The following is a 115,343-nucleotide window of genomic DNA, read 5'->3' as shown; positions in this document are numbered from 1 at the left end:
CATCACGTCGCGGGGGAGGGCCGCGACGCAGTCCGTGTTCCACCTCCACCTGCACCTTCTGCCGCGCCGCGGGGGCGACGGGCTGGCGCTGCCGTGGTCGCCGGGGGCCCCGGGGAAAGATCACGAAGCCGTCACCTGACAGATTGTCGGGACATAGCTCACATTTGTTGATCAGATCGCGTTTGGTTCCTCGTCCCGGGGATAAGACGTGGATCAGACAGTCCGCAGATAGGCTGAATCCGGCCTCTGCGGCCTGATGAGGGAGCATGCAATGGCGCGTGGTTCAGTGACGTTCGGCGTGGAGTTACGTCGCCGCAGGGAGTTGGCCGGGGTGTCCCTCCGGGCCCTGGCTCGTCTGGTCAGCTTCTCCGCGAGCCACCTGAGCAAGGTGGAGCGAGGGCAGAAGAACGCCAGCGTCGCCCTGGCCCAGAGGTGCGACCACGAGTTGTCGGCAGACGGCGCCCTCCGCGATCTGGTCCGTACGGACGGCCCCGGGAAGCCTCCGGCGCGCGGCGGCCCCACGGGCCGGGGGCGCCGTGGAGCCCGCGCCCCCCGGTCGGCGGCATGCCGGGCTTCCCCGCTGCCGACCCGTGGGTGCTCGGCCAACCGGAGCACCCGCCGGGCGAGTTGACCTGGCGCATCACCTCCGGTCCGCTCGAGAGCGGCGAAGTGGCCCTCATCTTGGGAACCTACCGGCGTATCTACGACGAGTGCCGTTCGCTCGGCCAGGCGCTCGGGCCGATCGCCGTCAGGCACATGCTCACTTCCTCCATCGACGCCTTGCGAGGCATAGCCGGCTCGGCGCACCCGCCCGACCGGCCCGCCGCACTGCGGCTCGCGGCCAGGTTCGCGGAGTACGCGGGATGGATGGCCCAGGAAGCGGGCGACGAGTACGGCGCGCTGGGGTGGAACGGGCGGGCCGCGACCCTCGCCGATGCCGCCGACGACACGGACTTCGTCGCCTACACCCTGATCCGGCGTGCCGAGATGGCGCTCTACCGCGAGGACGCGCATGCCGTGCTCGCTCTGGCGCGCCGCGCCGACGCCCAGGCCCGTGGTGTACGTGTCCGGGGGCTGGCGGCGCAGCGGGAGGCCCAGGGCCATGCGCTCATGGGCGATGACGCCGCATGTCTGAACGCGCTGGGCCGTGCGACGGATCTGATGGCGGAGGAGAGGGCCGGTGAGACGGCCGTAACCGTCACCGCGGCAGCGGGCGACCCGGTGCCGGGCAGTGCGCATCTGGCCGGCCCGGCGGACTTCGTCTCCGGCTGGTGCATGCACGACCTGGGCCGACCCGCCGACGCGGTGGACGTGCTCGCGGGCGGTCTGGAGGCGATCCCGGCCGAGGCCGGGCGGGCGAGGGCGCGCTACGGTGCCCGCCTCATGCTGGCCCTGGCCGAGTCCGGGGAACTGGCGGAAGCCTGCGCCATGACCGAAGCCGTCACCTCGTCGGTGGTCCTGCTCGACTCGGCCACCATCCGAGCCGACCTCCGCCGCCTCAACCACGCGCTCAACAGGTGGCCCCGCCACTCCGACGCCCGGCAGGCGTCCCGCCATATCGCCGCCGCACTTCATACGGGGGCACACACCGGCGGCTACCCGGGGGAACACACTCCGCCGCCGCTCAACTGACCACTCCTCAGGAGAAGGTGAACCGCTCCTCGGCCCTGTCCGCGTACCCGCGTGGCCGGCCGCCCCTCCGCCGTACCCGGATGTCTGCCGGGTGCACCCGTACGCGTTGTGACGCAACGCCGTTGGCTTTCCCAGGTGTGTTCCGTGTTCCCGCACATGGGGCGCGGGCAACTCTTGACCGCGCCTGAACACACTGCCAGTCTCGCATTTCCCGGCTGTTCGCACGGCCGGCCGTCGCCATTCCCCCTGATGGCCCCCTCCCTGGACTCTCGCGGCCTCCCACGATTCTTCGCCGGTTCCCGAGAGTTTCCTCCGAGAAAGAAGGATTCTGATGGTGGGAATTTTCATCAACTACCGGACCGGTGACGGAGATCAAGCCGCAGTCGCCCTCGACGGCGAACTCCTCAAGGTCTTCGGGAAGAGCCGTGTCTTCCGTGACCGCCGCTCGATGAAAGCGGGCACGGACTTCCCGCCGGAGCTACGCAGGGAGCTGGAGAAGAGCACAGTGCTCCTCGTGCTGATCGGCTCCGAGTGGCTGCGCCTGAAGGACAAGAGGACCGAGAGGCGCCGGATCGACCTGGCCCACGACTATGTGCGGGAGGAGATCCGGACCTCCCTGGAACAGCGGAAGCTCGTCATCCCCGTGCTTCTGGACGTGGATTCCGTCCTGCCCGCAGCGGACGAGCTTCCCGAGGATATCGCCCGGCTGAGCCAACGCCAGGCTGCGCGGGTGAGGGTGCCGTATCTGCCTACCGACGTGAAGCCGCTGATCAAGGAACTTCGCCGGCACGTTCCGGCGAAGAAGAAGAGCCGGGGGTCCGGAAAGGGCGGGAAAGGCGGTGGTGGAACGTATATCGAGAAGGCTGAGCGATCGGTCATCGCGCACAGGGACGGTATCTATAACGAGAATGCCCAGGTGGCCCCGGCAGAGCCCGCCGGTCGCGTGAGGTTCGCCGAACCGGCCGATCCTGCGAAGCCCAAGTCCGCGAAATCCACCAAGTCCACCAAATCCACCAAATCCGCCAAGTCCGCCAAGTCCGCCAAGTCCGCCGAGAGGAAAGGTGCATCATGACCGAGTCACCGATTCCGGAAGGCGAGGCCCCTCCACCCTCCGCGGACCTGCCCGGACAGGAACCGCTCCTCGAACCGGCGAGCGGTGCCACCGCCGGTGGTGACGGCTTGGAGCCGGACGGGCAGCCGACCCCAGGGGCCTTCCTGTCGAACGGCACCGACAAGAACGAGGCGATGGCGGACGAGGACGCGCCCGACGGCGGTCAGGTCGACTTCGTCGAGCACCGGGCGGCCCGTGAGCACAGCCTGCTGAGGACCAGGCGGAGCGCGGTCAGCACCGGCGAACAGGGCACCGCCTTCTACGTGGAGAACTACCACGGCGAGTCCGCGTCGGCCTCCTCCGACGAGGTCTGGGCGCTTCCCTTCGAGGCGGACGCCTTCGTACGCGTCCACGAGAAGGTCGCCCGCCATACCGAGATGGCCCTGGGCCTCAAGGAACACCACCTCGTGGTCCTCGAGGGGCCGCCGGGCAGCGGCCGGTACGCGACGGCCGCCACGTTGTTCGCCAGGGTCTGCGCCCGGTACGCGCTGCGCACGCTGCACCGCGACGACGGTGACCTCCTTCAGGGCGTGTGCGAGCAGGCGGAGGCGCTGCTGGAGGGGGGCCGGGGGTACGTCGTGGACATCGGGGCGCAGCAGTACGGCGTCCGTACGCTGGAGACGCTCGCCCGCATCGCCGTACGTGCGGGGGTGTACGTCGTCGTTATCGGCGAGTCCGCCCCGTACGGGGCCGACCGGCCACAGCACCTGGTGTTCGAGCACGGGCGCCCCGATCTCTCCGCCGTACTCGAAGCGCACCTGCGGGACCTGCTGGCCACCCACCGCACCCGCTGCGCCGTCGGCCGGGAATGCGGCCCGGCCGACTCGGAGGCGTACATCGCGCGGCTGGCGGGCGAGGGGCCGATCGATCGCGCGCTGGGCATGGCGGCCTCCGTGGCGGAGGTCGTACGGCTCGCGCGCAAACTCGCCGAGTGCGTCCACTCCGACGAAGCCGACATCGCCGGAGCCATCGGGGAGTGGCGCGACCGACTCCCGCTGCTCGCGAGGAAGTTGCTCAGTCCGGATGGCGTGTCCGAAGCCGATCTGCTGCTGGACCCGCATCGGCAGGCGATCCGGATCGCGTACGCCTGTTTCCACGGCCATCCGCTGGCGGACGTCATCGAGACGGGCGATCTGCTGAGCGGCACGGTGCTGCCGCGTTTCGAGAGCCGGGACGCGGCACCCGTGAACCTCGTGTTCTCCAGGGACCTGGACCGCCTCGTTCCGCGCGAGATGCGCGCGCCCGGGACCTGGGCGACGACCACACGGGCCGACGGTCCGCGCCGTGCCGTGCTGGCGGACCGGGAGCTGCTGCCCGCCCTGTTGGAGGTCGCCTGGCACAGCTACGGCGACCTGCGGAAGCCGTTGCTGCGATGGCTGGAGGTGATCGTCTCCGGAGCCCCGGGAAGAGCTTCCGGAGACGTCCCGGGGAGAGCCTCCCGCAGCATCTCCCGAAAGGCCCGTGTGCCCGAGCGGATCAAGGTCCGCGTCGCCGAGATCGTCGGCATCCTCATGCGGTTCGACTTCGACTTCGTCTACCGCGAGACGGTGCACCCCTGGGCCGTGAGCCGTTCGTCGGTGCACCAGCAGTGTGCCGCCCTGGCGCTGGAGATGGCGTACGCGCAGGAGGCGCTGTCCCGGCGGGTGACCGCGCGCCTGAAGAACTGGGCGGGCGGCCACAACCGGGCGCTGCACCACAGCGCCGCCCGTACGTACGGCACCACCGTGGGGCTCCAGGACCTGCCGACCGCCCTGCGGGAGCTGCGCAGGCTGGGCACCAAACCCCAGCTGGCGTCCAGCAACGCGGTCGCCTTCTCCATGGCCTCGCTCTTCCTGGAGGGGCCGGTGGACCCGGTCGCCGACGAACTGGACGCCTGGATCACCTCGCGGGACGACCACCTGCCGCAGCACGCGGTCCGCTCGATGCTGGCGCTGGGCCGGTTCACCGTACGTACATCCCGGCGCGGCAGACCCGCGCTGGCGGAACTCGCCCTGGCGGACGAGCGGCGCAGGCACCTGCTGGTGGGACTGCTGCGCCGGGCCCTGACCACACAGGAGACATCGGCCCGCAGCTGGACGCTTCTGGAGCGGTGGCTGACGGGAGCGGAGGGTGACGACGCCCTCGAGCGTCTCTTCGAGGAGATCGTTCCCCGTGTCCTCCACGGGCCGCTGCGCGGACGGGCCCTGTTCCACCTGGGGCTCTGGCGTCTGCGGCGGCCTGAATCGGCGGTACTGCGACGCATCCAGCAGTCCATCGCGCTCGGCACCGCCGGGCCCGGAGAGAGGAAGTGACCCATGGCCGTACGCAAAGGATTCTTCGCCGGCATCCGTGACTGGTGGCGGGGGGACTCCGACGCCCCGGAGAGCGAGCGTCCCGCCCGGGCCGAGGCACGGCGGGCGTCGCCGCCCGAGGCCCTGACCGGCACGTCCGTGGAACCCGTACGGGCCGAGGCGATAGCCGAACTGCCCTTCCACGACGTACCGATGACGGTGGCGTCCCGGGACGACGTGTTCGAGTTCCACCTGACCCCGCACTTCCGCTGGCGCAGTACGGAGATGACGTTCGAGGACCTGCGGGAACGGGCGGCAGCCCTGGAGGAGACGGCCCGCCGCGAACTGGTCCGGCGGGCCTGGGGCATCGCCCGCGCCCACGACCCGGCCGACCCGGTCGCGGCGGAGGAGGCCATCAACCGCAGGCTCGGCGAGACGTGGTGCTACACCGACGACCAGGGCATGATCAGCTGCCGGGCCTCCGTCCGGGTGCGGAGCGACCCCGCGCTGCGGGACCACGTACGGCCGTTCCGGCTGACCGAGCTCCGGATGAGGGAGGAGCACCGGCTCGGCGAACTCAAGGCCCAGCACGCGGCGGCCCTCACGGAGATCTGGATCGACGTGGTCACCACGCTGGAGATGACCGAGAACCCGGGCGCGGTGGAACGGCAGTTCCTGGCCCCCTTCGTCGCCCCGCTCGCCGACCGCGACTTCGCCACCACGATGAAGGCGCTGCGGGAGACCCGGCGCAACGGCACCCAGGCGCTCGCCCAGGTGCTCGGCCAGGCGGTCAAGGACCATGACCAGCTGGGGCTCTACGAGTTCACCAACGCCTACGACAAGGCCCTCAGCAGCTTCTGCAAGCAGATGGGCGTCTCACCGTTCGCCTGGGTGATCTCCGAGACCGCGGGAACGGGAGCGGCGGACGCCGACCCACATGACGGTTCCGGGTCGGGCCCGGCCTCCGGCTCCGTCTCCGGCTCCGGTTCCACGGGGACGATCCGCGTGAGGGCCCCCGTGGTGGCCCGAGGGGTGGCGCCCGCTCTCGTGGCCGTCCTCCTGTCGGCGGGCATCACGTCCTGCGGCGACGGGGCCTCCGCCCCCGGAACGTGCGACTGGATGGAGAAGGCAGCCGAGGGCCGGGCCCATACGGTCGTCCTCGTGGACGCCTCGGCGTCCCTGCGCGGCTCGACCGGGGCCGACCGGGGCCGCGACCACACCGAGGCGGTCGTTTCGTACCTGGAGAAGGCCGTCAGGCACCGGAACACCGTCTCGGTGGGGGCTTTCGCCGGAGCGGGAGACATCGAGTGGTCGGCGCCGGGCCTGTCGACCGACTGGACCTGGAAGAACCCCAATCCGAACAACCGGGAGCAGCGCGAGAAGGACGCCACCGCCTGCCTGAAGAAGAACCTGGCCCAGGCACAGGAGACGGTGCCCACGAGCGGCGGTACCGACATCCTCGCTGCTGTCCGGTCGGCCGTCGCGGTCCTGGGCGAGAGCGCCGGCCGGGAGGACGGCCGCGAGGACCACGGAAACGGAGGTTCCGGAAACGGATCGGGGTCCGGCGAGCTGATCGTCCTCACCGACGGCCTGTCCACCACGGGCTGCGCCGATCTGCGCCCCGCGAGGTTCGCCGACGACGGGGAGATCGACGCCATCGCCGAGGTCTGCCGTGATGCCGCCGAGCTGCCGCAGGAGATACCGGCGGGCGTGCCGGTCACCTTCGTGGGCCTGGGCCGGACGGCGGGCGCCCAGCCGGCCCCCACCCCGGCCCAGACCGGCTGGCTCAACCGGCTCTGGCTGCGCCTGTGCGCGGAGACTCGGGCCGAACCGGCCCGGGCCGAGGACTGCCGTGCCGTCGACACCCCCGTACCCGGCTCGCTGCGCCGGGCGTCCGCCCCGAAACCACCCGCGGACCCGGTGGTCCGTTTCGGGGCGGGGCGCTCACAGCCGTACCCGCTGCCCGGGGCCGCACTGTTCGACCCGCGCTCCGCGGTGATCCGGGAGCCGGGCCTGCGCGAGCTCACCCGTATCGCGGTGGAGCTGCGGAGCAGCCCCGGGGCGGAGGTGCAGGTGCTCGGCTATGTCGATCCACGCGGCGGAGCCGGGAACAACCTGTCGCTCTCCCAGCAGCGGGCGGACGCCGTCGCGGAGGTGCTGACGGCCCACGGGGTGCGCGATGTGACGGCGTACGGACGCGGGCTGGCAGGAGCCTGCCCGAAGCCGGTCGCCACCGGGAGCGGTGACCGCGACGCGGATGAGGCACTTCAGTGCGACCGCCGGGTCGACATCGTGGTGACCAGGTAACAGGTGACGAACGGGAAGGCGGTGGCGGTTCATGGCCGTCAATGGGGAGACAGTGTCGAACGGCGCGCGCTATCAGGCGGCGAAGCCCTGCGGTCGTGAACTTCTCACACTGTCCGGCAGGGGAAACGGCGACCCGCCCAACGGGACCGGCGCCGTGTCCGCAGGTCCGGCCGGCCGGACGGTCGACCGTACGGACAGCAGGGAACGCGCGGTACTGATGCGGGCGTTCACCACCGCCAACACCCAACTGGCCTCCGCACAGGGGGAGCTCGGTGCGGGTACCGCGAAGGTGATCCGCTCCGCCGAGCGGGCGCGCGGCGGGATCGAGGCCGTGGAACGCCTCACCCTGGGCCGGTCACCGGCCCGGGCCCGCCGGAGCGCACGGCGGCTGGAGCTCGCCCACGCCACGGACGGCCCGGAGGACCTCCGCCGGTCGTCCACCGTGTGGCGCAAGGTGATCCTCCCCTTGTGCCTGGTGGTCGGCGCGGTGTTCGAGGCCGCTTTCATGGCGTCGATCGTGCAGGAGGTCATCGGCGTCGGAAAGGGCTCGTGGGAGTGGTGGCTGGCCTATCTGCCGGGCCTGGGGATCACCGTGTGCCTGCTGGCGGCGGGCACCCTGCTCGCGGAATCCGTGTTCCGGTTCAGGGCACGGGCGGACCGGAGACTGGAGCGACGGCGTACCGGCCTCCGCTCCGCCGTGGCCGGCCGGTGGAAGCGCGAGGGCCCGCCGACCGAGAAGCGGGCGCAAACGGATCTGCCCTGGCCGAACATGACGGCTCCGGTCCTGCTGACCGTCGGCATCCTGGGGATGGTGGCGGTGTGGGCCTACCTGCGGAGCGCCCGCGCCGCCGCTGAATTCCCCCACCTGGAGCAGTACCGACCGGCCGTGGTGGTGCTCCTGCTGATGCTCAGCGCCTCCGCGGTCCTGGCCAAGGTCCTGGCCCACAACCCGTACGCGGACCGGGCCGAGAGGGCCCGGAAGGCCACGGAGAAGACGGAGGACTCCGCGGTGAAGCTGTTGAAGGCCGCCCGGGAGGACCTGGCCCTGCACGCCACGTCCTGGTCCGCGCTGAGGTCGGCGACGGCGCTCGTGGAGAACCGGGCCCACCACACGCTCGACGACGCCTGTATCGCCCTGGTGGAGGAGCGGTCCAGGACGGGGGCGGCGGGCGGTTTCGACTTCCCGCTCGGCATGACGGTCTGGCCGTACCCGGCGGACGACGAGCGGACGGGCCTCGCCCCGGCCGACACCCTGCCGCGCCTCCGGCTGGAACAGCTCGACGAGATCCGGGAGGTGCTGGAGACCAACGCCCCGTCGAAGCTGCACGACCGCCTCGAGCGGGTGGCCGAGCGGCTGAACAGCCAGTGGGGGGAGGCCGATGACGACACTGCCGTACGGGAATCCGGCATCCAGGAGCCCGGCGCAGGGGAGCCTGAGGCAGGGGAGCCCGGCGCAGGGGAGCCTGAGGCAGGGGAGCCCGGCGCAGGGGAGGCTGAGGTAGGGGAGCCCGGCGCAGGGGACCCTGCCGTACGGGAATCCGGCGTACGGGACGAAGCGGACGAGCGACTCCCCGAGCAGCCGACCGGCCCGGTTGACGAGGAGAAGTCGGCCGGACGGGGTGACAAGGAGGAGTCGGCCGAAGGGCCGCACGCCCCCGGCCCCGGAACCGGGGACTCCGCATGAGCGCGGTCCTCGGCGATGAGCGGATCAAGCACCTGGAGTTCCTCCAGCACACCATCGCCCGGCTCGGGACCAACTCCTTCCTGATCAAGGGCTGGAGCATGGCGCTGAGCGGTGCGCTCGTCGCCGTTTCGAGCAGTCGGCCGACCTGGACGGTCGTGGTGGCCGCGCTGATGATGACCATGGGCTTCTGGCTGCTGGACAGCTTCCACCTGGGGCAGGAACGGCTCTTCCGCTCCCTCTACGAACGCGCGTCCGCCCCCACCGAGGACCTGACCTCGGACGCTGACCCCGCCGCCCCCGGCCCCGCTACGCCCGCACCTGTGCCCCTGTTCACCATGGACGCCGAGCGTTACGGGACCCCGGTGGCCTGGCGAGCGGTGGCGCTGTCCCGGACGATGCTGCTGTTCCACGGGCTTCTGGCCCTGATCGACCTGCTGGTGGCCGCCTCACTGGTGGGGGACTGGTAGGCCGGCGGCTAGTAGTGCTTCGTTGTACGGAAAAGCAGCAGTGATCAGTGAAGGGCTGTGAAGGGGAGTATGCACAGGTCAGATGGCATGTTGCGGTGTTGTGCCCCTTGGGCCCAAGGGGCACGACACCCCGCCCGTCAGATGTCCCGGAAGATCTCGATCTGGGCGCCCACCGAGTTGAGCCGCTCGGCCAGCTCCTCGTAACCGCGGTTGATCACATAGACGTTGCGGAGTACGGAGGTGCCCTCCGCCGCCATCATCGCCAGCAGCACCACCACGGCGGGCCGCAGGGCGGGCGGGCACATCATCTCGGCGGCGCGCCAGCGGGTCGGGCCCTCGACCAGGACCCGGTGCGGGTCGAGGAGTTGGAGGCGGCCGCCGAGGCGGTTGAGGTCGGTGAGGTAGATCGCGCGGTTGTCGTAGACCCAGTCGTGGATCAGGGTCTGGCCGTGCGCGGCTGCGGCGATCGCCGCGAAGAACGGGACGTTGTCGATGTTGAGGCCGGGGAACGGCATCGGGTGGATCTTGTCGATCGGGGCCTCCAGCTTGGAGGGCCGCACCGTCAGGTCCACCAGGCGGGTGCGCGCGTTGTCGGCGGCGTACTCCGGGGTGCGGTCGCAGTCGACGCCCATCTCCTCCAGGACCGCGAGCTCGATCTCCAGGAACTCGATCGGCACCCGGCGGATGGTGAGTTCGGACTCGGTCACCACCGCGGCGGCCAGCAGGCTCATCGCCTCGACCGGGTCCTCGGAGGGGGAGTAGTCCACGTCCACGTCGATCTGCGGGACCCCGTGCACGGTGAGCGTCGTCGTGCCGACGCCGTCGACCCGTACGCCCAGCGCCTCCAGGAAGAAGCACAGGTCCTGGACCATGTAGTTGGAGGAGGCGTTGCGGATGACGGTCGTGCCGTCGTGGCGGGCGGCCGCCAGCAGGGCGTTCTCAGTCACGGTGTCGCCGCGCTCGGTCAGCACGATGGGCCGGTCCGGGGAGACGGACCGGTCGACCTGCGCGTGGTACAGGCCCTCCGTGGCGGCGATCTCCAGGCCGAACCGGCGCAGCGCGATCATGTGCGGCTCGATCGTGCGCGTGCCGAGGTCGCAGCCGCCCGCGTACGGCAGGGTGAACTGCTCCGTCCGGTGCAGCAGCGGACCCAGGAACATGATGATCGAGCGGGTGCGGCGCGCGGCGTCGGCGTCGATCGCCTCCAGGTCCAGCTGCGCGGGCGGCACGATCTCCAGGTCCACGCCGTCGTTGACCCAGCGGGTGCGCACGCCGATGGAGTTCAGCACCTCCAGGAGCCGGAACACCTCCTCGATCCGGGCCACCCGGCGCAGGACTGTCCGCCCCTTGTTGAGCAGCGAGGCGCACAGCAGCGCGACACAGGCGTTCTTGCTGGTCTTGACGTCGATGGCCCCGGAGAGCCGGCGGCCGCCGACGACCCGCAGATGCATCGGGCCGGCATAACCGAGTGACACGATCTCGCTGTCGAGGGCTTCACCGATGCGGGCGATCATCTCAAGGCTGATGTTCTGGTTGCCGCGCTCGATGCGGTTGACGGCGCTCTGGCTGGTGGCGAGCGCCTCGGCCAGCTGCGTCTGTGTCCAGCCCCGGTGCTGACGGGCGTCACGGATGAGCTTGCCGATGCGTACGAGGTAGTCGTCTGACATGACGGCAGGTTATCTCAGATATGAGATGAGGTTGCTGTGGGGGTGTGCCGTTCGAGTGACGGGCGTGTACCGGCTCCGCGTAGGCGGCCTCCTCCCATGGTGGCCCGCGCCGGAGCGAAGGGCGCGGCCGACGCGTCCGTACGGGCCGCGTGGCCGACGCGCGTCGCCGCGCCCCCGCCACGCGCCTCGGCGTGCGGGGGTGCGGCGGTTCGCACCGTCGTTACGCCGACGGGGGGCCGGCCGGTTCCCTGGGGGCCGGGGCGTCGAGGACGGCGGCCACGGCTTCGATCTCGACGAGCTGGTCCGCGTAGCCGAGCACGGTGACGCCCATCAGGGTGCTGGGCACGTCGTGGTCGCCGAAGGCGTCCCGGACCACCTCCCAGGCGGCCACGAGATCCTCCTGCCGGGCCGACGCCACGAGGACCCGCGTGCTGATGACGTCCTCGATCGAAGCGCCCGCGTCGGCGAGCGCCGTACGCAGGTTCTCCACGGCCTTCGCCGCCTGGCCCGCGTAGTCGCCCACGGCCACGGTCTCGCCGTGCTCGTCGAGCGGACACGAACCGGCGAGGAAGATCAGCCGGGCCTCGGCGGGTGCGGTGGCCGCATAGGCGTACTCGGCCACGTCGGAGAGGGAACGGGAACGGATCAGTGAAACGGCGCTGGTGCGGGTCACGATGGGTGCGTCTCCTGGTGTTTCGGTCGGCCCTGGAGTGCGTCATCCTTTCAGCGTGCTCCGCGTTCCGCTTCCTCATTATTCGTCCCGGCCGAACGCGGGCCCCGCGCCGCCCACTTGGGCTGAGCGGGTGGCGACGGGCGTCAGCGGCTCGGCGATCCGTCGACGGCGACCCGTACCGCGACTCCCGCGGCGACGAAAACCGGAGGCTCGGCGAACGGCTCGCCGTTAGGGTGGCCCGATGGCTCCGATCAGGCAGGTACAGATCACCTTCGACTGCGCGTCGCCCTCGCGCGTCGCGTATTTCTGGTGCGAGGTGTTGGGGTACGTCGTTCCGCCGCCGCCGGAGGGGTTCGCCACGTGGGGCGATTACGACCTCTCGCTGCCGCCCGAGAAGCGGGACGCGGGTTTCGCCTGCCAGGACCCCTCGGGTGTGGGCCCTCGGCTGTACTTCCAGCGCGTTCCCGAGGGCAAGGTCGTCAAGAACCGGGTGCATCTCGACGTGCGGGTCGGCACCGGGCTGGTGGGGGAGGAGCGCCTCGCCGCGCTGGAGGCCGAGTGCGCGCGGCTGATCCCGCTCGGTGCGGTGCGCGGAGAACTGCTGCTCGCCGACGAGGAGAACGAGTCCTGCCTCAACATGCAGGACATCGAGGGCAACGAGTTCTGTCTCGACTGACAAACCCAGGCTCTGTGCGCGGGGCCCGGCCCGTCCGGCGGGCCCGCCGCACTACCGTGGCTCCGCATGACCGACTTCGCGATCGAGATCACGGCGGACCTGGTCCGCGGCCTGCTCCAGGAGCAGCATCCGGACCTCGCGCGGCTGGCCGTCCGCGAGGTCGAGGGCGGGTGGGACAACCAGCAGTGGCGCCTCGGGGACGAGCTGGCCGTCCGCATGCCGCGTACGGAACGCGCCCCGGAACTTCAGCTCAAGGAGCGCCGGTGGCTGCCGGTCCTGGCTCCTCGTCTGCCGCTGCCCGTCCCGAACCCCGTGCGGGCGGGCGAACCGTCCGTACGCTTCCCGAAGCCCTGGACGGTCATGACGTGGGTTCCCGGTGAGCCGCTGGACCGCACCTCGATCAGCCGCGGCGACCATGCGGCCGGTGCTCTGGCGGACTTCCTCCGGGCCCTTCACGTGGAGGCGCCCGCCGACGCGCCGGCCGGTTCGGACCGAGGCGGTCATCCCCGTGCGCACACGGAGGGATTCGACCACTTCTTCCACGCCGTCGTCCCCGACGGCATCGCCGACGAGGTCCGGGCCGTCTGGGACGACGCCGTCGCGGCCCCCGAGTGGGAGGGGCCGCCGGTATGGGTGCACGGCGATCTCCACCCGGCGAACGTCGTCGTGTCCGACGGGACGCTCTCGGGCGTGATCGACTTCGGTGACCTGTTCGCCGGCGACCCGGCGTGGGACCTCGCGGCCGCGTGGGTCGTCCTCCCCGCGGGTGCCGCTCCACGGTTCTTCGCCGCGTACGGGCGTGCGGACGAGGCGATGATCCGGCGCGCCCGCGGGCTGGCCGCCATGAAAAGCCTGGTCCTCATGCTCATGGGCCGGAACGGGGACCGGGGGCTTCCCGGAGGCAAGCCGACCTGGGGGCCCGCCGGCCGGACGGCACTCGACCGCGTTCTGCGGACGGCCGTGGCCTGAGTATCCCGATCCCGCGTACGGGCGTGGTCCGAGCACCCCGTCCCGCCGTACGGGCACGTCCGGCGGGACGGTGGGGGCACCTGGGCATGACCGAGCGGCGGCTATGTACTAGAGTTATCTCGACATCGAGATATCTGCCGAGGCGCACCATAGCCGCCGCCCGGTAAGGGTTACCTAACTAATCCTTACCTTAGCGGATGGTCGGGACGGTGTACGGCAAACGCGGCGCCGACTGCCAATGAGGCGCGGCGCGGAGATACGCGCACATTGAAGAAGGAGACTGTCGTGTCGGCGAACAGCTTCGACGCCCGCAGCACGCTGCGCGTGGGCGACGAGTCGTACGAGATCTTCAAGCTGGACAAGGTAGAGGGCTCCGCGCGCCTCCCGTACAGCCTGAAGGTCCTGCTGGAGAACCTGCTCCGTACCGAGGACGGCGCGAACATCACCGCCGATCACATCCGGGCCATCGGCGGCTGGGACTCGCAGGCGCAGCCCAGCCAGGAGATCCAGTTCACGCCGGCCCGCGTGATCATGCAGGACTTCACCGGCGTGCCGTGCGTCGTGGACCTGGCCACCATGCGTGAGGCCGTCAAGGAGCTCGGCGGGGACCCGGCGAAGATCAACCCGCTGGCCCCGGCCGAGCTGGTCATCGACCACTCCGTCATCGCCGACAAGTTCGGCACCAACGAGGCGTTCGCCCAGAACGTCGAGCTGGAGTACGGCCGCAACAAGGAGCGCTACCAGTTCCTGCGCTGGGGCCAGACCGCCTTCGACGAGTTCAAGGTCGTCCCCCCGGGCACCGGCATCGTCCACCAGGTGAACATCGAGCACCTGGCGCGTACGGTCATGGTCCGGGGCGGCCAGGCCTACCCCGACACCCTCGTCGGCACCGACTCGCACACCACCATGGTCAACGGCCTCGGCGTGCTGGGCTGGGGCGTCGGCGGCATCGAGGCCGAGGCCGCGATGCTCGGCCAGCCGGTCTCCATGCTCATCCCGCGTGTCGTCGGCTTCAAGCTGACCGGCGAGCTCCCGGCCGGCACCACCGCCACCGACCTCGTGCTGACCATCACCGAGATGCTCCGCAAGCACGGTGTCGTCGGCAAGTTCGTCGAGTTCTACGGTGAGGGCGTCGCCGCCACCTCGCTCGCCAACCGCGCCACCATCGGCAACATGTCGCCGGAGTTCGGCTCCACCGCCGCGATCTTCCCCGTGGACGACGAGACGCTGAAGTACCTCCGTCTGACCGGTCGCGACGAGCAGCAGGTCGCCCTCGTCGAGGCGTACGCCAAGGAGCAGGGCCTCTGGCTGGACCCGGCCGCCGAGCCGGACTTCTCCGAGAAGCTGGAGCTCGACCTCTCCACGGTCGTCCCCTCCATCGCCGGCCCGAAGCGCCCGCAGGACCGCATCGTCCTCGCGAACGCCTCCCAGCAGTTCGCCCAGGACGTGCGCAACTACGTCGCGGACGAGATGGAGGCGAGCAAGGAGTCCTTCCCGGCCTCCGACGCCCCGTCCACCACGCCGAACGGCGTCCCGTCCAAGCCGGTCACCGTCACGGCCCCCGACGGCTCGACGTACGAGATCGACCACGGCGCCGTCACCGTCGCCGCGATCACCTCGTGCACCAACACCTCGAACCCCTACGTCATGGTCGCCGCCGCGCTCGTGGCGAAGAAGGCGGTCGAGAAGGGCCTGACCCGCAAGCCGTGGGTCAAGACCACCCTCGCCCCGGGCTCGAAGGTCGTCACCGACTACTTCGACAAGGCGGGTCTGACCCCGTACCTCGACAAGGTCGGCTTCAACCTCGTCGGCTACGGCTGCACCACCTGCATCGGCAACTCCGGCCCGCTGCCGGACGAGGTCTCCAAGGCGGTCAACGAGAACGACCTCGCGGTCACCTCGGTGCTCTCCGGCAACCGTAACTTCGAGGGCCGGATCAACCCCGACGTCAAGATGAACTACCTGGCGTCCCCGCCGCTGGTCGTCGCGTACGCCATCGCCGGTTCGATGAAGGTCGACATCACCAAGGACGCCCTCGGCGTCGACCAGGACGGCAAGCCGGTCTACCTGAGCGACATCTGGCCCTCCGAGGCCGAGGTCAACGACGTCGTGGCGAACTCCATCGGCGAGGACATGTTCAACAAGTCCTACGCCGACGTCTTCGCGGGCGACGCCCAGTGGCAGGCGCTGTCGATCCCGACCGGCAACACCTTCGAGTGGGACTCCGAGTCCACCTACGTGCGCAAGCCCCCGTACTTCGAGGGCATGACGATGGAGACGACCCCGGTCGAGGACATCACCGGCGCCCGGGTGCTCGCCAAGCTCGGCGACTCGGTCACCACGGACCACATCTCCCCGGCCGGCGCCATCAAGGCCGACACCCCGGCCGGCAAGTACCTCACCGAGCACGGCATCGAGCGTCGTGACTTCAACTCCTACGGCTCGCGCCGTGGTAACCACGAGGTCATGATCCGCGGCACGTTCGCCAACATCCGCCTGCGCAACCAGATCGCGCCGGGCACCGAGGGCGGCTACACCCGCGACTTCACCCAGGGTGACGGCCCGGTGTCGTTCATCTACGACGCCTCGCAGAACTACCAGGCCGCCGGCACCCCCCTCGCGATCCTCGCGGGCAAGGAGTACGGCTCCGGCTCGTCCCGCGACTGGGCCGCCAAGGGCACCGCGCTCCTCGGCGTCAAGGCCGTCATCGCCGAGTCCTACGAGCGCATCCACCGCTCGAACCTCATCGGCATGGGCGTCCTCCCGCTCCAGTTCCCCGAGGGCCAGACCGCCGAGACCCTCGGCCTCACCGGCGAGGAGACCTTCTCCTTCACCGGCGTCACCGAGCTGAACAACGGCACGACCCCGCGTACGGTCAAGGTCACCACCGACACCGGTGTGGAGTTCGACGGCGTCGTGCGCATCGACACCCCCGGCGAGGCGGACTACTACCGCAACGGCGGCATCCTGCAGTACGTGCTCCGCAGCCTGATCCGCAAGTAGGCGGGCCGGACCGAGCAGTGAGGGCCGCATCCCGGGTCACCCCGGGGTGCGGCCCTCGCGCCGTTTCCGCGCCCGCTGCCCGAGGCCTCCCTCAGCCCTCCGTCGGCACCCGCATGAGGTCGACGAGTCGGCAGGTCGTACCGCGCGGCACCTCGCCGAGGCCGTTGACCTCTTCCACGACGCTCTTGTCCGGCCCGAGGTCGACCACTCCGGTGACGCCTTCTGCGACCTTCGTGCCGTCCTTGTCGAGGAACTCGACCCCTATGTGGTAGCTCGCCGTCGTGGACGAGCCGTTCACGACCTTCACCTTCGCCGACTGCCATCCGATCTGCGGATCGCGCGTGCACGCGGTGATCGTGACGTCCTCCTTCACGTCCGGCTCGGTCACGGTGGGCTCCGGCGCTGGTTCCACCGGCTCCTCGTACGGCGGCTCCCCGTCGTACGGTTCGGAGTAGGGTGCCTCCGACCGCTCGGGCCGCAGCGCGATGGAGTCCGAGACCGAGTCCATCAACGCGTAGACGGACGCCACCACCACCCCCGCCACGACCAGCCCGCCGCCCACGGCGAGCGTCACGATCAGCCCCGTACGCCGCTTGCCCGGCGGCGCCGCGGGGGCCGCCCACGGCGAAGGCGGCGCCGCACCCACCGGAGCCCGGTGCTCCGGCTGCGGCTGTTCGGGCGGCGGAGGCGGGAAGTAGTCGGACATGCGGTCCCCCCACGGGAAATGGATCAGGTGAGGGACTTACGGTACGGGGCCCCACCCGCACCACCGGCACCACCTGTACAGAAAGCGAACGGACCCCATGGGCGAGCTGATCCTCATCCGGCACGGCGAGACCGAGTGGTCCCGTTCCGGACAGCACACGAGCTACACCGACCTCCCGCTCACCGACGTCGGGGAACGCCAGGCCCGCGCGCTCGTCACGCTGCTGGCCGACCGGAACATCGGGCTCACCCTCGTCAGCCCCATGATCCGGGCCCGCCGCACCGCCGAGCTGGCCGAACTCCCCGATCCCCGGGTCACCCCCGAGCTGCGGGAGTGGGACTACGGCGGCTACGAGGGCATCACCACCCCGGCGATCCGCCGCACCCGGCCCTTCTGGAACCTGTGGACCGACGGCGTCGACCCCGGCTCCGACGAGCACCCCGGCGAGAGCCCCGAACAGATCGGACAGCGGGCCGACCAGGTCCTCGCGGGCGTCCGGTCCGCCGCCGACGGAATCGGGAGCGCGGACATCGCGCTCGTCGCGCACTCGCACTTCCTGCGCGTCCTCACCGCCCGCTACCTCGGCCTGACCCCGGCCGAGGGACGGCTCTTCCAACTCGCCACCGGCGCCCTCTCCCGGCTCGGCACCGAACACGGCCGGCCGGTCGTCGCCGCGCTCAACGTGGCCCTGCCGGAAAGCCTCCAGCCGCACTGAACCCGCCCGCCCCGGGAGCCTCCAGCCGCACTGAACCCCGCCCTGCCCGAACGACTCCCACAAGCATGAACGCCGACGGCCGGCACCCCGCCCTCGGGGTACCGGCCGCCGACGCCCGTCGCGTACGGGTCAGGAGAGCAGCTCCACCTCCGCGAGCGTCGCCGAACCCGTCAGCACCAGCCGGTACGCGGTGTACGAGCCCGGCTTGTCCACCGAGAACACCCGGGTCTGCTTGTCCCAGGCGAACGACTGCCCGGAGCGGCGGTCGATGTCCGTCCACTTCTCGCCGTCCGTCGACCCCTGGAGGGTCCAGCCCTTCGGGGCCTTGTCGGCCGCCGCCGAGGTCAGTGTGTACTGGACGCCCTTCGTCGCCGAGGACACCGGCAGCTCCACCCGCTCCACCGTCGCCGAGGTGGCGGAGGTGTCGTCGAAGAGCGCGCCGTCGCCCTTCAGCGCGTCGCCCTTGGGTGCCGGGACCTTGTCGTCCTTCTGGACGGAGACCGGGGCAGCGTCCTCGCCCGTGCCCCACGCCGACGGCTTCGGGCCCATGTCGAACTCCAGCGTGCCGCCCTTGGCCAGGACGTCGTGGGGGAGCGCAGTGGAGGTCCACTTCTTGCCGTTGACCTTCACGCCCTGCACGTAGATGTTCTTGGCGCTGTTCTTCGGGGCCTTGACGGTCAGCTTGCGGCCGTTGTCCATGCGGACGGTGACCTTTTTGAAGAGCGGCGAGCCGATCGCGTACTCCCCGCTGCCCATCACCAGCGGGTAGAAGCCGAGCGAGGAGAAGAGGAACCAGGCCGACTGCTCGCCGTTGTCCTCGTCGCCGTGGATGCCCTGCCCGATCTCGCTGCCGACGTACAGCCGGCCCAGCACCTCGCGGACCTTCTCCTGCGTCTTGTACGGCTGCGAGGCCGCGTTGTACATGTACGTGGCGTGGTGGGCGACCTGGTTGCTGTGCCCGTACTGGCCCATCCGCACGTCACGCGCCTCGGTCATCTCGTGGATGACGCCGCCGTAACTGCCGACGAACTCCGGGCCCGCCGTCTCCGGCGTGGAGAAGTACGTGTCGAGCTTCTTGCCGAGACCGTCGCGGCCGCCGTACAGGTTGGCCAGGCCCCGGCTGTCCTGCGGGGCGGTGAAGGCGTAGCCCCAGCCGTTGGTCTCGGTGTAGTCGTAACCCCAGACGCGGGGGTCGTAACTGCCGGAGGGCAGACGCCAGTCGCCGTTCGGCTTCTTGCCCTGGAAGAACCCGGCCTTGTCGTCGAAGAGCTTGACGTACTTCTGGGCCCGGTTCATGAAGTACTCGGACTCTTCCTTGTACCGCGCCTTCTTCGTCTTCTCGTACAGCTCCTGGCCCATGCGGGCGATGCCGTAGTCGTTGACGTAACCCTCCAGCGACCAGGACAGGCCCTCGTGGGTCTCGGTGTCCGCGTAGCCGGTGAAGACCGAGGTCTGAAGGCCCTTGCGGCCGACGCCCGAGGAGGGCGGGGCCACGGTGGCGTTCTTGAGCGCCGCGTCGTACGCCGCCTCGGCGTCGAACTTCACGCCCTTGACGTAGGCGTCGGCGAACGCCACGTCGGAGCTGGTGCCGGTCATCAGGTCAGCCGCGCCGGGGGAGGACCAGCGCGAGGTCCAGCCGCCGTCCTTGTAGTGCTGGACGAAGCCGTCCACCAGCTCGCCGGCCTTCTTCGGGGAGAAGAAGGAGTACGCGGGCCAGGTGGTGCGGTAGGTGTCCCAGAAGCCGTTGTTGACGTACACCTCGCCGTCGACGATCTTCGCGCCGGTCTCCGTCGGGGTGTTCTCGCCGACCGCCTTGGAGAAGGGGCTGGCGTACTGGGTCTTCCCCTTCACCTTCTCGTGGCCGGAGTTCGGGTACAGGTAGAGCCGGTAGAGGCTGGAGTAGAGGGTCGTGAGCTGGTCGGCGTTGGCGCCCTCGACCTCGACCGTCCGCAGGATGTCGTCCCAGGCGCCCCGCGCCTTGCGCTGCACCCGGTCGAAGGAGGTGGACTCCGGGATCTCCATGGCCAGGTTCTGCTTCGCCTGGTCGACCCCGATCAGCGAGGTGGCCAGCCGCAGGTTGACCGTGCGGTCCTTGCCGGCGTCGAAGCGGAAGAACCCGGTGACGTCGTCGCCCCCGCCGCCCTTCAGCTTGCCGCTGTCGGTGACCGGCGCGTCGAAGACGCCGTACACGAACATCCGGGTCGCCCCGGTGGACAGGCCGCTCTTGACGTCCGAGTAGCCGGAGAAGGAGCCGGTCTCGGGGTCGAGGGTGATGCCGCCGTCGTTCGTGACGTTGTCGAAGACCAGGCTCGCGTCCTTGCCGGGGTACGTGAACCGCATCCGGGCCGCGTGGTCGGTCGGCGTCATCTCGGCCTTGAGGCCGTTCTCGAACGTGACGCCGTAGTAGTGCGGCTTCGCCGTCTCGTTCTCGTGCCGGAACGGCAGCGCGCGGGCCGTCCGGGACGCGTCCGGAGTTCCGCTCGCGGCCGACGGCATCAGCTGGAAGGTCTGCCGGTCGCCCATCCAGGGGCTCGGCTCATGGCTGGCGGCGAAAGCCTGGAGCGTCGGGAGGTTGTCCGCGTTGTTGCCCCGGTGGTAGTCGTACAGCCAACTGGTGGTGCCCGCGTTGGTGACCGGCGTCCAGAAGTTGAAGCCGTGCGGGACGGCGGTGGCCGGAATGTTGTTGCCGCGCGAGAAGCCGCCGCTGGAGTTGGTGCCGCGGGTCGTCAGCGCGTAGTCCGACAGGTGCGCCTTGCGCTTCTCCGGCTTCTTCGGGGCGATCGTGATGTCGTCGATCCAGCCCTGGAACTTCGCCTTCCCCTTGGGGGAGTCGTACGCCACCAGGATCCGGTCGACGGTCTTGCCCGCGGCGACCGTGCCGAGGCGGGCGGCGACCTTGTTCCACTGGTTGACGTAGAGGCGCTTGGCGTCCGCCTGGCCCTGCGGGGTGAGCAGCCCGCCGTGGCTGTCGGTGGCCTTCAGCTCGCTCAGGTACGTGCCGTCGGTGAAGGCCAGGTCCACCGCGACGTGCGTGGCGGGATAGTTCAGGTCCGTCTCGCCCATCTGCGGGTAGACCAGGTAGGACAGCTCGGTGTCCTTGGTGACGGCCGTGTTCACGTCGAAGATCTTGTTGTACGAGTAGGCGCGTCCTTCGGGCGTGTGGGTCCCCGCGTAACGCAGGGCCTTCTTTCCGGTGAACCCCGCGCCGGACTTCGCGGTGGGGGATCCGGAGGGGCCGCGGTCGGGCTGGCTGCGCATCTCGTCGGGCACCGGCGCGGAGGTGTCACCGTTCGAGAACTGAACGTCGGCGAGCTGAAGCGCGTCCGCAGCGCCGTTGTTCGCGGTGATCTCCAGGCGGAAGTGCCGGTAGGCGGTGTCGCCCGCGAAGTCGTAACTCTTCGTCTCGTGCCGCTTGGCGAATTTCTCGCCGGTGCGGGTGTCGAGGTCGGTCCACTCCTTGCCGTCCACCGAGCCCTTGAGCGTCCAGTCCTCCGGGTCGCGCTCGGCGTGGTCGTTGGCCGAGGTGAGGGCGTACGTCATGACCTTGACGGGTTCGTCCAGGTCGAACTCGACCCAGCCGGTGGGCTTGAACGTCAGCCACTTGGAGCCCGGCTCGACGTCGACGAGGTTCTCCTTGACCTCCCCGCCGGCGGTGTTCTCGGCGCTCGCGCGAAGCTCCGTCACCCGGTCGGTGACATTGCCCGGTATGCCGGAGGAGAAGCCCCCGTCGACGCCCGAGGAGCGCTTCTCGCCGTCGGGGCCCTCCTCGACGGTGCCGCGCCAGTCCGGCTGCTTCTCGTCCGCCTCGAACGAGGTGCTGAAGGTGCGGTCGCCGGACGGCTTCCGGTCCGGCGAGGAGGGCTGGGCGGTGGCGACCGCGGGGGCGATCACCACCAGGGCGAGGGAGGCCGCCAGGGCGGCTGCTGTGGGGGTCCGTCTCCGGCGGTGAGCCGGGCGGGGGACCGCGTGAGGGGCCTTGTCTGATCCGTGATCGGTGCCGCGTGGTGGCTGCATGCCGAGCCGTTCCTCCCCGGGAAAATGCATGGACAACGTTGTCATAGCGGGATGCAAGGTCCAGTAGGGATCCAAGTGGAGGGACGTGTCAAGGGTGTTGGTGGGAGGCCCCTCGGCGAATCGGCCGGTATGGGGAAATAGTCGCCGCGGGAAGAGGGCGCGGGGTGCCGAGGTGTCCGTGAGGTCTCAACTCGGGAAAGACTGCCGCCCAAACCTGCGTTCGATCTTGCTCAGTCGGCGACAAGTGGACTATACCTGTCGGCACCTGCACGGCCGCTTTCACGCGGACGTGCGCGCGGGGGAAACAGGGACGGTTGCGAGGACGCCAGGGGTGTCCTCGCTGTACGGTCTCCCGACATCCCCACTGCACCGGCCCGTCCGGTACATCCGCACATCTGCATATCCGCATGACCCAAGCGCAACTGACCGCGGTGGCGGGGCCCTTCGCCTGAGGCGAATTCTCGACGGGTGACCGGTACACCGCCTGAGTCCTGGAGAAGGCGAGGACTTGAGCATGGGATCCACCTCCGCCCACAACAATGAGGGCCTTGGCCGTCGCGATCTGATCAAGCGTTCTGCCGCACTCGGCCTGATCGCTGTTCCGACGATGAGCTTCCTGTCCGCCTGCGCGAGCGGCGACAGCAGCAGCGACGACAAGGTCGAAAAGGGCGAAAAGACCGAGAAGAACCCGCTGGCCGTCAACGGCAGCGCGCCGCTGGAGATCGTCATCTTCGACGGTGGCTTCGGCACCAAGTACGCCGAGGACGCCAAAGCCGTCTACGAGAAGACCTATCCCGAGGCGAAGGTCAAGTTCTCCGCGACGCAGAAGATCCAGTCGGTTCTTCAGCCGCGGTTCAACGGTGGTACCCCGCCGGACCTGATCGACAACTCCGGCGCCCAGCAGATGGACATGGGCGTCCTGGTCGGCAAGAAGCAGCTCACCGACCTGACCCCGCTGCTCGACGCCCCCTCCATCGACGACCCCGCCAAGAAGGTCCGCGACACCCTGCGGCCGGGCATCATCGAGATGGGCCAGTTCGACGGCGACCCGGTCTGGATCATGTACTACGCGTACACGGTCTACGGCGTCTGGTACTCGCAGACCGCGCTGGAGAAGCTCGACTCCGCGTACCCGGAGACCTGGGACGAGATGCTCGCGCTCTGCAAGAAGGCGAAGAAGGAGGGCATCGCCGGCTGGACCTACCCCGGCAAGCACCCCTACTACATCCCCTTCTCGCTGTACCCCTTCATCGGCAAGATCGGCGGCGTCGAGGTCCTCGACGCGATCGACAACCTGGAGCCGAAGGCCTGGGAGCACCCCGCGGTCAAGGCGGCCTTCGAGGCGTACTACGAGCTCGTCGCCAACGACTACATCCTGGAGGGCACCCCCGGCCTGGACCACCGCGGCTCCCAGGGCGCGTGGGCCCGCGGCAAGGCGCTGTTCATCCCGAACGGCTCCTGGGTCGAGAACGAGGAAGCGGCGATCATCCCCAAGGACTTCAAGCTGTCCGTGGGCGCTCCCTCCAGCCTCGACTCCTCGGACAAGCTGCCCTTCGGCACCATCTGGGCGTCCGGCGGCGAGCCGTTCATCGTCCCGAGCAAGGCGAAGAACCCCGCGGGCGGCATGGAGCAGCTGCGCATCATGCTCAGCGAGGCCTCCTCCAAGTCCTTCACCACCAGCACCAAGTCGCTCTCCGCCTTCAACGGCGGCACGGACGGCATCGAGCTGTCCGACGGCCTGAAGTCCGGTGTCGCCGCGCTGGAGAAGGCCGGCACCAACGTGGTCAACCCGCGCCTGCAGGACTGGTACGTGAAGCTCCAGAAGGAGCAGATCGGCGTCGCCGCGATCGGCGAGATGATGGCCGGCCGCGCCAAGCCGGCCGAGACCATCAAGAAGATCCAGGCCTTCGCCGACGCGACCGCCAAGGACCAGTCCATCAAGCACTTCAAGCACCAGTGACCACGCGTCACCAGCGGCGGGCAGCACGGGAAGGTCGGAGTCGGTAACGATGCAACACGGTAAATACCGGTTCATAATCGGGTTCTTGGTGGTCCCGATGGCGTTGTACGTCATCTTCGTCATCTGGCCCTTCATCCAGTCCATCTACTACTCGTTCACGGACTGGACGGGGTTGAGCCCCGACTTCAAGATGGTCGGGTTCGACAACTACACCAAGATGCTCGATGACGACATCTTCTGGAAATCGCTGCAGCACAGCGTGCTGCTGGCCGTTCTGCTGCCGCTGGTGACGCTGGGTCTCGCGCTCTTCTTCGCCTTCATGCTCAACGTGGGCGGGCGGCGCCGCAAGGGCGCCGCCATCGCCGGCGTACGGGGCTCGGGCTTCTACAAGATCGCGTACTTCTTCCCGCAGGTGCTCTCGATCGCGATCGTGGCCATCCTGTTCCAGTTCGCCTTCGACCCGGCCCAGGGCATGATCAACGGCACGCTCAAGGCCGTCGGCTTCGACGACGTGCCGAACTGGCTGGGCGATCCGCAGCTGGCCCTGTGGGTCATCATGGCGGTCCTCGTCTGGTGCACGACCGGCTTCTTCGTGGTGCTGTTCTCCGCGGGCATGGCCTCCATCCCCAAGGACTTCTACGAAGCCGCCCTGCTGGACGGGGCGAGCCGCTTCACGACCTTCTTCCGGATCACGCTGCCCCTGCTGTGGGACACGGTCCAGTCCGGCTGGGTCTACATGGGCATCCTGGCGCTCGGCGCCGAGGGCTTCGCGATCGTCCACATCATGAGCGTCGGTCCCGGCGGGCCCGACTACTCGACCACCGTCCTGCCGCTGTACGTGTACCAGTCGGCGTTCCGTGACGGACAGGCGGGCTACGCGACCACGATCGGTGTCGCCCTGCTCCTCGTGACGCTGGCGTTCGCCGCCATCGTCATGCGGGTCGGCCGGCGCGAGCGGCTGGAGTTCTGATGAAGACCACTGACACCCCTCCCCCCGGGCCCTCCGGGTCCCCCTCCGACGCCGAAGCGGCGAAGGTTCCGGCCCAGCGCACCGGGCCGGTGGGCAAGGGCTCGTCGGCCCCCGCGAAGAAGAGCGAGGGCCAAGTCCTCAACGTCTTCTCGCACGGGATGCTGATCCTGTGGGCGATCATGGTCGTCCTGCCGCTGTTCTGGGCGGTGATGTCTTCGTTCAAGACCGACTCGGACATCTTCAACACCCCGTGGTCGCTGCCCAGTTCGCTGAACTTCGACAGCTGGGGCCGGGCCTGGAGCCAGGCCCACATGAGCGAGTACTTCCTGAACACCGTCCTGGTGGTGGGCGGGTCGCTCACGGGCACCCTGGTCCTCGGGTCCATGGCCGCCTATGTGCTCGCCCGCTTCGAGTTCCCGGGCAACCGGTTCATCTACTTCCTGTTCGTCGGCGGCATGAGCTTCCCGATCATGCTGGCGCTGGTCCCGCTGTTCTACGTCATGGACAACATGGGGCTGCTGAACACGATCCACGGCCTGATCCTCGTGTACATCGCGTACTCGCTGCCGTTCACCGTGTTCTTCCTGACCTCGTTCTTCCGTACGCTGCCGACCTCGGTGGCGGAGGCGTCGATCATCGACGGGGCCTCGCACACCCGCACGTTCTTCCAGGTCATGCTGCCGATGGCCAAGCCCGGCCTGATCAGCGTCGGCATCTTCAACTTCCTGGGGCAGTGGAACCAGTACATGCTGCCGACGGTGCTGAACACCGACCCGGAGAAGCGGGTGCTGGCCCAGGGCCTGGTGGAGCTGGCCTCCAGCCAGGGCTACAAGGGCGATTACTCCGGCCTCTTCGCCGGCCTGGTGATCGCGATGCTGCCCGTGCTGGCGGCGTACATCATCTTCCAGCGCCAGGTCGTCTCCGGCCTGACGGCGGGCGCCCTGAAGTAGCCCGCGACGCGCGTACGGCCCGGTGCCCCGGTGGAAACCCTCCGCCGGGGCACCGGGCCGTTGTGGGTGTGCCCGTGCTCAGGTCTTGACGGGAGGTACCCCCAAACGGTCAGCTTGGAGTTCACATGTTGGAGGAAGCCGGGGTCTCATCGCTGCGGCCCCGGCCGGGGCGGTCTTCAGGACCGCCCGCCAAGGGCAGGAGTGGATGAGTCGATGGAGACTCCCGGGTCGCAGACATCGCTGCACAGGGCCAATCTGGAGCGGGTCGTACGCGCCGTACGGATGGCAGGATCGCTCACCCAGGCGGAGATCGCCCGGAGCACCGGGCTCTCCGCGGCCACCGTCTCCAATATCGTCCGGGAGCTGAAGGACGGCGGAACGGTCGAGGTCACCCCCACCTCGGCGGGCGGTCGGCGGGCCCGCAGCGTCTCCCTCAGCGGTGACGCCGGCATCGTCATCGGCGTCGACTTCGGCCATACGCATCTGCGCGTCGCCGTCGGCAACCTCGCCCACCAGGTGCTCGCCGAGGAGTCCGAGCCGCTGGATGTGGACGCCTCGTCCGCCGAGGGCTTCGACCGGGCGGAAGTGCTGGTCAAGCGGTTGATCGCGGCCACGGGGATCGGCCCGGACAAGGTGATCGGCATCGGTCTCGGCGTGCCGGGCCCCATCGACGTCGAGTCCGGCACCCTGGGCTCCACCTCGATCCTGCCGGGCTGGACGGGCATCAACCCCAGCGAGGAGCTCTCCGGCCGCCTCGGCGTGCCCGTGTACGTCGACAACGACGCCAATCTCGGGGCGCTGGGCGAGCTGGTCTGGGGGAGCGGGCGGGGCGTCAAGGACCTGGCCTACATCAAGGTGGCCAGCGGTGTCGGCGCCGGTCTGGTGATCGACGGGACCATCTACCGGGGCCCCGGCGGCACGGCCGGCGAGATCGGGCACATCACGCTCGACGAGTCGGGCCCGGTGTGCCGCTGCGGCAACCGCGGCTGCCTGGAGACCTTCACGGCCGCCCGCTACGTCCTGCCGCTGCTCCAGCCCAGCCACGGCCCCGGGCTCACCATGGAACGGGTGGTCCAGCTGGCCCGGGAGGGCGATCCGGGATGCCGGCGGGTGATCGGCGACGTGGGCCGCCACATAGGCAGCGGCGTGGCCAACCTGTGCAATCTGCTCAACCCCAGCCGCGTCGTGCTCGGCGGCTCGCTGGCGGAGGCCGGGGAGCTGGTCCTCGGCCCCATACGGGACTCCGTGTCGCGCTACGCGATCCCCAGCGCCGCCCGGCAGCTCTCGGTGCTGCCCGGCGCGCTCGGCGGGCGCGCCGAGGTCCTGGGCGCACTCGCCCTGGTGCTCAGCGAGATGGGGGATTCAACCCTTTTGGAGAGCACCTTCCCCGCGGCGACTCCTGCCTTCACTTAGATAACGAATGGCACCGTTGTCATCTCGTTAAGGATTTACTCCTTGACGCTGGCGCTGGGGCCGAGTTGACTTCCAGCCACCTCGGCCGCAACGTCGCGGCCTCGTCAGGGAGGTTCGAGAATGAACACGCGTATGCGTCGTGCCGCCGTTGCCGTTGCCGCCACCACGATGGCGGTCTCGCTGGCCGCTTGCGGGAGTGCCAAGGAGTCCGGTGACAAGGCCGAACAGGGATCGGAGAAGAAGGGCGACGACCTGAAGATAGGTCTGCTCCTTCCCGAGAACCAGACGGCCCGTTACGAGAAGTTCGACCGGCCGATCATCGAGAAGAAGATCAGCGAGCTGACCGACGGCAAGGCCGAGGTCACCTACAACAACGCCAAGCAGGACGCGACCACCCAGTCGCAGCAGATCGACACGATGATCACCAACAAGGTCGACGCGCTCATCATCGGCGCGGTGGACGCCAAGGCGATCGAGAACAGCGTCAAGAAGGCCAAGGACGCGGGCATTCCGGTCGTCGCCTTCGACCGCCTCGCCGAGGGCCCCATCGACGCCTACACCTCCTTCGACAACGAGGAGGTCGGCCGCGTGCAGGGCACCGCCCTGCTGGAGGCCCTGGGCGACAAGGCCGACGGCGGCACGATCGTGATGATGAACGGCTCGATCACCGACCCGAACGCCGCCCTCTTCAAGTCGGGCGCCAAGTCGGTCCTCGACGGCAAGGTGAAGTACGGCAAGGAGTACGACACCAAGGAGTGGAAGCCGGAGAACGCCAACGCCAACATGGAAGCGGCGATCACCGCGCTCGGCAAGGGCAAGATCGACGGCGTCTACTCCGCCAACGACGGCATGGCGGGCGGCATCATCACCGCCCTCAAGGGCGCCGGTCTCTCGCCGCTCCCCCCGGTCACCGGCCAGGACGCCGAGCTGGCGGGCGTGCAGCGCATCGTCACCGGTGAGCAGTTCATGAGCGTCTACAAGTCCTACCCCGCCGAGGGCATCGTCGCCGCGGAGATGGCCGTCGCCCTCGCCAAGGGCGAGAAGCTCGACTCCATCGCCACCTCCAAGGTCGACAACGCCAGCCAGAAGGGCATCCCGACGGTCCTCGTCCCGGTCGTCTCGCTGACCAAGGACAACATCAAGGACACCGTCATCAAGGACGGCATCTGGACGCTGGACGAGATCTGCTCGGCCAAGTACAAGGCCGCCTGCGACGAGATCGGTCTGAAGTAGGCTCCCGGGACCCGGCCCGCCCCCGAGCCGCCGGGTCCCGCCCGCCGCGACGCCCGCCGCGACGCCCGCCGCGATCCCGCGAGGGCGCCGGCGGCCCCACCGCCCGCGCGCGTGCCCGCCGCACCCCGGCCCGTACGCGCGCCACGAAGCCTGTCCGGCGCCCCGCACATCAACCGTCCCGCTACCGGGCGGGGCGTCGGACGGAACGCTTCACCCTGTTTTCTCTCTGTGCTCGACACCGCCGCGCCTTCCCCCGGGCGCGGCATCCCCGCCGGTCAGGCGGCGAAGGAGATGGTTCATGTGTCCGCTACGCCCGTGTTGGCGTTGCGAGGGGTCTCCAAGCGCTTCGGTGCCGTCCAGGTACTCACCGATGTAGAGCTTGAGGTCCACGCCGGTGAGGTGGTCGCCCTGGTGGGCGACAACGGCGCCGGTAAATCAACGCTGGTCAAGACGATCGCCGGAGTGCACCCCATCGATGACGGCGTCATCGAGTGGGAGGGCAGGACCGTGCGGATCGACAAGCCGCACGACGCCCAGAACCTCGGCGTCGCGACCGTCTACCAAGACCTCGCGCTGTGCGACAACATCGATGTCGTCGGCAACCTCTACCTCGGCCGGGAGCTGCGCAGGTTCGGCATCCTGGACGAGGTGGAGATGGAGCGCCGCTCCCGCGAGCTGCTGTCCACGCTCTCCATCCGCATCCCGAGCGTCCGCATCCCGATCGCCTCGCTCTCCGGCGGCCAGCGCCAGACCGTGGCCATCGCCCGGTCGATGCTCGGCGAGCCCCGGCTCGTGATCCTCGACGAGCCGACCGCCGCCCTCGGCGTCGAGCAGACCGCCCAGGTCCTCGACCTCGTCGAGCGGCTGCGCGAGCGCGGCCACGCGGTCATCCTCATCAGCCACAACATGGCCGATGTGAAGGCCGTCGCCGACAAGGTCGCCGTGCTCCGGCTGGGCCGGAACAACGGTGTCTTCGATGTGAAGACCACCTCCCAGGAAGAGATCATCTCCGCCATCACCGGCGCCACGGAAAACGCCGTGACCCGACGTGCGGCGCGCAACGCGGAGGTTTCCAAGTGACCACCGACAAGTCCGCCACCTCGCTGGACAAGGCCGGCACCCCGGCCGACGCGCCGCCGGTCGGCAACCCGGACGCGGCCGAGGGCGCCGCCACGGTGATCGACCCCCGCCTGCTCATCCGCGAGCAGGGCCTCGGCGGCTACGTCACCGAGTTCAAGCGCAAGATCAGCGGTGGCGACCTGGGCTCGATCCCGGTGATCGTCGGCCTCGCGATCATCGCCATCGTCTTCCAGAGCATGAACTCCGAGTTCCTCTCCGCGAAGAACATCAGCGACATCGCCACCACGATGGTCGCCACCGGCATGATGGCCGTGGGCATCATCTTCGTCCTGCTGCTCGGCGAGATCGACCTCTCGGTCGGCTCCGTCTCCGGTGTCTCCGGCGCCCTCGTCGCGGTGCTCAGCGTCACCCAGGGCATGAACGAATGGCTGGCGATCCTCGTCGCCGTCGTCAGCGGCGCGGTGATGGGCGCGATCCACGGCTTCTTCTTCGCCCGGGTCGGCGCGCCCGCCTTCGCCGTCACCCTGGCGGGCCTGCTGTTCTGGCTCGGCTTCATGCTCCAGCTGCTCGGCGACTCGGGCACGATCAACCTGGACGGCGACGGGGTGGTCGGCAAGCTGACCACGTACTACTTCACCGACGTCGCCGCCGCCTACGGGCTCGCCGCCATCGCCGTGGTCGGCTACTTCGCCGCCGCCTTCCTGGACACCCGCCGCCGCGAGGCGGCCGGCATCCCGGCCCGCCCGCTCGCCGACATCCTCGTGCGCACCGCGGTCATCGCCGTGTTCGGCTTCGCCGCCGCGTACATGTTCAACCAGTACCGCGGCCTGCCGCTCGCGCTGGTCCTCTTCCTGATCGTCCTGGTCGGCACGGACTTCGTGCTGCGCCGTACGGCCTACGGGCGGAAGATCTTCGCGCTCGGCGGCAGCGTCGAGGCCTCCCGGCGCGCCGGCATCAACGTCACCGCGATCCGCGTCTCCGTCTTCTCCATCGCGGGGACCTTCGCGGCGATCGGCGGCCTGTTCTGGGCCTCCAAGATCGCGGCGGCCAACCAGGGCTCCGGCACCGGCGACCTCCTGATGAACGTCATCGCGGCGGCCGTCATCGGCGGCACCAGCCTTTTCGGCGGCCGGGGACGCACCTGGAACGCGCTGCTCGGCGTCATGGTGATCGTCTCCATCCAGTACGGCTTGTCGCTTGAGGGCATCGCCACCCCGATCCAGTACATGGTCACGGGAGCCGTGCTTCTCGCCACGGTCGTCATCGACTCCGTCACCCGTAGGACCCAGAAGACCGCGGGCCGCGCCTGACCGCACAACCGCGCAGGTGCCCGGTGCCCCCAGGGGTGCCGGGCACCTGCGCGTGTCCGGCGTTCCGTGTTCGAACAGGGCCGCCCGATGCCCGCCGTCGCGAGCGGAACATTAGACTCATCGGATCGGCACGCTCGATCAGCTCAAACGCAAGGAGGCACGGGTGGATCTGCTGACCCGCATCAAGGGACCGCGCGACCTGGACCGGCTCAGCCTCGGTGAGCTGGACCAGCTCGCGGAGGAGATCCGCACCTTCCTCGTGGACGCGGTCTCCAAGACCGGCGGACACCTCGGCCCCAACCTCGGCGTCGTCGAGCTCACCATCGCCCTGCACCGGGTCTTCGAATCGCCCCGGGACCGGGTGCTCTGGGACACCGGCCACCAGAGCTACGTGCACAAGCTGCTCACCGGCCGCCAGGACTTCTCCCGGCTCAAGAGCAAGGGCGGCCTCTCCGGCTACCCCTCCCGTGCCGAGTCCGACCACGACGTCATCGAGAACAGCCACGCCTCCGGGGTCCTCGGCTGGGCCGACGGCCTCGCCAAGGCCAACGAGGTCCTGAAGAAGGACGACCACGTCGTCGCGGTCATCGGCGACGGCGCGCTCACCGGCGGTATGGCCTGGGAGGCGCTGAACAACATCGCCGCCGCCAAGGACCGCCCCCTCGTCATCGTCGTCAACGACAACGAGCGCTCCTACGCCCCGACGATCGGCGGCCTGGCCAACCACCTCGCCACCCTCCGTACGACCGACGGCTACGAACGATTCCTGGCCCGCGGCAAGGACATCCTGGAGCGCACCCCCGTCGTCGGCCGTCCGCTGTACGAGACCCTGCACGGCGCCAAGAAGGGCCTCAAGGACTTCATCGCCCCGCAGGGCATGTTCGAGGACCTCGGCCTGAAGTACGTCGGCCCGATCGACGGCCACGACATCGAGGCCCTGGAATCCGCGCTCCAGCGCGCCAAGCGCTTCCGCGGCCCGGTCATCGTGCACTGCCTCACCGAGAAGGGCCGCGGCTACACCCCCGCCCTCCAGGACGAGGCCGACCGCTTCCACGCGGTGGGCAAGATCCACCCGGACACCGGGCTGCCGATCGCCACCTCCGGCCTCGACTGGACCTCCGTCTTCGGCGAGGAGATGGTCAAGCTCGGCGAGGAGCGCGAGGACATCGTCGCGATCACCGCGGCCATGCTCCAGCCCGTCGGCCTCGGCAAGTTCGAGGCCGCCTTCCCGGACCGGATCTACGACGTCGGCATCGCCGAGCAGCACGGCGCGGCCTCCGCCGCCGGCCTCGCCACCGGCGGACTCCACCCGGTCTTCGCGGTCTACGCCACCTTCCTCAACCGCGCCTTCGACCAGGTCCTGATGGACGTCGCCCTGCACAAGTGCGGTGTGACCTTCGTCCTGGACCGGGCCGGCATCACCGGCACGGACGGCGCCTCGCACAACGGCATGTGGGACATGTCGATCCTCCAGTGCGTGCCCACGCTCCGGATCGCCGCCCCGCGCGACGCCGACCAGGTCCGCGCCCAGCTGCGGGAGGCCGTCGCCGTCGACGACGCGCCGACCGTGGTCCGCTTCTCCAAGGGCGCGGTCGGCCCCGCCGTCAAGGCGGTCGGCAGGGTCGGCGGCATGGACGTCCTGCGGGAGCCGAAGGCCGCCCGCCCGGACGTCCTGATCGTCTCGGTCGGCGCGCTCGCCCCGATGTGCCTGGAGATCGCCGATCTGCTGGACGCCCAGGGCATCTCCAGCACCGTCGTCGACCCCCGCTGGGTCAAGCCCGTCGACGAGGCGCTCGCCCCCCTCGCCGAGCGTCACCGCGTCGTCGTCACGGTCGAGGACAACAGCCGCGCCGGAGGCGTCGGCTCCGCCGTCGCCCAGGCCCTGCGCGACGCCGGCGTCGACGTACCCCTGCGCGACTTCGGCATTCCGCCGGTCTTCCTCGACCACGCCTCGCGCGGCGAGGTCATGGCCGAGATCGGACTGACCGCGCCGGACATCGCCCGGCAGGTCACCGGCCTGGTCGCCAAGCTCGACGGCCGCTTCGAGAGCCGCGCGGTGGAGCCCGCGCGCGACTGACGCAGTCACCTTCGTACGGCCATGGGCCGGGAGAACCACCCCTGTACGGGTGGTTCTCCCGGCCCATTCGCATGAAACGGGCCAGATGGCGCGTTCGCGTCCGACAGGGTCCCCATCATGGCGTTCACAACGAATGCGTGGAGGTATCGCAGGTGAGCGCGCAGGTCACACCACCCCGCGGAAAAGGCATGTTCCGCACCAAGTCCGTCGAACAGTCGATCCTGGACACCGAGGAGCCGGAACACGCGCTCAAGAAGTCCCTCTCCGCCCTGGACCTCACGGTCTTCGGCGTCGGCGTCATCATCGGCACCGGCATCTTCGTCCTCACCGGACAGGTCGCCAAGGAGACGGCGGGCCCCGCCACCGCCATCGCGTTCGCCGCGGCGGGCGTCGTGTGCGCGCTGGCCGCGCTCTGCTACGCCGAGTTCGCCTCCACCGTCCCGGTGGCCGGCTCCGCCTACACCTTCGCCTACGCGGCGCTGGGCGAACTGGTGGCCTGGATCATCGGCTGGGACCTGGTGCTGGAGTTCGCGCTGGGCACCGCGGTGGTCGCCGTCGGCTGGTCCGGCTACGTCCGCTCACTGATGGACAACGTCGACTGGACGATGCCCGAAGTCCTCTCGGGGACGGACGTGGCGGAAGGATTCGGCTTCGACATCCTGGCCTTCGCCCTGGTGCTGGTCCTGACCGCCATCCTGGTCGTCGGCATGAAGCTGTCCGCCCGGGTCACCTCGGTCGTGGTGGCGATCAAGGTCGCGGTGGTCCTCATGGTGATCATCGCCGGAGCCTTCTTCATCAAGGCCGAGAACTACAAACCCTTCATCCCGCCCGCCGAGAAGCAGCCCGCCGGCTCCGGCTGGGACGCGCCGCTCGTGCAGCTGCTGTTCGGCTACGAACCCACGAACTTCGGCATCATGGGCATCTTCACCGCCGCCTCCATCGTCTTCTTCGCCTTCATCGGCTTCGACGTGGTGGCCACCGCGGCCGAGGAGACCAAGCTGCCCCAGCGCGACATGCCGCGCGGCATCCTCGGCTCGCTCATCATCTGCACGGTTCTCTACGTCGCGGTCTCGATCGTGGTCACCGGTATGCAGAACTACCGCGAACTCTCCGTCAGCGCCCCGCTCGCCGACGCCTTCAAGGCCACCGGGCACCCCTTCTACGCCGGGCTGATCAGCTTCGGCGCGGCGGTCGGTCTCACCACGGTCTGCATGATCCTGCTGCTCGGCCAGACCCGGGTCTTCTTCGCGATGAGCCGCGACGGCCTGCTCCCGCGCTTCTTCTCCAAGACGCACCCGCGCTTCCGCACCCCCTACCGCCCGACGATCCTGCTCGGCGTGCTGATCGCGATCATCGCCGGGTTCACGAGCATCGAGGAGCTGGCCACCCTGGTGAACATCGGCACGCTCTTCGCGTTCGTCATCGTCGCCCTCGGCGTCCTGGTCCTGCGCCGCACCCAGCCGAACCTGCCCCGCGCGTTCCGTACCCCGTGGGTGCCGGTGCTCCCGATCGCCTCGGTGGCCGCGTCGGTCTGGCTGATGCTCAACCTGCCGGTGGAGACCTGGGTCCGCTTCGGCGCCTGGATGGTCCTCGGCGTGATCATCTACTTCGTGTACGGGCGCTCCCACAGCCGCGCGGGGCAGACGGGAGTTTGACGACAGGGCCCAGGAGGGCCGCTGACGTCCGTGCCGGGCCGGGTCCTCACGGAGCGGCCCCGCCCGGCGCCGGCAGCCCCACCTGCCCGGCCAGGAACGCCAGGCACTCGGCCTCCAGCGCCACCACACGCGAGACGGCGCGGGCGCCGTGCCCGACGCCGCGTTCCAGGCGCAGCAGGACCGGCCCCGCTCCGGACGTGGCGTGTTGCAGAGCGGCGCACATCTTGCGGGCGTGGAGCGGATCGGTCCGGGTGTCGCCGTCCGAGGCGGCCAGCAGCACCGCCGGGTAGCTGACGCCGGGCGTGACGCGGTGGTACGGGGAGTAGCCCAGCAGCGTCCGCGCCTGCGCGGGGTCGCGCACACTGCCGTACTCGGGCACCCAGCTGGGCCCCAGCCCCGACCCCTCGAAGCGGACCATGTCCAGGAGCGGGACCCGGCACACCGCGGCGGCGTACTTCTCGGGCTCCTGGGTCAGGGCCGCGCCGACCAGCAGCCCGCCGTTGGAGGAGCCCATGACGGCGACCCGGCGCTCCTCGGCCCAGCCGGCCGCCAGCAGGTGGTCGGAGGCGGCGGCGAAGTCGTCGAAGGTGTTCTGCTTGTTGGTCCCGCTGCCGGCGAGGTGCCACTCCTCGCCCTCCTCGCCGCCGCCGCGCAGCCCCGCCCAGGCGAAGACGCCGCCCGCCCTGACCCAGGCGAGGATCTGCGGCCGGTACCGGGGCGACATGATCTGGCCGAAGCCGCCGTATCCGGTGAGCAGGGCCGGGCGCGGCACGTCCGGGCGGCCGGTGGGGGAGATCACGAACATCCGTACCGTCGTCCCGTCCCGGGACGGGAAGGCGACCTGCCGGGCGACCGCCCCCGCGGTCTCGGGCGCGTGCCGGGCACCGTGCTCCCAGCGCGTCGCGCGGCACGTCCGCCCGTCGAAGCGCAGGACGCGCGTCGGCGTCACGAAGTCGGTGTAGGTGAACCAGGCCTCGTGGCTGCCGGCCGGCCCGGCCGCGAAGCCGTCGACGGTGCCGCTGCCCGGCAGCGGTACCGACGCCACCTGCCTGCCGTCCGTCAGATCGTGCACGGTCACTTCCGCCACCGTGTGGCGGGTCCAGGCGGCCAGGCCGAGCGGGTGGTCGAGCTCGGGTCCCGAGACCACCGCGAAGTGGGTGAGGACCGCGTCGGGACGTCCCGCGACCACCTCCCGCCACGCCTCCGGGCCCCGGTGCAGCGCGTCCGGCGGGCACGCGACGACGTGGCCGCGAGCGGCGCCGTGGTCGGTGCGCAGCCACACCGGGTCCCGCGGGCCGGTGCCGGGCGCCACGTGCAGCCGGGTGGCGGCCGGGATGTTCTCCTGGACCGGCACCAGCAGCGGCCGCTCCAGCGGTCCCGCGGTCAGGTCGGCCAGGTAGAGGTCGGTGCGGCGGCCGGTGCCGAGCGTGGCCCTGATCGCGAGCCAGCGGCCGTCGGCGGACCCGGAGACACTGTAGAACTGGGTCCTGTCCCGGCCCTCGCCGAAGACCAGGGCGTCGGTGCCGGGCGGGGTCCCGACCCGGTGCAGCCAGACCCGGCGGTGGTACTGCTCCTCGCCGGGGTTCAGCCGCGGGTCCAGCCGCCGGACGTAGTAGAACGCCTCGCCGCCGGGCAACCAGGCGACGGATGACCTCCGCACCCGGTCCACGGGCCCGTCGACGACCTTCCCGGTCGCCACGTCGATCACCTGGAGCCGCGAGTCCTCGGTGCCGTCCCGGGAGACCTGGAAGGCCAGCAGATCGCCCTCCAGGGACGGCTGCCAGGCGTCGAGTGCGGTGCGTCCGGACGGATCGAGGACCTGGGGGTCCAGCAGCACCCGCCCGGTGTCAGCCCCGGTCTCCCCTCCCGTATCCGTCCCGGGCTCCGCCACCATGAGCACGGGATGCTCCTGGCCCGCGTCCTGCCGCAGCCAGAAGACCCTGCCGCCGCGGACCTTGGGCGGTGTCGCGCGATCGACGGCGGTGAGCGCCGCCACCTCCGCCTCCCACCGTTCCCGGCCGGGCCAGGTCGCCCGCGCCGCCGCGTAGAGGGCCTCCTGCTCGGCGTCCCAGCGGATCACCGCGTCCGCCTTCGCGTCCTCCAGCCAGCGGTACGGGTCGGGGACGGGCACCCCGTGCACCTCGTCCACGACGTCCTGCCGGGCCGTGCGGGGGTACTCGTGCGGTGCCGGTCGGGCGGCGGAGGTCACTCGGTGCTCCCTCGTCGTGGTGGGGCGGGAATGCGGACAGCGTCGGGCCGAGTGGTCGCCGCCTCGGCTCCTCCGGCGGGCTCACCGGGCGTTTCCTCTCCGCCCGGTCCTCCGCCGGGTCCGCCGTCCTCGGCGGTCTCGGGGTCGGGCAGGGCGCCGCGGGCGTAGAGGCCGGACAGCAGGATGCAGAGCCCGGCCACGGCGATGATCGTGTCGATGGGGCCGAACCGCAGGCCCGCCACCGAGCCGTCGAAGTCCCGCAGCAGAGTGCCGGCGAGCCAGCCGGACAGCGCCGCCGCGACCATCGCCGCCAGCTGCGTCATCGGCTGGAACACGGCGACCACCCGCCCGCGGTACTCGGCGGACGCCGCCGAGAGCAACAGCGGGGCCATCGCGGTGTTCAGCACGGTGAGGGGAATGGTGAACAGGACGAGCAGGGCGATGCCACCGACGAATCCGGTCTGCCGGGAGTAGGCGACCAGCAGGGCGCCGCTCACCAGCAGGCTGACCCACGTCGTCCGCCGCGCCCCGATCCACTGCACCACCCGGCCGGCGCACAGCGCGCCGACGATGCCGCCCACCCCGATGGCCATGCCGACGTAGCCGAAGAGTTTGGCCGACATGCCCAGGTTCTCGGTCGTGAAGAAGATGTTGAGCGTGTTCAGCGCACCGACCCCGAACTGGCCGATCACTGCGAAGACCAGCAGCGCGACCAGGAACTTGCTGCGCCCGAAGAAGCGGAGGCCTGCCACGAACTCCCGCAGCACGCCGGACCGGTGACCGGCGGCCTTTCCCGTGCCGCTCCCGTCGACCGGTGTCTTCTCGGCGGGGGCGGGGGCCACCCGGACCGAGGCGATGGCGACGTACGACACCAGGTAGGAGAGGGCGTTGAAGAGCATGGCCCACTGCACGCCCAGCGTGAAGAACAGTGGTGCGGCGAGCGGAGGGCCGACGATCAGCGCCGTCTGACTGGTCGCCTGCGTGATGCCGGCCGCCCTGGCGCGATCGGCGTCTCCGGTCACCAGGTCCGCGATGATCGTGAAGCGGGCCGGTGCGAAGAACCGGGCGGCCGCGTGCAGGAGCAGCACGGTGCCGTAGACGAGGGCGAGCCACACCCCGGCCGGCAGTGCGTCGGCCGGCAGGAAGGAGACGATGGCCAACAGGGCCACCAGCCCGCCCCGCAGCACTTCGGTGCCGAGCATCGTGCGGCGTTTGTCCCAGCGGTCGACGAAGACGCCCGCGATCGGACCGACCACGAGGACGGCGGTGCCGCCCGCCACCAGGACGCCGCTGACCGCCGCCGGGGCCCAGCTCTCGTCCTTCGCCAGTACGGTGGCCACCCACAGCATCAGGGTGGTGCTGAAGACCATGTCACCGATGGACGAGACGGCCTGCCCGAACCAGAGCCGCGTGAAGTCGGGGCTGATGAGAGTCAGTCGCGGTGCCATGACGGCCTCCCCGAGGAGAGGACCAGGGTCATGAGAGCGGTCACCAGCGTCGTGTGGTACGCCTTCCGGAAGAACTCCCCGGCCGGGGCCGACCGGGACGCCATGAGCGCGGCCGACCGCCCGGGGATCGCGCCGTCGGACCGCTGGGCCCGCACCAGGCACTCCACGGCCGCGGCCCCCGAGGGGGTGCGCAGCGGCTCGAGACCCAGGATGAACTGGGTGAGGACGAGTTCGGCGGCGAGGTCCCACCGGTCCTGCCCGACGCAGTGGTCCAGCATCCGGCGGACCAGCTCCCGCGCGTGTGCCAGGGCGTCCCCGTCCAGGCCGGTCGCGGTCCGCCCGTAGTCGCCGAGGAAGAAGGCGGCGTGGGTGAGGGAGTATCCCTCGGAGTCGGTGAGCGGTGCCGCGTCTCCCGTGACGACGTCCTCCTTCTCCGCGCTCCCCGGCGCCGCGGCGGTCAGGGTGACGAGCGGGCTCTGTCCCAGGAGTTCGGAGTACGGCTCGATGGTGTGGTCCGCACCCGCCTGGTCCGCGTAGAAGCGGATCTCCATGCGCTTGAGCGGCGACTTGCCGACCGGTGAGAGGAAGTCGGGAGCGAGCCGCGCGAGCGTGGCCCGGCACAGCGTGTCGTCGATCCCGTCGGGGGCGAGCGCGGCGTAGGCCAGTCCGTACGTGGGGGCGGAAGGGGGGTGGGCGTCGAAGAGCCGCGGGAACTCCGGGCGCTGCCAGAGCTTGCGCAGGAGAGCGGTCGCCCCGTCCAGCCGCTCGTCGTGGGATTCGCCGTGCCGGGGCGAGCAGTGGCACAGCAGCGCCAGTTCCAGCACGGCCTTCGTCTGCCGGTGCGTCGGCGTCCCCGCGTCGGCCGCGTACGGGTCGAAGTGGTCCAGGTTCGCTCCCAACCAGTCGAGCGTGCCGGCGGAGAGCTGGTCGAGAGATGACGGCATGGCTACAGGCGCTCCGTCTCGTCCAGGTAGTCGAGCAGGGTGGCGTCCACGTCGTCGCGGAACCGCGTGAGGACGCGGGTGTCCTCGTCGTAGCGGTAGAGGTCCTCGCAGGAGATCCAGCGGTCGCGGGTCGCCTCGGCGGGCTGGTACCCGTCGGCCACCGTGCCGACCTCCCAGTCGGGTTTGCCCGCGGTCTCCCAGCAGCTGGCCAGGGTCCCGTCCGCGCTGATCACCGCGCCGTAGCGCCCTTCGGTGTGGCCGCAGGTGAGGCAGGGCCGACGGGCGCCCGGACGACTCACCCGGAAGCCGAGTTCGAGCGCGCGACGCTGCCACCGGGTGAAGTGGGCGGAGAGCTCGCCCGTATGCAGCAGGTCGTTGGCGTATCCGATGCCCACGTCGCCGACCCGGGCGAAGTACAGCGCGCACCGGGAGGGGTCCAGCTGCGCCGCGAGCCGGTCGATGAGCGCGTCGACGCCGTCGAAGGTCTCCTGGGAGACGTTGACCCGCAGGGTCCACCGGATCGGCGTGACCTCGCCCGCCGCGACGATGTTGCGGACGATCTTGTCGAAAGTGCCTCCGGTGTCGGCCCGGTTGACCCGGATGCGGTCGTGGTCGGCGCGGTCGCCGTCGAAGGTGACCTGGACGGAGTCGAGACCGAGGGCGGAGAGCTGCCGTGCTAGCCGCGGGGAGAGCAGCGTGGCGTTGGAGATCATCCAGGCCGACGTCATCCCGATGCCTGCGGCGCGCTCCAGCAGCTCCAGGCAGCCGCGCGGGTTGAGCAGGGGCTCCCCTCCGAAGAGGAGGATCCGCAGTCTGTCCAGTTCGGCCGCGGCCATCTGCCGCTCGGTGAACCCGAGGATCGAGGTGATGGTCTCCGAGGTGAGTCGGGTCCGGGCGATCCTGGGCGGGCGGCTGCTGTCCGTGGCGTCCTGGGCGGTGTTCTGGAAGCAGTATCCGCAGCCCAGGTTGCAGTTGGTGCTGGTGAGGACGGTCAGCGCGTACGAGCGGACCGGCGGGGAGGCGAACATGCCGCGCTCGCGCAGCCGGTGCTCCGTGTCGGGCCGCAGGTCCCCCTCGGGGGTGACGTGCCGGCCGCCGAGGCGGACGACCCCGCCCCGGCCGAGGAACCACCAGTTGCGCCTGCCTTCGAGGAGGCGTGCTCCGTCCGGGAGTTGGACCTGTTGCAGGCTCATCGCGTCCTCCGAGCTGTGGGTGGTGCCGTGGTCGGAACGGGGTGGGGGCGGCGGCTGTTGGCGAGCAGCAGCGTCGTCAGCGCCGTGACGAGCGTCGGTTGATAGGCCCACCGGAAGTACTGCTGAGGAGGGGCGGACGCCGGGGCCCGTCCCCGGGCGGTCTTGCCGGGTAGGGAACCGTCCGGCGACCGGGCCCCCGCGAGCATCCCGAGGGCAGCCTGCCCCGAAGGCGTTCGGAGTGGGTCGAAGCCCAGACAGTGCTGGGCGAGCAGCAGCTTGGCCGCGTACTCCCAGGCGTCCTCGCGTACGCAGTGGTCGGTGAGCCGCTCCACCACGTGCGACGCCCGCTCCCGGGCCTCCGCGTCCAGGCCGGTGTCGCGGAAGCCGTAGTCGGAGAGGTAGAACACGGTGTCCGTCACCTGACAGACGTCCAGTTCGGCCACCCGCGCGCCGTCGGCGCGCGCCAGCATGCTGCACGCGTACAGCTCGTCGTACGAGGACAGTTCGTGCTGGAAGCCCGCGAGTTCGGCGTAGAACCTGGTGCCCAGGTGGAGGTAGGGCGACTTGCGGCGGGGCGTCAGGTAGCCGTCGGCGGCGAGCCGTTCGAACACGTCGCGTCGGGCGTCGGTGACGGCCCCGCGCGGTGCCAGGGCGGCCCACACCAGGCCGAACGGCCGCGCGCTGTCGGGGGAATGTGCGAGTAGGCGCGGGAACTCCGGTCGCCGCCAAGCGCGTTCCACGACCGCGAGCACGGGCTCCAGGGCGGTGTCGTCCGGCGTGACCTTGTGCCAGCAGCGGCGGAGCAGCCCGAGTTGCAGGAGGGCCTTCACCCTTGGTGTCACGGGCAGTGCGGCGCGGCCGGCCGGGGAGTCGAGACGGCCCGCGTGGAGCCCCAGCCACCGCCCCGTTTCCGCAGCCAGGGTCGCGACGGTCTCCTCGGCGGCGGCTGCCCCTCCGTCCGCGTCAGGGGCTGACGTTCGCGTAGTCATGGTCCTCCTTCGGGATCGCGGAGTGCTGGGCCACCCGCTCGACGACGTCGGCCGCACGGGCGGCGCCGTCCACTGCGGCCAGCCTCCGGCCGAGCGCCCGGGCGCGGCCTCGCAGGGCGTCGTCCCGCCACGCCGAGTCCAGCAGCGCCGGCCAGTCCGACAGTGCGTGCTTCGGCAGGTGAACGCCCACGCCGGCCCGCATGCAGGCACCGGTGAGCAGTGGCTGCTCGGAGCCGTTGGGCGAGGCCGCGAGGGGGCGGCCGCGCAGCAGGGCGGCCAGTACGGGGGCCGAGGTGCCGCTGGTCAGCACCAGGTCGGCCAGGTCGATCAGCGGGCCCATCCATGGCTTGCGCACCGTCAGGATGTCCGCTCCCGAGGCGGGTTCGGGGCTCGGCGAGCGGCCCTGCTCCACCACGGCCTGGAACCGCCCGCCGGTGAAGGCCTCGTTGAGATGGGGCCACCGGCTGCCGCCCTCGAACACGCGCCCGAGGTGGACATAGACCAGGGGCTTCCCGGACCGCGCGACCCGGTCCCTGACCGCTTCGACCTCGCCGGGCCCGGGCGTCGGTTCCCAGCGCAGCGGCCCCACGTGTACGACCCGGTCGGGCAGTTGGGTGCCCGGGTACTCCAGCTCCGGGTCGCCGCGCAGCAGCAGGGCGTCGCCCGGCAGCGGGTCGTCCCCCCACCGGGAGCCGCGCGCCGGCAGCCCGGCCTGTTCGCGCACGTCGGCGTACTGCTGACGCATCTCACGGGTCCGGTTCCGCCGGGGCCTGCCCAGCGGAGGCTCGTCGTCCCCACCCGCCCGGTAGTCCCACAGGTGGACCGAGAGCCCGACCACCACCACGGGAAGGCCGAGCACTTCGGCGGCGAGCAGGGTGCCGTGGCACAGCACGGAGGTGATCAGCAGGTCGGCCCGGTCCGCGCGGGCGGCGCGCACGGTCGCGCGGTACTGCGCCATGGCGGAGGCGCCCCACCAGGCGACGGAGAACGCGCGCCGTTCGCCGAAGTCCTCCGTCGCCGCGAACGGCAGCCCGGCGTCGGCCGCGACAGGCGCGACGCCGGACCTGCCCAGCAGGCTGACGTGATGGCCGCGCCGCCGGAGCTCACGACCGGCCGCGATGGTCGGGTAGAGGTAGCCGCCGTCGCTGAGCGGGCACAGCAGGATTCTCACGACGTCTCCCGGCCGGGACGGGCCGGCCGGATGCCGGACGGGGCGGCCGGATCCGGAAGTTCCCGCACCGCGAGCTGCGCGGCCCGGCGCGGGCGTCGGCGCTGTGCCGGTAGGGCGGCGGGGGTCACTCGGTGCTCCCTCGGGGCGTGGCGGGCGGTGGCGGTCCTGAACGGGCGGGAGGGCCGGCCAGGAGAAGGCCGCACGGCGGCCGGGCCTCCGTCGCTCGGAACGATCCGTCCGAGCGTCGGAGGCCCGCGCCGTGCACAGGACTCGACGGGGCGAGTTACTGCAGCATGTCGCTGTTGTTGGTGAGGCAGTTGCCCGCCTCGTCCTCGCCGTCCTCGCTGTGCGCGACGACCTCGAACTCCTCGGACTCCGTCGGCTCCTGGCTCTGGTTCTCAGGCATGTTCTTCTCCTCTGTCGACGGTGTCGGTTGCACCGGCTGAGAAGGAACGTACGGATGCCTGGTATGGGAACGCCTGATCGTCGACCCGACGGCGGTATACGGCCCGTGACGCGGGGGCGGACGGCATCGGAATCCGGTGCGGTGGGCCAAGGCGTCCTTCTCGGATCGTGCCGGGCTCGACGCACGCCGGTGCACGGTCAAAAGGCCGCGAGAAGAGGGTGGGCGCAGTGGGTTCGGACGGCCGCGCGGGACGAGGGCGGCCGCGCCCCCGCGCCGGAGGCAGCGGCCTCGGAAGGTACGGATCAGGGGGCCAGAAGGTGCGGGCAGGGGGAGCTGCCCCAGGAAGTACGGGCCGGGGCGGCGGCCCGAGGAGGCCCGGCGCCCGGGGGGACCGCTACGCCTCCGGCGACGGCCGTACCGTACGGGGGCCCACGCAGCGTGCCCCGTACGCCTCGACCCGCTGCCGCAGCCCCCGGTCGGCGGTGACGACGACGCAGTCCCGGCCCGGGGCGGCCCCGGCCGCCAGCTCGGCGATGAGGTCGTCGCCGCTGCCGGGGGCCGAGTCGACCCGCACCCCGGTCACGGAGGCGACGCCCCGGGCGGCCCCTTCCACGACGAGCACCAGCTCGACGGGGCCGGGCAGCCCCGGCAGCCCGGCCGTCGCGTACGGGACCAGGGAGTCACGCAGCCGGGTCGCCGCCCCGCGCCGGTCCCGCCACCACCCGTCGGGCACGGAACCGACCACGTTGGCGCCGTCCACGATCACCAGCACCGCATCGTCCTCGCTCATCCCGGCAGGGTGTCACGGGCGGCGCGGCACGACGGGCCGTCAGCCCCCGGTGGCGGGGGACTTCTTCGCGTCCTCGGGGATCGTGGTGTCCTCGCGGATCGCCTTCCACAGCTGACCCGCCTGCGGCTCGGCCGCGATCACCCGGGCCTTGTCGATCTTGTCGTACGCCACCGGCAGCATGATCGTCTCCATCGAGGCCGGGTCGACGCCGTTCATCGAGCGGGCGAACTCGGCCAGCGAGGTGAGCGACGCGAGCCCCGAGTCGGTCGTGAGCGACTTGGTGGCCGATTTGGCGATCTTGTACGAGTTAGCCGGGCTGCCCAGCAGATCCTGCGACTTGACCTCGCTCAGCAGGGCCATCATGAACTGCTGCTGGAGACCGATGCGGCCGAGGTCGCTGCCGTCGCCGATGCCGTGCCGGGTCCGGACGTACGCCAGGGACTCGGTGCCGTTCAGCTTCTGCGGGCCCGCGGTGAGGCTCAGCCCGGAGGCCTTGTCCTCGATGTCCTGCGGTACGTCCACGGTGACTCCGCCGATGGCGTCGACCAGGTCCTTGAACCCGGCGAAGTTGATCTCCAGGTAGTGGTCGATGCGGACCCCGGACATCTTCTCCACCGTCTTCACCACACAGGCCGGGCCGACCTGCGCGTAGACGGAGTTGAACATCACGCGTTCCTTGGCGGACACCGTGGATCCGTCGTCCCCGACGCACTCGGGCCGGGTCACCAGGGTGTCGCGCGGGATGGAGACGGCGACGGCCTTCGACCGGCCCTCGGGTATGTGCACCACCATCGCGGTGTCGGAGCGCGCGCCACTGACGCCCCCGCCGCCGCCCAGCTCCTCGTTCTCCGCCCCGGCACGCGAGTCCGAGCCCAGGACCAGCAGATTCTGCCCGCTGGTGGGCAGCTTCTCCGGGCGGTCCTCGCCGAGCGCCTTGTCGATGTCGACGCCCTTGATGTTCCCGTCGAGCTGGCTGTAGATCCAGTACACGGTTCCGCCGCCGGCGAGCAGCAGGACGAGCAGGACACCGAGCGTGATCTTGAGCCCGCGGCGGCGCTTGCGGGGCTTGGCCGCGCGTCGGGAGGCACGCGGGCCCGGGGGCATGACGTCGTTGCTCATCCTGTTTCGAGTCCCTAGGTCTCGCGGCCCCGTGGGGCTGTGGCGGGTGGACTCGGGTGGGGGGAGGGGCCGGTCCGTATGCGGTGGTGGATATGAACTATAGGTGGACGAGAACTATAGACAGTCGGTCGAGCACGCGTGCGAGAGATCGGTGGGTCGCGGGGGTGTGCGGGTGATGTGCCGCCCTCGGTGGAGCCCGCTGACGGGGTTTCGCGTGTCGGATCCGTGCCACCGGCGGGGTCTAAGATATGGCAGATTCGAAATCGTGCACGATATGTCATGGCGTGACGTAGCGGATGCCACTTCTGGAAAGGTGACGGCGGAACCATGCTCGGACGCGACGCCCGCGCGACTTCGGAGGTCGCCCCCACCGCTCAGGCACTGAACGGCATCTGGCTCACCCGAGGCAGGGACGACCGGCTCACGGTGTACGTCCACAGCGCCGACGGCCGTCTGCGCCGCTGGATCCAGGCGCGCCCCGGCGGCGGTCCCTGGACCGGTTCCGAGCTGGCGACGGGGGGTCGGCTCACCCACCTGACCGTCGTGCGGGACGCCAACGCCTACGTCCACTTCGTGGGCCGACGGGAGCGGGCATCCGGCTCCGCCGTCGCCGTCGACATCGTGTACGCCATCCAGTACCAGACCGGTCGGCCGGTCAGCGCGTGGCACTCGCTGGGCAATCCGCACAAGGACGCGCCGGGGGGTGACCGCATCGGCGCTCCCGCCGTCGCGGTGAGCGAGTCGGGCGAGGTCCACATAGGCCTGCGCAACGCGGGCGGCGGGCTGATGCTGCGTCGCGAGCGGCCCGACGGCAAGTGGCGCGGCTGGGAGGACCTCCGGGGCTCGCGCATCGACGGCGATCCCACGGCGGTCGCGCTCGCGTCCGGAGTGGTGGAGTTCTTCGCGGCGGTCGAGGGGGGCACGCTGCACTGGCAGCAGAAGGAGGCCGGTGGCGGCTGGCACGAGCCCCAGCCCTCGCGTCTGGCGGTGCGGGCGGGTACGTCCGCCGCGCTGGAGACCGCTCCGGGCAGGGCCACGTTCTACTGGACCGATCCGGCCGGCGGGGTCGTCGCCTTCCGTGCGGGGGCGTGGCCGATGGCTCTCGGGGGCGCTCCGGGGGAGGGGCCGCACGCGGCGATCCGGGTGACCCTGGACGGTTACGACTGCACGGTGCTGGCTCACCGGGGAGTCGAGGGCACGGCCGCGGTGGGCCTCGGCGTCACCGAGAACGAGGCCAACGGAGTCTGGTGGTCGGACACCGGGATCCGGTGTCTGGGCACGCCCGCGCTGGCGCACGACGCCTACGGCCGGCTGGTGGTGGCGGTGATCGGCGAGGACGGCGAGCCGCGACTGGCCCGGCAGACGGACGGCCCGGGTCTCACGCTCGACGACTGGCGATCCATCTGAAGCGGGGCGCCCGCGCGGATGGTTGTAGAGCGCGACCCATGACATACATCACGTACATCGGTCCAGGTCTAATACGAGATCATCACTTCATCTGCACATTGACATCCTTTAATGTTCACTTAAGATTTGCGTCTGGTGCTACAGCTTCGAGAGCTGAACGCGAGTGATCGAAGAGGACCGACTCTGGGCCAACGGGGGCTCGGGTGAGGGTGCTGAGCAGAGTTGGACCTTGGTGGTGGCCGTGCGCTCACCGCTGCCGTGAACTGGAGAGTGAAGCATGGCCCCTGGGCCGCGTCTGAGTGTCATCGTCCCCTTCCAGGACGTTGAGATCTACCTCGACGAGTGCCTGGAGTCCATCGCTCGACAGACCTTCCGCGACTTCGAGGTCGTCATGGTCGATGACGGCTCGACCGACCGGTCCACGGAAATCGCCGAGGGGTTCTGCGCCCGCGATCCGCGCTTCCGGCTGATACGCCAGGAGTCCCGGGGGCCGGGGCACGCCCGGAACACGGGGCTGAACGCCATGCACCCGGCGGGCGAATTCCTGGTGTTCGCCGACGGCGACGACGTCATTCCCGAGTACGCCTACGAACTGCTGATCCGCACCCTCTCGGAGTCCGGATCGGATTTCGTCTCCGGCAACGTCCAGATGATGAATTCCACCAAGAAGTGGCAGTCCCCCCTGCACAAGGGGCCGATGCAGAAGGACCGCCGCGGCACCCACATCACCCGGTACGAGGCGCTGATCTACGACCGGACCGTGTGGAACAAGGTATTCCGCCGCGCTTTCTGGGACCACCACTTCATCCGCTTCCCCGAGGGGGTCCTGTACGAGGACTCCTGGGTCAACATGTTCGCGCACTTCAAGGCGCGGAAGGTCGACGTCATCACCGACATCGTCTACTTCTGGCGCCGTCGCGAGGGCGGCGCGGCACCCTCCATCACCCAGCGGCACACCGAGATCGACAATCTGCGCGACCGGGTGGCCGCCGTCCAGTCCGTCAGCCGGTTCCTCGGGCAGCACCGGTCGCGCTCGTTCAAGGAGCACAAGCGCAAGTACGATCTGGCCTGCCTGAAGTCCGACCTCATGCTGCACCTCAAGGTGCTCCCCGACGCGGACGACGAGTACCGCGACGCCTTCATGTACGCGGCCCAGGAGTTCCTGGGCGAGGCGGACGACGACCTCATCGAGGAGCTGCCGGCCGACGCCCGGGTGAAGTGGCTCCTGGTCCATCAGGGGCGGTTGGGCGAGCTGCTGGACGTCATCGAGTTCGAGCGCAAGGGCGGCCCCCTGCCCGTACGCCGTCGGCTGCGCCGGTATCTGAACTACCCGCACCTGGAGAACCGCAAGACGGGCCTGTACAAGAGCGACTACCGCCTCGACAGGGAACTCTCGCCCGCCAGCTCGCTCACCGGGGCGCGTTGGGACGAGGAGTGGCTGACGCTGTCCGGCTCGGCCTATGTGCGCTTCATCAATGTGCACAAGAAGCACATGTCGACCAAGGCGCTGGCGCTGCGGAACAAGAAGTCCGGCAGCAAGATCATCAATCTGGCGAAGACCACCTACTACCCGCAGGCGACCGAGTACTCCAACCAGAACCGCTACTGCTACGACTGGGCCGGCTTCGAGAGCCGGTTCGACACCACCCGGCTCAAGAAGAAGGGTGAGTGGGTCGAGGGCACCTGGGACGTCGCCGCAGGTGTGTTCAGCCGCGGTCTCTTCCGGTACAAGAGCGTCGGGCGGGGCGGAGCGGGAGCCGCCGCCAACCCTCCGTACCGCTATGTCGACAAGAACACCCGCATCGTCCCCCTCTTCGTACAGGGCTCCCTGAAGCTCCGCGTCGAGATCGTCCGGTGCCGCATCACCCGCCACCGGATCGTGGGCGAACACCTCGAACTCGGCGGTGTCTACCTGAGCCCCGAGGTCCCCGAGTGGGGGAAGCTCCGGGTGGTCAGTATGAACGGCGCCGGCCGGCACGACTCCTGGCTGTCGTTCAAGCCCGGGGGAGAGGGCTGGTGCACCTTCACCACCCGGGTCCCGCTGCGCAACCTCGTCCCCGGCTCGCGGGCCGACGGCGACAACTCCGTGCCCCAGGCATGGACCATGGGCAGCAACGGCTGGAAGCTGACCGTGTACATGGAAGGCCGCAAGGCCCCGCTGTACCCGGTGATGGCCGAGGGCACCGCCGACGGCCACTACCGCATGCCCGAAAAGATCCAGACCGCGCAGGGCGACCGGGAGATCGCCGTCCACCGCAACGGCTCCGGCTACGTCGTCCTCTTCGAACGTGACGCGCTCCCGCTGGTCGGCGAGGTCCGCTGGCACGAGGACGGCTCGCTGGAACTCATCGGCAGCTACGCCTGCGTGGATCTGCTGCCCCCGGCCGAGTACGCCAGCGCCCATGTCGTGGTCAGGTCCCGGGCCCACGGCGCCGAGCGCGCGGTCCCGCTGGAGTGGGACGGACACCGCTTCCGCTGCGTGGTCACCCCCGCGGCCATGGGCACCCTGGCCGGAGCCATTCCGCTGGCCGCCGGCCGCTGGGACTTCTTCCTGCGCCGCCAGGACCCCTCGTCCGTGGCCCCGGCCGACCGCTCGCCCGACCTGATGCTCAAGATCGAGCAGGACCTGATACCCGGGTTCCCCCAGGAGGCCGAGCTGGGCGGGCGCGGCTACGACCTCCAGGCGGAGGGCTACGACCGGCTCTCCCTCCTCGTCCGTTCCGCGATGGCCGAGGACGCCCGGGGCCCCTACCGGCAGAAGCTGCTGCGCACCAAGACCTACGCGCAGGCCCGGCGCCAGGCGATCAGGCCCGCCGTGCTCTTCGACGCCTTCAAGGGCACGCAGTACTCGGACAGCCCGCGCGCCGTCCACGAGGAGATGGTCCGGCGCGGCGTCGACGTGGAGCAGCTCTGGGTCGTCCGCGACGACCAGATCGACCTGCCGCCCACGGCGCGGTCCGTACGGATGTGGTCCCAGGAGTGGTACGAGGCGCTCGCCACCTCCCATTACATCGTCGCCAACAACCACCTCCCCGACTGGTTCGAGAAGCGTCCGGAGCAGGTCGTCGTCCAGACCTGGCACGGCACCCCGCTCAAGAAGATCGGCCACGACATCGAGGCCGTCCACTTCGCCGACCAGCGCTACCTGGAGCGGGTCGCGAAGGAGGTCCAGAACTGGGACATGCTGGTCTCACCGAACAGCTTCTCCACGCCCATCCTCAAGCGGGCCTTCCAGTTCCCCGGCGAGATGGTCGAGTGCGGCTACCCGCGCAACGACCTGCTGCGCCGCCCCGGAACGGAAGGACGGGCCGCGGAGATCCGCCGACGCATCGGGCTTCCGCCCGGCAAGCGCATCATCATGTACGCCCCGACCTGGCGCGACGACCAGTTCTACGCCCCGGGGAAGTACAAGTTCGACTTCCGGATCGACCTCGACGACGCCCGCGCCCGGCTCGGCGCCGACCACGTCCTGATGGTCCGTCGCCACCCGAACGTGGTGGATCCGGTTCCGGGCGCCGGTGACGGGTTCGTCTTCGACGTGTCCGACTACCCGGACATGGCCGATCTCTCGCTCATCACGGACGTGATGATCACGGACTACTCGTCGCTGATGTTCGACTACGTCAACACCGGGCGGCCGATCCTCTTCTTCACCTACGACCTGGAGCACTACCGCGACACCCTGCGCGGGTTCTACTTCGAGTTCGCCGAGAGCGCCCCGGGCCCCCTGGTGTCCGATTCGGCCGAACTGATCTCGGCGGTCCGGAACATCGACCGCATCCAGGACGCGTACGCCGACCGCTACCGGTGGTTCCAGGACCAGTTCTGCGACCTGGACGACGGATACGCCGCGGCCCGGCTGACCGACCGCGTCCTGATCGCCGGGGGCGACCTCACCCCCGACCGGGCGAAGGCCCCGGCCGTCGGCACCGTACCGGTCCGCCAGAGCCCCCCGGCGCGCCGGATGCTGGAGCAGACACAGCCGATCCAGCAGTTCCAGGCGCCTCAGCAGTCGATCATCCGGCAGGAGCCGCAACGGCTGTTCCCCGCCGACGGACAACGGGCGATCGGGGACGCGACGCCACCGCAGCACCGGACGACCGCTTCCGGCGAGCGCGTCTACGAGGGAATGATCATGTGAACCCGCGGCGGTCCGGTGCGCGGCCCCGCGCCGCCACGGATCCAGCCCATCGCACGACATGAGCCGCCCGACCACGGAGACCGCCACCCATGAAGATCGCCTTTCTGCTGCACGACGCCTACGGGATCGGCGGTACGGTCAGCGCCACCCTCAACCTGGCGGGAGCGCTGGCCAAGCGTCATGAGGTCGAGATCGTCTCCGTCTTCCGTACGCGGGACACCCCGCAGGGCAATCTGGAGCCCGGCGTCCGGCTGACCCCGCTGGTCGACATCCGCGCCAACAGCGCGGACAAGGACCACCAGCTGTCCCGGCAGGCGTCGGTCGTGAGCCCGCGCAGCCCCTCGTTCTCACAGCTGTACAACGCGCTCACGGACCAGCGGATCGGCGGCTACCTGGACGGAACCACCGCCGACGTCGTCATCGCCACCCGGCCGGTGCTGCTCATGTACCTGGCGCACTTCGGCGAACGCGACTACCTCAGGATCGGGCAGGAGCACCTGACCCACGATTCGCAGATCCCCGAGCAGCGTGAGTGCCAGAACAGAATCGTCCCGGACATGGACGCCTTCGTGACCGTGTCCCACGCCGACGCCGAGATCTACCGGGGGGTCCTGCCGCACGCCGCCTCCCGCATCCTCTCCATCCCCAACCCGGTGACCCTGCCGAGTGTGATGCCCGCGCGCAGCGGTCAGCACATCGTCGTGGCCGCCGGACGCCTGGTGAAGGTCAAGCGCTACGACGTGCTCGTCCGCGCCTTCGAGATCGTGGTCCGCAGCCGGCCCGACTGGAGCCTGCGGATCTACGGCTCCGGCAAGGAGGAACAGGCCCTGCGCGACCTGGTGATGGAGCGCGGACTGTACAACCACGTCCGCCTGATGGGACCGCACGCGCCGATGGAGAGCGAGTGGGCCAAGGGCGACATCGCCGCCGTCACCTCCGACAACGAGTCCTTCGGCATGACGATCGTCGAGGCCATGCAGGCCGGCCTGCCGGTCGTCAGCACCGACTGCCCGCTGGGTCCCCGCGAGATCATCCAGCACGGGGTCGACGGGTTCCTGGCCGTTCCCGGAGACCCGGAGTCGGTGGCCCAGGGCCTGCTCGCGATCATCAACGACGACCAGTTGCGGCTGCGCATGAGCGAGGCGGCCCGCCAGAACGCCTACCGCTTCGCCCCTGACGTCATCGCCCAACGGTACGAGGAGCTGATCGACCACCTCCTCACCAACCGGGTACGCAATCCCGTGCGGCCGACCGCCCGCGTACTGGCCCAGGGGCGCCTGATCGCCGCCCCGGGCGGCGGCTTCCGGCTCCAGCTGAAGGTCACCGGCGAGGGCGCGACCGGTTACGCCGTGGGAATCAAGCTCCGCGACAGCCCGGAGCTCCGCACGGTCCCGCTGGAGGCGGGCACCCTCGTCAAGGACGCCCGCGGGCAGCTCTGGGCGGAGACGATGATCGACCCCCGGCTGCTGCGCCCGCACGAAGGAACCTGGGACCTGCGACTGCACGGGCCCGAGGGCCAGGACGAGCGGATGGTGGCCGAGGGGGTGGAGACCCAGTACCTCAGCGGGCAGGCGCCCTGGCTGGACGGGCAGGGGGTCTCGTCGGCCATTCCGTACCGGACGATGGACGACTTCATCGCCCTGCGTACGTGGTACCGCCCCGCCCACGCGGAGATCGGCCAGGTCGTCGTCGACGAGGGCCGGACCGGCTTCCACCTCAGCCTGCTGCTGCCCGCGCCCGTCCCGGCGGGGACGGCGGTCCACGCCGTGCTGCGCCACCGGAACGACCGGACGACCGAGTTCGCCGTCCCCGTCCAGGCGGCCGGCGGAACCTCCGTCACGTTCGCCGTTCCGCACCGGGAGTTCCTGGCCCGCCGGCTCGCCGCCACCGACATCTGGGACCTGTGGATACGGACCGGCGACGGCTCCGAGATGCGGGCCGGCCGGATCGGCGGGGACATCATCCGCCGCAAGCACACCGACCGCTTCCCCACGGCGGTGGACCGCTCCGACCTCGGTGTCGCACACCGGACCGTCGCCTACATCACCGACGACAACGACCTGTCCTTCTCCGTGAAGCACGCCTGACCTCCGGCGGCCGAGCTCCGGAAGACCCCGGACGCGTCGGTACGCCGCCCCTGCATGAGATGGGAAATCCCGCGCCGTGTCCAAAGCAGCCCCGGGCCGTCCGCTGCACACCGGTATCGACAACTCCGGGACCTTCCCGGTCGAGTACCGGTTCGCGCACGCGCGAAACGGCAACCGGCACCTGGTCGTCGTCTTCGCCAACTTCTCCGTGCCCGGCGACTACGGATGGTCCAACGGGGTGTTCGACACGCTCCGGTCCAACGTCCTGTGGATCCGTGACCGCTTCCACGGGAAGAACAGCTACTACCTGTGCAAGGGGATGGACTTCGGGCTGGAGCGGTCCGTCGCCTCCCTGATCTCCAACGTCCTGAACTCGCTGGGTCTCACGCCGGACCAGTGCACCATGTGGGGCGGCAGCAAGGGCGGCAGCGCGGCGCTCTACTTCGGACTGAAGTACGGCTTCCGGAACATCGTGTCGATGGTCCCGCAGTTCAGGATCGGCAGCTACGTCCTGCAGTACCCGTCCATCGCCGAGCACATGATGGGTGAGGTCACCGAGCAGAACACGCAGATCATCGACGACGCGATACCGGCCCTGGTCCGGGCCGGGGCGAACCGCAACGCCAACATCTACCTCCTCTCGTCGCCGCAGGACGAGCAGTTCAAGGAGCAGGTGGAGCCGTTCCTGCCGTTGTTCACCGGCTACGAGAACCTCAACTTCATCTTCAGCGACTCCCCCCACATCGTCGATCACGCGCACGTGACCGGCCGGAACCTCCCGGTCCTGATGGGGCTGGTCAACTTCCTGATCGACGGGATCGCGCCGCGGATCGGGTTCGTGCGCAGCGGGGGCGAGCAGCCGGACGTGGACACCTCGGCCATCGACTCGTACCTCAGGACCACCTCTCAGGTGCAGGAGGCGTTCGCCGCCCCGGTGGCCTACACCCCGGCGCCCGGAGGCACGGTGTACGGACGTTCGGTGATGTTCACCGGCGTGGCACCGGGCGCGGTACGGCTGAGCGTCTGGGAGCACGGCAAGTTCCTCGGTGCCCCCGAGGTCGCCCCCGACGGCTCCTGGAGCTGGGACCTCGGCCGCCCCTGGAGCGTGGGTGAGCACCCGGTGCGGATCCTCGGAGTGGACGCGGCCGGCTACCACTCCCAGCGGGCCGAGATCACGTTCACCGTCGCCGAAGCCCCCGAGGGCCCGCAGCCGGCGGGGCCGGTCGCGGCTCCCCGGCCGGCGGTGGGCGGCCCGCCTCCGGCACCGGTGGTCGCCGGGCCCGTCTCCGGTCAGCAGGTCCAGGGACCGCTGATCGCCATCGCGGGGTACGCCGAGGGCGCCGCCCGGGTCGAGTTCGTCGAGGACGGCATGCGGCTGGGCGTCGCCCCGGTCGCGCCGGACACCCGTTGGTCCTTCGAGCCGGGCTGGTCGTGGGCGGCGGGGGAGCACACCGTCGCGTGTCACGCGGTCGACCACTCCGGCCAGGAATCCCCGCGAACCGTCGTGCGGTTCGGCGTGGTGCACGCCTACCGGGGCTGAGCGACCGGAGCGGCGCACGGGGACGTCGGCGGCCCGGGCCTCAGCCCGCCTCGACCTCCATGATCAGGGCCAGATGGTCCGACGCGGACGTGTCACGCACCGAACAGCCGGTACGGGGCAGATCGGTGAACAGGTAGTCGATCTTGCCGCCGGTGACCAGAGTCGGGCGGCCGGTACGTGCGGAGGGCCATCGCTGGTCGCACTCCCGATAGCGACGGAAGGCCTGGTGCGGCCAGATCCAGCCGCGGTCGTTCGCGGCCGTGGGCGGCGCGGTGTTCAGGTCGCCGCCGAACACCGTACGGGCGCCCGCCGCGTCGACCATCGCCGCCAACTGGTCGTCGCGCAGCTCCCACCCCGGATGCGCCCGGTCGCTGCCGGGCAGGCTCAGGTGGGCGGAGCAGACCCGGAGCCCGGGCCCGGACACCGTCGCGCAGAGGATGCCGCGGTGCAGGCCGACCTCGGGCTCCTGGGCGTTCACCGTCGTGACCCGGGTCAGCGGCGAGGAGGCCAGCACCGCGATACCGGCCCGGCCGCGGCCGGCCACGCAGTCGACCGGGGTGAACCGCCCGTCGGGCGCCCGATGGGCATAGCCACGGAAAGCCGCGTCCCAGTCACGCCCCAACGCGCGGCGGGCGGCGGCCAGATCCTCCGTGCAGACCTCCTGCAACAGAATCGCGTCCGCGCCCTCGGCGCCGGCCAGATCCCTGAGCGCCCGAACCTTGACCTCACCGCTGCCGGTGCCGTCGCAGTTCCACTGCTCCACACCGCACATGTTCCAGGTGGCGACTCGTAGGCGTTCATCGGCCGTCGGCAGCGCCGGGACCGGGACCGGGGCCGACAGGAGCCCGGACAGGAGCACGGCCACCGCCGTGATCAGCCGGACCGGCGCAGGGCGTGCCCACCCCGGAGCCCCCGGATCCCGTCCCCCGGCATCGCGCCGCATCTCTCGTCGCCCCTCCGCCCGTGCCGGGCCGTGCATGCCGACGGGCCGTACGGGAGATCATCCCGTACGGCCCGTCCGTCGTGAAATCGAGCGTTACGCCGGCACGCTCGCCACGCCGCGCGCCAGGAACGGCTTGCCGTTCACCCGCTGGGAGACGCCCTCACGGTCCAGGTACGGCGTGATGCCGCCCAGGTGGAAGGGCCAGCCCGCGCCGGTGATCAGGCACAGGTCGATGTCCTGGGCCTCGGCTACGACGCCCTCGTCCAGCATGAGGCCGATCTCCTGCGCCACCGCGTCGAGCACCCGGTCGCGGGTCTGCTCCTCCGTGAGGACGGTGTCGCCCTGCTCGAGGAGCGCCGCGACCTCGGGGTCGAGGACCGGAGCGCCGGAGTCGTAGACGTAGAAGCCGCGCTTGCCGGCCTTCACGACCGCCGCGAGGTTCCGCGAGACCGTGAAGCGCTCCGGGAAGGCGCGGTTCAGGGTCTCGGAGACGTGCAGGCCGATGGCCGGGCCGACCAGCTCCAGGAGCACCAGCGGGGACATCGGCAGGCCGAGCGGCTCGACGGCCTTCTCCGCGACCTCGACCGGGGTTCCCTCGTCGATGACGTTCTGGATCTCGCCCATGAAGCGGGTGAGGATGCGGTTGACGACGAACGCCGGGGCGTCCTTCACCAGGACCGCGGTCTTCTTCAGCTTGCGGGCCACACCGAACGCCGTCGCCAGCGAGGCGTCGTCCGTCTGCTCGCCGCGGACGATCTCCAGCAGCGGGAGGATCGCGACCGGGTTGAAGAAGTGGAAGCCGACGACCCGCTCCGGGTTCTTCAGCTTCGACGCCATCTCGGTCACCGACAGCGAGGAGGTGTTGGTGGCGAGGATCGCGTGCGCCGGGGCGACCGCCTCGACCTCCGCGAACACCTGCTGCTTGACGCCGATCTCCTCGAAGACGGCCTCGATGATGAAGTCCGCGTCCGCGAAGCCCTCGGCCTTGTCGAGGACACCCGAGACCAGGCCCTTGAGGCGGTTGGCCTTGTCCTGGTTGATGCGGCCCTTGCCGAGCAGCTTCTCGATCTCGGCGTGGACGTAGCCCACGCCCTTGTCGACGCGCTCCTGGTCGATGTCCGTGAGGACGACCGGGACCTCCAGGCGGCGCAGGAACAGCAGCGCCAGCTGCGAGGCCATCAGACCCGCGCCGACGACGCCGACCTTGGTGACCGGGCGGGCCAGGCTCTTGTCCGGGGCGCCGGCCGGGCGCTTGGCGCGCTTCTGGACCAGGTTGAAGGCGTAGATGCCGCTGCGCAGCTCGCCGCCCATGATCAGGTCCGCCAGCGCCTGGTCCTCGGCGTCGAAGCCGGCGGACAGGTCGCCGTCCTTCGCCGCCGCGATGATGTCCAGCGCGCGGTACGCCGCCGGGGCCGCGCCGTGCACCTTGGAGTCCGCGATGGCCCGGCCGCGGGCCACGGCCGCGTCCCAGCCCTCGCCGCGGTCGATCGCGGGCCGCTCGACGGCGAGCTCGCCCTTGAGGACGGCCGCGGTCCAGATCAGCGACTGCTCCAGGAAGTCCGCGCCCTCGAAGATCGCGTCGGCGATCCCGAGCTCGTAGACCTGCTTGCCCTTGAGCTGACGGTTCTGGTTGAGCGAGTTCTCGATGATCACCGAGACCGCGCGGTCCGCGCCGATCAGGTTCGGCAGGAGCGCGCAGCCGCCCCAGCCGGGGACCAGGCCGAGGAAGACCTCGGGCAGCGAGAACGCCGGGATGGCGGTGGAGACGGTGCGGTAGGCGCAGTGCAGACCGACCTCGACACCGCCGCCCATCGCCGCGCCGTTGTAGTACGCGAAGGTCGGGACCGCGAGGCCGGCCAGGCGGCGGAAGACGTCGTGGCCGCCCTTGCCGATGGCCAGCGCGTCCTCGTGACGGCCGAGCAGCTCGACGCCCTTGAGGTCGGCGCCGACGGCGAAGATGAACGGCTTGCCGGTGATGCCGACGCCCGTGATGACGCCCTCGGACGCCTCCTTCTCGACCTGGTCGATCGCGGCGTCCAGGTTCGCCAGCGACTGCGGTCCGAAGGTGGTCGGCTTGGTGTGGTCCAGGCCGTTGTCCAGCGTGATGAGCGCGAACCGCCCGGCACCGGACGGCAGGTCAAGGTGGCGTACGTGCGCCTGGGTGACGACCTCGCCGGGGAACAGCTCGGCCGCACCCTTCAGAAGCTCAGTGGTGGAACTCACTTGTTGCCTCCGTCGGCGTTGAAGTGCGGGTTCTCCCAGACGACCGTGGCGCCCATGCCGAAGCCGACGCACATGGTCGTCAGGCCGTAGCGGACCTCGGGCTGCTCCTCGAACTGCCGGGCCAGCTGCGTCATGAGCCGGACACCGGAGGAGGCCAGCGGGTGGCCGTAGGCGATCGCGCCGCCGTACTGGTTGACGCGGGCGTCGTCGTCGGCGATGCCGTAGTGCTCCAGGAAGGCGAGCACCTGCACGGCGAACGCCTCGTTGATCTCGAAGAGACCGATGTCCTCGATGGAGAGACCGGCCTGGGCGAGTGCCTTCTCGGTCGCCGGGATCGGGCCGTAGCCCATGACCTCCGGCTCGACGCCCGCGAAGGCGTAGGAGACGAGGCGCATCCTGACCGGGAGACCCATCTCGCGGGCGACGTCCTCGGCGGCGAGCAGGGAGGCGGTGGCGCCGTCGTTGAGCCCCGCGGCGTTACCGGCCGTCACGCGGCCGTGGGCGCGGAACGGGGTCTTCAGACCGGCCAGCGACTCCATGGTGGTGCCCGGGCGCATCGGCTCGTCGGCGGTGACCAGGCCCCAGCCCGTCTCCCCGACATCCGCGTTCGTGCGGCGCACCGAGACCGGCACCAGGTCCTGCTGGATCTTGCCGCCCGCGTACGCCTTGGCGGCCTTCTCCTGCGAACGCACCGCGTACGCGTCGGCGCGGTCCTTGGTGATCGTGGGGTAGCGGTCGTGCAGGTTCTCCGCCGTCATGCCCATGAACAGGGCGGACTCGTCGACCAGCTTCTCCGACACGAAGCGCGGGTTCGGGTCGACGCCCTCGCCCATCGGGTGGCGGCCCATGTGCTCGACGCCACCGGCCACGACGACGTCGTACGCGCCGAAGGCGATGGAACCGGCCGTCGAGGTGACGGCGGTCAGCGCGCCCGCGCACATGCGGTCGATCGAGTAGCCCGGGACGGACTGCGGCAGACCGGCCAGGATGCCGGCCGTACGGCCCAGCGTGAGGCCCTGGTCGCCGATCTGCGTGGTCGCGGCGATGGCGACCTCGTCGATCTTCTTGGGGTCCAGGTCCGGGTTGCGGCGCAGCAGCTCCCGGATGGCCTTCACGACGAGGTCGTCGGCGCGGGTCTCGTGGTAGATGCCCTTGGGGCCCGCTTTGCCGAACGGGGTGCGGACGCCGTCGACGAAGACGACGTCCCGGATGGTACGAGGCACGGTGGCTCTCCTCCAGGGTGCGGGATGGCACTGCTGCGGGGCACGCCACGGGGGCGCGCCGCCTGCCCTCATGCTACTTGCGGGTAACCAGACTGCCCACCCCTCACGGCCGGAGCGTCGAAGGTCACACCGTCCCGGTGCCCGGTACGGGCCGTCCCGGCGGCCGCGCGGCGGCAGGAAGGGTCCTGAACCTGGCGCGATTTCGACCATCGGTTCGGTCCGCGGACAGGGCCCGGGAAGCGGAACACCCCCGGTCGGTGACCGGGGGTGTTCGCTGTGTCACGGGAACGGCGGTGTGTCAGGAGGCGTCCAGCGCCCGCACCAGGAGCGGGGCGACCTGCTGGATCTGCCAGTTCCGTGCCCCGTATCCGGCGAGGGTGTCCTCGACGGCGCCCGGCGTCGGGTTCTTCGGCGGCTCCCAGCAGACCCGGCGCACGGTGTCCGGGGTGATCAGGTTCTCCTGGGGCATGTGGAGGCGCTCGGCCAGTTCGGAGACGGCGGTGCGGGCGGCCGAGAGCCGGGCGGCGGCGGCCGGGTCCTTGTCGGCCCAGGAGCGCGGGGGAGGCGGCCCGGCCGGCTGCTGACCGGGCTGCGGCAGCGCCGTCTCGGGCAGTGCCTTGGCCCGGTCCACGGCGGCCTGCCACTGCTCCAGCTGACGGCGTCCCATGCGGTGGCCGAATCCCGGCAGCGCGGTCAGGGCCTGTACGTCGACCGGCACCGCGAGCGCGGCCTCGATGATCGCGGCGTCGCCGAGCACCTTGCCCGGGGAGACGTCGCGGCGCTGGGCGACCTGGTCACGGGCGGTCCACAGCTCCCGGACCACGGCCATCTGACGGCGGCGGCGCACCTTGTGCATGCCCGACGTGCGGCGCCAGGGGTCCTGGCGGGGCGGCGCGGGCGGCGCGGAGGCGATGGCGTCGAACTCCTCCCGGGCCCACTCCAGCTTGCCCTGCCGCTCCAGCTCCTCCTCCAGCGCGTCGCGCAGGTCGATCAGGAGCTCCACGTCGAGCGCGGCGTAGCGCAGCCAGGGCTCGGGCAGCGGGCGGGTGGACCAGTCGACCGCGGAGTGGCCCTTCTCCAGGGCGTATCCGAGGACGTTCTCCACCATCGCGCCGAGGCCGACGCGCGGGAAGCCCGCGAGCCGTCCGGCCAGCTCGGTGTCGAACAGCGAGGTGGGGGTCATGCCTATGTCCCGCAGGCACGGCAGGTCCTGGGTCGCCGCGTGCAGGATCCACTCCGTGTCGGACAGCGCGGAGCCGAGGCCGGCGAGGTCGGGGCAGCCGACCGGGTCGATCAGGGCGCTGCCCGCGCCCTCGCGGCGCAGCTGTACGAGGTAGGCGCGCTGGCCGTAGCGGTATCCCGAGGCGCGCTCGGCGTCGACGGCCACCGGGCCGGTGCCCGCGGCGAAGGCCGCGATCACCCGGGCGAGGGCGTCGTCGGACGTCACCACCGGGGGAATGCCCTCGCGCGGTTCGAGCAAGGGGATCGGCGCCGGGGCGACGTCGTCCGGGGGAGCGCCCCCGGTGGTTCGCAGTGAACTGTCTGCTGCGGTCTCTTGGGCGTCGGTCACGTGTCAAGGGTATCTGTGTATGCACGGAGCCCGTCGACGGAACGTTCCGTCGACGGGCGGCCATGCGCGTATTCCAGCCGGAGACGCATCGGTGCACGTCCCGGCGGGGTGCGGTCAGTGGATGATGCCCGTCCGCAGGGCGACCGCGACCATTCCGGCGCGGTCTCCGGTGCCGAGCTTGCGGGCGATGCGGGCGAGGTGGGACTTGACGGTCAGGGCGGAGAGGCCCATCGAGACGCCGATGGCCTTGTTGGACTGGCCTTCGGCGACCAGGCGGAGCACCTCCACCTCGCGTCCGGACAGTTCGCGGTAGCCGCCCGGGTGGCTCGGGGAACCGGGAGGCCTGCGGTGCATACGGGCCGCGTTGGCGCCGATGGGGGCGACGCCGGGGCGGGAGGGGTGGCCGATGTTGGTTCGGGTGCCGGTGACGACGTAGCCCTTCACGCCGCCCGCGAGGGCGTTGCGAACGGCGCCGATGTCGTCGGCGGCGGAGAGGGCGAGACCGTTGGGCCAGCCTGCGGCGCGGGTCTCGGACAGCAGGGTCAGCCCGGAACCGTCGGGCAGGTGGACGTCGGCAATGCAGATGTCGCGCGGGTTGCCGACGCGGGGGCGTGCCTCCGCGATGGACGACGCTTCGATGACGTCACGTACTCCGAGGGCCCACAGATGGCGGGTGACGGTGGAACGGACGCGCGGGTCGGCCACGACGACCATGGCCGTCGGCTTGTTCGGGCGGTAGGCGACCAGGCTTGCGGGCTGCTCAAGGAGAACGGACACCAGGCCTCCTGGGGGAGTGGCGGGACGGGCCGGCTCGGGGGGTGAAGCCGGGGGCGAACCGTGCTTGAAGGGTCATTGACCTCTTCGGCAGCGGACCCGTCCTCCTTTAGGGGAAGATCCCTATTTGGTGAGTAACAATTCGGGCAAATAGGACGCGCGATCGATTGTACGAAAAGAGAGCCGGTGCTTGTGCGAAACGGGTGACGGAGGGTTACTAAACCTGCGGCCCGCGCCGCTGCGGCAACGTCACCACCGCCGCGTCCGCCGGATCCGACGGCGGCAGCCCCGCGATCTGGCACAGCAGATCACCCCAGGCCATGAGGTGCGACGCCGTGTCCGGCACACCGCCGCGCGCCTCCCTCGGCGTCCACGAGGCCCGGATCTCGATCTGCGTCGCCGGCCGGCGCGTGGACAGCGCACCGAAGTAGTGCGATCCGGCGCGCGTCACCGTCCCCCCTGCCTCTCCGTACGACAGGCCCCGCGCGTCCAGCGCACCCGTGAGCCAGGACCAGCACACCTCCGGGAGCAGCGGGTCCGCCGCCATCTCCGGCTCCAGCTCCGCCCGGACCAGCGTCACCAGCCGGAACGCGCCCTGCCAGGCGTCGTGCCCCGCCGGATCGTGCAGCAGGACCAGTCTGCCGTCCGCGAGATCGTCCTCGCCGTCCACCACCGCCGCCTCCATGGCGTACGCGTGCGGGGCGAGCCGCTGGGGCGGCCTGGTCACCTCCACCTCCAGCTCCGGGCGGAGCCGCGCGGAGCGCAGCGCGTCGACCGCCGCCAGGAACGCGGGCGGCACGGAAGGTCCCTCCGCGCGGTCCTTGCTTTCAACGCCGTCGGAATGATCGGAAAATTGTCCCTGAGCCGGAGCCATGCGGGGAAGAGTAGGCGGAAGCCGGGCCCCGCGCAGGGAGAGACACCCGTGCGGGGCCGGGCTCCTTCGGCGCGCGTGCGAAGATTCTGTGCGTGAGTGCCAACGACAGCCCTTCGGGCCAGCAGACGACGACCTCCGCCAGCCTCGACGCGGTCCGCCACGCCACCCACGACTCGGCGTTCCTGCGGGCCTGCCGCCGCGAACCCGTCCCCCACACGCCGGTCTGGTTCATGCGCCAGGCGGGGCGCTCGCTGCCCGAGTACCTGAAGGTCCGCGAGGGCATCGCGATGCTCGACTCCTGCATGATGCCGGAGCTGGTCGCCGAGATCACCCTCCAGCCCGTACGCCGCCACAAGGTCGACGCCGCGATCTACTTCAGCGACATCGTCGTGCCCCTGAAGGCCATCGGCATCGACCTCGACATCAAGCCCGGCGTCGGCCCCGTCATCGCCGAGCCCATCCGCACCCGCGCCGACCTGGCCCGGCTGCGCGACCTCACTCCCGAGGACGTCCCGTACGTCACCGAGGCCATCGGGATGCTCACCGCCGAGCTGGGCGCCACCCCGCTCATCGGCTTCGCCGGGGCCCCCTTCACCCTGGCCAGCTACCTCGTCGAGGGCGGCCCCTCGCGCAACCACGAGCGCACCAAGGCCATGATGTACGGCGACCCGCTGCTCTGGGCCGACCTCGTCGACCGGCTCGCCGAGATCACCGGCGCCTTCCTCAAGGTGCAGATCGAGGCCGGCGCCTCCGCCGTCCAGCTCTTCGACTCCTGGGTCGGCGCACTGGCCCCCGCCGACTACCGCCGCGCGGTGCTGCCCGCCTCCGCGAAGGTCTTCGACGCCGTCGCCCCCTACGGCGTCCCCCGCATCCACTTCGGCGTCGGCACCGGCGAGCTGCTCGGCCTGATGGGCGAGGCCGGCGCGGACGTCGTCGGCGTCGACTGGCGGGTCCCGCTGAACGAGGCCGCCCGCCGCGTCGGCCCCGGCAAGGCGCTCCAGGGCAACCTCGACCCGGCGGTGCTGTTCGCGCCGACCCCGGCCGTCGAGGAGAAGACCCGCGAGGTGCTGGACGCCGCCGCCGGCCTGGAGGGCCACATCTTCAACCTGGGCCACGGCGTCATGCCGAACATGGACCCGGACGCGCTCACCCGCCTCGTGGGTCACGTGCACGAGCAGACCGCGCGCTGAGCGAACGGTCCCGGGGCCCGCGCCCCGGGACCCGCCGTCAGCTCCCCGCGCCCCGCACCGCCGTCACCGTCTTGCGGGCGGCCACCAGCACCGGGTCCCAGACCGGCGAGAACGGCGGGGCGTAGCCGAGGTCGAGCGCCGTCATCTGCTCCACCGTCATCCCGGCCGTCAGCGCCACCGCCGCCACGTCGACCCGCTTCGCCGACCCCTCACGGCCGACGATCTGCACCCCGAGGAGCCGGCCCGTACGGCGCTCCGCGATCATCTTCACCGTCATCGGCTTCGCCCCCGGGTAGTAGCCCGCCCGCTGCGTCGACTCGATGGTCGCCGTGACGTAGCGCAGTCCGACCGCGCGGGCGTCCTTCTCCCGCAGCCCGGTCCGGGCGATCTCCAGGTCGCAGACCTTGCTCACCGCCGTACCGACCACGCCCGGGAACGTGCCGTAGCCGCCCCCGACGTTGGAACCGATCACCTGGCCGTGCTTGTTGGCGTGCGTGCCCAGCGCGATGTGCCGGGTCCGGCCCGCCACCAGGTCCAGGACCTCCACGCAGTCGCCGCCCGCCCAGACGTCCTCGTGGCCCACCACCCGCATCGACAGATCCGTCAGCAGCCCCCCGTGCGGACCGACCGGCAGCCCGGCCCCGCGCGCCAGCTCCGTCTCCGGTTCCACGCCGATGCCGAGGACCACCACGTCCGCCGGATATCTCCCCGCGTCCGTCGCCACCTCGCGCACCCGCCCGTCCGGACCGGTGAGGATCTCGGTCACGGCGGCCCCGTTGACCGTGGTGATGCCCAGCCCGTCCATCGCGTCGTGGACGAGCCGCCCCATGTCCGGGTCGAGCGTCGCCATCGGCTGCTCGCCCCGGTTGAGGACGGTCACCTCGAAGCCCCGCTTGAGCATCGCCTCGGCCATCTCGACGCCGATGTACCCCGCGCCCACCACGACCGCCCGGCGGCTCTCCCGCGCGCCCAGGGCGTCCAGCGAGTCCAGGAGCGCCTGCCCGTCGTCCAGGGTCTGCACCCCGTGCACCCCGGGCGCGTCCATCCCGGGCAGCGCCGGGCGCACCGGACGGGCGCCGGTGGCGATCACCAGCTTGTCGTAGCCCGTCCAGTACGTCTTCCCGCTCTCCCGGTCCAGTGCCCTCACCCGCCGCCCGGGCACGTCGAGTTCCGTCACCTCGGTCCGCATCCGCAGATCGATGTCCCGCTCCCGGTGCTCCTTCGGGGTGCGGGCGATCAGGTCGTCGCGCGCCTCGACGTCACCGCTCACCCAGTACGGGATGCCGCACGCGGAGTACGACGTGAAGTGGCCGCGCTCGAAGGCGACGATCTCCAGCGCGTCCGCCGTCTTCAGCCTGCGGGCCTGTGACGCGGCGGACATGCCCGCCGCGTCACCGCCGATGACCACCAGTCGCTCCGCTGCCATGCCGGGTCCCCTTTCGCCGAATCGCCATCGGGCGATTCACCAAGTCGGAGCCCCACGCTACGGCGGTCAGGGAGCCGGAGCGCCCTCCGGCTCCTGCCGGGGCGCCGCCGGGGCCCCGCGGGCCGCCCGCCGGGCGCGCAGCACCCGCCACACCACCAGCGCCAGAGCCCCGGTGAGCAGGAACGGGAACGCGGCCCCGAACGCCACCGCGATCCACCGCAGCATCGTCACGAACGCGTCCCAGCCGCCACCCAGCGCGTCCAGGAACCCGGTGTCCTCCTGACGCCCGTCCTCGTCCGGGGCGTCCGGCGGCGTCAGGTCCAGGGTGATCGTCGCCAGCGAGGTGCGGTCCTTCAGGCTCGACTGCTGGGCCAGCAGCGACTCCAGGTCGGACTGACGGCTGCTCAGCTCGCCCTCCAGGGCGACCACGTCGCTGATCTTCTCCGCCCGGTCCATCAGCTCCCGCACCCGCGCCACGCTCGCGCGCTGCGTGGCGATCCGGCTGTCCACGTCGACCACCTGGTCGGTGACGTCCTTCGCGTTCGAGGTGCGCGACAGGAGCTTCCCGGAACCGGCCAGCTCCCGCAGCACCTCCTGGTACCGGTCCTGCGGCACCCGCAGCACCAGGTGCGAGGTCTCGTACGTGTCGTCGAGCCGCTCGGTCTCCTCCGTCGCGACGAGGCCCCCCGCGCTCTCGGCCGCACCGCGCGCGGCGGCGACCGCCTTCGCCACGCTCTTCACCTCCACGGAGAGCGTGGCCGTACGGATGACGTGGGTGGCCGCCGCCCCCGGCTTCGGCGCCGCCTTCGACCCGGCCGGCTTCCCGTCCGCCCGCTCCTCGGCCGACGACGCCGCCCCGTCCGCGCCGGCTCCCTCCTGCTCCCCGGGCGGCGCGTACTTGCTGTCCGCCGCCTTCGCGCCGTCCGAGGCGTCGCCCGACGCCCCGCAGCCGCCGACGGCGAGCAGGAGGCCGAGCACCCCGGCGGCGAGCGCGGCCCGCCCACGGGCGAAGGATCGATCGGTTCTGCTGCCCAATTCCATAACTGGTCCCCCCAGGACGGTGGTTGATAACGCCGGTTCGACGCACCCGCTCCGGGACCGGTTTCCGGTGGGCGGTTTCGAAGTGGTCACGGTCAGGACGCGGAACGGGTTTGAGAGAGTGGACCCATGCAGCGTTCTCAACAGCGTGCGGAAACGCCCCCGGGCCACGTCGTCGTCGTCGGCGGCGGCATCGCCGGCCTGGCGGCCGCCCACCACCTGGTCTCCACCGGACTGCGGGTCACCCTCCTGGAGGCGACCGACCGGCTCGGCGGGAAGCTCATGACCGGCGAGGTCGCGGGCGTCCAGGTCGACCTGGGGGCCGAGTCGATGCTCGCCCGGCGCCCCGAGGCGGTCGCCCTGGCCCGCGAGGTGGGCCTCGCCGACCGCCTCCAGCCGCCCGCCACCGCCACCGCCTCGCTGTGGACGCGCGACGCGCTGCGCCCCATGCCCCAGGGGCACGTCATGGGCGTCCCCGGCGACCCGGCGGTGCTCGGCGAGGTGCTGTCCCCCGAGGGCCTGGCCCGGATCGCCGAGGAGCGCGACCTGACCCCGACCCCCGTCGGCGACGACGTCGCGGTCGGCGCGTACGTCGCCGACCGGCTCGGCCGCGAGGTCGTGGACCGGCTGGTGGAGCCCCTCCTCGGCGGGGTCTACGCCGGCGACGCCTACCGGATCTCGATGCGCGCCGCCGTCCCCCAGCTCTTCGAGGCGGTGAAGGAGGGCGGGCCGCTGCTGGAAGGCGTACGCCGCATCCAGGAGCGGGCCGCCGCCAAGCAGCAGACGGGACCCGTCTTCCAGGGCATCGAGGGCGGCATCGGCACCCTCCCGGCCGCCGTCGCCGACGCCGTACGGGCCGGTGGCGGCGAGATCCTCGACCGAACCCCGGTCCTCGGCCTGACCCGTACGGAAACGGGCTGGGCCGTCCGCACCGACACCGGGACGATCTCCGCCGACGGCATCGTCCTGGCCACCCCCGCCTGGTCCGCCGGCACGCTGCTGGCCGCCGAGTCCCCGGCCGCGTCCGCCGAGCTGTCCGGCGTCGAGTACGCCTCGATGGCGCTGGTCACCCTGGCCTTCCGGCGGGCCGACATCGAGCGGTACGAGGCCCTGCGCGGCCGCTCCGGCTTCCTCGTACCGCCGGTCGACGGCCACACGATCAAGGCGTCCACCTTCTCCAGCAACAAATGGCAGTGGGTCGCGGACAGCGCCCCCGACCTGTTCGTGCTGCGCACCTCCGTCGGCCGGTACGGCGAGGAGGACCATCTGCACCGCGAGGACGAGGAGCTCGTCGCCGTCTCCCTGCGCGACCTCGCCGCCGCCACCGGCCTCACCGCCCGCCCCGTGGACACCGAGGTCACCCGCTGGATCGGCGGCCTGCCGCAGTACCCGGTGGGCCACCTCGCCCGGGTCGCCCGGATCCGCGACGAGGTCGCCAAGCTCCCCGCCCTGCGGGTCTGCGGCGCGGTCTACGACGGGGTCGGCATCCCCGCCTGCATCGCGAGCGCGCGCCGGGCGGCCGAGGAGATCGTCCGGGAGATCACGGGGGAGATCCCGGGAAAGATCGCGGGAGAGATCATCGCCACGTCGACCCTGGTTCGGGGCACGGGGAGCGAGGCGGGACAATAGCCGTATGAGTGCTCCTGAGACTGTGACATCAAGCAAGAGTCCGAACGCCGGCAAGAAGGCCAAGGACCTCAACGAGGTCATCCGCTACACCCTGTGGTCGGTCTTCAAACTCCGCGACGTGCTCCCGCTGGACCGCGCGGGATACGCCGACGAGGTCCAGGAGCTGTTCGACCAGCTCGCGGCCAAGGACATCACCGTCCGCGGCACCTACGACGTGTCCGGGCTGCGGGCCGACGCCGACCTCATGATCTGGTGGCACGCCGAGACCTCGGACGAGCTCCAGGAGGCGTACAACCTCTTCAGGCGCACCAAGCTCGGCCGCGCCCTCGACCCGGTCTGGTCGAACATGGCGCTGCACCGCCCGGCCGAGTTCAACAAGTCCCACGTCCCGGCGTTCATCGCCGACGAGACGCCGCGCGACTACATCAGCGTCTACCCCTTCGTCCGGTCCTACGACTGGTACCTGCTGCCCGACGAGGACCGCCGCCGCATGCTCGCGGACCACGGCAAGATGGCCCGGGGCTACCCGGACGTCCGCGCCAACACCGTCGCCTCGTTCTCGCTCGGCGACTACGAGTGGATCCTCGCCTTCGAGGCGGACGAGCTGTACCGCATCGTCGACCTGATGCGTCACCTGCGCGCCTCCGAGGCACGTCTCCACGTGCGCGAGGAGGTCCCGTTCTACACGGGCCGCAGGAAGAGCGTCGCAGACCTGGTGGCCGGGCTCGCATAACCAGCGAGTCCCGCACCACCCCAACCCGGAAGATCAGAAGGGCGGACACCGGGCACCGATCGTGCCGTCCGCTCCTCCAGCGACACCGGGTTCGGCTTCGGGGGCCGTCGCACCGTCATGGTGCGGCGGCCCCCGCTCCGTACCGCCCCCGCCGACAGCCGGACTCAGTCCAGCGACACCGGGTTCGGCTCCGGGTGCGCGGCACAGTCCGCACCCCGCCCCGGCACCTCACCGGTCAGCAGATACCGGCGCAGATGGTCGTCGACGCAAGTGTTCCCGGCCCCGCCGATGCCGTGCGTCCCGGCGTCCCGCTCGGTCACCAGCGACGACCCGGGCAGCCGCTTCCGCAGCTCCAGCGCCCCCTTGTACGGGGTCGCCGCGTCCCGCTCCGCCGCCAGGATCAGCACCGGCGGCAGCTCGCCCCACCGGGTCCCGACCTCCAGCGGCCGCTGGCGGGGCGCGGGCCAGAAGGCGCACGGCAGGTTCGCGAAGGCGTTGTCCCAGGTCTCGAACGGCGCGACGCGCGCCAGCTCCGTGTGGTCGCGGTCCCACACCTCGAACTCCTCGGGCCAGGGCGCGTCGTTGCACTCGACGGCCGTGTACACCGCCTGGGCGTTCTCGTTGTCCGCGGCCGCCACCGCACGCGGGGAGGCCTGCGCGACCAGCGGCTCCGGGTTGCCCCGGACGTACTCGGAGAGCGCCGTCGCCCGCATCGCCCAGTAGTCGTCGTAGTAACCGGCCCCCAGGAACGCCGAGTGCAGCTGCCCCGGCCCGACCTTCCCGCCCGCGGGCTTCTCCGCCAGCTCGGCGCGCACCTCGTCGTAGTGGGTCTGCACCGCCTCCGGGGTGGTCCCCAGGTGGTACACCTCGTCGTGCTTGGCCACCCAGCGGCGGAAGTCCTCCCAGCGCGCCTCGAAGGCCAGCGACTGGCCCATGTTGGAGCGGTACCAGATCTGCTCCGGGTCCGGGTCGACCACCGAGTCGAAGACCATGCGCCGCACGTGCGAGGGGAACAGCGTCGCGTACAGCGCGCCGAAGTACGTCCCGTAGGACGCCCCCATGAACGTCAGCCGCTCCTCGCCGAGCGCGGCCCGCAGCACGTCCAGGTCACGGGCGTTGTTGAGCGACGTGTAGTGCCGCAGCGTCTCGCCCGCGTGGCTCGCGCAGCCCTGTGCGTACGCCTTCGCACGGGCGACGCGCCGCTCCTTGTACTCCCGCGTCGGGTGCGTCGGCGCGTCGGTCGGGCCCTTCGTGTACGCCGCCGGGTCCTGGCAGGTCAGCGGCGCGGAGGAACCGTTGACCCCGCGCGGGGCGTAGCCGACCAGGTCGTACGCCTCGGCGATCTCCTTCCACTCCGGCAGCTCCCCGGCCATCGGGAAGGTGATGCTGGAGGCGCCGGGCCCGCCCGGGTTGTAGACGAACGCGCCCTGCCGGCTCTCGGCCGGGCCGGTGGCGCCGGTGCGGCTGACGGTCAGTTCGAGCTGCTTCCCGTCCGGTTCGGCGTAGTCGAGGGGCACTTTCACCGTGCCGCACTTCAGGGAGTCCGGGAGCATCTCCTTCTCCGGACAGGAGACGAAATCGATCCCGGCGGCCGTGGCGCGGGCGGCGGCGATCGCGGTGCCCCGGGCCTCGGCGGAGCCCCGGTTCTCCCAGGCCCCGGCGGGAGCGGCGGCCAGGGCGGACAGGACCAGGGAGCCGATCGATGTGTACAGCGCAGCAGTTCTCACGCGCGGTGCCTCTCTGCGGATGCGGAGAGGGATGGTCGGGCGGGCGGGACGGTGAAGTCCAGCACCGCCCGTCCATGTCCGGAACCATGACTCCGATGGGCGGTCGGCCGCCGGGGCGGCGGGCCCGGTTCAGGAGCCGCCGCCCCCGCCGCAGCTCGACCCGCCCGAGCTTCCGCCGCAACTCGAACCTCCCGAGCTGGAGCCCCCGCAGCTCGATCCGCCGCCGCCCCCGCACCCGGACCCCGAGGAGCAGCTGGAGCCGCCGCCACAGCTCGATCCGGAGCCGCCCCCGCTGGAACCCCCGCAGCTGGATCCGCCGGGACTGGAGGCGGCGCACCAGACCGTCGTCACCGCGAGGGCCGACGCCCCCGCCGTACTCCCCGCGTACCCGGGAGGCCCGTTCCCCGCGAGGGCACGCGACCGCCTCGCCGACGCGGTCAGGCGGCTCGCCGTGACCAGTTGCTCCCAGAGCGCCCGGTCCGGGAGCGCGCGCAGCCCCCGGGTGGCGACGAGATGGGCCGGGGTCTCCGGGTGGACCCGGGCGGCCCGGCACGCCTGGGCGGCCCGGCGGCCCGCTCCGGTGATCCGCTTGGCCGCGGCCGAGGCGACGACGAGCCCGCTGATACCGCCGAGCAGGATCGCGGGCAGCACCTTCAGGACGAACGGGACCGGCATGCTCAGGCTCACGTCCGTCGTCACGTACTGGAGGACGGTGAGGACGATCGACAGCGGGAGTGCGACACAGCAGCTCACCCCCTGGATCAACCCCCAACGCCGTACGGGGCGGCCCTCGCCGGGCGCAACCAGCAGGCCCCGCTGCGCCAGCCCGTCACCGACCTCCTGCACGGCCGGGTGGCGCATCACCGCGTCCCGCACCAGGTGCAGGGCGCCGCTCGGAGCGGTGGACAGCTCCTGGAACACGGCGCGTTCCACCGGGTCGTTCGCCCGCGCACAACGTACGGAGATGATGCCGGGACCGCCGATGAGCACCCGGCCGTCCGTGTGCAGGGCGGTGAGCGCGGTGTCCGCGACCCCGGCCGGACCGCCGGTCAGGAAGGCCGCCTCGTAGATGTCGTGGACGACGGGGAAGGGGCCGGCCGACGGGATGCGGGACCGGGAGACGGCCGATTTCGTGATGAGGAGCACGGTGGAGACGACGACCGCGAGGGTCGCCAGCAGCGCGAGCACGTTCACGGCTTTCCCTTCCTCACGAGGGCGGCACGGGCCGCCCGGACCAGCCGGGTGGTACGGCGCGGCGGCCGGGCGCCCGACCGGTCCTGCCACCAGTACGTCAGCCGGCGCCGCGCCACCGGATCGGCGGGACCCCCCGCGACGAGCACGTGCTCCGCGAAGTCCAGGGCGTCGCGCCGGTACCCGCCGGACATCGGGCGGCCCCGGGCGTAGGTGAGGAACGCGGCGCGGTAGCCGTCGCCGAGGATCGCCGGCAGCTCCGGCGCGACCTTCGCGACGACGTCCGCGCGCTTGGCGGCCAGCGCCCGGCTCTGCACCCGCAGCCGCCGGTGGTCGAAGCCCTCGGGGGCCGGGGTACCCGCCACCAGCGCGGAGAGCAGCGCGGTCTGCGCGACGGCGGTACGGTCACGGGTCCCGGCCGGCACGGGGGCGGCGGGCGCCCGGCCCCCGACGCCGCCCCCACCGTCTCCGCTCCCGCCCCCGTCACGCGCAGCGTCCCGGGTCGCGGGACGCTGCTCCACCGGGGGAGCGGCGTCCCGCAGCGTCGCCCGGATCGCGTCCAGCTCGCCCGCCAGCTCCGCGGCCGGCGGGAAGGCGTCGTCGCGCTCCAGCAGCACGCCCGGCGGGTCGACCCGGGAGCGCAGCTCGGCCAGCACCCGAAGGACCGGAGCGGTCACCGGGTGGGCGTGCGTGTCGTGCCAGACGCCGCTCCGTTCGACCCCGCCCGCCACATGGACGTACGCGATGGCCTCCACCGGAAGCTCGTCCAGCGCCTTCGCCGGATCCTGGCCGAGGTTGACGTGATTGGTGTGCAGGTTGGCCACGTCGATCAGCAGCCGTACCCCGGTCCGCTCGACCAGCTCCGCCAGGAACTGACCCTCGGTCAGCTCCTCGCCCGGCCAGGTGATCAGCGCCGCGATGTTCTCCAGGGCGAGCGGCACCGGCAGCGAGTCCTGCGCGATCCGCACGTTCTCGCACAGCACGTCCAGCGCGTCCCAGGTGCGCGGCACCGGCAGCAGATGCCCGGCCTCCAGCCTCGGCGACGCGGTCAGCGGCCCCCCGGCCCGTACGAACGCGATGTGCTCGGTCACCAGCGGCGTCCCCAGCAGCTCGGCGCGCGCCGCGAGGGAGGCGAGGCGCGCGGGGTCGGGGCGGTCGGCGCCGCCGAGCCCGAGCGCCACCCCGTGCGGCACGACGCGCACGCCGCGCTCGCGGAGCCGTAGGAGGGAGTCCGGGAGATGGTCGTCGCAGAGGTTCTCCGCGACGGCCTCGACCCAGTCGATCCCCGCCAGCGCCTCCACCTCGTCCGCGATCTCCGGCCGCCAGCCGATGCCGATGCCCAGTTCCATGGCGTTCCCCCGTCCCCCTGCCGCACACCTCGTTCTGTTCAGGGGTCATGGCCCCGTCAGGCGGCGATGAACCCGACCAGGGGGACGTTCAGAGCTGGATTTGAGGTTCCCGGACCGCAGCCCCGTCAAGGCCCCGGCATCATCGTGGACGGCACCGGGCGCCGGGTGCCGGGCACCGGGCACCGGACCGGGAACGCGGGCGCGGCCGAGCGCGCCGAGCGTGGCGACGGAGAAGGAACGAGAAATGTTCAGCGGCGCAGCGCCGGGTGGTCGGCGACCACCGTGCAGGACCCCGGGGCGATCTCGGTGAACCCCGCGTCCCGCACCACCGGCAGCCCGCTCGCCGTCAGTTCCCGCCAGCGCTCCGCCCCGGGGGCGGCGACGGAGAGCGGGAAACCGGCCTCGCGCCACGCCTTGCGCTCGGTGTCGGACAGCTCCCACCAGGCGAGCTGGGCCCCGTGCCCCGCCTGCGCCATCGTCTTGCCCGCCGACATGTCCAGCTCCGGGTTGAGCCACAGCACCGGGCCGGAGAGATCGGGCGCGGCGGGCGGCTCGGGGTCCTCCAGATCGGTGCCCGACACCTGGAGCTTGGCCAGCTCCTTGGGCCAGCCGTCCAGCGGGATCGGCGGGAACACCCGTACCTCCGCGCCGTCCTCACCCGTCACCGTGATGCCGTCCAGCGCCGCGGCCTTGCGCCACTCCGCGCCGCGCGCCCGGCGCACGACCTTGCGGATCCGGGCGTCCTGCCAGTCCCGCATCGCCCCGGACCACTCGCCGTCGCCCAGCGAACGCTCGTCGGAGAGGATCGTCAGCACCGCGCGGGCGGCGCTCCGCAGCGCGTCGGTGCGGGCGGGCGGGTCCGTCTTCTCCAGGTGGAGCACGAGCGGCAGCACGAACTGCCGCGCCTGGTCGCGGTCGGCCGGACCCTCGTGGAACGGGCTCTCAGGGGCGGGGGCGGGAGTGTCATCGCTGGTCACCGTCCCAGTCTGCCAGGCCGGACCCGTCACCTGCTTGGCGGAACGACCGGCTCCGGGTGAGGATGCTCCGCATGAAGAGCGATCTCTTTTCCAGCGAGCACATGGCCCAGCCGGCCACCGCCCCCGGCATGACCCTGCAGAACACCAAATCGATCAAGTACGCAGTCAACGGGGAGATGCACGCCCGCCAGGGCTCGATGATCGCCTTCCGCGGCAACCTCCAGTTCGAGCGCAAGGGCCAGGGCATCGGCGGCATGCTCAAGCGCGCGGTGACGGGCGAGGGCTTGGCGCTCATGGCCGTGCGGGGTCAGGGCGAGGCGTGGTTCGCGCACGAGGCGGCGAACTGTTTCATCGTGGAGCTGGACCAGGGCGACTCGATCACCATCAACGGCCGCAACGTCCTCTGTTTCGACCCCACGCTCGCCTACGAGATCAAGACCGTGAAGGGCGCCGGAATGGTCGGCGGCGGCCTCTTCAACAGCGTGTTCACGGGCTACGGCAAGCTCGGCCTGATGTGTGAGGGCACCCCCATCGTGATCCCCGTGACCGGCGCCCAGCCGGTGTACGTGGACACGGACGCGGTCGTCGGCTGGAGCCAGCAGCTCACGACCAGCCTGAACCGCTCGCAGAGCGTCGGCTCGATGGTGCGCGGCGGGTCCGGCGAGGCCGTCCAGCTGATGCTCCAGGGCGAGGGCTTCGTCATCGTGCGGCCGAGCGAGGCCAGGCCGGAGAAGACCTCCAACTGACCGTGGAACTCGAGGGCGTGGGCCACCGGTACGGCCTCCGCGGCGCCTGGGTGCTGCGCGGGGTCGACCTCACGCTGCCCGAGCGGACGCTGATCCGGGTCGAAGGGGGCAACGGCGCGGGGAAGTCGACCCTGCTGCGGCTGCTCGCCGGGGTCGACTCTCCCGCCGAGGGGCGGATCACCGGCCGCCGGACCCGCACGGCGTACGTCCCCGAGCGCTTCCCGGCGGCGCTGCCCCTGACCGCCACCGGCTACCTCGTCCACCTCGGCCGGATCCACGGGCTGCGGAGCGCCGAGGCGAGGCGGCGGGCGGGGGAGTGGCTGACCCGGTTCGGGGCGGCGGACCACGCCCGTACCCCGCTCGCCGAACTCTCCAAGGGCACCAGCCAGAAGGTCGCCGTCGCCCAGGCGCTGCTCGCCGAACCGGAACTGCTGGTCCTGGACGAGGCCTGGACCGGACTCGACACCGCCGCCCGTGGCGAACTGGACCGCGCCGTCGCCGAACGCGTCGCGGCGGGCGCCACCGTCGTCTTCGTCGACCACGACCCGCGACGCCTCGCCGGGGCGGCGGACCTCACCCTGCGGGCCGGGGGCGGCGGGGTCCACCGGGCGACGGCCCCGACGCCGACGGACCCCGTCGCCGGCCCCCGTGTCCTGGTCGAGGCCGAGGGCCCGCCCGGCGCACCGCTGCCCGCCGCGCTGCCGGGAGACCCGGTCCGGGAGCGGCCGACCGGCACGGCCCCCGGCCTCGTACGCCTCACCGTCCCCACGCCGTACTCCGACGCGCTCCTGGCGGCCCTGCTCACGGCCCGTCCGCCCTGGCACATCCGGCGGGTCACCCCGGCGGAGGCGTCCGGCCCGGCGGAGGCGCCCGGGCGGCCGGACGCGGCAACCGGGCCGGGCGTAGCTGAGGCGTCCGCGCAGACTTCCCCCCAGGCTCCCGCACGGGCGTCCGAGCAGGCTTCCGCGCAGGCCTCCCCCCAGGCTCCCGCACGGGCGTCCGGGCAGGCTTCCGCGCAGACCAGGACCTCCGAAGCCTCCGAAGCCTCCGAGGTGTCCGAAGTGTTCGAGGTGTCCGAGGTGTCCGAAGCGCCATGACCGCTCTCCTCCGCTACCAGGCCGCCCTGCTCGCCCGCTCCCAGCGCTGGCTGGCACCCCTCCTGCTGTACGCGGCCGTCCTCGCCGTCGGCGTGCGGAGCGGGCAGCCCGTGCTGGGCTCGCTCGGCGTCGCGGCCGCCGCCGTGCTGCCCGTCACCGCGTGGGCCGTACACCTCTGCGTGAACCAGGAGCCGCCCGCCGCCCGGACGGTGGCCTCGGCCGCCGCGGGGCCCCGGCGGGTCCACCTGGCCACGCTGCTCACCGCCGCGGGCTGTGCGGCGGCGCTCGCCGTGGTGACCACCGCCGTCGTGCTGCTCATCAGCGACCCGGTCACCGACGACGGGGCACGCGCCGTCTCCCGGCCGGCCGCCGCACTCGCCGGACTGCTCGCCGTCCTGTGCTGCGTGCTGCTGGGCGCGGCCGTGGGGGCGCTGAGCACCCGTCCGGTGCCGCTCCGCCGGGGCTGGTCCGTCGCGGCGGCCGTGCTCGGGTCGCTCCTCGCCCTCGTGACCGCCGGATCCCCGGCGCGCCAGGCGGTCACCTCCCTGGTCACGGGATCGCGGACCGGGACGGTCCAGCCGCCCCTCCTGCCCCTGCTCGGGGCGGCGGTCCTCGCCGCGGCGGTGGCGTTCCTCGTCTGCCGGACCGCCGCCCGGCGCGGGTGAGTAGGCTCGTGGGCGTGGACACCGATGACACGTACTGCGCGACCCCGGGTCCGATCGCACCGGCCCCGCCGGGCGGTGCCGCCGAAGGCCCTCCGTACGCCGAGTGCGTGCTGTGCCGCGAGCCGACCGAATACCCGGAGTCGACGAGGGGCACCACGCTGTGCCCGGTCTGCGCCTGGCAGGAGGCGGGCCGCACGGCCTGCTCCGGCTGACCCTCGGCGAACCCGTGCGCGGCCCCGCCGCTCAGTGCGGCCGGAACAGCTCAGCGCACCCGGAAGACCGGTCCGCGCGGGGTGAACGGCAGCCCGGCGCCCTCCGGGATCAGGTAGGCGTGCTCGCGGCGGACCCGCAGCGCGTCGCACCAGCCATCGGTGATCACCAGGACCGGGGCCGTCGGCGGGAAGTCGTCGGCCCGTTGCAGCAGGTCGACGCCGGGTTGCAGGACCGTGCCGCCGCGCCCCCGCACCCGTACCCGCCCGGCGATCTCCGTCGGCGCCAAATACCCGGCGTCGTAGGCGGCGGCGTCGCAGAACACCACGCGGGCGGCCGGCACGTCGCGGGCCTCGGCGTACGAGGCGATCGCCCCCAGCGCCTTGGCGAGCAGGGTGCCGGACATCGAGCCCGAGGTGTCCAGGACGACGCCGAAGGTGCAGCGGGCGACCTCCTCGGGCGGGAAGGAGCGGCCCGCGCGCGGGATGTCGGGGGTCGAGGCCTGGCGCCGGGCGGGCCGGGAGTAGCTGCGTACCGGCTCGGGGCGGGGCACGAACTCGTCGAACCAGCGGGCCAGTCGGGCATCCCACGGGACGGGCGGGTGGGCGAGCGCGCGGATCTCCTGGACCAGTCCGGCCGGCAGCAGACCGCGCTGTCGGTCGGTGTGCAGCTGGTGGCCCTGGACGAGGGCGCGCCGGTAGAAGGCGTCGAGGTCGACGGGGTCGGCGGGCCGGCCCGGCAGGGGCTCGCCCAGGATGTCGCCGACGCCCTTGCCGCGCAGGGTAGCGAGGCGTCGGCCGCGCCGCAGCCCGGTGGCGATCCGGTCGTACACCTCCTCGGTCGACAGGCCCTTCAAATCGGGGTCGTACAGCAGCCCTTCGGGCATCGCGCCGACGTCCATCTCGACCAGCCAGCCGTTGATGACGTAGTCGGCGGCGACGTTGAAGAGAAAGTGGTCGCGGGCGCCGCGCCGCCCGCCGTGGCGCAGGGCGGCGTGCAGCATCTCGTGGGCGAGGACGAACCGCCACTCCTCGTCCGTGAACCGCTTGAGCGGATTGACGTAGATCTCGCCGGCGGTGGCGTCCACGGCGGCCACGGAGATGGCGTGCACGCGGGCGAGTTCGGCGTCGGCGACGACGGTCAGTCCGGCCGCGAGGCCGCCGAGCAGCGGGTAGGACGAGACGAACCAGTTGAGGGCGCGGTCCCATGGGCGCTGGGCGACGCGCTCCCCGGTGAGCCGGTCGCGGCGACCGCCCGCGACGTCCATCGCGGCGGAGACCGTACGGGTCAGGGCGTAGGCGAAGGCGAGTTGCCGGTCGGGCAGGGCGGTGTCCCAGCGCGGCCACTGGACCAGTAGTTGGTCGGGCTCGCCGTCCGCGGTGCCGCACCGCTCGTAGGCGGCCGGGACGCCGGTCCTGCGCCAGCGGGCGGCGAGCTGCTCCTCGTCGCCGTCGGGGTAGCTCTCGGGGAGGTGGTCGGGGGCGGTGCCGATGGGGAAGGTGGCGAGGAAGCGGTTGACGACGGTGCAGCGGGCGGCGAGGGCGAAGCGGTCGGGCTGCTCGCGGAGCTCCTTGGCGGCGGGGAGGTGGCCGAAGCCGAGGTGGAGGAGGGCGTGGGCGAGCGCCCAGGCCCACTCTCCCGGTTCGGCCCGGCGGGTGGGGTGGACGTGCACCCGCCCGTTGGAGTCCGCCCGGACGAGGCCCTGGCCGGGGGCGTCGGCATTGGCCTTGGCCCGGATGAAGTCGGCGTCGACGGCGGCGAGGGCGGGGTTGCGGCGCACCAGTTCGGCGCCGGCGGCGAAGGCCTCGGCGGCCGGGTCGGGGCGGTCCGCGCCCTGCTTGCGGGAGCGGCTCAACGCCGGGCCTCGACCAGCCGGGGCATGTCACGGGCGGCCTCCACCAGGAACCAGGCGGGCAGCACCGGGTTGCCGTCGGCGTCCTCGGCGATGACGGTCTGGGCGACCTCGACGGAGATCTCGGCGAGCTGCACGAGCAGCGACTTGGCGCGGTAGGAGGTCTCGCGCACGGCGGCCGAGGCGTGCTCGCGCTGGGCCGGGAGCTCCTTGACGAGCCGTCCCCGGAACGCCTCGGCGAGGTAGTAGAGCAGGTCGCGGTCCTCGGTGCGGCGGGGCCAGGAGGCGTCTCCCTTGATGATCGCCTCGATGCCGTAGGTATGCCGCACGATCTTGGCGTACCCGCAGAAGGAGACGGCGTGGGCGGGGGTCAGCGTCCCGTGGGCCAGGATCTTCAGCGTCTCCTCGTCCAGCGCCGGCCCGAAGGAGTGCAGCGCGTCGGAGAGCATGTGCCAGGAGCGGGGCGTGGAGAACGGCTCCTCGGTCTTGGGCGGCTGCGACCACAGGTGGTCGGGCCGGTCGGCGACGTAGTCCACCACCCAGGGATGAATGCCGTTCTCGCCCGCCCACACCAGCCAGTCGGTGGCGGAGGCACGCAGGTGGACGTGGGTGAGGCGGTTGACGAGCGCGGAGGCGATGGGGCGTGCCAGGGCGTTGTCGGTGGCGCGGTTGCCGGCGCCGATCACGATCGAGCCCTCCGGAAGCTCGTAGTTGCCGATCCGGCGGTCGAGGATGAGCGAGTAGAACGCCTTCTGCACGTCCGGGGTCGCGGCGTTCAGCTCGTCGAGGAAGAGGCAGTACGGCTCGTCGCGGGCGATGGCCTCCGGCGGGCAGAACACGGAGCGGCCGTCACGGATCTGCGGCACGCCGATCAGGTCCTCGGGGGCGAGCTGCGTGCCCAGCAGGCTGACGCACTCCAGGCCCAGGGATTCGGCGAACTTCCGTACCAGGGAGGACTTCCCGATGCCGGGGCGCCCCAGAGGAACACCGGGCGGACGGTGGCGAGGCCCAGAAGGAGGTCCGGGATCTGCGTGGGCGTGACGGTTACTGCGGCCTGCAAGCGGTCGGCTCCTTGGAAGGGAATGTCCTGATCGCCCAACGTAGGGTGCTGGTGCGAGCAGGCGCACCTGGATTTCCCTGCCTGTGCCGCTGTGCCGCTGTGCCGCTGTGCCGCTGTGCCGCTGTGCCGCTGTGCCGCGGGTCGGCTCGCGGGACGGCGGCGGGGAACTCCGCCTCGACGAGCGTGAGCACGGCGGCCGGGCGCTTCGGCGTTGCGCCCGGCCGCCGTCACCGGCCCGATCTCGCGGCCGGTTTCGCCGGCGCCGCCCTCAGCGGTGCCGACGAAGTCCAGAGGGTCGCTCAGCCGGGGAGCGCCCACTTCTGGTTGGCACCGGTGTGGCAGCTCCACAGGTGGAGCTTGGTGCCGTCGGCGGAGGAGACACCGGACGCGTCCAGGCACTTGCCCGACTGCGGGTTCTTCAGCGTGCCGTCGGCCTGGGGCACCCATTTCTGGGCACCGGTGCTGTTGCAGCCGTAGAGCTGCACCTTGGTGCCGTCGGCCGTGCCGCTGCCGCTGATGTCCATGCACTTGCCCAGCGCGCGCAGCGTGTCGTCCGAGGCGACCGTCCACTTCTGGGCGGCGCTCTGGTTGCACGTCCACAACTGGATCTGCGTGCCGTCCGAGCTCGACCCGTTGGCGACGTCGACGCACTTGCCGCCGATGCCGGTGATGGCGCCCTCCCGGGGGCCGGTCGCGCCGCCCAGCTCCTTGATCCGGATGTTGCGGAAGGACACGTCGTCGCCGTCACCGTGGTTCTGGAGGCCGATGTGGCCCTGCTGGAGACTGCGGGCGGGGTCGGTGTTGGTGAAGTCGTTGATCTTGCGGCCGTTGAGGAAGAGCTGGAGGCGTTCGCCCTCGACCCGGATCTCGTACGTGTTCCACTCTCCCGGCGGGTTCAGGGCCGCGTCGCGGGCGGCGAGGTCGGCGGACTTGTAGCCGTAGACGGCGCCGGTGGTGCGGTCCGGAGCGTCCGTGGCGTCGATCTGGATCTCGTACCCGTTGTTGACGGCCGACCACGGGTCGTCGGAGGCGGGGAAGCCCACGAAGACACCGGAGTTGTCGTCACCGGCCTGGCGCCAGTCGAGCTTCAGCGAGTAGGACTTGTACTCCTTGGCCTGGTACCAGAACAGGCCGAGGCCGCCCCGGGAGGTCAGGGTGTTGTCGGCGTCGGCGAAGGAGCCCGGACCGGCCTGCTTCCAGCCGGTCGTTCCGGAGGTGCCGAACAGGGCGGTGTAGCCGGTCTCCGGGCGGCAGTCGGCCTCCGTCATCTCCGCGGCCCAGCGGATGCCGCCGAGCAGATGGCGGCGGAAGACGGGGTCGGCGTAGGAGTCCTCGGTGTGGCCGCCGCCGGTGTAGAAGGCGCGACCTCCTTCGTAGTCCTTGCACCAGGCGATGGGGTGGTCGCCGCCCATGGTGCCGCCGCTGTACGTGGACTCGTCGAGCGAGGCCAGGACGTGGGCCGAAGTGCGGGGGTTGGTGCGGTAGTCGTACCACTCGTCGGTCCGCTGCCAGGTCGGGCCGAGGTGCGCGGTGGCGTCGTGGGCGCGGTCCTCCACCTTGACGGTGGCCGGCTGGATGTGCGGGTGGGACTTGAACAGGGCGCCGGCCAGGCCGTTGTACCAGGTCCAGTCGTACTCCGTGTCGGCCGCCGCGTGGATGCCTACGTAGCCGCCGCCGGCCCCGATGTACCCCTCGAAGGCGGCCTGCTGGGCGGTGTTGAGGACGTCGCCGGTGGTGGAGAGGAAGACGACGGCCTCGTAACCGCTGAGGTTGCCGGCGGTGAAGGCGGCGGCGTCCTCGGTCGCGGTGACGGTGAAGTTGTTGGCGGTGCCCAGCTGGCGCAGGGCGGTGATGCCCTCGTCGATGGAGGAGTGGCGGAATCCGGCGGTCTTGGAGAAGACCAGCACGTCGTATGCCGGGTCGGCGGCGGCGGCCGCCGTGCGGGCAGGGGCGGCCGCCGCGCGGTCGGGGGCGGCCGGGCCCGGTTCGGAGGCCGTGGAGACCGCCATGGGCAGGGCTGCGGCGCCGAGCAGGCCGCAGGCGGCCCAGCAGGCGAGACGGGTGAGATGTCGGCTCATGACAGGGTCCACTTCTGGTTGGCGCCGGTGTGGCAGGTCCACAGGTGGAGCTTGGTACCGTCCGCCGAGGAGGCTCCGGAGGCGTCCAGGCACTTGCCGGTCAACGGGTTCTTCAACGTTTTGTCGGCCTGGGCCACCCACTTCTGGGCGCCCGTACCGTTGCACCCGTACAGCTGGATCCTGGTGCCGTCGGCGGTGCCGGCGCCACTGATGTCCAGGCACTTGCCGAGCGCCCGCAGCGTGTCGTCCGTGCCGGGCGTCCATTTCTGGGCGGCGCTCCGGTTGCACGTCCACAACTGGATCTGCGTGCCGTCGGCGCTCGCTCCGCCGGCGGCCTCCGCGCACTTGCCGCCGATTCCCTTGAGCTCACCGCCGGGTGCGGTGGCCCCGCTGGTGGTGAAGGTGAAGTCGTCGAGGTCGAAGAGGGAGCCGCTGCCGCCCTTGAACACGAGGTACAGGGTGGTGGTGGAGGCCGGGCGGTCGGTCAGGTCGGCGCTCACGTCCCGGAAGGTGTCCCAGCCTCCGGTGGCGGGGACCGCGGCCGAGCCGAGCAGGGTGCCGGTGGGCGAGCCGGCCCGTACCTCCAGGGTGCCTCCCGCACCGCCGGAGGAGACCCGGGCGGTCACTCGGGTGGCGTTGCCGAGGATGTACGGGGTGAAGGAGATCCAGTCGTCGTTGTCGATGTAGCCGACGGTCTTGCCACCGTTGGCCGTGGCCTTGTCGACGATCGTGACGCCGGCGGAGGCGCTGAAGTGCTCGGCCTGTCGCTTGCTGCCCTGGCTGATGTTCTGGTCGTGCGTGGTCAGGGCGGGCTGGCCGCCTGCCCCCTTGTCGGTGTACTCGGCGTCCCAGACGCCGAAGATGTTCGCGTTGGGGTCGTGCTCGCCGTCGGCGATGGTCTGTACGGTGCCGGAGCAGCCGGTGGCGGAGGTCTGCGGGTGACCGTGGCTGTCGTGGCCGATGATGAAGGTGACCTTCACCTTGGAGCAGTCGATCGTGCCGTCCTCGGGGTCGGTGACGGTGACCGTGAAGGGCACGGCGGCGCCCGGGTCGATGATGGAGCCGTCGGCGGGCAGGTTGAGGGTGACGGTGGGCGCGGTGTTGCCGACGGTGATGATGACGGAGGCGGTGGCGGTGGCGCCGGTGCCGTCGGAGACGGTCAGTTCGGCGGTGTAACGGCCGTTGGCGGTGTAGGTGTGTGAGGGGTTCGCGGCCGTGGACGTGCCCCCGTCACCGAACTTCCAGGCGTAGGTGAGGGGGTCGCCGTCGGGGTCGGAGGTCCCGGCCGAGGAGAACGCCACCGTGAGCGGGGCCTGTCCGGAGGTGCGGTTCGCGGTGGCCTTGGCGAGCGGGGCGCGCCCGTCGGTGACGTACTCGATACGGTAGACCGCGCTGTTGGCGTCTCCGTTGAAGTAACCGGTGCCGTAGTCGAGGACGTACAACGCGCCGTCCGGGCCGAAGGCCATGTCCATGACCTGGGTGCCCTGCCAGGGGAAGGCGTTGATCGACTGTACGGTGCCGTCGCCGGACTGCTCGATACGTTTGATCCACTTGCGGCCGAACTCGCCGGCGAAGAAGTCGCCGTCGAAGCTCTGCGGGAACTTGACGGTGGAGGTCGAGGCCGCGTCGTAGCGGTAGACGGGTCCGCCCATCGGTGACTCCGAGCCGCCGCCGAACTCGGGGACCGAACCCCCGTCGTACGGTATCCAGGCGGGCTGGGCCGGAGGGAGGTCGGTGAGGCCGGTGTTGTTCGGCGACGTGTTCCTGGGGGCGGCGCAGGAGAAGGCGGAGCCCGACGTCGAGGTGGCGAAGTTGTAGTCCACGTAGGGGCTGTTGTTGCCGGTGCAGTAGGGCCAGCCGTAGTTGCCGGCCTTGGTGATCCGGTTGAACTCGACCTGCCCGGCGGGTCCGCGTCCCGCGTTCGCCGTGCCCGCGTCGGGGCCGTAGTCGCCGAGGTAGACGGTTCCGGTGGCCTTGTCGACGCTCATCCGGAAGGGGTTGCGGAACCCCATGGCGTAGATCTCCGGCCTGGTCTTCGCGGTGCCGGGCGCGAAGAGGTTGCCGGACGGGACGGTGTAGCCCCCGTCGGCGCCCACCTTGATCCGCAGCACCTTGCCGCGCAGGTCGTTGGTGTTGCCGGAGGAGCGCTGGGCGTCGTACGCGGGGTTGCGGCCGGCGCGCTCGTCGATGGGGGTGTAGCCGTCGGAGGCGAAGGGGTTGCTGTCGTCACCGGTGGAGAGGTACAGGTTGCCCTGGGCGTCGAAATCGATGTCACCGCCGACGTGGCAGCACAGTCCGCGGCTCGCGGGGACGTCGAGGACCTTCTTCTCGCTGGCGACGTCGAGTGAGCCGTCGGCCCCGAGGACGAAACGCGACAGTCGGTTGACGCCGTCGAAGGGGGCGAAGTCCGCGGCGGACCCGTTCGCGGGCGCGTCGCCGGAGGGGGTCGTCAGCTTCGGCGCGTAGTAGAGGTAGATGAAGCGGTTCGTGGTGAAGCCCGGGTCCACGCCGACGCCTTGCAGGCCCTCTTCGTCGTGCGAGTAGACGTCCAGCTTTCCGGCGACCTTGGTGGCGCCTGCCGCGTCGGTGAGGCGGAGGGTGCCGTCCCGGGACGTGTGCAGCACGGACCTGTCGGGCAGGACGGCGAGCGTCATGGGCTCGCCGGTCTCCGCCACTCCCTTGGCGAGGGTGACTTGTTGGAACTCGTCGGCCGCGGCGGCCGACGCGAGTGCGGGCGTCGCGTCCGCGGGTCTCTGCTGGGCGGTGAGAGCGCCCGCGGCGGCGAGCAAGGTGCAGGCCAGCGCCGCGAGAGGTCGAATGAGTCTCCTGTGCACGCGCATCCTCCGTGTGCTGACGGGGTGGGGTCTGGAGCACAGGCGCACGCCATCGCGCCGAGGGGCTGGGGGACCCCGGAGGGAGGGCGTTCCGCCCTTGTCGTTCGGTACAGGGCAGGAAGCTATTCGCTTTTTCACGCAGCAGAAACCCCTTTGACACAGATGCCCGCAACTTTTTCCAGCAGAGGGACAAAGCGGCTGGGCGGGCCCCGGGGTGATGACCCCCTCCGCCCTCTTGATCCCAAGTCGACTCGACAGAGGCGCAGTTGACGGCCGACCAGGAATCTTCCGGGAACTTTGTACACGCTCATGACAAAGTATGGACGCGCCCGACGGAAGTCCCTACTGTGTGCGACGCGGCGGTGGAGCGGGCGGTACGCACCCCGAGCGTCACTGTCCGCAGCTCCACAGCCCAACAGCCCCACAGTTCCATATCTCCGCATCTCTCCGTATCCGGAACGACGGCGCGCTCCGGCGGCGGTGGATTCCGCACTTTGCCCCATTTGCGCTCCCCGGCCTCGGGGGGCCTACAGGAGGTCACGTGTATCCACGGCTGTTCTCCCAGCGACTCGGCAGACGTCTGGCCGTATCGCTCACCGTCCCGTTACTGGCCCTCGGCCTGTCGCTCCCCGCGGACGCGGCCGCCCCGGAGGCCGCACCTCTTCCCCCGCAGGAACCCGGTGTCACGCTCCGCGTCTTCGACGTGCAGACCTCGCTGAAGGAGATCTGCACCCTCAAGCCCGGACAGACCCCGAACGTCGACAAGAAGATGTCGGTGATCAACTGGACCTCCGACGCGGACTTCGGGCTCGCTTCCAACTTCGTCACGCAGGTCACCGGCAACCTCGACGTCGCCGCGGCCGGCAGCCACACCTTCCGCCTGACCAGCGATGACGGCTCCCGCCTCTACGTCGATGACAAACTGGTCATCGACCACGACGGACTGCACGGCTCCGACCTGCCCAAGGACGGCACGGTCTCGCTGACGGCGGGCGTTCACTCCCTGCGCATCGAGCACTTCGAGGCCGGTGGCGGCCAGCAGATCACGCTCGCCTGGAAGCCTCCGGGCGCCACCGGCTTCAGCCTCGTACCGAACTCGGTGCTGAGCACCGACGCCGGCGTCGTACGCGTCACGTCGCCGGGCCGGAAAGAGTGCGAAGGCGTCCTCGACACGCCCGGTGACGGACTGCCCCTGACCGAGGTCCACCCGAACTACACCCTGACGAACCTGAGGCCGAACGGCTTCGAACCCCAGGTCTCCGCCATGGACTGGCTGCCCGACGGCCGCCTCGCGGTGACCACCTGGGGCGGTACGGACAACAGCACGGGCGAGGTGTACCTGCTGAGCAACGTCACCGGGGCGACCGGGCCCGACAAGGTGACGTACAAGAAGATCGCGAGCGGCCTGAAGGAGCCGATGGGCGTCAAGTACGTGGACGGCAAGCTCTATGTCTCCCAGAAGCACGAGCTGACCGAACTGAACGACACCAACGGCGACGGCGTCACCGACCAGTACAAGCGGATCGCCACCTGGCCGTTCGGCAACAACTTCCACGAGTTCGCCTTCGGCCTGCTGTACAAGGACGGGTTCTTCTATCTGAACCTGTCGGTGTCGATCAACTACGGCGGCGCCACCACGGACCCGCAGCCGGCACCGAACCGCGGCACCACGATCAAGGTGAACAAGGCGAGCGGATCCGTCAGTTACGTCGCCGGTGGTCTGCGCACCCCCAACGGCATCGGGTGGGGCCCGGACGGCGACATGTTCGTCACCGACAACCAGGGCGGCTGGCTCCCCACGTCGAAGTTGGTGCACATCAAGCAGGACCGCTTCTTCAACCACCACATGAACCCGGACGGGCCCTTCGACTCCCGGCCGGTGACCAAGCCGGTGCTGTGGCTCCCTCAGAACGAGATAGCCAACTCGCCCAGCACGCCCCTCCAGTTGAAGGACGGGCCCTTCGCCGGTCAGATGCTGTTCGGCGACGTGACCTACGGCGGAATCCAGCGTGGGTTCCTGGAGAAGGTCGGCGGTGAGTACCAGGGGGCGGTCTTCCGCCTCACGCAAGGACTGGAAGCGGGTGTCACCCGGATCAGCGTCGGCCCGGACGGCGCCCTCTACGCGGGCGGGCTGGGCGCGGGCGGCAACTGGGGCCAGGAGGGCAAGCTCAGCCACGGACTGCAGAAGCTGACGCCGAACGGCACCGACGCCTTCGACATCCGCGCCATGCGCGCCGTCCCGGGCGGTTTCGAGCTGGAGTACACCCAGCCGGTGTCGACGGAGACCGCGGCCAACCTGGCCGGACGCTACAAGTTCAAACAGTGGCGCTACGTGCCGACCGCGGCGTACGGCGGCCCCAAGGTCGACGAGGAGACCCTCACCGCCCAGGCGGCCACTCTCTCCGCCGACCGCAAGACGGTCACGCTGACGGTCCCCGGGCTCAAGGCCGACCGAGTCGTCCATGTGCGCTCGGCCCGTCCCTTCAGCGCGACGGACGGCAAACAGCTCTGGAGCACCGAGGCCTGGTACACGATGAACCAGCTGCCCGGCGCGACTTCCCGGACCGGCGAGGTGAAGGGGGTCAACGGCAAGTGCCTGGACGTGGACAACAGCGGCACCGCGGACGGCACGAAGGTCCAGCTGTGGACCTGCAACAACACCGCGGCCCAGAAGTGGACGGTTTCCGGTGACGGAACCGTGCGCGCCCTGGACAAGTGCCTGGACATCGACAACGCCGGCACCGCCGACGGCACGAAGGTGCAGCTCTACGGCTGCAACGGCAGCGCGGCCCAGACCTGGCAACCCCAGGCCGACGGCACGCTACGCAACCCGCAGTCCGGCAAGTGCCTCGACGCGTCCGGGGGCGCCTGGAACGACGGCACAGCGGTTCATCTATGGGCCTGCCACACCGGTCCCAACCAGAAGTGGGCCCTGCCGTAGCACAGCGGGCCGACGCGACGAACGGTGAGACGTGACCCCATGGGGCGAGGGCCGGAGCGCACATCTCCGGCCCTCGCTCCGCACAACGGGCTCAGGGCCCCTCCTCCATCAACTCCGACACCTTCACGAAGCGGTAGCCGCGCTCGCGCAGCTCCGGCACGATCCGGCGTACGGCCGCCTCGGTGGCCGGGGCCGCGCTGCGGGTGCAGTGCATGACCACGAGGGAGCCCGGCCGCACCCCGTCCAGCACCTGCTCGGCCACCGCGTCCGCGTCCGTGGCGAAGGCGTCGCCGCTGACCACGTCCCACTGCACCGCCGTCACGTTCGCCGGAGCCAGCGCGCGCAGCGCCGCGTCGTCGTAACAGCCGCCGGGGAAACGGAAGTACGGCACCACGTTCCGCGCCCCCGCCTTCCGGATCGCCGTGAAGGCACGCTCCACCTCGCCGGCCATCGTGGCCTTCCCGACCACCGGCAGGCCGTAACAGGGGGAGCTGAAGGCGTGGTGGCTGTAGGAGTGGTTGGCGATCTCGAACAGCGGGTCCGTGCCGATGGCCTTCGCCTGCGCCGGGTACTCCTCGGCCCAGCGCCCGGTCATGAAGACGGTGGTCGGCACCTTCAGCCGGCGCAGCAGCGCGACCAGTTCCGGGTTGTCGAAGCGTTCGCCGGAGGCCGCCCGGGGGCCCTGGTCGGCCGTCATGTCGGCGTCGAACGTCAGTGCCACGACCTTCTCCGTCGCGCGGCCTGCCGCGCCCCCGCCCGTCGGCCTCCGCTCGAAGACCGGGGTGCGGCCCGCCGGCCCGGGGGCCATCGTGGGCGGCTTCTCCGGTGCGGCCGAGGCGGGGGCGGAGGCCGCCGGGCCGGGTGGGGGAGGGGGTGCGGGGGGAGGACCCCCGCACCCGGCCAGGGCGACGCCGGTGAGTACCCCCGCGACCGTCAGAGTCGTCGTCTTCCGCATCTTCCGCGCAGCAGTGATCACCCACGGAAAATAACGGAAAATGTCCAATAATCAGGTATATTGGGCGGTGGTGTTCCGGTGTCCGGTGAAGTGCGGTCGCCCCGGTCATCCCCGGATCGCCGCCCCGGTCACCCCCGGATCGCCGCCCCGGCTACCTCAGCACCACGGCCCCGTTACCGCGAACGTCGTCCCCGGCCTGTAGCAGTTCACGTACATCGTCGAGCCGTCCGGGGAGAAGGCGACCCCCGCGAACTCCCCCCATTCCGGCTCCTCGGGCGTCCCGATGTTCTGCCGCCCGCGCGCCATCGTGTACACCTCGCCGCGCCGGGTCACTCCGAGCACGTGCTGCGCGCCGCCGCCGTCCTCACAGACCATCAGCCCGCCGTCACCCGCCAGGCAGATGTTGTCGGGCGACTCGCCGGGCAGCTGGATGTCGGTGTCCGGGCCGAAGATCACGACCAGGGTGAGCCGCCGCCTCCTGGGCTCGTAGCGCCAGACCTGGCCGTAGTGGTCGCCCGCCGAACCCTCGTCGCTGCGGGCGAAGCTGGAGACGAAGTAGACGGACGAGCCGCCCCAGTAGCAGCCCTCCAGCTTCTGGGCGTGCGTGACGCCCTTCGGGCCGAAGTCCTGGAAGCGGATCGCGGTCTCCGAGGCCAGTGGATCCGGTACGGGGACCCACTCGATCCGGTCGAAGCTCGTACCGGTCTCCTGGACGGAGGAGAGGTCGGGCACGCCCGGCACCCGCATCGCCTCCAGCGCCCCGCCCGCCCGGAGTGATCCGGTGCCGCCGAGGGGCTTCTCGGGGAGGAAGCGGTAGAAGAGCCCGAACGGCTTGTCGAACGCGTCCTCCGTCTCGTACACGATCCCTGACTTCGGGTCGACGGCGATCGCCTCGTGCTGGAAGCGGCCCATCGCGGTCAGCGGGAGGGCCCCGGTGCGGCGCGGATCGGCGCCGTCCACCTCGAAGATGAAGCCGTGGTCCTTGGTGTACCCGTTGGTCCCGGCCTTGTCCTCGTTCTCCTCGCAGGTCAGCCAGGTGCGCCAGGGGGTGGGCCCGCCCGCGCAGTTGACCGCCGTACCGGCGATGGCGACGCGCTCGCCCAGGACCTTGTTGCGGCCGTCCAGCTCCAGGGACGTGCAGCCGCCCTTGGCCGCCGGGTCGTAGGTCAGCCCCTCGACGGTCGGTACGCCGAGCTTGGCGGTGTGCCGGTTCTCGTGGTTGCGGACCAGGTGGACCCGGCCGTTGCGGCCGGGCAGCGCCGCCATCCCGTCGTGGTTGCCCGGCACCGGCCCCTCGCCGGAGCGCAGAGGTTCGCCCTCCCGGGACAGCACTCGGTAGCGGAATCCTTTCGGCAGGTCGAGCAGCCCGTCGGGGTCGGGGACGAGCGGGCCGTAGCCGTCGTGGCCGCGTGCGGCGGCCGTCCCCGCGAAGAGTTCGGAGAAGGCTCCGGTGAAGGCGATCGCGGCGGCTGCGCCGCTGCCTGCCAGGACCTGGCGTCGTGTCGCGGTGGAGCGGGGTGCGGATGACATGAGGCGACTCCCTGTTGGCGGACAGGTGAAGTGACCCGCACGTGTGTAGCACGCACAGAGGCGCGAGGGAACCGTGCGTACCCCCGCGCCCCGTGCTGCCGCCGCGGCGGCCCCGAGGGGAGCGGCCGTAGGCGGAAGGTCAGGCGAGCGAAGCCGTCAGGGTGATCGTCGTACCGGTGAGCGCCTGGCTGACCGGGCAGTTCGCCTTGGCGTCCTCGGCGGCCTTCAGGAAGGCGTCCTCGTCGAGACCGGGCACCTCGCCCACGACGGTGAGGTGGATGCCGGTGATGCCCGTGCCGGGCTGGAAGGTCACCTCGGCCTTGGTCTCCAGCCGGGTCGACGGGGTGTCGGCCCCGGCGAGACCGTGGGAGAGCGCCATCGAGAAGCAGCTGGAGTGGGCGGCGGCGATGAGCTCCTCGGGGCTCGTCTTCCCGTTCGCCTGCTCCGAGCGGGCGGGCCAGGAGACGGGGTAGTCGCCGATGCCGGAGGAGTCGAAGGTGACGACCCCCTTGCCCTCGATCAGGTTGCCTTCCCAGTTCGTGTGCGCCTGACGCGTGGTAGCCATGCTGGACCCCTTCGAAAGGTGTGCGCGGTGGTACGGGATAAGACGGGGCACCCCACAGGCGTGCGGTGTCCCGTCGCGTTACGCCCCCGAACCTACTGCGCCACCAGCCCCTTCGCGTCACGCGCCAGTGCCGTCAGCCGGGAGATCGCCCGGAAGTACTTCTTCCGGTACCCGCCGTTCAGCATCTCGTCGCTGAACAGCCGGTCGAACGGCAGCCCCGAGGCGAGCACCGGGACCTCCCGGTCGTACAGCCGGTCCGCCAGCACCACCAGGCGCAGCGCGGTCGACTGGTCGGGCACCGCGCTCACCCCGGTCAGACAGACCGCGCGGAGGTCGTCGGTCAGCGCGCCGTACCGGCTGGGGTGGACCCGGGCCAGGTGGTCCAGCAGCCCGGGGAAGTCGTCGAGGGACGCGCCCTGCGTGGCGTACGCGGCCCGGGTGACCTGCTCGTCGTCGTACGGCGGCGGCGCCTCGGGCAGACCGCGGTGCCGGTAGTCCTCGCCGTCGATGCGGAGCGGGCGGAAGTGCGCGGACAGGCCCTGGATCTCGCGCAGGAAGTCGGCGGCGGCGAACCGGCCCTCGCCGAGCTTGCCCGGCAGCGTGTTCGAGGTGGCGGCGAGCGCCACCCCGGCCTCCACGAGCCGGCTGAGCAGCGAGGACACCAGGACGGTGTCGCCCGGGTCGTCGAGCTCGAACTCGTCGATGCACAGCAGCCGGTGCCCGCTGAGGGTCCGCACGGTCTGCTGGAAGCCCAGCGCGCCCACGAGGTTCGTCAGCTCCACGAACGTGCCGAACGCCTTCAGCGACGGCTCGGCGGGCGTGGCGTGCCAGAGGGAGGCCAGCAGGTGGGTCTTGCCGACGCCGTAGCCGCCGTCGAGATACACACCGCGCGGCCCGGTCGGCGCGGCCGGCTTCCTGCTGAACCACTTGCGCCGCCCGGAGCCCGTCGCGTGCGCCCCGCCGAGGCCGGCGGCGAAACCCGCCAGGACCGTGACCGCCTCGCTCTGGCTGGGCTGGTTCAGGTCGGGGACGTACGTGTCGAAGCGCACCGAGTCGAAGCGCGGCGGAGGCACCATCTCGGCGACCAGACGGTCTGCGGGTACGTGCGGCTCACGGGCGCACAGGGACAGCGGGGCCGATTCGGCAAGGGGGCTCTGCCCCGGAAACGCGGTGGATGACGACACAACTGTCCACCCTAAGGCTCATGCCAGACTGCAACCCATGCGAAGCCTGTTCCCTGTGACGGACCTGACAGAAAGCGGACCGGGAGCGGAGGACCCGTCCGGGCCGCTCGTCGACCGCGAGTGGAGCCTCGACGAGCTGGCGGACGCCTACGCCTACCCCACCGGCCCCCCGGCCGAAGGGCCCGGGATCCCCTGGCTGCGCGCCAACATGGTCTCCACCCTCGACGGGGCCGCCCAGCACGACGGCCGCTCGCAGCCCATCTCCTGCGCGGCGGACATGCGGATCTTCGGCACCCTGCGGGGCCTGGCCGACGTGGTGATCGCCGGGGCCGAGACCGTACGCCTGGAGGGGTACCGTCCGGCCCGCGCCCGGGAGGCGTTCGCCGCGCGGCGGGCGGCCGCAGGACAGGGCCCCGCTCCCGCAGTCGCGGTGGTGACCGGCTCGATGGAGCTGGACTTCTCTCTGCCGCTGTTCACCGAGCCGCTCGTCCCGACCCTCGTGGTGACCGGTGCCGGGGCCCCCGCCGACCGGATCGCGGCGGCCCGGAAGGCGGGCGCCGAGGTGGTGATCGCGGGCGAGGGCGCCCGGGTGGACCCGGCCCGTGTCGTGCGCGAGCTGGCCGACCGGGGGCTGACCCGGCAGCTCACCGAGGGCGGACCCCGGCTGCTCGGCCAGTTCGTGGCGGCCGGCGCGCTGGACGAGCTGTGCCTGACCGTGTCCCCGATGCTGACCGCCGGCGACGCCCAGCGGATCGCGGGGGGCCCCGGGGTCGCCGTGCCGGAACGTTTTTCCCTGGCATCGCTCCTGGAAGAGGCCGGGTTCCTCTTCACTCGGTACCGTCGGACCGACAGATAGCGGAATTTGCCGTTCCGCTTAGCTCCGGCTGGGCACACTTACCCCTGCGATCCCCGTGGAAGCACGGGGAAGGATGGTTTCAGCAAACGACCGTCGACGGTCGAGCCGGCAGTCGACGAGAAGAAGAAGCGGAAGGGCGCCTGTCGTGTTCACAAGCGTTTTGATGATCGAGAAGCCGCTCACTCCCGAGGACGTGGAATTCGTCACGACCCTCCACGGCGAGGAGCGGATCTCGTTCGTCGTTCTGTTGCAGCCGCGCGGCGACCAGGCCGATGTCCTGCTGCGCGCGATCGACGACGTGGCGATGGGGGAGCTGAAGGAAGCGGTCCGCGAGGGCGAGGAGCCGGAGGGCGACGAGGCCCGCGAGACCGCGCAGATCGGCCTGGAGTACTCCCTCCGGGCCCTGCGCGACGCGGGCTCCGCAGCGGTCGGACAGGTGATCGAGAATCACCCCCTGGACAAACTGACGACCGTCGTCGAGGAGGCGGGCGCCGACGAGGTCATCGTCCTGACCGCCCCGCACTACGTGGAGGAGTTCTTCCACCGCGACTGGGCTTCCCGCGCCCGGCACAAGGTCGGCGTCCCGGTGCTCAAGCTCTTCGCGCACAGCGAATAGGCTGGCCTCGCGGTCCGGGTCGGCCCCCGGCCGCCGTCCGAACCGCAGCGACCACGCAGGAGCACAGATGGCACCCGGCATTCCCGCCGCCATGGAACGACCCCACTTCATCGGCATCGGCGGCGCCGGAATGTCGGGCATCGCGAAGATCCTCGCCCAGCGCGGGGCGAAGGTGGCGGGCAGCGACGCGAAGGAGTCCGCCACCGCCGAGTCCCTGCGGGCGCTGGGGGCGACCGTGCACATCGGACACGCGGCGGGCCACCTGGCCGACGACGCGTCCTGCGTGGTCGTCTCCAGCGCCATCCGCGCCGACAACCCGGAGCTGCTCCGCGCGAACGAGCTGGCCATCCCCGTGGTGCACCGCTCGGACGCACTGGCCTCCCTGATGAACGGCCTGCGCGCCATCGCGGTCGCCGGCACCCACGGCAAGACGACCACGACGTCGATGCTGGCCGTCGCCCTCTCCTCGCTGAGCATGGCCCCCTCGTACGCCATCGGCGGCGACCTGGAGGGCCCCGGCACCAACGCCACGCACGGCAAAGGGGCGATCTTCGTCGCGGAGGCGGACGAGAGCGACCGCAGCTTCCAGAAGTACGACCCCGAGGTCGCGATCGTCCTCAACGTCGAGCTGGACCACCACGCTAACTACGCCTCGATGGACGAGATCTACGACTCCTTCGAGACGTTCGTCGGCAAGGTCGTCCCCGGCGGCACCCTGGTCATCTCCGCCGACCAGCCCGGCGCGGTCGAGCTGACCCGCCGGGTCCGCGACCTCTCCGAGCTCAAGGTCGTCACCTACGGCTCCGCCGAGAACGCCGACGTACGCGTCCACAAGGTCACCCCGCGCGGCCTGACCAGCGAGGTCACGGTCCTGCTCAACGGCAAGTTCCTGACCTTCACGGTCTCGGTGCCCGGCAGCCACTACGCCCACAACGCGGTCGCCGCCCTCGCCGCAGGCGTCGCCCTCGGCATCCCCGCGCACAACCTGGCCTCGGCCCTCGGTTCGTACACCGGGGTCAAGCGCCGCCTCCAGCTCAAGGGCGAGGCGGCGGGCGTGCAGGTCATCGACTCGTACGCGCACCACCCCACCGAGATGACCGCCGACCTGGAGGCCATGCGCGGCGCGGCCGCCGACGCCCGCATCCTGGTCGTCTTCCAGCCGCACCTGTTCTCCCGTACGCAGGAGCTGGGCACCGAGATGGGCCAGGCCCTCGCCCTGGCCGACGCCTCCGTGGTCCTGGACATCTACCCGGCCCGCGAGGACCCGATCCCGGGCATCACCAGCGCCCTGATCATCGACGCCGCGAAGGAGGCCGGAGCCGAGGTCACCGCCGTCCACGACCAGGCCGACGTCCCCGCCGCCGTCGCGGGAATGGCGAAGCCCGGCGATCTCGTTCTCACCATGGGAGCGGGCGACGTCACCGACCTCGGCCCGCGCATCCTGGACCACCTGTCGAGCGGCCGGTAGCCGAGTGGCGACCGGATCGAGCGACCACCTGTCGAGCTGAGGAGCGAGCCGTGCCGTACGACGTCGAGAAGCCGGACGACCAGTGGCGGGAAGAGCTGACCCCCGCCGAGTACGCGGTGCTGCGCCAGGCCGGCACCGAACCCGCTTTCGTGGGTGAGTACACCGACACCAGGACGGCGGGCGTCTACTCCTGCCGGGCCTGCGGGGCGGAGCTGTTCCGCTCCGACACCAAGTTCGAGTCGCACTGCGGCTGGCCGTCCTTCTACGACCCGAAGGACACCGACGCGGTCGAGCTGGTCGAGGACCGCGCCCACGGGATGGTCCGCACCGAGGTGCGCTGCTCCCGCTGCGGCTCGCACCTGGGCCACGTCTTCGAGGGCGAGGGCTACCAGACCCCCACGGACCAGCGCTACTGCATCAACTCGATCTCGCTGACCCTGGCGCCGGACGCGAGCTGAGACAGGCCGGACGAGAAGGCCCGGAGCCCGCGACCCGCACTGCGGGGCCGCGGGCTCCCGGCCTTTCCCCGGGCCCTGTCGTCGAACTCCCGTCTGCCCCGCGGCGCCATGCACGCACTCTCGCCGCACCGGGCACACGCCCGAGTACGTCCAGTACGAGGACGTGAGCCCGGCACGCCGAGAGCACGCACCTGACCCCCCCAGGGCCGCCCTCCGGGCGACGACGGGAGTTCGACGACAGGGCCTAGAGGCCCGGACGCCTCAGTTCTCGACGTCCTCGACGATCGAGAAGCCGATGACGACTCCCGCGGTGACCGTGACCCGGCCGGGAGTGAGGTCCCCCTCGCCGTCGCCGGCGGCGCTCCTGCCGTGCGAGCGATAGCTGTTCTGCAACTGCTCGGAGTCCACGTCCTTGATGTGGACGACCCCGCCGAGCCGGACGCCGGCCGCCTCCGCGTAGAGCGCCGCCTTCTCGCGGGCGGCGGCCACCGCGCCCCTGCGCGCCTCGGCGCGCAGCTCCTTCTTCGCCCGCACGTCGAACTCGACGCCGCCGACCTCGTTCGCCCCGGCCTCCACGACGTCGACCAGCACGGCTTCCAGTGCGTCCAGGGCGCGCAGCTCGATCACGAAGGACGCCGTGCACTCGTAGCCGACGAACTTGCGCTCGCCGCCGTAGACGTAGGAGGACTCCAGGTTCAGCCGGGACGTGGACACGTGCCGGTCCGGCACGCCGTGGCCACGTACGACCTCCCGGACCTGGTTGACGCCGCGCCGGGTGACCTCGAACGCCTCACCGGCCTGCTGCCGGGTCTCCTTGATCGCTACCCGGAGTCGCGCCACATCGGGAGCGGCATCGATGCTCGCCGCGCCGAAGACGGATATGCCCCAGGGTGTCTCTATGGACTGGTCGTTTCTCATGCGGCTCATCCAAGCAGGAGGAGGACCGCACGCACGTGCCCTTTACGGGCAGTGGCTCACTGCTCGCCGTCCCCGCTGTCGGCGGCCTCGGACCGCAGCAGCGGGTGGATGACTCCGGGGAAGACCCGGGCCCGCACGACCTCCTCGGCCGACCCGCCCTGCACGACCGTCTCGGCGACGCCCCAGGGCCGCCCGGCCAGGTGGATGGTCAGGGTGTACGAGGAGGAGCAGCCGGTGCACTCGTAGCGGTCGGCCCACGTCTCGACCTCGGTGGTGGAGCCCGGGTAACGCTTCACGTGCCGGTGGCGGGCGTGGCAGTGGTCGCAGGTCTCGCCCGGCTCGCAGGTCCCGCCGCACGGACACGGCACGTCGAAGCTGTCGGCGGGCGCCCAGCGCTGCACGAGGACGGCCTCGCGGGTCGCGCCCATGTCCTTCATGGCCTTGAGGTTGCGGGCGGCGACGTTGTACGACTCGCCGGTGGCGGCCATCCGGTCACGGATGACGTCCTTGCGTCCACGGTTGGTCGTCATGTTGCTCCTCCTGGGTTCACGCAGCCCGCCAGGAGGCCCATGAGTCAATCAGTCAGTACCTCTTTACGTTACCTGCCCGGCATCGGCGCCCGGACCGGGAGGAAGGCCCGAGGCCGATGTTCGCGCCCCCGGGCGGCGGCGACGCGATCACGGAGGTGCACTCCGTACCCGACGATGCCCGGTACCGGGAACGTGAGCCGGTCCGGGATCGGCGGGCGCTCGTGACCGCGATCGTCCCCGACGAGGACCTGGCGCGCGAACCGGCGGTCTGCCTCGATCCCGAGGGCGGCATCCGGACACTCCGTATGAGGTCATGCGGTGGTGGTGGGGTCGATCCGACCCCGCGCGCTGCGCCCTTCGTCCCCCCACCAGGGCACCGCACCCCTCAACCAGTTGCCTCGCTGAAATGGCGTATCCGAACTCGCTTGCTCCGTAAGGTCGTTAGCCTGTCCGACGACCCTGCGGTCCGTCCCTCCGGGCCACTGAGCGCCATGCACCATCCCAGCGAACGAAGGCACTCCATTGCTCCTGAGACGAAGAGCGATCTCCAAGATCGCCTTGGGCGTCGCCGCGTTGCTCGCCCCCACGCTCCTCGGCACCACGGCCACCGCCACGGCTGCGCCTGCGGCCGGTCCCGGTTCGCCGGCGGCCGCGCCGGCCACCTCCTCACTGACCTGGCAGGGTTGCGGCGGCGACCTCCCCGCCACCGTCGAGTGCACGACCCTCGAGGTGCCCCTCGACCACCGCAAGCCGGGCGGCAGGAAGATCGATGTCTCGCTGTCGCGGATCAAGGCCGCCGACCCGACCGAGCGCCGAGGTGTCCTGCTCTTCAACCCGGGCGGCCCCAGCGGTTCCGGGCTCTTCTACCCTCTGGCGCTCAGCGGTCTTCTGCCGCAGTCCGTGAAGGACCGGTACGACCTGATCGGTTTCGATCCGCGCGGGGTCGGCGCCAGCAGTCCGCTCGCCTGCGGCACGACCACCGCCGACGAACGGCTGACGTACCGGCCCTACAAGGACGCGACGTTCGCCAAGGACGTCGCCTGGGCGCGCGACATCGCTGACCGGTGCCGCGACCGCAACAGGGAAACACTCCGGCACATCAGCACCCGCAACACGGCACGCGACATGGACGTCATCCGCGCGGCCCTCGGGGAACGGAGGATCTCGTACTTCGGGCTGTCGTACGGGACCTACCTCGGTTCCGTGTACACCCAGTTGTTCCCGCGGCGGGTCGACCGGTTCGTCCTGGACAGCGCGGTCGATCCCAAGCGCGTGTGGCGGAGCATGGCGCAGTCCTGGGCGGAACAGGCCGAGCCAGCGTTCGACCGGTGGACGGACTGGACCGCTCGTCATGCGGCACGGTACGGACTCGGTGACACGCCCGCCGAAGTCGAGAAGCTGTTCTGGGACATCGTCGCGCGCGCCGACCGGGAGCCGCTCGACCTCGGCGGAACCAGGTTCGACGGTGCCGAGGTCCGCGAGTACATACGCTGGGAGATCACCCACCCCTCCGTCGCCGCCAGGACCCTGGGGCTGCTCCGGGACGCCGCCGAGGGCAAGCCCGTCCCGACCTTCCCGACCTTCGTGCCGACCGACAACGAACTGGCGAGCTACCTCGCGATCATGTGCGGTGACACCCGCTGGCCCACCGACCCGGCCGTCTACCGAGCCGACTCCCGGCGCGACAGCGTCCGCTACCCCCTGTACGGCGACTCCGTCTCGAACATCTTCCCGTGCGCCTACTGGGACCGCCCGGCCGAACCGGCCACCAGGATCGACAACAAGGTCCCCGCACTCATCGTCCAGAACGAATGGGACTCGCAGACCCCCCTGGCCGCCGCACTCGGCCTGCGCCGGGCGCTGAAGGGCTCCCGGCTCGTCACCGTGGACGAGGGGCAGGGCCACGGCTTGTACTCGCTCGGCATCAGCGCCTGCGCCGACGACGTCACCACGCGGTATCTGACCACCGGACGGCTTCCCGCCCGGGACGTCACCTGCGCGGCCGACCCGCTCCCCGCGGCCGACTCCCGTCCCGCCTCGCCGGGCCCGGCCGTGGCACCGGCCCGTCTCCCCTTCTCCGGCCGCTGAGCCCTGACCTGGCGCACCTGCTGGGTCCTGCCGGGACCCCGTAATGAGCCTGCCTGCGTTTGCCGCATCTTTCCGCAGGACAGGACTGTCCTGCGCAACGTGTGCGACGTCCGGCTGCAGCCATACCCAGGGCGGATATGGGTGAGTGAGCCGCTGTTTCGTGGCGCTCCGGTGCCTTGCTGGTTCACCAGTCCACCTCTGGAGAGGATCGATCCCCGTATGAGAAACCGATACAGAACGCGCATATGGTTCAGCGCGGCTGTGGCGATGCTGATGACGTCGTTCGCGTTACCGCCGGCGGTCGCGCAGGCGACGGCCGGCGGGAGCCGTTGTTCCGGCGGTTACGTGGCCCTGACCTTCGACGACGGTCCGACGGACGCCACGCCCGAGTACCTGAAGGCGCTGCGGGATGCCGGACGCGTCAGGGCGACGTTCTTCGTGACCGGCACACTGGCCGACGGGCAGCGGGCCGGGACACGGCGGATGGTCGCCGAGGGCCATCAGGTCGGAAACCACTCCTACACCCACGCCGATCTCGTAGGGCTCGACGCGACCGCCGCATTCGCCGAACTGCGCGACACCAGCCGCGTCATCCGAACCCAGACGGGTCGGGCGCCCACGCTGTTCCGGCCGCCCTTCGGGAGCACCGACGCGCGGACTCGGCGGGATGCGGCCCGACTGGGCATGACCGAGGTGATCTGGACGGCCGATACCGTCGACTGGAGCGGCATTCCCACCGAGACGATCGTGGCGAACGCGCTCACCGTGCAGCCGGGCGGCATCATCCTGATGCACGACGGTCTGCAGACGACCCTCGCGGCCATCCCGAAGATCGTCCAAGGGCTCGCCGAGCGGGGCTTGTGCCCGGGTCGGATCGTGTACTCACCCACACCGGTCCAGGCGTGGCCGGGCCTGACCTTCCATGCCAAGGCAGCGCCCTGGCGTTGACGTGCCCCACCGGGGGCGGTGCCGCACACAGCGCCCGCCCCCGCCCCCGACCTCGGCCGAGGTCGGGGCGGCGGGTGACCGCCGCGCGCTCCATAAGCCGCCCGGGGCTCAGCCCTGGGCGGCGTACGCGAGGAAATGCGTCCAGGCGGTCGGGGCGAGGGCGAGCTGGGGGCTCTCGTCCAGCTTGGAGTCGCGGACGTGGACGGTGGAGGGGCAGGCGGCGACCTCGACGCAGGAGTCGCCGGAGCCGCTGCTGTAGCTCGACTTGTGCCACTCCAGGGCGACCTCGACGCAGGAATCGCCGTCGCCGCTGCTGTAGCTGCTCTTGAACCAGGCCAGGGGTGTGGTGCTCATCTCGCTCCTCGCATCCGCCGCATCAGGCTCTTGGAGTCGTCCAACGAGAGAGCCTGTGAACGCATACTGGCACACCGCATCTGGATCACGCTGATCGCTTTGGGGTCGGAGACGAACTGCCCGTGCGCCTGCCCTTCCAAGTAGCCGAACCACTGGTGATCCGGCGTCTCCAGTAGCTGCACGGGACCACCGAGACCAGCGTGATGATGCCGTACCAGCGGCATGATCTGGATGTCCACATTGCGCAGCTCGGACAGGTCGAGGATGTGGTCGATCAGTTCCCTGGTGACCTCCGCGCCACCCAACTCCCTTAGGAACAAATGCTCTTCAAGAATGAAGCTGAATGCGGTGTTGGGTCGGTTGCGCAGGAGCTCCTGACGCTCCAGCCGGGCCGCGAGCTGGGCCTCGATCTGCTCGTCGGCGAGCGGCGGCAGTTGGTCGGTGAACAGCGTCCGCGCGTACGCCGGCGTCTGCAACAGCCCCGGAATCAACCGGCACTCGTACGTGTACAGGCTCAGCGCCCCCAACTCCAGCTGCGCCCACTGCCGGAACCAGCTCGCCAGCCCCTTCCGCCGCGTCAAATGCTTTGCCGCCGCCAGGATCACCCCGAACGCGTCGAGCAGGCTGTCCGCGCGCTCCGCGAAGTCCGGGGGTGGGAGCCGGCGGCCCTGCTCGATGGAGGCGACGGTCTCCAGTGAGTATCCGACGAGTGGCGCGAACTGCTCCTGGGTCAGCTGCGCCCGCTTGCGGAAGGTCTTGACCACCTCTCCGAACATCTTGAGGATGTACTGCGGTTCGGGTTCACCGCCGCCGCGTCCGCCGCCGTTGCCGAAAGTCCCGTACGTGGTGATGCTGTCGATGCCGTCCGTGCCGTGCGTCATGTACGGCTACCTCCCCGTGCGCCTGTCCTGGTCCGCGACCCGTCCATGCTCACGGAACGTGACGCGTACCGTCTACCCTTCGCACCCGTACGCTGACTCAGCGTACGGGTTTCTGACCTGGTGGAGAGGGGCCGGAGCCCGGAATCTGAGGGCATGGAAGCGCTCACGAAGACCCAACCCGAGGTAACCGTACGTGTGTTCAAGCGTCAATTCGACGCCGATCCACGCGGTGCCCGGCTCGCCCGCCGCGTCGGGCTGCACAAGCTGCACACCTGGGGCATCCCGTACCTCAGTGACGCCTCGGAGTCGGCGGCCCTGATCATCGGCGAGCTGACGGCCAACGCGGCGACCCACGGCCGCGTCCCCGACCGCGACTTCGAACTGCGCCTGTCGCACCTGCCCGGCGACGTGGAGACGCCCGGCCTCCTCCGCATCGAGGTCTCCGACACCCGGGGCGAGTGCCGGCCGCCGGGCCCCGGCGAGATCACCGCGCCGGAGGACAGCTCCGACAGCGGGCGCGGGCTGCTGATCGTGGATGCCCTGGCCGACCGCTGGGCGGTCCTCGACCGCAACCCTGGGAAGACGGTCCGGGCGGAGCTGGACCTGCTGTACTGAGGGTTCTCGGCCCTGCCGTCGTGACGCGCCGGTCGATGAACCTGCTGCTCCAGGTCCTGGAACGGGACCCGCATGGACAGCAGGCTCACCCTCACGGCCTTCGTCCTGGGCACGTGCACCTTGGCCGGAGCACGTGATCGGACGAAGGCCGAACTCACCTCGGGCGGTGACCCTGGTGAGTTCCGGCCGGTGCGGCTTGCGCGTGCGACGGATTCCAGAGCTGGTCGGCCTCGCCGCGTGCGAGGTGATCCTCGTAGATCCGCACCTTGTGGCGCATCACGTTCAAGGTCTCGTGCAGTTCCTGGATCTGGGCCTCCACGTGGTTCTCGTGCCGGCGCAGCAGCTCAAGTCGCTCGTGTTCGTTGCCCGGGCCCTGACGGGCCAGCTCGATGTACTGCCGGATCGTCGCCAGTGACATGCCGGAGGAGCGCAGTCTCGTGCAGATCGCCAGCCACTCCAGATCTTCCTCGTGATAGATGCGACGACCGTTGGACAGGCGGCGCACCGGGTTGGCGAACAGGCCCTCCCGCTCGTAGAACCGCAGGGCGTGAACGCTGAGCCCGCTGCGTCTCGCTACTTCACCGATGCTCAGGTCCATGACCGCTCCGTAACGCAGTTCTTGATCTAGACCCGACTCTAGCTTCTAGCTTCTAGCTGCGAGCCGTCGGCAAGTCGGCCGGTCAGGCGATGGGAACAAGGGGAGAGCATGAGCGTTTGGTTTGTCACCGGTGCGTCGCGGGGGCTCGGCGCGGAGATCACCCGCGAGGCGCGGGAGCGCGGGCACAGCGTGATCGCGACAGCGCGGGACGCGGAGGCGGTGCGTAGGGCGTACCCGGGGAGGACGGACGGCTTGCTGGCGGTCAGCGCGGACGTGACCGTACCCGAGCAGTTGACGGCCGCAGCGGAGGCCGGCCTGGCGGAGTTCGGACGGATCGACGTCGTGGTCAACAACGCCGGTTACGGCCTCGTGGGCGCGATCGAGGAAACGTCCGACAGAGCCGCCCGCGCTCTCTTCGACGTCAACGTGTTCGGCGTACTCAACACCTTGCGGGCAACCCTGCCGACGTTGCGCGCCCAGCGATCCGGACATGTCCTGAACATCGGCTCCGTGGGAGGCTTCGCCACGGCGCCGGCGGCGGGCCTGTACGGGGCGTCGAAGTTCGCCCTTGAGGGCATCTCCGAGGCGCTGCACGGCGAACTGGCCCCGCTGGGCGTACGCGTCACGATCGTGGAGCCGGGCGGCTTCCGCACCGACTTCCTCAACAGCGCGACGAGCATGCGGGTCGAGCCGGCCTCCATCGCGGACTACGTCGTCGGCGCGGGGCCGGTGCGCGAGGCGCTGGCCGACCACGACGGCCGTCAGCCAGGAGATCCGGTGAAGGCGGCGAAGGCCATCGTCGACATCACCGAGGTCACCGAGCCGCCGCTGCGACTGCAGTTGGGCGCTGATGCGATCGAGCGCGTCGAGGCGAAGTTGGACGGGGTGCGCCGTGAACTCGACGCGTGGCGCCACGTGGCACTCTCCACCGGCATCTGAACCGTCACGTGTTCGGTGGGGGCTCGACGCGGAGCGGGCGGGCCGGCGTCACGTGCCGCACGTGGACGAGGACGTCGAACCACTCGGCCAGGGATCCTCCCGTCATGTGGTGGGCGGTGTCGTCGTCCGGGTCGTGGCGCGGTCCGATGACCCGGGTTCTGGCAGTCCCGGTGAGCCAGTCGGCGACCGGGCGCGGGGGATCCGCGCGAAGGTCCAGGAGATAGTCGCCGCCCACGGCGTCCAGGACCGACTCCACCAGGGGCGGGGCGGGCCGGGGCACCCGGTGGGGCGGGGCGTCGCTGTACGTGGCCAGCTCCCCGTCGCCGAAGGTGAGGCCGATCGACAGGTAGCGGGATCCCAGGCGGTCCTGGAGGTGGCTGCCGGCGTTCGGGGACCCGCTCGCGGGACCGGGATCCGGCGGGAAGGCGACAGCGCGGGTGCGTCCCTTGGAGGCATGGGTGCAGGAGGACCAGAACAGCACCTGGTGACCGGTGTGCCGGTGCCACCAGGCGACGTTCTCCGCGAACGACCGCTCGTAGTAGTCCATGTTGTGTGGATCCGCCGGATCGTCGGGGTGGTCGTGGAGTTCGTAGTACTGCACGATCACGCGAGCGTTGCGGAGCGCCCACGCGTGGCCCTCGTGGCCGGGCAGCGCTCCTACGAGGTCGTGGGCCTCCTGTGCGCGGGCGCGCCAGACGCTCCTGTCGGGGAGCGCGCGGAACCGACGTGTGTGCGCGGATACCTCGCCGTCCGGACGGAGTTCGGCGTAGCGGGCCAGGATCTCGTCCAGCAGTTCGGGCGCGGCCCGGCGTACGCAGGCGGTCACCGTGTCGTATGCCGACGTCCCCGTCCCATGGGGGCTGACCCCGACGAGGCGGACCGGATCGTTCGGGTGGGTCTGGTTGAACGCGCGCATCCACCGGAGGAGGGTGAGCACCTCCTCGGTGCGGGCGAACGGCTCCGCGGCCTCCAGCAGCGCGACCGGATCCCCGGTGCCGGTGCGGACGTAGGCGTCGAGCAGAACGCAGAGCGTCCAGTCCTGGTCGAGGGCGACGGCGCGGAATCCGGCCTCGTCGACCAGAAGCCGGGCCATGCGCACCTGCATGGCGAAGAGTTCATGCGCTCCGCGTGTCCCGGCGCCGTATCCCACCACGGCCGCGTCGTCGCCGACCATGCCCAAGAGAGGCCGCAGGTCGTCCAACGGCGCCAGGGGGTCGACGGTCGTCAGGGAGCACGCCGTGCTGTCGATCCAGCTCCGGACCGCCGCATGTCGTTGTGCCGAGAGTGTCATGAGGACACAGTCCTGGCTCAAGTCCGGTAGAGGTCAAGCACCGCCGCCGGCGAGCTTCTCCCCGCCCGCTGCGGGGGGATCCGACGCGTTTCTACCGACCGCACGCGGTAGGTTCTCCGCCGGTCACTCGGGGAGCTTGCGCACCAGGGGGTGGTGGGAGCAGCGGAAGCCGCCCGCGAAGGGGGTGACGGCGTCGTAGGGCAGGGTGTGGACGGTGACGTCGCGGGCGGTGAGTGCTTCGGCGAGGTCGGTGAGGCGTTCGTCGACGAGCACCTCGCCGGGGGCGAGGACCAGGCTGTTGCCCGCCAGGAGGTTGACGGCGTCATGGAGGCTGACGTCGATCAGTTCCCAGTCGGCCACCAGCGGGGGCAGCCCGTCGGTGAACTGCTCCCGGCAGACTACGGCGAGTCCCTCGCGGACGGTGGTGAGGCCGTCGTCGAGGTGGATCACCCGCTCCGAGAGGCGCACTTGGTGGACGCGGTAGTCGTCCCCGAGAAGCCGTTCCAGCCACCGGGCGCCCGCCGCGTCGGACGCGGACCTGCCGGTGCCGACGAGGATGTCACGGCCCATGGGCAACACGTCTCCGCCCTCCAGGAAGGGCCCTACGGCCGTGGGGAGGTCCGCCACCGGTACGGGCACCGGCGGTGGCATGACCGAGCAGCGTGCCCCGCGCGCTTCTGCTTCCTCGATGACGGGACGCAGTCCGAAGCGTTCCTTGAAGCGGGCCGGCAGGCGCAGCGCCGCTTCGATGACCCGGTCGCCGATGACGATCATCGGATCGCGCACGAAGGTCTGCATGCTGAAGCCGCTGCCGTACACGTCCAGTTCGTCTTCGCTGAGTACCCGTGGACGGTGGACCTTCACGCCGCGAGCAGTGAGGAAGCGTGCCAGTTCCTCGACCTGCTCGACGCAGCGTCCGTAGCCCTCCGGATCGGCCTCTGACCAGGGCCTGCCTGCCCATCGGGGCATGTTCTGCCTCGTACGCTCGGGGAGGAAGCCCAAGGAGGCGGGGACTCCTGCGGCGAGCTCGGGCGGGAAGGTGAAGTCGATGACCCGGCCCACCACTGTCTCCGTGAGCACGCCCCACTCATGGGTGACGTCGGGGACGGTCACGAGACCGGCTCCTTGCCCCGGGCGGGCTGGGATGCCGGCGGCGTCCCCTGTTCGGCGAGGCGGCGCCAGAAGTCGAGCCGGTGTCCTCCGGCATAGTCGACCGGCCCGACCCTGTCCGGCGCCAGGGACTGGGTGTGCGGTACGGCGTCCGCCGGGTCGAACGGGGACCACCCTGGAAGCCCCGGCCGGTTCGGTGTGCCGGTACGGGCGAACTGTGCCCAGTAGTCGGTCATGATGCCGGACAGACGTACCTGCGCTGCGGTGAAGTGCTTCTGCGCGTCAGGGTCCTCGAAGATGTACGGCGTGTCGCCCGCGTGGTAGGCGCCGAAGTCGAAGGTTCCGGGGAGGGGGAGGTACATCGGGGCGTCCCGGTCGGCGAACTCGTAGGCGTACGTGGGGGCGCGGCGTCCGAAAGCGGTCGCCTGGGCGTAGGCGCCGAGGGCCCACATCCTGTCGGTCACCACGCTGGACCAGGCCAGGGCCGGCGAGGGGAACGCGGCGACCGGGTAGCGCGCGGCCACGGTGTCCGCGTCCCGGCCGAAGGCGGTATCGAGAGCGGCGGCGTACTGGGCGGCGGTGAACGGGGAGCCGATCGCGTCGTAGGCCATCCCGACGAACAGGCGGTGCTCGTCCAGCGTGGCACCCGACATCAACGGGATTCGGGGGAAACGGCCTTCCTTCAATACCGACTCCGGCAGTTCCGGAAGCACCTCGTTGCCGTAGACGAACGCCTGGAAGGCGTTCCCGATGTTCGGGACCTCCAGCAGCTTCTTCACCGGCAGCGCGCGCAGGCACCGCAGCGCACGACGCGAGTCGGTGTCGGCGCAGCCCAGGGACGACGTCATCGCGACACCCGTGTCCCGCGACTCCCCCTCCGTGCGCCAGGTGTAGTGCGGATAGGCCGGCACGCCCTCTCCCATCGCCCCGGCCGGCATGTCCATCATTCCCTCCCCGCTGGCCAGGATGGCCCGGTGGAACAGCCCCCGCGCGTCAGGCGACGTGAGGTGGCCGCTGATGGCTGCGGCACCGAAGGAGGAACCAGCCACCGTCACGTTGCCGGGGTCACCGCCGAACGCGGCGGCATTGCGTCGGACCCACCGCAGCGCCGCCTGCTGATCCTGTAGAGCGAACGTCCCGGAGCCCTCCAGTCCCGGGTAGGCGAAGCCGCCGAAGACTCCGAGCCGGTAGTTGACGGTGACCACGACCGTGCCGCGGTCGGCGAGGCGCCGAGCGTCGAAGAACGCGCCCGCGCCCACAGCACCGTCGCCGTGGATCCACACCACGACGGGCGCGGGGCGCCGCGCGGCGGTCGAGGCGCCCATGGTGACGTTGAGGACCAGACAGTCCTCCTCCAGGCTCGACACGTCCGCGTAGGACGAGGCGACCTGGGGCAGAGCGGTCCCGGCTTCGTCGCGTCCCGTACGCCGGCCCAGGGACGGACCGGGCGCGGGGCGGACCAGCGATGGGCTCCCTTGGGCGGTCCCGCGTAGGGAATGCCCTGGTAGATGGTGTGGGCGCCCGTTCTCATGCCCCGGACGAGACCGGTGTCGGTGCGGGCCGTAACGGTGGTGTCGCCGCTCCCGGCACCCACCGGAGGCACGGACTCGGTGGCCGTCGCGCCCACGATGAGGAGGGCCGCGCTCGTGAGGACCGCGCCCGTGAGGACCGCCGTGCGTTTCGCTGCCATGGCCAGTCGTCTCCTGTCGAGTGCCCCAGGAAGGGAATACCGGACATATTCACAGCGGAACCGCAGGAAGCACGCGCACCTCGCCAGCACCACGGATGCGACCGGGTGAAAGGTCCCTCCCGAGTGTTTCGAACTGCCGTACTACCGCAACGGCCTGCACATCCGGCGCGCTGGTCTGGAGGAGTTCGCCCTGTTGGCGGAGCGGCACGGGCTGGTCTCCGTCGATGTGGCCTGCACCTGGGTGCTGGATCCCACCGGCTCATCCTCGTCGGCTCACCCCCGCCGCACCCGCCCCGCGATCCGGCGGCCCAGCCGCCCCAGGGCGCTGCGCCGGTTCCAGTCGCGGAAGGCGTCGGCCCGGCCGCTGCTGCCCGTGCGGCCCACCGTCTCCTCCACCTCCGCGACGCCCTCGGTCGACATGCCGCGTACGGCGGGGCGCAGGATCTCGTCGAGGAGGGCGGCGGCCACCGGGGGCCAGGCGCGGCCCGCGTGCGGGTGGGCGGTCCAGACGGTGAAGCAGTCCGCCGCGTAGGCGGGCCGGGTGCGCAGCCGCGCCCGTACGGTTTCTGTCCGGGCGGCCCGGTCGTAGGCGGCGATCAGCTCGGCGTCTTCGCCGTGGACGAAGTCGTACAGCTCGGCCCCTGGGCGGTCCGGGGCCAGCAGGCGTTCGACCAGGGCCGCGTACGCCCGCTCGCGGAGCGCCGGTTCGACCGGCTCCGCCTGGGCGCACAGCGTGCGGACGCGCTCCGCCCAGCCGGGCTCCGGTGCTCCGGTGCGCAGTTCGCGGACGAGCACCAGGAGGAGGAGACCTGCCCGCTCCCGGCCGCCGATCTCCTCCGGGAAGCCGCGCAGCAGGTCGTCGGCGAGCCCGGCCGCCTCATCCGTGTCGGCGGCGGGCGTGCCGACGGTGGGCGTTCCGGCGGTGGGCGTGCCAACGATCGACGTCCCGGCGGTGGACGCCCCGAGCGCCGCGTCCACCAGGCGCGCCCACGTGCCGGCCGCGCGGTGCGCGTCCGAGGTGGCCGCGTCCAGCAGCAGCCGGGCCTCCCCGACCGTCGGCGCCCGGTCCTCCCACACCAGGCCGGCCGCCGTGCGCAGGACCAGGGGCTCGGCGAAGGGGGAGAGGCCGGCCGCCCGCAGCACCCGGTGCCACACCGCCGCCCGGTCGCCGCCCAGGGTCGCCATCGCCTCCGGCACCTCGGCGCACATCCGCAGATGCGGCAGCGCCTGCGTGCCCGTGAACGGCAGCGTGACCCGCTCCAGGAACCGGGCCACCGCCCCCGGGTCCTCGGGCGCGATCCGGTCCAGCGCGCCGAGCAGCGCCGTCCGTACCTCGAACTGCTCGTCCAGCAGCTCCAGCAGGGCCGGTGCGAAACCCGGGGGTTCTTCGTGCGCCGCCGCCTCCGCCAGCAGAGCGGGCGCCAGGCGGTCCACGACCCCCGGCATCGACTCCGCACCGTCCACGTCCAACAGCCGTGCCACCCGCAGCAGTTGCACGGTGCGCTCCACCGAGCGTGATCCGACCGCGTCGGCCAGCTCGGTCAGGATCTCCGGGCCCAGCCGCTCGGCGACCTCCGCCCCCTCCGGACCGGCGAACGCCTCCCGGCGCGGCAGTTCCAGCGAGCCGTTGCCGCCCCGTACCGCCTCCGTGACCAGCATCGCCGCGAGCGGGGCGGTCACCGACGCCGGGCAGCGGCCCTCCAGTGCGCCGAACAGCCGCCCGGCCGCGTCGAATTCGGGGCCCGTACGGTCGTCGACGGCGGGGGAGGTGAGGGCCTCCACCAACTGGCCCGTGCGCTTGGCGTCCAGCGCGTACGGGCGATCGGCGGCCCAACCGGCGGCCGCCGCACGCCCGTCCGGCCCGAGCTCGACCCCCGCGCACAGCGCCGTCACGGCCAACGGGCCTGCCGCGAACGGCTCCCCGGGCAGCTCCCGCGCCTCACGGAACAGCTCCGGCGACCGGCTCCGCCAGACCCGCGCCGCCGTCGCCGCCCACGCGTCGCCCGTACCCCCGAGCGCCGGAGGCGACCCCGCGCACTCGTGCACCCGCAGCCCCGCCGTTCGTGCCGCCGCCGCATCCTCGGGCCCCACCCCCACCACCCGCGACGCCGAACTCTCCGGCCGCCGGGTGTACGTGGTGAACGTCAGCCGCTCCGCGCTCTCCCTCGGCAGGGTGACCGACGCGAGCCCCAGCCACCGGGCCACGTCCGCGCACTGCCGCTCCACCAGCACCACCGGCCGGCCGGCGGTCGCCTCCGCGTCGCTCGCCCGGCGCAGATCCGCCAGCACGGCCGCGAGCCAGGGGCCGCGCGAGACGGCGAAGTCGTCGAGGCCCTCGGAGACCGCCGCCGGACCCGGCGGCAGCGTCAACGGGTCCGGTATCGCCCCGTCCGGAGTCACCGCCACCCAGTGCGGCGACCGCCACGCCTCGACCGGCAGCCGGTCGCCCGGCAGCGGAACCCCCGGCGGCAGATGCACCGCGTGCGCGTGGAACCGTACGCCCGACCCCGCGCGGCCTCCCGTGTCCCGGACGGGGGCCGAACGCGCCACCAGCCGGCTGCCGTCGGACAGGACGAAGTAGCCGAACGCCTGCGGCAACGCGCGCAGTTCGCCGTCGGACGGCCGGTCGGGGACGCCCCCGGGAAACTCGTAGCGCACCAAGGGCTCGATCTCCGCCAGCAGAGCACCCGACACTCCTGGGCCGACCGCCGTGAACCGGCCCGCCGTTCCCTCGTCCCCCGGCGCGGCGGAGGTGTAGTGCACCTGTGCAAGGCTCATCTGTCGGCCCTCTTCGTCCTGCCGCGCCCGATCCCCGTGCCCACCCCGTACGGCTGGGGTCGGGGGAAGAAGTCCGCAGCCGCGGGGGCGACGTTATCAAGGACGGGGACGAAATCCCTACGCTGCGTCAGGCGCTGCCCCGAGGGCCCTCGCGGGACGCGCGCCCGGCCGTCGTGTAGAAGACTGTGCGGGGTGCGCCGGCCCGGCGCACCGGAAGGGGGAAGCGATGCGGCATGTGCCCGCTCTGCCGACGTACGACAAGGACGCGACCACCAGACTGCTGTGCTCGTCGGTGCACCTGGACGACGAGTTCGCCCGGTACGCACACCAGGAACTCTCGGGGGACCGCCTCACCGCCACCGGTCTGCCGCTCGGCGTGAACCTGCTCGCGCTGGCGCGCCACGCGGCCCGCGCGACCCGGCGGACGGACCTCCGCGACCGCAGGCTGGCCTGGCTCTGCGCGGCATGGTGGCTCGCCGTGCCGAGCGCGGTCGGCGGCCTGGTCGCAGGCTCGCCCGGCGTGGCCTCGGGGGCCGCCGCGCTCCTGCCGCTCGTGCTCGGCTGCTCCTGGTGGCTGGTGCGCCGGACCGAGGCCCAGGGGCGTGGCGAGGCCCTCGAAGCCCGCTTCTCCGCCACCCGCCCCCTGGACCTCGTACCCGAGGTGGCCGACGAGGTCGAGCAGCGGCTGCGCGCGCTGCGGCGGCCGAACATGATGCCGTACACCCGGAGCGCGGAGCGGGAGAACCCCTTCGTCGGCAGCGGGAGCAAGATCAAGGAGACGGTCTGGCAGCCGATGGACATCAGCCGCCCGGCGGACGACCCCGGCGGCGGCAAGAAGACCCTGATCCCCTTCGACGCCGTCGACCTCCACACCTACCTGGCCCGGGAGCTGGGAAAACTCGCCGGCCTCGAAGGGCTGCGGGCACAGAACCGGCTCTACGTGCTCGGCCCCCAGGTCTACTACCTCGGCGACGACGTGCTGCCGGACCGGCTGCGCCCGCCCAACAGTGAGATCCCGCCCCTCCTGGTCAAGGCGGGGCTCCTCAAACCGGGTGCGGGGACGCGCACCTACCTCAGTCTGGAACGGGTCGGCGAGGGCGGCCGGGTCATCGTCTCGATGCACCTGCGGGCCAGGCTCCAACACCCCAGCCTCTCCTGGGAGGTCGCCGCCTACTGCATCCCCCCGGTGCACGCCCGCTACTACGGCGCGGACTACCTCCCGCGCGACGGGTTCGAACGCCTCTGGAGCCTGATCCGGTTCGCCACCTCGCACACCTGGTCCGCGCTGACCGGAGCCCCCGGGCGGATCACGCGCCGCAACTCCGCGAACAGGCTGCGCGCCCGCGCGCTGGAGAAATGGCGCAAGGAGATCACCAAGAAGCAGGCGCTGTACGACTACGGTGCCACGGACAGCCTGCGCGAACGGGTCGCCTCCTGGGACCAGCTCGGTCACTCGGAGCGCACGGACTCGCAGGACTTCCTCCACCGGCTCCAACAGGGGGTGCTCATCGCGACCGAGCGGTTCCTGACGGACCACAACGTGGACACCAGCTCCTTCGACCGGGCCCAGCAGGTCATCAACACCCAGACGTACAACATCTCCGGCGACATCACCGGCCCGTCGAACATCGGCAACAACGGACAGATCTCCGCCGCCTACGGCCAGGGATCCCAGGCTCCGGCGGCCGCCGCGGGCGGCTCTCCCTGAGCCCCGGCACCACCCGACCGACCACCAGGAGAGACATGAGCACCTACAACTTCCACGGCGACATCTCCGGCCCGAGCAACTTCGGCGACAACGGAAAGATCCAGGTCACCTACGGCACACCCCCGGCCGAAGCGCTGAGGCTCGCCGCCGACCTCGTACAGCTCGTGCGCCAGGAGACGGCACGGCCGGAGCTTGCCGCACAGGCGGAGATCGTGCGCGGAGAGCTGGTCCGGGCGGGGGAGGAGGGGCGCCCCGCCGACCAGGGGCGCATTCGGCAGGCGCTGGAGACCCTGACGCTGGCGCTCGCGGCGGGCAGCGGCGGGATCGCCCTGGCGCAGGAGATCGGGCAGCTGCTCGGGCTCTGACACAGCTCTTCGTGGCCGTGCGGGCGTGGCCGCCGGGGAAGCGTCCCGGCGGCCACGCCCCTACGGCTCACTTCGCGTGGACCGCTGCCTGGGCCCCGCCGAGATCGAGTCGCAGGCCCGCCCGGAGCGGGACGGTCTGGCCCGGGGCGATCTCCTGCGAGGTGCCGTCGGAACGCGTGCCGGTCCAGCTCGTCGACGAACGGTTCGCCAGCCCGAACTTCCCCGGCCTGCTCGGGTGTTCGGTCAACTCGGCCACCAGGGTGGCGTCGCTGTAGTCGTGGCGCGACGGCTCCGGCGCCAGGTGATGCTCATGGACGCGGGCTGCCCGTCGCAGCCGGACATGGCGCTCGGACCGGGGTAGGCGGGTGATGATGCTCAGCCGGGGCGGCAGGACCAGGGCGCTGCGGCAGGACCAGCAGGCCCCGGCGGCGGCCGCCCCGGGCTGCGTCATGTTCTGGCGGCCGCAGTCGGCGCAGTCCACGACCGCGTCCAGGACGGACCGCAGCGCGTCCCGCCACTGCGATTCGCGCACCCGGGCGGTCGGCTCGTGCAGCCCCACGGTGAAGTTGTGCGTGAAGAGGTCCTGGAGAGCCGGAGGAGCCGCCGCCCAGGTCTGCAGGACCGTGGACTGCTCGACGGGGTCGGGGCTGTTCGCCGTGTCGTCCGGGTCGAAGACGAACAGGGGCCGCTTCCCGTACAGCCGCTTCTCCGCCGCCTCGTCGAGGCAGTGGATCTCCAACTCCTGCTTCCCCTTCAACGGGTGATGGTTCATCAGGAGCATGAAGAGGAGTACGGAAAGCGAGTGCAGATCCGACTGGGTGCCGGGTCTGGCCCCCGTCTCGCCGCGCACCAGCTCCGGCGCCATGAACTCCATGGTCCCCGAGATCCCGCTGCTGTCCCCTTCGACCACGGCGTTGTCGTTGTCGCAGACCAGGACGTCGCCCGTGGTCGGGTCGAAGAAGATGTTGCCCCAGGAGATGTCCCGGTAGGCGATCCCACGGGAGTGCAGGGCCTGGTAGGCCTCCACCGTGTAGAGGGCGGCGGTCAGCAGGGCGCGCGGCGTGGTCCGCAGCCTGCGGCGGAAGAGGTCCGGCAGCCCCTTGAACCGGTCCGGGCGCAGGTCCATCAGATAGCCGAACGCCCCCGTGCCGGAGGGCACGTACGCCGTGGGCCAGAGGAAGCGGTCGTCGTCGAAGTCCCGGGTCACCAGCTCCCGTACGATCGCGTCCTGCTCGGGCGTCGCGCAGGACGGGTAGTACCACTTGAGGGCGCGTTGGCCGGCGGAGGTCTCCACCCGGTACACCTCCCCCTGGCCGCCGGCGCCGAGCATGTCGATGACGCGGACGGACTCCCCGTCATCGGCGGTGAGGTGCGTTCCTCCGTCGAGCATGCCGGTCATGCGTCACTCCGTCGTTCGTCCGCCGCGGCGCCGTCGTCCGCCGCGCTGAGGTCGGGCCGCCGGGCAGCGACCAGGGTCGTGTCGTCACCGGAGTAGCGGGCCGCTTCGGCCAGCCATCCGGGCAGGGCGTCGCGTACGCCGTCGGTGTGGCCGTCCTTCGAGAGCCGCCGGCCCAGGCCGGTCATGAACTGGGTGAAGCCCTCGTCGGAAGCGAAACTCTTGGACAGGCCGTCGGTCGACACGGTGATCATCCGCGGGGTGCGGTCCGGCGCGACGACCGGAGCCCAGTGCACCCGGATCATCTTCCACGCCTGGCGGCTGCACAGGGATTCGGTCTCGTCGCCGAGATCCGCCTCCAGCGGAGCCAGCGGCAGCTCGATCGCTCCGTCGGCGTCGGTCACCGTCAGCTCGCCGTCGCCGAGCTGCCAGGCCGCGAACATCCGCGGCGTGAGCACCGCACCGACCAGCGTGGCCCCGTACAACAGCAGCTTCTGATCCTTGCGGGGCGGCTCTGCCGCCGGGTTCACCGTCCCCTGGTTGTGGTCCCAGTGGGCGAGCACCCTCTCCTGCCAGGCGGCCACCAGCTGCCGGGGCAGCTCGTTGCGCGCGTAGTTCATCAGCCAGCTCAGGCTGGGTGCTCCGTCCGGCCCCTCGGCGCGCGCCAGTCCGGCGAACGTACGGGCCTGGTGGCCGAAGACGTCGACAGCACAGCGCGCCCCGATATCGCTGCGGGCGTGCACCGCCGAGCCATGGCCGTCCGCCACCGAGACGATCAGTGGATCACCTTCCGTCCCGGATCCCTCGGCGGCGTACCAGTCCTGGTTGACCTGTTTGTTCACTCCCCGCACGCTGTGCTCCAGCGTCTCCCACAGCGGCTGCTCAGGAGCGCTCACCAGACGTCGTCATCGTCGTCGTCCAACTGCGGTGGTGCGTAACTCGGCTGCTTGACCGTGATGTCGGCCGGGCCGGCCACCGGCTGCGACGCGGCCTTGACCGCGGCCGTCGAGGCCCAGCGGATCGCCGCCGCCAGCTGCTTGGGACTGTTGGCGTCCAACGGCTGGAGCTCGGGGTTGCCCAGGAACTCCTGGAGGACACTGCGATCGGCGTCCGCCCCGATCGCGATGGCCACCCGCACGGCCTTCCTGCCCCACGGGGTGGCGTCCAGCGCGCGCAGACCCGACCTCCAGTCGTCCGTCGGCACCCCGTCGGAGACCAGGGCCAGCACGGGCTTCAGGGCCCGCTGCGGCATCGGCGGCGTCTGGAGCTCCCGGGAGACCACCTCCAGCGCCTCGCCCAGGTTGGTCGTGCCGTCGACCTGGACGTCCTGCCAGGTGAAGTCGTCCACCGGCACCGGGTCCTTGTGGTGCCACCGCGCCTCCGTGGAGAACGTCAGCGTACGCAGCAGGAGTTGCGCCGCCGGGTTGTCATGGGCGACCGATCGCATCTCGGGAACCGCTTCCCGGATCGCGTAGTTGAGCTGTCCGATCTTCTCGCCCTGCATGGAGTAGGAGCAGTCCAGCAGCCAGATGAAGTGGACCGGCCGGTTCGCCATGGGACCGCCGGGAATGTCACTCACTCGAAGCCCTCCTTGTCATGGTGTGCACGTCCTCGTTCGGTGATGCGCATGTGGTGTCGTCACTCGCTGAGCGCCTCGGTCATCCGAGCGTTTCGGTCACCTGAGCGCCTCGGTCACCTGGTCGTCGAGGAGAACCCAACCCCAGGCCAGCAGCCCGACGAGGGTCGCCAGGCAGGCGAGGACGAACAGGGTGAGGAGCAGCCGACGCCCCCGCGCGATGTTCGGCGTAACGACCGGCATAGCCGTGAACCGTCTCTCTCTTCTCGGACCTGACCGACCTTAACGACCACGTCCGACTCCGTCAGCGGGTTGAACGATCTTGCGTGGGGGCATCGCGCGGGTGCGGCACGGAGCCCGTCGGCAGGTCCTCGCGACCCCCCTCGGGCAGCAGCTTGCCGACGCGTAGTCCGGTGCGGGCGAGGATCCACAACACCGCCTCCGCCGCCCGTTGCTGCTCGCTCACCAGCGGACCCGTCCCGGTGGCGGCGTAGGCGCTCAGCGCCCAGAACCGCCGGGTCCGGAACCGGTGCCCGATGTCCCGGACCAGGGGGTCCAGGCCGACCGTGGCCAGCCAGGGGCCGATCCCCGTCGGAGGGACCCGCAGACGCTCGATCCGGTCCAGGGCGTCCCGCTTCGTGACCACCACCGCCAGCGGCAGCCGGCCGCGCCGCCGTCGTCCGGTCAGCGCCGAGAGCTCACCGGTGAAGGTCTGGTACGTCTGCCACGGACCCGGATCCGACGGATGGGCCGCGCGTGCCAGCTCCTCCTCCGCCGCCGAGAGGGAACGGCGCACCTGGGGGTCGGCCAGGACGTCGACGGCCAGGATCACTCCGTCGGCGTGGGCCAGATACTCCTGGCGGCGCGTGGAGTCCACGTCGTACAGCGACTCGCCCATCGGGTCGTAGAGGTACAGCAGACGGCGTCTGCGCCGGTGGGTGACCCGCAGCATCAGGGCGCGGGGCTGGCCGCCCTGAGTCTTGCGCACCCAACCGGCGTTCTTGAGCTGGCTGTTCAGATCGACCACGTCACGCCGGTCATCGGCCGTCGCGAACGAGATCTTCGGCGCGCCCCGCCCGAGATCCGCGTGCAGCCCGGCGACCGCGGCCGCCATCAGCATCGTCTTGCCCGACGAGGTCCCGCCGATGACCGGTACGTGCACGATGCGCTCCCGGCCGATCCCGGCCGGCAGCGGCCGGTCGCAGTGCGGGCACTCGACGGCGAGCCGGTCGCGCCCGGCCGACGAGGCGGCGACGATCCGGCGCCCGCAGGCACAGACGTGCCACAGCGCGCCGAACCTGCCCGGGCGCAGCTCCCGGTGGGCCGATCCACACCCCGGACAGCGGTGCACGGCGAGCGGGAAGGGCCGGTAGCACCCGGGATACGGGCACCTCATCCGGATCCGCCGCACCAGGGAGCCGGCCCGGTCCGCACCGCGCAGCACGGCGACCCCGACGACCGCGGCCAGGCCCACCAGCCCGACCAGCAGCCACATCACCAGGTGGACCAGCACCATGACGGACGAGACCAGGAGCGCACCGGCGATCGCGCCCAGCGCGGTGCCCGGGGCCACGAGGACGAACCCGAGGC

The 115,343-nt window shown here is 71.2% G+C and carries 87 protein-coding genes and 4 pseudogenes (2 of these 91 running past the window's edge); 43 read left to right on the top strand and 48 right to left on the bottom strand.

The genetic code is table 11. From position 1 onward, the window contains the following. The 8 genes and pseudogenes from AC3CH1_RS06575 to AC3CH1_RS06540 all read left to right on the top strand — a co-directional run. Positions 1–139, top strand: partial view of an HIT family protein gene (locus tag AC3CH1_RS06575; protein ID WP_488461995.1) — the end only. It extends 317 nt beyond the left edge of the window; only the last 139 of its 456 coding nucleotides appear in the window; its start codon lies off the left edge, out of view; its stop codon occupies positions 137–139. A gap of 117 nt (positions 140–256) precedes the next feature. Then, positions 257–463: pseudogene (locus tag AC3CH1_RS06570) on the top strand (helix-turn-helix domain-containing protein); the annotation flags it as partial. Then, positions 433–1,632 (top strand): NsdA family TPR-like regulatory protein, encoded by a 1,200-nt coding sequence (locus AC3CH1_RS06565; RefSeq protein ID WP_488461994.1) that lies wholly within the window; start codon positions 433–435, stop codon positions 1,630–1,632. The pseudogene AC3CH1_RS06570 and the gene AC3CH1_RS06565, both read left to right, overlap by 31 nt. 331 nt (positions 1,633–1,963) lie before the next feature. Next, entirely contained in the window at positions 1,964–2,704 is a 741-nt protein-coding gene (locus AC3CH1_RS06560) for a toll/interleukin-1 receptor domain-containing protein (RefSeq protein WP_488461993.1), read from the top strand. Then, positions 2,701–5,034 (top strand): NACHT domain-containing protein, encoded by a 2,334-nt coding sequence (locus AC3CH1_RS06555; protein WP_488461992.1) that lies wholly within the window; start codon positions 2,701–2,703, stop codon positions 5,032–5,034. The genes AC3CH1_RS06560 and AC3CH1_RS06555 overlap by 4 nt, the downstream gene beginning before the upstream one ends. Before the next feature lie 3 nt (positions 5,035–5,037). Next, the gene (locus AC3CH1_RS06550; RefSeq protein WP_488461991.1) at positions 5,038–7,320 is read left to right on the top strand and encodes an OmpA family protein; all 2,283 of its coding nucleotides are present in this window, start codon (positions 5,038–5,040) and stop codon (positions 7,318–7,320) included. Positions 7,321–7,474: 154 nt separating this feature from the next. Continuing rightward, entirely contained in the window at positions 7,475–9,004 is a 1,530-nt protein-coding gene (locus AC3CH1_RS06545; RefSeq protein ID WP_488461990.1) for a hypothetical protein, read from the top strand. Further along, a complete protein-coding gene (locus AC3CH1_RS06540; RefSeq protein ID WP_488461989.1) occupies positions 9,001–9,471 on the top strand; it encodes a hypothetical protein in 471 nt (156 codons plus the stop codon). Before AC3CH1_RS06545 ends, AC3CH1_RS06540 begins: the two co-directional genes overlap by 4 nt. A 137-nt stretch (positions 9,472–9,608) precedes the next feature. Here the strand turns inward: AC3CH1_RS06540 and AC3CH1_RS06535 are convergent, their stop codons facing one another. Next, on the bottom strand, positions 9,609–11,138 hold the full coding sequence (locus AC3CH1_RS06535) for a helix-turn-helix domain-containing protein (protein ID WP_018956948.1): 1,530 nt from the start codon (positions 11,136–11,138) through the stop codon (positions 9,609–9,611). Between the two features lie 220 nt (positions 11,139–11,358). Beyond that, entirely contained in the window at positions 11,359–11,811 is a 453-nt protein-coding gene (locus tag AC3CH1_RS06530; RefSeq protein WP_488461988.1) for a RidA family protein, read from the bottom strand. Between the two features lie 241 nt (positions 11,812–12,052). Here AC3CH1_RS06530 and AC3CH1_RS06525 point away from each other — a divergent pair, with 241 nt between their 5' ends. The 3 genes from AC3CH1_RS06525 to acnA all read left to right on the top strand — a co-directional run bounded on the left by AC3CH1_RS06525 (position 12,053) and on the right by acnA (position 16,459). After that, positions 12,053–12,487, top strand: coding sequence for a VOC family protein (locus AC3CH1_RS06525; protein ID WP_018956946.1), 435 nt, complete (start codon positions 12,053–12,055; stop codon positions 12,485–12,487). Between the two features lie 66 nt (positions 12,488–12,553). Further along, complete coding sequence (locus tag AC3CH1_RS06520; RefSeq protein ID WP_488461987.1) at positions 12,554–13,456, top strand: aminoglycoside phosphotransferase family protein; 903 nt, start codon at positions 12,554–12,556, stop codon at positions 13,454–13,456. A 285-nt stretch (positions 13,457–13,741) separates the two neighbouring features. Next, positions 13,742–16,459 (top strand): aconitate hydratase AcnA, encoded by a 2,718-nt coding sequence (acnA, locus tag AC3CH1_RS06515; protein WP_488461986.1) that lies wholly within the window; start codon positions 13,742–13,744, stop codon positions 16,457–16,459. A 91-nt stretch (positions 16,460–16,550) separates the two neighbouring features. Here acnA and AC3CH1_RS06510 read toward each other — a convergent pair whose 3' ends face one another. Then, a complete protein-coding gene (locus AC3CH1_RS06510) occupies positions 16,551–17,165 on the bottom strand; it encodes a hypothetical protein (protein WP_488461985.1) in 615 nt (204 codons plus the stop codon). 97 nt (positions 17,166–17,262) lie between these two features. On the opposite strand from AC3CH1_RS06510, the gene AC3CH1_RS06505 reads away from it, so the two are divergent. Further along, on the top strand, positions 17,263–17,880 hold the full coding sequence (locus tag AC3CH1_RS06505; protein WP_488461984.1) for a histidine phosphatase family protein: 618 nt from the start codon (positions 17,263–17,265) through the stop codon (positions 17,878–17,880). 129 nt (positions 17,881–18,009) lie between these two features. Here AC3CH1_RS06505 and AC3CH1_RS06500 read toward each other — a convergent pair whose 3' ends face one another. Then, positions 18,010–21,894, bottom strand: coding sequence for a GH92 family glycosyl hydrolase (locus AC3CH1_RS06500; protein WP_488461983.1), 3,885 nt, complete (start codon positions 21,892–21,894; stop codon positions 18,010–18,012). Between the two features lie 514 nt (positions 21,895–22,408). Here AC3CH1_RS06500 and ngcE point away from each other — a divergent pair. From ngcE to AC3CH1_RS06455, 9 genes are all read left to right on the top strand, one after another. Next, positions 22,409–23,854 (top strand): N-acetylglucosamine/diacetylchitobiose ABC transporter substrate-binding protein, encoded by a 1,446-nt coding sequence (gene ngcE / locus AC3CH1_RS06495; RefSeq protein WP_488461982.1) that lies wholly within the window; start codon positions 22,409–22,411, stop codon positions 23,852–23,854. Positions 23,855–23,903: 49 nt separating this feature from the next. Further along, complete coding sequence (locus AC3CH1_RS06490) at positions 23,904–24,824, top strand: carbohydrate ABC transporter permease (protein ID WP_361871258.1); 921 nt, start codon at positions 23,904–23,906, stop codon at positions 24,822–24,824. After that, a complete protein-coding gene (locus AC3CH1_RS06485; protein ID WP_488461981.1) occupies positions 24,824–25,774 on the top strand; it encodes a carbohydrate ABC transporter permease in 951 nt (316 codons plus the stop codon). Before AC3CH1_RS06490 ends, AC3CH1_RS06485 begins: the two co-directional genes overlap by 1 nt. A 213-nt stretch (positions 25,775–25,987) precedes the next feature. Further along, a complete protein-coding gene (locus tag AC3CH1_RS06480; RefSeq protein ID WP_097866871.1) occupies positions 25,988–27,187 on the top strand; it encodes an ROK family transcriptional regulator in 1,200 nt (399 codons plus the stop codon). Between the two features lie 120 nt (positions 27,188–27,307). Continuing rightward, positions 27,308–28,420, top strand: coding sequence for a sugar ABC transporter substrate-binding protein (locus AC3CH1_RS06475; RefSeq protein ID WP_488461980.1), 1,113 nt, complete (start codon positions 27,308–27,310; stop codon positions 28,418–28,420). A gap of 291 nt (positions 28,421–28,711) precedes the next feature. Beyond that, positions 28,712–29,500: an ATP-binding cassette domain-containing protein gene (locus AC3CH1_RS06470; RefSeq protein ID WP_361871247.1), complete on the top strand. Its 789-nt coding sequence runs from the start codon at positions 28,712–28,714 to the stop codon at positions 29,498–29,500. Then, complete coding sequence (locus AC3CH1_RS06465; protein ID WP_488461979.1) at positions 29,497–30,810, top strand: sugar ABC transporter permease; 1,314 nt, start codon at positions 29,497–29,499, stop codon at positions 30,808–30,810. Before AC3CH1_RS06470 ends, AC3CH1_RS06465 begins: the two co-directional genes overlap by 4 nt. Before the next feature lie 163 nt (positions 30,811–30,973). Further along, the gene (dxs, locus tag AC3CH1_RS06460; protein ID WP_265598548.1) at positions 30,974–32,887 is read left to right on the top strand and encodes a 1-deoxy-D-xylulose-5-phosphate synthase; all 1,914 of its coding nucleotides are present in this window, start codon (positions 30,974–30,976) and stop codon (positions 32,885–32,887) included. A 188-nt stretch (positions 32,888–33,075) separates the two neighbouring features. Beyond that, entirely contained in the window at positions 33,076–34,542 is a 1,467-nt protein-coding gene (locus tag AC3CH1_RS06455) for an amino acid permease (protein WP_488461978.1), read from the top strand. 46 nt (positions 34,543–34,588) lie between these two features. Here the strand turns inward: AC3CH1_RS06455 and AC3CH1_RS06450 are convergent, their stop codons facing one another. From AC3CH1_RS06450 to AC3CH1_RS06410, 9 genes are all read right to left on the bottom strand, one after another. Then, positions 34,589–36,751, bottom strand: coding sequence for a prolyl oligopeptidase family serine peptidase (locus AC3CH1_RS06450; protein WP_488461977.1), 2,163 nt, complete (start codon positions 36,749–36,751; stop codon positions 34,589–34,591). Next, positions 36,748–38,199: an MFS transporter gene (locus tag AC3CH1_RS06445; RefSeq protein ID WP_488461976.1), complete on the bottom strand. Its 1,452-nt coding sequence runs from the start codon at positions 38,197–38,199 to the stop codon at positions 36,748–36,750. Before AC3CH1_RS06445 ends, AC3CH1_RS06450 begins: the two co-directional genes overlap by 4 nt. Continuing rightward, on the bottom strand, positions 38,184–39,143 hold the full coding sequence (locus AC3CH1_RS06440; RefSeq protein ID WP_488461975.1) for a DUF6895 family protein: 960 nt from the start codon (positions 39,141–39,143) through the stop codon (positions 38,184–38,186). Before AC3CH1_RS06440 ends, AC3CH1_RS06445 begins: the two co-directional genes overlap by 16 nt. A gap of 2 nt (positions 39,144–39,145) precedes the next feature. Continuing rightward, a complete protein-coding gene (locus AC3CH1_RS06435; RefSeq protein WP_488461974.1) occupies positions 39,146–40,336 on the bottom strand; it encodes a radical SAM protein in 1,191 nt (396 codons plus the stop codon). Then, positions 40,333–41,325, bottom strand: coding sequence for a DUF6895 family protein (locus tag AC3CH1_RS06430; protein WP_488461973.1), 993 nt, complete (start codon positions 41,323–41,325; stop codon positions 40,333–40,335). The genes AC3CH1_RS06435 and AC3CH1_RS06430 overlap by 4 nt, the downstream gene beginning before the upstream one ends. Further along, positions 41,300–42,496 (bottom strand): glycosyltransferase, encoded by a 1,197-nt coding sequence (locus AC3CH1_RS06425; protein WP_488461972.1) that lies wholly within the window; start codon positions 42,494–42,496, stop codon positions 41,300–41,302. Before AC3CH1_RS06425 ends, AC3CH1_RS06430 begins: the two co-directional genes overlap by 26 nt. A 283-nt stretch (positions 42,497–42,779) precedes the next feature. Then, positions 42,780–42,902, bottom strand: coding sequence for a hypothetical protein (locus AC3CH1_RS06420; RefSeq protein ID WP_003965535.1), 123 nt, complete (start codon positions 42,900–42,902; stop codon positions 42,780–42,782). Between the two features lie 394 nt (positions 42,903–43,296). Next, positions 43,297–43,692, bottom strand: a complete 396-nt coding sequence (locus tag AC3CH1_RS06415; RefSeq protein ID WP_488461971.1) for an NTP pyrophosphohydrolase — start codon at positions 43,690–43,692, stop codon at positions 43,297–43,299. A gap of 39 nt (positions 43,693–43,731) precedes the next feature. Continuing rightward, entirely contained in the window at positions 43,732–44,811 is a 1,080-nt protein-coding gene (locus tag AC3CH1_RS06410) for an LCP family protein (protein WP_488461970.1), read from the bottom strand. Between the two features lie 327 nt (positions 44,812–45,138). Between AC3CH1_RS06410 and AC3CH1_RS06405 the strand changes: the two genes are divergently transcribed. The 4 genes from AC3CH1_RS06405 to AC3CH1_RS06390 all read left to right on the top strand — a co-directional run bounded on the left by AC3CH1_RS06405 (position 45,139) and on the right by AC3CH1_RS06390 (position 53,986). After that, positions 45,139–46,218 carry a DUF8189 domain-containing protein gene (locus AC3CH1_RS06405; RefSeq protein WP_488461969.1) on the top strand — a complete coding sequence of 360 codons (1,080 nt, stop codon included), beginning with the start codon at positions 45,139–45,141 and terminating at the stop codon, positions 46,216–46,218. A gap of 277 nt (positions 46,219–46,495) precedes the next feature. Continuing rightward, on the top strand, positions 46,496–50,359 hold the full coding sequence (locus tag AC3CH1_RS06400) for a bifunctional glycosyltransferase/CDP-glycerol:glycerophosphate glycerophosphotransferase (protein ID WP_488461968.1): 3,864 nt from the start codon (positions 46,496–46,498) through the stop codon (positions 50,357–50,359). Positions 50,360–50,448: 89 nt separating this feature from the next. After that, complete coding sequence (locus AC3CH1_RS06395; RefSeq protein ID WP_488461967.1) at positions 50,449–52,446, top strand: glycosyltransferase family 4 protein; 1,998 nt, start codon at positions 50,449–50,451, stop codon at positions 52,444–52,446. Positions 52,447–52,522: 76 nt separating this feature from the next. Next, complete coding sequence (locus tag AC3CH1_RS06390) at positions 52,523–53,986, top strand: hypothetical protein (protein ID WP_488461966.1); 1,464 nt, start codon at positions 52,523–52,525, stop codon at positions 53,984–53,986. A 40-nt stretch (positions 53,987–54,026) separates the two neighbouring features. On the opposite strand, the gene AC3CH1_RS06385 is transcribed toward AC3CH1_RS06390, so the two are convergent. The 6 genes from AC3CH1_RS06385 to AC3CH1_RS06360 all read right to left on the bottom strand — a co-directional run bounded on the left by AC3CH1_RS06385 (position 54,027) and on the right by AC3CH1_RS06360 (position 61,593). Then, positions 54,027–54,851, bottom strand: a complete 825-nt coding sequence (locus AC3CH1_RS06385) for an endonuclease/exonuclease/phosphatase family protein (protein WP_488461965.1) — start codon at positions 54,849–54,851, stop codon at positions 54,027–54,029. A 171-nt stretch (positions 54,852–55,022) separates the two neighbouring features. Beyond that, positions 55,023–57,152, bottom strand: a complete 2,130-nt coding sequence (locus tag AC3CH1_RS06380) for a 3-hydroxyacyl-CoA dehydrogenase NAD-binding domain-containing protein (protein ID WP_488461964.1) — start codon at positions 57,150–57,152, stop codon at positions 55,023–55,025. Continuing rightward, positions 57,149–58,375 (bottom strand): thiolase family protein, encoded by a 1,227-nt coding sequence (locus tag AC3CH1_RS06375; protein WP_488461963.1) that lies wholly within the window; start codon positions 58,373–58,375, stop codon positions 57,149–57,151. The genes AC3CH1_RS06380 and AC3CH1_RS06375 overlap by 4 nt, the downstream gene beginning before the upstream one ends. A gap of 298 nt (positions 58,376–58,673) precedes the next feature. Next, positions 58,674–59,945: an HRDC domain-containing protein gene (locus AC3CH1_RS06370; RefSeq protein ID WP_488461962.1), complete on the bottom strand. Its 1,272-nt coding sequence runs from the start codon at positions 59,943–59,945 to the stop codon at positions 58,674–58,676. Positions 59,946–60,059: 114 nt separating this feature from the next. After that, positions 60,060–60,722 (bottom strand): helix-turn-helix transcriptional regulator, encoded by a 663-nt coding sequence (locus AC3CH1_RS06365; protein ID WP_018956913.1) that lies wholly within the window; start codon positions 60,720–60,722, stop codon positions 60,060–60,062. A gap of 214 nt (positions 60,723–60,936) precedes the next feature. Next, positions 60,937–61,593 (bottom strand): DUF3000 domain-containing protein, encoded by a 657-nt coding sequence (locus AC3CH1_RS06360; RefSeq protein WP_488461961.1) that lies wholly within the window; start codon positions 61,591–61,593, stop codon positions 60,937–60,939. A 92-nt stretch (positions 61,594–61,685) separates the two neighbouring features. Here AC3CH1_RS06360 and hemE point away from each other — a divergent pair, with 92 nt between their 5' ends. Beyond that, positions 61,686–62,783, top strand: coding sequence for a uroporphyrinogen decarboxylase (gene hemE, locus AC3CH1_RS06355; protein WP_488461960.1), 1,098 nt, complete (start codon positions 61,686–61,688; stop codon positions 62,781–62,783). A gap of 37 nt (positions 62,784–62,820) precedes the next feature. On the opposite strand, the gene AC3CH1_RS06350 is transcribed toward hemE, so the two are convergent. Then, the gene (locus AC3CH1_RS06350) at positions 62,821–64,209 is read right to left on the bottom strand and encodes an FAD-dependent oxidoreductase (RefSeq protein ID WP_488461959.1); all 1,389 of its coding nucleotides are present in this window, start codon (positions 64,207–64,209) and stop codon (positions 62,821–62,823) included. A 66-nt stretch (positions 64,210–64,275) separates the two neighbouring features. Then, on the bottom strand, positions 64,276–65,250 hold the full coding sequence (locus AC3CH1_RS06345) for a DUF4349 domain-containing protein (protein ID WP_488461958.1): 975 nt from the start codon (positions 65,248–65,250) through the stop codon (positions 64,276–64,278). Positions 65,251–65,376: 126 nt separating this feature from the next. Between AC3CH1_RS06345 and hemG the strand changes: the two genes are divergently transcribed. Together hemG and hemQ are read left to right on the top strand one after the other, a co-directional pair. After that, a complete protein-coding gene (gene hemG / locus AC3CH1_RS06340) occupies positions 65,377–66,876 on the top strand; it encodes a protoporphyrinogen oxidase (protein WP_488461957.1) in 1,500 nt (499 codons plus the stop codon). Positions 66,877–66,880: 4 nt separating this feature from the next. Continuing rightward, on the top strand, positions 66,881–67,609 hold the full coding sequence (gene hemQ / locus AC3CH1_RS06335; protein WP_488461956.1) for a hydrogen peroxide-dependent heme synthase: 729 nt from the start codon (positions 66,881–66,883) through the stop codon (positions 67,607–67,609). Between the two features lie 164 nt (positions 67,610–67,773). On the opposite strand, the gene AC3CH1_RS06330 is transcribed toward hemQ, so the two are convergent. From AC3CH1_RS06330 to AC3CH1_RS06315, 4 genes are all read right to left on the bottom strand, one after another. Further along, positions 67,774–69,336, bottom strand: a complete 1,563-nt coding sequence (locus AC3CH1_RS06330) for an alpha/beta hydrolase (RefSeq protein ID WP_488461955.1) — start codon at positions 69,334–69,336, stop codon at positions 67,774–67,776. Positions 69,337–69,465: 129 nt separating this feature from the next. Beyond that, on the bottom strand, positions 69,466–70,530 hold the full coding sequence (locus AC3CH1_RS06325) for a TIGR04222 domain-containing membrane protein (protein WP_488461954.1): 1,065 nt from the start codon (positions 70,528–70,530) through the stop codon (positions 69,466–69,468). Beyond that, positions 70,527–71,876 carry an MbnB/TglH/ChrH family RiPP precursor modification enzyme gene (locus AC3CH1_RS06320; protein WP_488461953.1) on the bottom strand — a complete coding sequence of 450 codons (1,350 nt, stop codon included), beginning with the start codon at positions 71,874–71,876 and terminating at the stop codon, positions 70,527–70,529. Before AC3CH1_RS06320 ends, AC3CH1_RS06325 begins: the two co-directional genes overlap by 4 nt. Before the next feature lie 248 nt (positions 71,877–72,124). Next, positions 72,125–72,853 (bottom strand): peptidyl-tRNA hydrolase, encoded by a 729-nt coding sequence (locus AC3CH1_RS06315; RefSeq protein WP_488461952.1) that lies wholly within the window; start codon positions 72,851–72,853, stop codon positions 72,125–72,127. A gap of 71 nt (positions 72,854–72,924) precedes the next feature. Between AC3CH1_RS06315 and AC3CH1_RS06310 the strand changes: the two genes are divergently transcribed. The 4 genes and pseudogenes from AC3CH1_RS06310 to AC3CH1_RS06295 all read left to right on the top strand — a co-directional run bounded on the left by AC3CH1_RS06310 (position 72,925) and on the right by AC3CH1_RS06295 (position 75,573). Continuing rightward, positions 72,925–73,599 (top strand): AIM24 family protein, encoded by a 675-nt coding sequence (locus tag AC3CH1_RS06310; protein ID WP_488461951.1) that lies wholly within the window; start codon positions 72,925–72,927, stop codon positions 73,597–73,599. Between the two features lie 2 nt (positions 73,600–73,601). Then, positions 73,602–74,474, top strand: a pseudogene (locus AC3CH1_RS06305) (ATP-binding cassette domain-containing protein); the annotation flags it as partial. A gap of 218 nt (positions 74,475–74,692) precedes the next feature. Then, positions 74,693–75,361, top strand: a complete 669-nt coding sequence (locus AC3CH1_RS06300; RefSeq protein ID WP_488461950.1) for an ABC transporter — start codon at positions 74,693–74,695, stop codon at positions 75,359–75,361. Between the two features lie 14 nt (positions 75,362–75,375). Next, positions 75,376–75,573, top strand: a complete 198-nt coding sequence (locus AC3CH1_RS06295; RefSeq protein ID WP_488461949.1) for a hypothetical protein — start codon at positions 75,376–75,378, stop codon at positions 75,571–75,573. Between the two features lie 50 nt (positions 75,574–75,623). On the opposite strand, the gene AC3CH1_RS06290 is transcribed toward AC3CH1_RS06295, so the two are convergent. The 4 genes and pseudogenes from AC3CH1_RS06290 to AC3CH1_RS06275 form a co-directional block, all read right to left on the bottom strand. Continuing rightward, the gene (locus tag AC3CH1_RS06290; protein ID WP_488461948.1) at positions 75,624–77,426 is read right to left on the bottom strand and encodes a vWA domain-containing protein; all 1,803 of its coding nucleotides are present in this window, start codon (positions 77,424–77,426) and stop codon (positions 75,624–75,626) included. Then, positions 77,423–78,483 (bottom strand): annotated as a pseudogene (locus AC3CH1_RS06285) (ATP-binding protein). Before AC3CH1_RS06285 ends, AC3CH1_RS06290 begins: the two are co-directional and overlap by 4 nt. Positions 78,484–78,782: 299 nt before the next feature. Then, on the bottom strand, positions 78,783–80,561 hold the full coding sequence (locus AC3CH1_RS06280; RefSeq protein WP_488461947.1) for a ThuA domain-containing protein: 1,779 nt from the start codon (positions 80,559–80,561) through the stop codon (positions 78,783–78,785). Further along, the gene (locus AC3CH1_RS06275; RefSeq protein WP_488461946.1) at positions 80,558–83,395 is read right to left on the bottom strand and encodes a PQQ-dependent sugar dehydrogenase; all 2,838 of its coding nucleotides are present in this window, start codon (positions 83,393–83,395) and stop codon (positions 80,558–80,560) included. The genes AC3CH1_RS06280 and AC3CH1_RS06275 overlap by 4 nt, the downstream gene beginning before the upstream one ends. A 541-nt stretch (positions 83,396–83,936) precedes the next feature. Here AC3CH1_RS06275 and AC3CH1_RS06270 point away from each other — a divergent pair. Then, positions 83,937–86,336, top strand: coding sequence for a ricin-type beta-trefoil lectin domain protein (locus AC3CH1_RS06270; RefSeq protein ID WP_488461945.1), 2,400 nt, complete (start codon positions 83,937–83,939; stop codon positions 86,334–86,336). Positions 86,337–86,427: 91 nt separating this feature from the next. On the opposite strand, the gene AC3CH1_RS06265 is transcribed toward AC3CH1_RS06270, so the two are convergent. The 4 genes from AC3CH1_RS06265 to zapE all read right to left on the bottom strand — a co-directional run bounded on the left by AC3CH1_RS06265 (position 86,428) and on the right by zapE (position 90,570). Further along, the gene (locus AC3CH1_RS06265) at positions 86,428–87,291 is read right to left on the bottom strand and encodes a polysaccharide deacetylase family protein (protein ID WP_488462164.1); all 864 of its coding nucleotides are present in this window, start codon (positions 87,289–87,291) and stop codon (positions 86,428–86,430) included. Positions 87,292–87,447: 156 nt separating this feature from the next. Next, positions 87,448–88,821, bottom strand: a complete 1,374-nt coding sequence (locus tag AC3CH1_RS06260; RefSeq protein ID WP_488461944.1) for an alkaline phosphatase PhoX — start codon at positions 88,819–88,821, stop codon at positions 87,448–87,450. Between the two features lie 139 nt (positions 88,822–88,960). Further along, the gene (locus AC3CH1_RS06255; protein ID WP_488461943.1) at positions 88,961–89,386 is read right to left on the bottom strand and encodes an OsmC family protein; all 426 of its coding nucleotides are present in this window, start codon (positions 89,384–89,386) and stop codon (positions 88,961–88,963) included. Between the two features lie 92 nt (positions 89,387–89,478). Beyond that, positions 89,479–90,570, bottom strand: a complete 1,092-nt coding sequence (zapE, locus tag AC3CH1_RS06250) for a cell division protein ZapE (RefSeq protein WP_488461942.1) — start codon at positions 90,568–90,570, stop codon at positions 89,479–89,481. Between the two features lie 37 nt (positions 90,571–90,607). Between zapE and AC3CH1_RS06245 the strand changes: the two genes are divergently transcribed. From AC3CH1_RS06245 to msrB, 4 genes are all read left to right on the top strand, one after another. Then, positions 90,608–91,426 (top strand): pyrimidine reductase family protein, encoded by an 819-nt coding sequence (locus tag AC3CH1_RS06245; protein ID WP_488461941.1) that lies wholly within the window; start codon positions 90,608–90,610, stop codon positions 91,424–91,426. Positions 91,427–91,589: 163 nt separating this feature from the next. Then, on the top strand, positions 91,590–92,042 hold the full coding sequence (locus AC3CH1_RS06240) for an indole-3-glycerol phosphate synthase (RefSeq protein WP_265598516.1): 453 nt from the start codon (positions 91,590–91,592) through the stop codon (positions 92,040–92,042). A gap of 67 nt (positions 92,043–92,109) precedes the next feature. Further along, positions 92,110–93,510, top strand: a complete 1,401-nt coding sequence (gene murC, locus AC3CH1_RS06235) for a UDP-N-acetylmuramate--L-alanine ligase (RefSeq protein ID WP_488461940.1) — start codon at positions 92,110–92,112, stop codon at positions 93,508–93,510. A gap of 50 nt (positions 93,511–93,560) precedes the next feature. Further along, on the top strand, positions 93,561–93,968 hold the full coding sequence (gene msrB / locus AC3CH1_RS06230) for a peptide-methionine (R)-S-oxide reductase MsrB (RefSeq protein ID WP_488461939.1): 408 nt from the start codon (positions 93,561–93,563) through the stop codon (positions 93,966–93,968). A gap of 261 nt (positions 93,969–94,229) precedes the next feature. Here msrB and AC3CH1_RS06225 read toward each other — a convergent pair whose 3' ends face one another. Beyond that, positions 94,230–94,886, bottom strand: a complete 657-nt coding sequence (locus tag AC3CH1_RS06225; RefSeq protein ID WP_488461938.1) for an SIMPL domain-containing protein — start codon at positions 94,884–94,886, stop codon at positions 94,230–94,232. Between the two features lie 56 nt (positions 94,887–94,942). Further along, positions 94,943–95,416 (bottom strand): hypothetical protein, encoded by a 474-nt coding sequence (locus AC3CH1_RS06220; RefSeq protein WP_488461937.1) that lies wholly within the window; start codon positions 95,414–95,416, stop codon positions 94,943–94,945. Positions 95,417–95,938: 522 nt separating this feature from the next. Between AC3CH1_RS06220 and AC3CH1_RS06215 the strand changes: the two genes are divergently transcribed. Continuing rightward, the gene (locus tag AC3CH1_RS06215; protein WP_488461936.1) at positions 95,939–97,504 is read left to right on the top strand and encodes an alpha/beta hydrolase; all 1,566 of its coding nucleotides are present in this window, start codon (positions 95,939–95,941) and stop codon (positions 97,502–97,504) included. Positions 97,505–97,771: 267 nt separating this feature from the next. Next, on the top strand, positions 97,772–98,452 hold the full coding sequence (locus AC3CH1_RS06210) for a polysaccharide deacetylase family protein (RefSeq protein WP_488462163.1): 681 nt from the start codon (positions 97,772–97,774) through the stop codon (positions 98,450–98,452). 108 nt (positions 98,453–98,560) lie between these two features. On the opposite strand, the gene AC3CH1_RS06205 is transcribed toward AC3CH1_RS06210, so the two are convergent. Both AC3CH1_RS06205 and AC3CH1_RS06200 read right to left on the bottom strand, forming a co-directional pair. After that, positions 98,561–98,806, bottom strand: coding sequence for a DUF397 domain-containing protein (locus AC3CH1_RS06205; RefSeq protein WP_488461935.1), 246 nt, complete (start codon positions 98,804–98,806; stop codon positions 98,561–98,563). Continuing rightward, complete coding sequence (locus AC3CH1_RS06200; protein WP_488461934.1) at positions 98,803–99,687, bottom strand: helix-turn-helix domain-containing protein; 885 nt, start codon at positions 99,685–99,687, stop codon at positions 98,803–98,805. The genes AC3CH1_RS06205 and AC3CH1_RS06200 overlap by 4 nt, the downstream gene beginning before the upstream one ends. A gap of 153 nt (positions 99,688–99,840) precedes the next feature. Between AC3CH1_RS06200 and AC3CH1_RS06195 the strand changes: the two genes are divergently transcribed. Then, the gene (locus AC3CH1_RS06195; protein ID WP_488461933.1) at positions 99,841–100,302 is read left to right on the top strand and encodes an ATP-binding protein; all 462 of its coding nucleotides are present in this window, start codon (positions 99,841–99,843) and stop codon (positions 100,300–100,302) included. Positions 100,303–100,456: 154 nt separating this feature from the next. On the opposite strand, the gene AC3CH1_RS06190 is transcribed toward AC3CH1_RS06195, so the two are convergent. Continuing rightward, positions 100,457–100,900: a MerR family transcriptional regulator gene (locus tag AC3CH1_RS06190; RefSeq protein WP_488461932.1), complete on the bottom strand. Its 444-nt coding sequence runs from the start codon at positions 100,898–100,900 to the stop codon at positions 100,457–100,459. A gap of 108 nt (positions 100,901–101,008) precedes the next feature. Here AC3CH1_RS06190 and AC3CH1_RS06185 point away from each other — a divergent pair, with 108 nt between their 5' ends. After that, entirely contained in the window at positions 101,009–101,839 is an 831-nt protein-coding gene (locus tag AC3CH1_RS06185) for an oxidoreductase (protein ID WP_488461931.1), read from the top strand. A gap of 4 nt (positions 101,840–101,843) precedes the next feature. On the opposite strand, the gene AC3CH1_RS06180 is transcribed toward AC3CH1_RS06185, so the two are convergent. The 5 genes and pseudogenes from AC3CH1_RS06180 to AC3CH1_RS06160 form a co-directional block, all read right to left on the bottom strand. Further along, positions 101,844–103,130 carry an erythromycin esterase family protein gene (locus AC3CH1_RS06180; protein WP_488461930.1) on the bottom strand — a complete coding sequence of 429 codons (1,287 nt, stop codon included), beginning with the start codon at positions 103,128–103,130 and terminating at the stop codon, positions 101,844–101,846. A gap of 123 nt (positions 103,131–103,253) precedes the next feature. Further along, positions 103,254–104,243, bottom strand: a complete 990-nt coding sequence (locus AC3CH1_RS06175; protein ID WP_488461929.1) for an amidinotransferase — start codon at positions 104,241–104,243, stop codon at positions 103,254–103,256. After that, entirely contained in the window at positions 104,240–105,607 is a 1,368-nt protein-coding gene (locus AC3CH1_RS06170) for a carboxylesterase/lipase family protein (protein WP_488461928.1), read from the bottom strand. The genes AC3CH1_RS06175 and AC3CH1_RS06170 overlap by 4 nt, the downstream gene beginning before the upstream one ends. A 65-nt stretch (positions 105,608–105,672) precedes the next feature. Further along, positions 105,673–105,771, bottom strand: a pseudogene (locus tag AC3CH1_RS06165) (carboxylesterase family protein); the annotation flags it as partial. A gap of 432 nt (positions 105,772–106,203) precedes the next feature. Next, on the bottom strand, positions 106,204–108,708 hold the full coding sequence (locus AC3CH1_RS06160; RefSeq protein ID WP_488461927.1) for a GTPase-associated protein 1-related protein: 2,505 nt from the start codon (positions 108,706–108,708) through the stop codon (positions 106,204–106,206). A gap of 226 nt (positions 108,709–108,934) precedes the next feature. Here AC3CH1_RS06160 and AC3CH1_RS06155 point away from each other — a divergent pair, with 226 nt between their 5' ends. Then, a complete protein-coding gene (locus AC3CH1_RS06155; protein ID WP_488461926.1) occupies positions 108,935–110,416 on the top strand; it encodes a hypothetical protein in 1,482 nt (493 codons plus the stop codon). 35 nt (positions 110,417–110,451) lie between these two features. Further along, a complete protein-coding gene (locus tag AC3CH1_RS06150; protein WP_488461925.1) occupies positions 110,452–110,781 on the top strand; it encodes a hypothetical protein in 330 nt (109 codons plus the stop codon). A 67-nt stretch (positions 110,782–110,848) separates the two neighbouring features. Here the strand turns inward: AC3CH1_RS06150 and AC3CH1_RS06145 are convergent, their stop codons facing one another. The 5 genes from AC3CH1_RS06145 to AC3CH1_RS06125 form a co-directional block, all read right to left on the bottom strand. Further along, entirely contained in the window at positions 110,849–112,180 is a 1,332-nt protein-coding gene (locus AC3CH1_RS06145; RefSeq protein WP_488461924.1) for a protein kinase domain-containing protein, read from the bottom strand. Next, entirely contained in the window at positions 112,177–113,073 is an 897-nt protein-coding gene (locus AC3CH1_RS06140) for a protein phosphatase 2C domain-containing protein (RefSeq protein WP_488461923.1), read from the bottom strand. Before AC3CH1_RS06140 ends, AC3CH1_RS06145 begins: the two co-directional genes overlap by 4 nt. Further along, entirely contained in the window at positions 113,070–113,732 is a 663-nt protein-coding gene (locus AC3CH1_RS06135; RefSeq protein WP_329163644.1) for a vWA domain-containing protein, read from the bottom strand. The genes AC3CH1_RS06140 and AC3CH1_RS06135 overlap by 4 nt, the downstream gene beginning before the upstream one ends. A 120-nt stretch (positions 113,733–113,852) precedes the next feature. Continuing rightward, positions 113,853–113,996 (bottom strand): hypothetical protein, encoded by a 144-nt coding sequence (locus AC3CH1_RS06130; RefSeq protein WP_488461922.1) that lies wholly within the window; start codon positions 113,994–113,996, stop codon positions 113,853–113,855. A 61-nt stretch (positions 113,997–114,057) separates the two neighbouring features. Beyond that, positions 114,058–115,343 carry the 3' portion of a TRAFAC clade GTPase domain-containing protein gene (locus AC3CH1_RS06125; protein ID WP_488461921.1) on the bottom strand. Its footprint extends 349 nt past the window's final position, so only the last 1,286 of its 1,635 coding nucleotides appear in the window; its start codon lies beyond the right edge, outside the window — the gene reads right to left on this strand; it ends in the stop codon at positions 114,058–114,060.

Source organism: Streptomyces sp. MGP-P1 (assembly GCF_057766565.1).
Note: the sequence above shows the minus strand (reverse complement) of the source record. Positions and strands in the feature narration are given on the sequence as shown.

Coding starts and splice junctions, on each gene's coding strand:
- AC3CH1_RS06225 (WP_488461938.1), bottom strand. CDS start 94,886: ATGAGAAACGACCAGTCCATAGAGACACCCTGGGGCATATCCGTCTTC.
- AC3CH1_RS06400 (WP_488461968.1), top strand. CDS start 46,496: ATGGCCCCTGGGCCGCGTCTGAGTGTCATCGTCCCCTTCCAGGACGTT.
- AC3CH1_RS06350 (WP_488461959.1), bottom strand. CDS start 64,209: ATGGCAGCGGAGCGACTGGTGGTCATCGGCGGTGACGCGGCGGGCATG.
- AC3CH1_RS06395 (WP_488461967.1), top strand. CDS start 50,449: ATGAAGATCGCCTTTCTGCTGCACGACGCCTACGGGATCGGCGGTACG.
- AC3CH1_RS06135 (WP_329163644.1), bottom strand. CDS start 113,732: ATGGCGAACCGGCCGGTCCACTTCATCTGGCTGCTGGACTGCTCCTAC.
- hemG (WP_488461957.1), top strand. CDS start 65,377: ATGCAGCGTTCTCAACAGCGTGCGGAAACGCCCCCGGGCCACGTCGTC.
- AC3CH1_RS06205 (WP_488461935.1), bottom strand. CDS start 98,806: ATGAGCACCACACCCCTGGCCTGGTTCAAGAGCAGCTACAGCAGCGGC.
- AC3CH1_RS06150 (WP_488461925.1), top strand. CDS start 110,452: ATGAGCACCTACAACTTCCACGGCGACATCTCCGGCCCGAGCAACTTC.
- AC3CH1_RS06500 (WP_488461983.1), bottom strand. CDS start 21,894: ATGCAGCCACCACGCGGCACCGATCACGGATCAGACAAGGCCCCTCAC.
- hemQ (WP_488461956.1), top strand. CDS start 66,881: ATGAGTGCTCCTGAGACTGTGACATCAAGCAAGAGTCCGAACGCCGGC.
- AC3CH1_RS06520 (WP_488461987.1), top strand. CDS start 12,554: ATGACCGACTTCGCGATCGAGATCACGGCGGACCTGGTCCGCGGCCTG.
- AC3CH1_RS06190 (WP_488461932.1), bottom strand. CDS start 100,900: ATGGACCTGAGCATCGGTGAAGTAGCGAGACGCAGCGGGCTCAGCGTT.
- AC3CH1_RS06160 (WP_488461927.1), bottom strand. CDS start 108,708: ATGAGCCTTGCACAGGTGCACTACACCTCCGCCGCGCCGGGGGACGAG.
- AC3CH1_RS06195 (WP_488461933.1), top strand. CDS start 99,841: ATGGAAGCGCTCACGAAGACCCAACCCGAGGTAACCGTACGTGTGTTC.
- AC3CH1_RS06145 (WP_488461924.1), bottom strand. CDS start 112,180: ATGACCGGCATGCTCGACGGAGGAACGCACCTCACCGCCGATGACGGG.
- AC3CH1_RS06220 (WP_488461937.1), bottom strand. CDS start 95,416: ATGACGACCAACCGTGGACGCAAGGACGTCATCCGTGACCGGATGGCC.
- AC3CH1_RS06300 (WP_488461950.1), top strand. CDS start 74,693: ATGACCGCTCTCCTCCGCTACCAGGCCGCCCTGCTCGCCCGCTCCCAG.
- AC3CH1_RS06320 (WP_488461953.1), bottom strand. CDS start 71,876: ATGGAACTGGGCATCGGCATCGGCTGGCGGCCGGAGATCGCGGACGAG.
- AC3CH1_RS06185 (WP_488461931.1), top strand. CDS start 101,009: ATGAGCGTTTGGTTTGTCACCGGTGCGTCGCGGGGGCTCGGCGCGGAG.
- AC3CH1_RS06245 (WP_488461941.1), top strand. CDS start 90,608: ATGCGAAGCCTGTTCCCTGTGACGGACCTGACAGAAAGCGGACCGGGA.
- AC3CH1_RS06360 (WP_488461961.1), bottom strand. CDS start 61,593: ATGGCTCCGGCTCAGGGACAATTTTCCGATCATTCCGACGGCGTTGAA.
- AC3CH1_RS06345 (WP_488461958.1), bottom strand. CDS start 65,250: ATGGAATTGGGCAGCAGAACCGATCGATCCTTCGCCCGTGGGCGGGCC.
- AC3CH1_RS06430 (WP_488461973.1), bottom strand. CDS start 41,325: ATGACTACGCGAACGTCAGCCCCTGACGCGGACGGAGGGGCAGCCGCC.
- AC3CH1_RS06280 (WP_488461947.1), bottom strand. CDS start 80,561: ATGAGCCGACATCTCACCCGTCTCGCCTGCTGGGCCGCCTGCGGCCTG.
- AC3CH1_RS06550 (WP_488461991.1), top strand. CDS start 5,038: ATGGCCGTACGCAAAGGATTCTTCGCCGGCATCCGTGACTGGTGGCGG.
- AC3CH1_RS06240 (WP_265598516.1), top strand. CDS start 91,590: ATGATCGAGAAGCCGCTCACTCCCGAGGACGTGGAATTCGTCACGACC.
- AC3CH1_RS06490 (WP_361871258.1), top strand. CDS start 23,904: ATGCAACACGGTAAATACCGGTTCATAATCGGGTTCTTGGTGGTCCCG.
- AC3CH1_RS06265 (WP_488462164.1), bottom strand. CDS start 87,291: ATGCGGAAGACGACGACTCTGACGGTCGCGGGGGTACTCACCGGCGTC.
- ngcE (WP_488461982.1), top strand. CDS start 22,409: ATGGGATCCACCTCCGCCCACAACAATGAGGGCCTTGGCCGTCGCGAT.
- AC3CH1_RS06405 (WP_488461969.1), top strand. CDS start 45,139: ATGCTCGGACGCGACGCCCGCGCGACTTCGGAGGTCGCCCCCACCGCT.
- AC3CH1_RS06505 (WP_488461984.1), top strand. CDS start 17,263: ATGGGCGAGCTGATCCTCATCCGGCACGGCGAGACCGAGTGGTCCCGT.
- AC3CH1_RS06155 (WP_488461926.1), top strand. CDS start 108,935: ATGCGGCATGTGCCCGCTCTGCCGACGTACGACAAGGACGCGACCACC.
- AC3CH1_RS06420 (WP_003965535.1), bottom strand. CDS start 42,902: ATGCCTGAGAACCAGAGCCAGGAGCCGACGGAGTCCGAGGAGTTCGAG.
- AC3CH1_RS06310 (WP_488461951.1), top strand. CDS start 72,925: ATGAAGAGCGATCTCTTTTCCAGCGAGCACATGGCCCAGCCGGCCACC.
- AC3CH1_RS06525 (WP_018956946.1), top strand. CDS start 12,053: ATGGCTCCGATCAGGCAGGTACAGATCACCTTCGACTGCGCGTCGCCC.
- AC3CH1_RS06260 (WP_488461944.1), bottom strand. CDS start 88,821: ATGTCATCCGCACCCCGCTCCACCGCGACACGACGCCAGGTCCTGGCA.
- AC3CH1_RS06410 (WP_488461970.1), bottom strand. CDS start 44,811: ATGAGCAACGACGTCATGCCCCCGGGCCCGCGTGCCTCCCGACGCGCG.
- AC3CH1_RS06130 (WP_488461922.1), bottom strand. CDS start 113,996: ATGCCGGTCGTTACGCCGAACATCGCGCGGGGGCGTCGGCTGCTCCTC.
- AC3CH1_RS06200 (WP_488461934.1), bottom strand. CDS start 99,687: ATGACGCACGGCACGGACGGCATCGACAGCATCACCACGTACGGGACT.
- AC3CH1_RS06445 (WP_488461976.1), bottom strand. CDS start 38,199: ATGGCACCGCGACTGACTCTCATCAGCCCCGACTTCACGCGGCTCTGG.
- AC3CH1_RS06480 (WP_097866871.1), top strand. CDS start 25,988: ATGGAGACTCCCGGGTCGCAGACATCGCTGCACAGGGCCAATCTGGAG.
- AC3CH1_RS06485 (WP_488461981.1), top strand. CDS start 24,824: ATGAAGACCACTGACACCCCTCCCCCCGGGCCCTCCGGGTCCCCCTCC.
- AC3CH1_RS06255 (WP_488461943.1), bottom strand. CDS start 89,386: ATGGCTACCACGCGTCAGGCGCACACGAACTGGGAAGGCAACCTGATC.
- AC3CH1_RS06210 (WP_488462163.1), top strand. CDS start 97,772: ATGCTGATGACGTCGTTCGCGTTACCGCCGGCGGTCGCGCAGGCGACG.
- AC3CH1_RS06415 (WP_488461971.1), bottom strand. CDS start 43,692: ATGAGCGAGGACGATGCGGTGCTGGTGATCGTGGACGGCGCCAACGTG.
- AC3CH1_RS06510 (WP_488461985.1), bottom strand. CDS start 17,165: ATGTCCGACTACTTCCCGCCTCCGCCGCCCGAACAGCCGCAGCCGGAG.
- AC3CH1_RS06470 (WP_361871247.1), top strand. CDS start 28,712: ATGGTTCATGTGTCCGCTACGCCCGTGTTGGCGTTGCGAGGGGTCTCC.
- AC3CH1_RS06455 (WP_488461978.1), top strand. CDS start 33,076: ATGTTCCGCACCAAGTCCGTCGAACAGTCGATCCTGGACACCGAGGAG.
- AC3CH1_RS06180 (WP_488461930.1), bottom strand. CDS start 103,130: ATGACACTCTCGGCACAACGACATGCGGCGGTCCGGAGCTGGATCGAC.
- AC3CH1_RS06560 (WP_488461993.1), top strand. CDS start 1,964: ATGGTGGGAATTTTCATCAACTACCGGACCGGTGACGGAGATCAAGCC.
- AC3CH1_RS06435 (WP_488461974.1), bottom strand. CDS start 40,336: ATGAGCCTGCAACAGGTCCAACTCCCGGACGGAGCACGCCTCCTCGAA.
- AC3CH1_RS06555 (WP_488461992.1), top strand. CDS start 2,701: ATGACCGAGTCACCGATTCCGGAAGGCGAGGCCCCTCCACCCTCCGCG.
- AC3CH1_RS06540 (WP_488461989.1), top strand. CDS start 9,001: ATGAGCGCGGTCCTCGGCGATGAGCGGATCAAGCACCTGGAGTTCCTC.
- AC3CH1_RS06475 (WP_488461980.1), top strand. CDS start 27,308: ATGAACACGCGTATGCGTCGTGCCGCCGTTGCCGTTGCCGCCACCACG.
- AC3CH1_RS06440 (WP_488461975.1), bottom strand. CDS start 39,143: ATGCCGTCATCTCTCGACCAGCTCTCCGCCGGCACGCTCGACTGGTTG.
- AC3CH1_RS06535 (WP_018956948.1), bottom strand. CDS start 11,138: ATGTCAGACGACTACCTCGTACGCATCGGCAAGCTCATCCGTGACGCC.
- murC (WP_488461940.1), top strand. CDS start 92,110: ATGGCACCCGGCATTCCCGCCGCCATGGAACGACCCCACTTCATCGGC.